114 protein-coding genes, 2 tRNA genes and 2 pseudogenes (2 of these 118 cut by a window edge) are annotated in these 110106 nt (G+C 67.6%); 45 read left to right on the top strand and 73 right to left on the bottom strand.

Going from position 1 to position 110106, the window contains the following annotated elements; translation table 11 throughout:
- The 3 genes from lexA to ftsH form a co-directional block, all read right to left on the bottom strand.
- Positions 1-286, bottom strand: the start of a protein-coding gene (lexA, locus tag H8F24_RS10640; protein WP_197153865.1) for a transcriptional repressor LexA. It extends 350 nt beyond the left edge of the window; the window shows 286 of its 636 coding nt (coding positions 1-286); the start codon lies at positions 284-286; its stop codon lies beyond the left edge, outside the window.
- An 86-nt stretch (positions 287-372) separates the two neighbouring features.
- Positions 373-1329: an ornithine carbamoyltransferase gene (gene argF / locus H8F24_RS10635; RefSeq protein WP_197153864.1), complete on the bottom strand. Its 957-nt coding sequence runs from the start codon at positions 1327-1329 to the stop codon at positions 373-375.
- A gap of 98 nt (positions 1330-1427) precedes the next feature.
- Complete coding sequence (gene ftsH, locus H8F24_RS10630) at positions 1428-3338, bottom strand: ATP-dependent zinc metalloprotease FtsH (protein ID WP_197153863.1); 1911 nt, start codon at positions 3336-3338, stop codon at positions 1428-1430.
- A gap of 113 nt (positions 3339-3451) precedes the next feature.
- Between ftsH and H8F24_RS10625 the strand changes: the two genes are divergently transcribed.
- Both H8F24_RS10625 and H8F24_RS10620 read left to right on the top strand, forming a co-directional pair.
- Complete coding sequence (locus H8F24_RS10625; protein WP_197153862.1) at positions 3452-4234, top strand: potassium channel family protein; 783 nt, start codon at positions 3452-3454, stop codon at positions 4232-4234.
- Positions 4235-4285: 51 nt separating this feature from the next.
- The gene (locus tag H8F24_RS10620) at positions 4286-4525 is read left to right on the top strand and encodes a Nif11-like leader peptide family RiPP precursor (protein ID WP_197169663.1); all 240 of its coding nucleotides are present in this window, start codon (positions 4286-4288) and stop codon (positions 4523-4525) included.
- A gap of 57 nt (positions 4526-4582) precedes the next feature.
- Here H8F24_RS10620 and H8F24_RS10615 read toward each other — a convergent pair whose 3' ends face one another.
- From H8F24_RS10615 to H8F24_RS10595, 5 genes are all read right to left on the bottom strand, one after another.
- Positions 4583-5647, bottom strand: coding sequence for a mechanosensitive ion channel family protein (locus H8F24_RS10615; RefSeq protein WP_231597747.1), 1065 nt, complete (start codon positions 5645-5647; stop codon positions 4583-4585).
- A complete protein-coding gene (gene ribD, locus H8F24_RS10610) occupies positions 5644-6708 on the bottom strand; it encodes a bifunctional diaminohydroxyphosphoribosylaminopyrimidine deaminase/5-amino-6-(5-phosphoribosylamino)uracil reductase RibD (RefSeq protein WP_197159123.1) in 1065 nt (354 codons plus the stop codon). Before ribD ends, H8F24_RS10615 begins: the two co-directional genes overlap by 4 nt.
- 77 nt (positions 6709-6785) lie before the next feature.
- Positions 6786-7313, bottom strand: coding sequence for a DUF3122 domain-containing protein (locus H8F24_RS10605; RefSeq protein ID WP_370594611.1), 528 nt, complete (start codon positions 7311-7313; stop codon positions 6786-6788).
- Positions 7310-9895, bottom strand: a complete 2586-nt coding sequence (locus H8F24_RS10600) for a GH116 family glycosyl hydrolase (protein ID WP_197169661.1) — start codon at positions 9893-9895, stop codon at positions 7310-7312. Before H8F24_RS10600 ends, H8F24_RS10605 begins: the two co-directional genes overlap by 4 nt.
- A gap of 51 nt (positions 9896-9946) precedes the next feature.
- Complete coding sequence (locus H8F24_RS10595) at positions 9947-10198, bottom strand: hypothetical protein (protein WP_197153858.1); 252 nt, start codon at positions 10196-10198, stop codon at positions 9947-9949.
- 118 nt (positions 10199-10316) lie between these two features.
- On the opposite strand from H8F24_RS10595, the gene cbiE reads away from it, so the two are divergent.
- Entirely contained in the window at positions 10317-11651 is a 1335-nt protein-coding gene (gene cbiE / locus H8F24_RS10590) for a precorrin-6y C5,15-methyltransferase (decarboxylating) subunit CbiE (protein WP_231598270.1), read from the top strand.
- Here cbiE and H8F24_RS10585 read toward each other — a convergent pair.
- The 11 genes from H8F24_RS10585 to pheS all read right to left on the bottom strand — a co-directional run bounded on the left by H8F24_RS10585 (position 11633) and on the right by pheS (position 19122).
- The gene (locus H8F24_RS10585) at positions 11633-12292 is read right to left on the bottom strand and encodes a Na(+)/H(+) antiporter subunit B (RefSeq protein ID WP_197169659.1); all 660 of its coding nucleotides are present in this window, start codon (positions 12290-12292) and stop codon (positions 11633-11635) included. The two genes, cbiE and H8F24_RS10585, sit on opposite strands and share 19 nt — an antisense overlap.
- Entirely contained in the window at positions 12289-12813 is a 525-nt protein-coding gene (locus H8F24_RS10580; protein ID WP_197169658.1) for a hydrogenase subunit MbhD domain-containing protein, read from the bottom strand. The genes H8F24_RS10585 and H8F24_RS10580 overlap by 4 nt, the downstream gene beginning before the upstream one ends.
- Positions 12810-13136, bottom strand: coding sequence for a monovalent cation/H(+) antiporter subunit G (locus H8F24_RS10575; protein ID WP_197153854.1), 327 nt, complete (start codon positions 13134-13136; stop codon positions 12810-12812). Before H8F24_RS10575 ends, H8F24_RS10580 begins: the two co-directional genes overlap by 4 nt.
- Entirely contained in the window at positions 13136-13381 is a 246-nt protein-coding gene (locus tag H8F24_RS10570; RefSeq protein WP_197153853.1) for a hypothetical protein, read from the bottom strand. The genes H8F24_RS10575 and H8F24_RS10570 overlap by 1 nt, the downstream gene beginning before the upstream one ends.
- Positions 13378-13785 carry a Na+/H+ antiporter subunit E gene (locus tag H8F24_RS10565; RefSeq protein WP_231597746.1) on the bottom strand — a complete coding sequence of 136 codons (408 nt, stop codon included), beginning with the start codon at positions 13783-13785 and terminating at the stop codon, positions 13378-13380. The genes H8F24_RS10570 and H8F24_RS10565 overlap by 4 nt, the downstream gene beginning before the upstream one ends.
- Positions 13786-13805: 20 nt before the next feature.
- On the bottom strand, positions 13806-15362 hold the full coding sequence (locus tag H8F24_RS10560) for a proton-conducting transporter membrane subunit (RefSeq protein WP_231597745.1): 1557 nt from the start codon (positions 15360-15362) through the stop codon (positions 13806-13808).
- Positions 15359-15733: a cation:proton antiporter subunit C gene (locus H8F24_RS10555; RefSeq protein ID WP_197169657.1), complete on the bottom strand. Its 375-nt coding sequence runs from the start codon at positions 15731-15733 to the stop codon at positions 15359-15361. The genes H8F24_RS10560 and H8F24_RS10555 overlap by 4 nt, the downstream gene beginning before the upstream one ends.
- Before the next feature lie 109 nt (positions 15734-15842).
- Entirely contained in the window at positions 15843-16349 is a 507-nt protein-coding gene (locus H8F24_RS10550) for a DUF192 domain-containing protein (protein ID WP_197169656.1), read from the bottom strand.
- 44 nt (positions 16350-16393) lie between these two features.
- Complete coding sequence (locus H8F24_RS10545) at positions 16394-17053, bottom strand: response regulator transcription factor (protein WP_197169655.1); 660 nt, start codon at positions 17051-17053, stop codon at positions 16394-16396.
- On the bottom strand, positions 17050-17973 hold the full coding sequence (locus H8F24_RS10540; RefSeq protein WP_197169654.1) for an NAD(+) kinase: 924 nt from the start codon (positions 17971-17973) through the stop codon (positions 17050-17052). The genes H8F24_RS10545 and H8F24_RS10540 overlap by 4 nt, the downstream gene beginning before the upstream one ends.
- A gap of 141 nt (positions 17974-18114) precedes the next feature.
- Positions 18115-19122 carry a phenylalanine--tRNA ligase subunit alpha gene (pheS, locus tag H8F24_RS10535; protein ID WP_197153848.1) on the bottom strand — a complete coding sequence of 336 codons (1008 nt, stop codon included), beginning with the start codon at positions 19120-19122 and terminating at the stop codon, positions 18115-18117.
- A gap of 89 nt (positions 19123-19211) precedes the next feature.
- On the opposite strand from pheS, the gene surE reads away from it, so the two are divergent.
- Positions 19212-20027 carry a 5'/3'-nucleotidase SurE gene (gene surE / locus H8F24_RS10530; RefSeq protein ID WP_197169653.1) on the top strand — a complete coding sequence of 272 codons (816 nt, stop codon included), beginning with the start codon at positions 19212-19214 and terminating at the stop codon, positions 20025-20027.
- A gap of 44 nt (positions 20028-20071) precedes the next feature.
- Here the strand turns inward: surE and H8F24_RS10525 are convergent, their stop codons facing one another.
- Complete coding sequence (locus H8F24_RS10525) at positions 20072-20644, bottom strand: DUF3611 family protein (protein ID WP_197153846.1); 573 nt, start codon at positions 20642-20644, stop codon at positions 20072-20074.
- Between the two features lie 100 nt (positions 20645-20744).
- Between H8F24_RS10525 and H8F24_RS10520 the strand changes: the two are divergent.
- From H8F24_RS10520 to H8F24_RS10505, 4 genes and pseudogenes are all read left to right on the top strand, one after another.
- Positions 20745-21665: pseudogene (locus H8F24_RS10520) on the top strand (bifunctional riboflavin kinase/FAD synthetase); the annotation flags it as partial.
- Positions 21666-21874: 209 nt separating this feature from the next.
- Positions 21875-23032, top strand: a complete 1158-nt coding sequence (locus H8F24_RS10515) for a thiamine phosphate synthase (RefSeq protein ID WP_197169651.1) — start codon at positions 21875-21877, stop codon at positions 23030-23032.
- The gene (thiS, locus tag H8F24_RS10510; protein WP_197153843.1) at positions 23029-23262 is read left to right on the top strand and encodes a sulfur carrier protein ThiS; all 234 of its coding nucleotides are present in this window, start codon (positions 23029-23031) and stop codon (positions 23260-23262) included. The genes H8F24_RS10515 and thiS overlap by 4 nt, the downstream gene beginning before the upstream one ends.
- A gap of 29 nt (positions 23263-23291) precedes the next feature.
- Entirely contained in the window at positions 23292-24284 is a 993-nt protein-coding gene (locus tag H8F24_RS10505) for a DUF1517 domain-containing protein (RefSeq protein WP_231597743.1), read from the top strand.
- On the opposite strand, the gene larB is transcribed toward H8F24_RS10505, so the two are convergent.
- From larB to era, 5 genes are read right to left on the bottom strand one after another with little or no spacing between them, the layout of a single operon-like run.
- On the bottom strand, positions 24253-24966 hold the full coding sequence (larB, locus tag H8F24_RS10500) for a nickel pincer cofactor biosynthesis protein LarB (RefSeq protein ID WP_197169650.1): 714 nt from the start codon (positions 24964-24966) through the stop codon (positions 24253-24255). The genes H8F24_RS10505 and larB overlap by 32 nt on opposite strands.
- Complete coding sequence (locus H8F24_RS10495; protein ID WP_197169649.1) at positions 24963-25415, bottom strand: TIGR03792 family protein; 453 nt, start codon at positions 25413-25415, stop codon at positions 24963-24965. Before H8F24_RS10495 ends, larB begins: the two co-directional genes overlap by 4 nt.
- A complete protein-coding gene (gene trmD, locus H8F24_RS10490) occupies positions 25415-26635 on the bottom strand; it encodes a tRNA (guanosine(37)-N1)-methyltransferase TrmD (protein ID WP_370594824.1) in 1221 nt (406 codons plus the stop codon). The genes H8F24_RS10495 and trmD overlap by 1 nt, the downstream gene beginning before the upstream one ends.
- Before the next feature lie 11 nt (positions 26636-26646).
- Entirely contained in the window at positions 26647-27216 is a 570-nt protein-coding gene (locus tag H8F24_RS10485) for a phycobiliprotein lyase (protein ID WP_231597741.1), read from the bottom strand.
- A 51-nt stretch (positions 27217-27267) separates the two neighbouring features.
- Positions 27268-28350, bottom strand: a complete 1083-nt coding sequence (gene era, locus H8F24_RS10480) for a GTPase Era (protein WP_197169647.1) — start codon at positions 28348-28350, stop codon at positions 27268-27270.
- A 34-nt stretch (positions 28351-28384) separates the two neighbouring features.
- Between era and H8F24_RS10475 the strand changes: the two genes are divergently transcribed.
- On the top strand, positions 28385-28918 hold the full coding sequence (locus H8F24_RS10475; protein WP_197169646.1) for a hypothetical protein: 534 nt from the start codon (positions 28385-28387) through the stop codon (positions 28916-28918).
- 223 nt (positions 28919-29141) lie between these two features.
- On the opposite strand, the gene H8F24_RS10470 is transcribed toward H8F24_RS10475, so the two are convergent.
- From H8F24_RS10470 to H8F24_RS10450, 5 genes are all read right to left on the bottom strand, one after another.
- Positions 29142-29873: a Bax inhibitor-1 family protein gene (locus H8F24_RS10470; protein WP_197153837.1), complete on the bottom strand. Its 732-nt coding sequence runs from the start codon at positions 29871-29873 to the stop codon at positions 29142-29144.
- A gap of 76 nt (positions 29874-29949) precedes the next feature.
- Positions 29950-30945: a PhoH family protein gene (locus H8F24_RS10465; RefSeq protein ID WP_197169645.1), complete on the bottom strand. Its 996-nt coding sequence runs from the start codon at positions 30943-30945 to the stop codon at positions 29950-29952.
- 11 nt (positions 30946-30956) lie between these two features.
- Positions 30957-31343 (bottom strand): 30S ribosomal protein S16, encoded by a 387-nt coding sequence (gene rpsP / locus H8F24_RS10460; protein ID WP_197153835.1) that lies wholly within the window; start codon positions 31341-31343, stop codon positions 30957-30959.
- A 69-nt stretch (positions 31344-31412) separates the two neighbouring features.
- A complete protein-coding gene (gene ffh / locus H8F24_RS10455) occupies positions 31413-32909 on the bottom strand; it encodes a signal recognition particle protein (protein ID WP_197169644.1) in 1497 nt (498 codons plus the stop codon).
- A 143-nt stretch (positions 32910-33052) separates the two neighbouring features.
- Entirely contained in the window at positions 33053-35272 is a 2220-nt protein-coding gene (locus H8F24_RS10450) for an IMS domain-containing protein (RefSeq protein WP_197169643.1), read from the bottom strand.
- Positions 35273-35381: 109 nt separating this feature from the next.
- Here H8F24_RS10450 and pdhA point away from each other — a divergent pair, with 109 nt between their 5' ends.
- Positions 35382-36476 carry a pyruvate dehydrogenase (acetyl-transferring) E1 component subunit alpha gene (pdhA, locus tag H8F24_RS10445; protein ID WP_197169642.1) on the top strand — a complete coding sequence of 365 codons (1095 nt, stop codon included), beginning with the start codon at positions 35382-35384 and terminating at the stop codon, positions 36474-36476.
- 48 nt (positions 36477-36524) lie between these two features.
- Here the strand turns inward: pdhA and H8F24_RS10440 are convergent, their stop codons facing one another.
- On the bottom strand, positions 36525-37457 hold the full coding sequence (locus H8F24_RS10440; protein ID WP_197169641.1) for an RNA polymerase sigma factor, RpoD/SigA family: 933 nt from the start codon (positions 37455-37457) through the stop codon (positions 36525-36527).
- A gap of 140 nt (positions 37458-37597) precedes the next feature.
- Positions 37598-39280, bottom strand: a complete 1683-nt coding sequence (locus tag H8F24_RS10435; RefSeq protein WP_370594742.1) for an NAD(P)H-hydrate dehydratase — start codon at positions 39278-39280, stop codon at positions 37598-37600.
- A 165-nt stretch (positions 39281-39445) separates the two neighbouring features.
- On the opposite strand from H8F24_RS10435, the gene mnmA reads away from it, so the two are divergent.
- Positions 39446-40648 (top strand): tRNA 2-thiouridine(34) synthase MnmA, encoded by a 1203-nt coding sequence (mnmA, locus tag H8F24_RS10430; RefSeq protein ID WP_197172228.1) that lies wholly within the window; start codon positions 39446-39448, stop codon positions 40646-40648.
- A 22-nt stretch (positions 40649-40670) separates the two neighbouring features.
- Here the strand turns inward: mnmA and H8F24_RS10425 are convergent, their stop codons facing one another.
- Together H8F24_RS10425 and H8F24_RS10420 are read right to left on the bottom strand one after the other, a co-directional pair.
- Positions 40671-40928: a 2Fe-2S iron-sulfur cluster-binding protein gene (locus H8F24_RS10425; protein ID WP_197169640.1), complete on the bottom strand. Its 258-nt coding sequence runs from the start codon at positions 40926-40928 to the stop codon at positions 40671-40673.
- An 8-nt stretch (positions 40929-40936) separates the two neighbouring features.
- Positions 40937-42589, bottom strand: a complete 1653-nt coding sequence (locus H8F24_RS10420; protein WP_197169639.1) for a Ppx/GppA phosphatase family protein — start codon at positions 42587-42589, stop codon at positions 40937-40939.
- Positions 42590-42669: 80 nt separating this feature from the next.
- Here H8F24_RS10420 and H8F24_RS10415 point away from each other — a divergent pair, with 80 nt between their 5' ends.
- Positions 42670-43581 (top strand): 4-hydroxybenzoate polyprenyltransferase, encoded by a 912-nt coding sequence (locus tag H8F24_RS10415; protein ID WP_197169638.1) that lies wholly within the window; start codon positions 42670-42672, stop codon positions 43579-43581.
- Positions 43578-44579, top strand: a complete 1002-nt coding sequence (locus tag H8F24_RS10410) for an LD-carboxypeptidase (RefSeq protein WP_197169637.1) — start codon at positions 43578-43580, stop codon at positions 44577-44579. The genes H8F24_RS10415 and H8F24_RS10410 overlap by 4 nt, the downstream gene beginning before the upstream one ends.
- Before the next feature lie 37 nt (positions 44580-44616).
- Here H8F24_RS10410 and ispD read toward each other — a convergent pair whose 3' ends face one another.
- Entirely contained in the window at positions 44617-45345 is a 729-nt protein-coding gene (gene ispD, locus H8F24_RS10405; RefSeq protein ID WP_197153826.1) for a 2-C-methyl-D-erythritol 4-phosphate cytidylyltransferase, read from the bottom strand.
- Between the two features lie 33 nt (positions 45346-45378).
- On the opposite strand from ispD, the gene H8F24_RS10400 reads away from it, so the two are divergent.
- Genes H8F24_RS10400 through fabG form a run of 3 tightly spaced genes read left to right on the top strand, consistent with a single transcriptional unit; the run spans position 45379 to position 48204 of the window.
- Positions 45379-46245 (top strand): glycosyltransferase family 9 protein, encoded by an 867-nt coding sequence (locus H8F24_RS10400; protein WP_197153825.1) that lies wholly within the window; start codon positions 45379-45381, stop codon positions 46243-46245.
- A gap of 25 nt (positions 46246-46270) precedes the next feature.
- Positions 46271-47392, top strand: a complete 1122-nt coding sequence (locus tag H8F24_RS10395) for a TrkA family potassium uptake protein (RefSeq protein ID WP_197153824.1) — start codon at positions 46271-46273, stop codon at positions 47390-47392.
- A 50-nt stretch (positions 47393-47442) separates the two neighbouring features.
- A complete protein-coding gene (fabG, locus tag H8F24_RS10390) occupies positions 47443-48204 on the top strand; it encodes a 3-oxoacyl-[acyl-carrier-protein] reductase (protein WP_197169636.1) in 762 nt (253 codons plus the stop codon).
- Positions 48205-48301: 97 nt separating this feature from the next.
- Here the strand turns inward: fabG and H8F24_RS10385 are convergent, their stop codons facing one another.
- Positions 48302-48592: a hypothetical protein gene (locus H8F24_RS10385; RefSeq protein ID WP_370594741.1), complete on the bottom strand. Its 291-nt coding sequence runs from the start codon at positions 48590-48592 to the stop codon at positions 48302-48304.
- 165 nt (positions 48593-48757) lie between these two features.
- Here H8F24_RS10385 and groL point away from each other — a divergent pair, with 165 nt between their 5' ends.
- Positions 48758-50452: a chaperonin GroEL gene (groL, locus tag H8F24_RS10380; protein ID WP_197169635.1), complete on the top strand. Its 1695-nt coding sequence runs from the start codon at positions 48758-48760 to the stop codon at positions 50450-50452.
- Positions 50453-50523: 71 nt separating this feature from the next.
- On the opposite strand, the gene H8F24_RS10375 is transcribed toward groL, so the two are convergent.
- From H8F24_RS10375 to H8F24_RS10355, 5 genes are all read right to left on the bottom strand, one after another.
- Positions 50524-51255: an N-acetylmannosamine-6-phosphate 2-epimerase gene (locus H8F24_RS10375; RefSeq protein WP_197169634.1), complete on the bottom strand. Its 732-nt coding sequence runs from the start codon at positions 51253-51255 to the stop codon at positions 50524-50526.
- Between the two features lie 3 nt (positions 51256-51258).
- A complete protein-coding gene (locus tag H8F24_RS10370; RefSeq protein ID WP_197169633.1) occupies positions 51259-52125 on the bottom strand; it encodes an ABC transporter permease in 867 nt (288 codons plus the stop codon).
- 101 nt (positions 52126-52226) lie between these two features.
- Positions 52227-53258 (bottom strand): ATP-binding cassette domain-containing protein, encoded by a 1032-nt coding sequence (locus H8F24_RS10365; protein WP_370594740.1) that lies wholly within the window; start codon positions 53256-53258, stop codon positions 52227-52229.
- A gap of 67 nt (positions 53259-53325) precedes the next feature.
- On the bottom strand, positions 53326-54303 hold the full coding sequence (locus H8F24_RS10360; protein ID WP_197153819.1) for a heme o synthase: 978 nt from the start codon (positions 54301-54303) through the stop codon (positions 53326-53328).
- The gene (locus tag H8F24_RS10355; RefSeq protein ID WP_231597740.1) at positions 54296-55210 is read right to left on the bottom strand and encodes a heme A synthase; all 915 of its coding nucleotides are present in this window, start codon (positions 55208-55210) and stop codon (positions 54296-54298) included. Before H8F24_RS10355 ends, H8F24_RS10360 begins: the two co-directional genes overlap by 8 nt.
- Positions 55211-55427: 217 nt before the next feature.
- Between H8F24_RS10355 and H8F24_RS10350 the strand changes: the two genes are divergently transcribed.
- The 4 genes from H8F24_RS10350 to H8F24_RS10335 all read left to right on the top strand — a co-directional run bounded on the left by H8F24_RS10350 (position 55428) and on the right by H8F24_RS10335 (position 59424).
- Positions 55428-56372: a cytochrome c oxidase subunit II gene (locus H8F24_RS10350; protein ID WP_197153817.1), complete on the top strand. Its 945-nt coding sequence runs from the start codon at positions 55428-55430 to the stop codon at positions 56370-56372.
- 77 nt (positions 56373-56449) lie between these two features.
- The gene (ctaD, locus tag H8F24_RS10345) at positions 56450-58114 is read left to right on the top strand and encodes a cytochrome c oxidase subunit I (protein ID WP_197153816.1); all 1665 of its coding nucleotides are present in this window, start codon (positions 56450-56452) and stop codon (positions 58112-58114) included.
- 105 nt (positions 58115-58219) lie between these two features.
- Positions 58220-58837 (top strand): cytochrome c oxidase subunit 3, encoded by a 618-nt coding sequence (locus H8F24_RS10340; RefSeq protein ID WP_197153815.1) that lies wholly within the window; start codon positions 58220-58222, stop codon positions 58835-58837.
- Between the two features lie 152 nt (positions 58838-58989).
- Positions 58990-59424 carry an AbrB family transcriptional regulator gene (locus H8F24_RS10335; protein ID WP_197159113.1) on the top strand — a complete coding sequence of 145 codons (435 nt, stop codon included), beginning with the start codon at positions 58990-58992 and terminating at the stop codon, positions 59422-59424.
- 8 nt (positions 59425-59432) lie between these two features.
- Here the strand turns inward: H8F24_RS10335 and H8F24_RS10330 are convergent, their stop codons facing one another.
- Both H8F24_RS10330 and H8F24_RS10325 read right to left on the bottom strand, forming a co-directional pair.
- Positions 59433-60032: an HdeD family acid-resistance protein gene (locus H8F24_RS10330; protein WP_197169631.1), complete on the bottom strand. Its 600-nt coding sequence runs from the start codon at positions 60030-60032 to the stop codon at positions 59433-59435.
- 56 nt (positions 60033-60088) lie between these two features.
- Positions 60089-60757 carry a riboflavin synthase gene (locus tag H8F24_RS10325; RefSeq protein WP_197172220.1) on the bottom strand — a complete coding sequence of 223 codons (669 nt, stop codon included), beginning with the start codon at positions 60755-60757 and terminating at the stop codon, positions 60089-60091.
- A gap of 64 nt (positions 60758-60821) precedes the next feature.
- Between H8F24_RS10325 and H8F24_RS10320 the strand changes: the two genes are divergently transcribed.
- Both H8F24_RS10320 and H8F24_RS10315 read left to right on the top strand, forming a co-directional pair.
- Positions 60822-61415, top strand: coding sequence for a bifunctional nuclease family protein (locus H8F24_RS10320; protein WP_197159112.1), 594 nt, complete (start codon positions 60822-60824; stop codon positions 61413-61415).
- Between the two features lie 88 nt (positions 61416-61503).
- A complete protein-coding gene (locus tag H8F24_RS10315) occupies positions 61504-62646 on the top strand; it encodes an aldo/keto reductase (RefSeq protein ID WP_197172217.1) in 1143 nt (380 codons plus the stop codon).
- A 103-nt stretch (positions 62647-62749) separates the two neighbouring features.
- On the opposite strand, the gene H8F24_RS10310 is transcribed toward H8F24_RS10315, so the two are convergent.
- The 6 genes from H8F24_RS10310 to topA all read right to left on the bottom strand — a co-directional run bounded on the left by H8F24_RS10310 (position 62750) and on the right by topA (position 70434).
- Positions 62750-63754, bottom strand: coding sequence for a twin-arginine translocation pathway signal (locus H8F24_RS10310; protein WP_197169630.1), 1005 nt, complete (start codon positions 63752-63754; stop codon positions 62750-62752).
- A 262-nt stretch (positions 63755-64016) separates the two neighbouring features.
- On the bottom strand, positions 64017-65153 hold the full coding sequence (locus H8F24_RS10305) for an IS5 family transposase (RefSeq protein ID WP_197169629.1): 1137 nt from the start codon (positions 65151-65153) through the stop codon (positions 64017-64019).
- 56 nt (positions 65154-65209) lie between these two features.
- Positions 65210-66385, bottom strand: a complete 1176-nt coding sequence (cobT, locus tag H8F24_RS10300; RefSeq protein WP_370594739.1) for a nicotinate mononucleotide-dependent phosphoribosyltransferase CobT — start codon at positions 66383-66385, stop codon at positions 65210-65212.
- Positions 66382-66987: a DUF2232 domain-containing protein gene (locus tag H8F24_RS10295; protein ID WP_197172212.1), complete on the bottom strand. Its 606-nt coding sequence runs from the start codon at positions 66985-66987 to the stop codon at positions 66382-66384. Before H8F24_RS10295 ends, cobT begins: the two co-directional genes overlap by 4 nt.
- An 82-nt stretch (positions 66988-67069) precedes the next feature.
- Positions 67070-67654: a hypothetical protein gene (locus tag H8F24_RS10290; RefSeq protein ID WP_197172564.1), complete on the bottom strand. Its 585-nt coding sequence runs from the start codon at positions 67652-67654 to the stop codon at positions 67070-67072.
- Complete coding sequence (topA, locus tag H8F24_RS10285; protein WP_197153811.1) at positions 67651-70434, bottom strand: type I DNA topoisomerase; 2784 nt, start codon at positions 70432-70434, stop codon at positions 67651-67653. Before topA ends, H8F24_RS10290 begins: the two co-directional genes overlap by 4 nt.
- A 162-nt stretch (positions 70435-70596) precedes the next feature.
- Between topA and H8F24_RS10280 the strand changes: the two genes are divergently transcribed.
- Positions 70597-72156, top strand: a complete 1560-nt coding sequence (locus H8F24_RS10280; protein WP_197169628.1) for an NAD(P)H-quinone oxidoreductase subunit N — start codon at positions 70597-70599, stop codon at positions 72154-72156.
- Between the two features lie 50 nt (positions 72157-72206).
- Positions 72207-72851, top strand: a complete 645-nt coding sequence (locus H8F24_RS10275; RefSeq protein WP_231597738.1) for an ABC transporter ATP-binding protein — start codon at positions 72207-72209, stop codon at positions 72849-72851.
- Between the two features lie 38 nt (positions 72852-72889).
- On the opposite strand, the gene H8F24_RS10270 is transcribed toward H8F24_RS10275, so the two are convergent.
- The 5 genes from H8F24_RS10270 to H8F24_RS10250 form a co-directional block, all read right to left on the bottom strand.
- Entirely contained in the window at positions 72890-74104 is a 1215-nt protein-coding gene (locus H8F24_RS10270; protein WP_231597737.1) for a M23 family metallopeptidase, read from the bottom strand.
- A gap of 65 nt (positions 74105-74169) precedes the next feature.
- Entirely contained in the window at positions 74170-75003 is an 834-nt protein-coding gene (locus H8F24_RS10265; RefSeq protein WP_231597730.1) for a biotin--[acetyl-CoA-carboxylase] ligase, read from the bottom strand.
- Complete coding sequence (locus H8F24_RS10260; protein ID WP_197153809.1) at positions 75000-76211, bottom strand: aminotransferase class I/II-fold pyridoxal phosphate-dependent enzyme; 1212 nt, start codon at positions 76209-76211, stop codon at positions 75000-75002. Before H8F24_RS10260 ends, H8F24_RS10265 begins: the two co-directional genes overlap by 4 nt.
- On the bottom strand, positions 76198-76518 hold the full coding sequence (locus H8F24_RS10255; protein ID WP_231597728.1) for a co-chaperone YbbN: 321 nt from the start codon (positions 76516-76518) through the stop codon (positions 76198-76200). The genes H8F24_RS10260 and H8F24_RS10255 overlap by 14 nt, the downstream gene beginning before the upstream one ends.
- Before the next feature lie 121 nt (positions 76519-76639).
- Positions 76640-77416, bottom strand: a complete 777-nt coding sequence (locus H8F24_RS10250; RefSeq protein ID WP_197153807.1) for a PspA/IM30 family protein — start codon at positions 77414-77416, stop codon at positions 76640-76642.
- 82 nt (positions 77417-77498) lie between these two features.
- On the opposite strand from H8F24_RS10250, the gene H8F24_RS10245 reads away from it, so the two are divergent.
- Complete coding sequence (locus tag H8F24_RS10245; RefSeq protein WP_197169627.1) at positions 77499-78245, top strand: DUF721 domain-containing protein; 747 nt, start codon at positions 77499-77501, stop codon at positions 78243-78245.
- Here H8F24_RS10245 and H8F24_RS10240 read toward each other — a convergent pair.
- The 3 genes from H8F24_RS10240 to H8F24_RS10230 all read right to left on the bottom strand — a co-directional run bounded on the left by H8F24_RS10240 (position 78239) and on the right by H8F24_RS10230 (position 82214).
- The gene (locus H8F24_RS10240; protein WP_197169626.1) at positions 78239-80086 is read right to left on the bottom strand and encodes a glycosyltransferase family 39 protein; all 1848 of its coding nucleotides are present in this window, start codon (positions 80084-80086) and stop codon (positions 78239-78241) included. The two genes, H8F24_RS10245 and H8F24_RS10240, sit on opposite strands and share 7 nt — an antisense overlap.
- A 110-nt stretch (positions 80087-80196) precedes the next feature.
- Positions 80197-81285 carry a glycosyltransferase gene (locus H8F24_RS10235; RefSeq protein WP_197169625.1) on the bottom strand — a complete coding sequence of 363 codons (1089 nt, stop codon included), beginning with the start codon at positions 81283-81285 and terminating at the stop codon, positions 80197-80199.
- A complete protein-coding gene (locus H8F24_RS10230) occupies positions 81285-82214 on the bottom strand; it encodes a DMT family transporter (protein WP_231597726.1) in 930 nt (309 codons plus the stop codon). The genes H8F24_RS10235 and H8F24_RS10230 overlap by 1 nt, the downstream gene beginning before the upstream one ends.
- 112 nt (positions 82215-82326) lie before the next feature.
- Between H8F24_RS10230 and sppA the strand changes: the two genes are divergently transcribed.
- From sppA to H8F24_RS10180, 10 genes are all read left to right on the top strand, one after another.
- Complete coding sequence (gene sppA / locus H8F24_RS10225) at positions 82327-83139, top strand: signal peptide peptidase SppA (RefSeq protein ID WP_197169623.1); 813 nt, start codon at positions 82327-82329, stop codon at positions 83137-83139.
- Positions 83136-83519 carry a chorismate mutase gene (gene aroH / locus H8F24_RS10220; protein WP_197153801.1) on the top strand — a complete coding sequence of 128 codons (384 nt, stop codon included), beginning with the start codon at positions 83136-83138 and terminating at the stop codon, positions 83517-83519. Before sppA ends, aroH begins: the two co-directional genes overlap by 4 nt.
- 266 nt (positions 83520-83785) lie before the next feature.
- Entirely contained in the window at positions 83786-84346 is a 561-nt protein-coding gene (locus H8F24_RS10215) for a DUF2808 domain-containing protein (RefSeq protein WP_370594738.1), read from the top strand.
- A 74-nt stretch (positions 84347-84420) separates the two neighbouring features.
- Entirely contained in the window at positions 84421-84558 is a 138-nt protein-coding gene (gene rpmH, locus H8F24_RS10210; RefSeq protein WP_197169622.1) for a 50S ribosomal protein L34, read from the top strand.
- Between the two features lie 34 nt (positions 84559-84592).
- Positions 84593-84976 carry a ribonuclease P protein component gene (gene rnpA, locus H8F24_RS10205; protein ID WP_197169621.1) on the top strand — a complete coding sequence of 128 codons (384 nt, stop codon included), beginning with the start codon at positions 84593-84595 and terminating at the stop codon, positions 84974-84976.
- Positions 84973-85491 (top strand): PH domain-containing protein, encoded by a 519-nt coding sequence (locus H8F24_RS10200; RefSeq protein ID WP_197153798.1) that lies wholly within the window; start codon positions 84973-84975, stop codon positions 85489-85491. The genes rnpA and H8F24_RS10200 overlap by 4 nt, the downstream gene beginning before the upstream one ends.
- An 80-nt stretch (positions 85492-85571) precedes the next feature.
- The gene (gene yidC, locus H8F24_RS10195) at positions 85572-86708 is read left to right on the top strand and encodes a membrane protein insertase YidC (RefSeq protein WP_197153797.1); all 1137 of its coding nucleotides are present in this window, start codon (positions 85572-85574) and stop codon (positions 86706-86708) included.
- A gap of 10 nt (positions 86709-86718) precedes the next feature.
- On the top strand, positions 86719-87237 hold the full coding sequence (locus H8F24_RS10190) for a DUF177 domain-containing protein (RefSeq protein WP_197153796.1): 519 nt from the start codon (positions 86719-86721) through the stop codon (positions 87235-87237).
- Positions 87238-87286: 49 nt separating this feature from the next.
- A complete protein-coding gene (locus H8F24_RS10185; protein WP_197169620.1) occupies positions 87287-88804 on the top strand; it encodes an AAA family ATPase in 1518 nt (505 codons plus the stop codon).
- Positions 88805-88905: 101 nt separating this feature from the next.
- The gene (locus tag H8F24_RS10180; RefSeq protein ID WP_197153794.1) at positions 88906-89085 is read left to right on the top strand and encodes a hypothetical protein; all 180 of its coding nucleotides are present in this window, start codon (positions 88906-88908) and stop codon (positions 89083-89085) included.
- On the opposite strand, the gene H8F24_RS10175 is transcribed toward H8F24_RS10180, so the two are convergent.
- Together H8F24_RS10175 and H8F24_RS10170 are read right to left on the bottom strand one after the other, a co-directional pair.
- The gene (locus H8F24_RS10175; protein ID WP_197169619.1) at positions 89073-90644 is read right to left on the bottom strand and encodes an inorganic phosphate transporter; all 1572 of its coding nucleotides are present in this window, start codon (positions 90642-90644) and stop codon (positions 89073-89075) included. The genes H8F24_RS10180 and H8F24_RS10175 overlap by 13 nt on opposite strands.
- Before the next feature lie 38 nt (positions 90645-90682).
- Positions 90683-91408: a DUF47 domain-containing protein gene (locus tag H8F24_RS10170; protein ID WP_231597724.1), complete on the bottom strand. Its 726-nt coding sequence runs from the start codon at positions 91406-91408 to the stop codon at positions 90683-90685.
- A gap of 28 nt (positions 91409-91436) precedes the next feature.
- Between H8F24_RS10170 and H8F24_RS10165 the strand changes: the two genes are divergently transcribed.
- On the top strand, positions 91437-92729 hold the full coding sequence (locus H8F24_RS10165; RefSeq protein ID WP_197169618.1) for an aminotransferase class V-fold PLP-dependent enzyme: 1293 nt from the start codon (positions 91437-91439) through the stop codon (positions 92727-92729).
- Positions 92730-92773: 44 nt separating this feature from the next.
- Here H8F24_RS10165 and H8F24_RS10160 read toward each other — a convergent pair.
- A pseudogene (locus H8F24_RS10160) lies at positions 92774-92959 on the bottom strand (aquaporin); the annotation flags it as partial.
- A 78-nt stretch (positions 92960-93037) separates the two neighbouring features.
- On the opposite strand from H8F24_RS10160, the gene H8F24_RS19460 reads away from it, so the two are divergent.
- Both H8F24_RS19460 and H8F24_RS10155 read left to right on the top strand, forming a co-directional pair.
- A complete protein-coding gene (locus H8F24_RS19460) occupies positions 93038-93325 on the top strand; it encodes a transposase (RefSeq protein ID WP_231597691.1) in 288 nt (95 codons plus the stop codon).
- Positions 93326-93335: 10 nt separating this feature from the next.
- A complete protein-coding gene (locus tag H8F24_RS10155) occupies positions 93336-94208 on the top strand; it encodes an IS3 family transposase (RefSeq protein WP_231598222.1) in 873 nt (290 codons plus the stop codon).
- Here H8F24_RS10155 and aqpZ read toward each other — a convergent pair.
- The 4 genes from aqpZ to yidD all read right to left on the bottom strand — a co-directional run bounded on the left by aqpZ (position 94139) and on the right by yidD (position 96990).
- Positions 94139-94813, bottom strand: a complete 675-nt coding sequence (gene aqpZ, locus H8F24_RS10150; protein WP_197169617.1) for an aquaporin Z — start codon at positions 94811-94813, stop codon at positions 94139-94141. The genes H8F24_RS10155 and aqpZ overlap by 70 nt on opposite strands.
- A 77-nt stretch (positions 94814-94890) precedes the next feature.
- Positions 94891-96405: a UDP-N-acetylmuramoyl-L-alanyl-D-glutamate--2,6-diaminopimelate ligase gene (locus H8F24_RS10145; protein WP_197169616.1), complete on the bottom strand. Its 1515-nt coding sequence runs from the start codon at positions 96403-96405 to the stop codon at positions 94891-94893.
- A 32-nt stretch (positions 96406-96437) separates the two neighbouring features.
- Positions 96438-96710, bottom strand: a complete 273-nt coding sequence (locus tag H8F24_RS10140) for a glutaredoxin family protein (protein ID WP_197153789.1) — start codon at positions 96708-96710, stop codon at positions 96438-96440.
- A gap of 28 nt (positions 96711-96738) precedes the next feature.
- Positions 96739-96990 carry a membrane protein insertion efficiency factor YidD gene (gene yidD / locus H8F24_RS10135; protein WP_197172206.1) on the bottom strand — a complete coding sequence of 84 codons (252 nt, stop codon included), beginning with the start codon at positions 96988-96990 and terminating at the stop codon, positions 96739-96741.
- A 189-nt stretch (positions 96991-97179) separates the two neighbouring features.
- On the opposite strand from yidD, the gene rpsD reads away from it, so the two are divergent.
- Positions 97180-97788, top strand: coding sequence for a 30S ribosomal protein S4 (rpsD, locus tag H8F24_RS10130; RefSeq protein WP_197153788.1), 609 nt, complete (start codon positions 97180-97182; stop codon positions 97786-97788).
- A 225-nt stretch (positions 97789-98013) separates the two neighbouring features.
- Here rpsD and trpC read toward each other — a convergent pair whose 3' ends face one another.
- The 5 genes from trpC to H8F24_RS10105 form a co-directional block, all read right to left on the bottom strand.
- The gene (trpC, locus tag H8F24_RS10125) at positions 98014-98901 is read right to left on the bottom strand and encodes an indole-3-glycerol phosphate synthase TrpC (RefSeq protein ID WP_197169615.1); all 888 of its coding nucleotides are present in this window, start codon (positions 98899-98901) and stop codon (positions 98014-98016) included.
- A 57-nt stretch (positions 98902-98958) separates the two neighbouring features.
- Positions 98959-100401, bottom strand: coding sequence for a dihydrolipoyl dehydrogenase (lpdA, locus tag H8F24_RS10120; protein ID WP_197169614.1), 1443 nt, complete (start codon positions 100399-100401; stop codon positions 98959-98961).
- Between the two features lie 13 nt (positions 100402-100414).
- Positions 100415-101251 (bottom strand): RNA methyltransferase, encoded by an 837-nt coding sequence (locus tag H8F24_RS10115; protein WP_231598267.1) that lies wholly within the window; start codon positions 101249-101251, stop codon positions 100415-100417.
- Between the two features lie 79 nt (positions 101252-101330).
- A complete protein-coding gene (locus H8F24_RS19455) occupies positions 101331-101579 on the bottom strand; it encodes a hypothetical protein (RefSeq protein ID WP_231597723.1) in 249 nt (82 codons plus the stop codon).
- Between the two features lie 8 nt (positions 101580-101587).
- Positions 101588-101671: transfer RNA gene (locus tag H8F24_RS10105), tRNA-Leu, on the bottom strand.
- A 226-nt stretch (positions 101672-101897) separates the two neighbouring features.
- On the opposite strand from H8F24_RS10105, the gene murA reads away from it, so the two are divergent.
- The 5 genes from murA (at position 101898) to H8F24_RS10080 (ending at position 106516) form a co-directional block, all read left to right on the top strand.
- On the top strand, positions 101898-103199 hold the full coding sequence (gene murA, locus H8F24_RS10100) for a UDP-N-acetylglucosamine 1-carboxyvinyltransferase (protein ID WP_197169612.1): 1302 nt from the start codon (positions 101898-101900) through the stop codon (positions 103197-103199).
- Between the two features lie 43 nt (positions 103200-103242).
- Positions 103243-103324: transfer RNA gene (locus tag H8F24_RS10095), tRNA-Leu, on the top strand.
- A 69-nt stretch (positions 103325-103393) separates the two neighbouring features.
- Positions 103394-104572: an aspartate aminotransferase family protein gene (locus tag H8F24_RS10090; protein WP_197172204.1), complete on the top strand. Its 1179-nt coding sequence runs from the start codon at positions 103394-103396 to the stop codon at positions 104570-104572.
- A gap of 4 nt (positions 104573-104576) precedes the next feature.
- Complete coding sequence (locus H8F24_RS10085) at positions 104577-105839, top strand: folylpolyglutamate synthase/dihydrofolate synthase family protein (RefSeq protein WP_197169611.1); 1263 nt, start codon at positions 104577-104579, stop codon at positions 105837-105839.
- A gap of 164 nt (positions 105840-106003) precedes the next feature.
- The gene (locus H8F24_RS10080) at positions 106004-106516 is read left to right on the top strand and encodes a pentapeptide repeat-containing protein (RefSeq protein WP_231597714.1); all 513 of its coding nucleotides are present in this window, start codon (positions 106004-106006) and stop codon (positions 106514-106516) included.
- 34 nt (positions 106517-106550) lie between these two features.
- Here H8F24_RS10080 and H8F24_RS10075 read toward each other — a convergent pair whose 3' ends face one another.
- The 4 genes in view from H8F24_RS10075 to H8F24_RS10060 are tightly spaced (at most 36 nt apart) and all read right to left on the bottom strand, a layout consistent with a single transcriptional unit that may run on beyond the window.
- Complete coding sequence (locus H8F24_RS10075) at positions 106551-108095, bottom strand: FAD-binding oxidoreductase (RefSeq protein ID WP_197169609.1); 1545 nt, start codon at positions 108093-108095, stop codon at positions 106551-106553.
- 17 nt (positions 108096-108112) lie between these two features.
- Positions 108113-109459 (bottom strand): amidohydrolase family protein, encoded by a 1347-nt coding sequence (locus H8F24_RS10070; RefSeq protein WP_231597712.1) that lies wholly within the window; start codon positions 109457-109459, stop codon positions 108113-108115.
- Positions 109456-109899, bottom strand: a complete 444-nt coding sequence (locus H8F24_RS10065; protein WP_231597710.1) for a DUF4359 domain-containing protein — start codon at positions 109897-109899, stop codon at positions 109456-109458. The genes H8F24_RS10070 and H8F24_RS10065 overlap by 4 nt, the downstream gene beginning before the upstream one ends.
- A gap of 36 nt (positions 109900-109935) precedes the next feature.
- On the bottom strand, positions 109936-110106 hold the final stretch of the coding sequence (locus H8F24_RS10060; RefSeq protein WP_197153779.1) for a hypothetical protein. The gene runs 594 nt beyond the window's last position; 171 of the gene's 765 nt are visible here — the last part of the coding sequence; its start codon lies off the right edge, out of view — the gene reads right to left on this strand; the stop codon is at positions 109936-109938.

The following is a 110106-nucleotide window of genomic DNA, read 5'->3' as shown; positions in this document are numbered from 1 at the left end:
CGGCCGCTACAGCACCAAGCACCGGAATTCCCTCGGAGCGCTCGCCCAGCAGCTGCAGAGTGCGGGCCTGGCCCTCCTGCCAGGTGATCCAGCCCTTCTGCTGCAGATGCCTCAGCCGGCTCTGGATCGGGGCCGGCGAACGCAGGCCCATCGCCTGCATCATCTGCCGGATCGAAGGACTGTGGCGATGGGCGGCGATATACCCCTCCAGCCAGTCGTACAACTCGCGCTGGGCCGATGTGAGCGTTTCCAGGGTGGAAGCGGCAGGAGGAGGGAGTACCGGCACAGATCATCGAGCACCTGATACATCTGTATCGCTCTGGGGCCACTTTTGTCCAGAGATCGGCCGGCCGGATTGGAACCCGGAGCCACTCAGAACGCCCCCAGCACCGCCGCCAGCAGGGCCTGCTGCACATGCAAGCGGTTCTCCGCCTGATCAAACACCCGGCTGGCGTCACCCTCAATCACGCCGGCACTGATCTCTTCGCCGCGGTGGGCCGGCAGGCAATGCAGCACGATCGCCCGACTGTCCGCTTCGGAAAGGAGCGCTTCATCCAGACACCAGCCCGCAAAGGCCCGCTCGCGTTCCGTCTGCTCCTGCTCCTGGCCCATTGAGGCCCACACATCGGTATAGAGCGCCTGGGCGCCGCGCACGGTTGCCACCGGATCGTGCAGCACCTCCAGGCGGCAGCGATCTCCGGCCAGGCTTCGGGCCTGCTCCACCACGGCCGGATCGGGCAGAAACCCCTCCGGACAGCCCACCCGCACGTTCACCCCCAGCAAGGCGCCGGCGATCAGGAGGGAATGGGCCACGTTGTTGCCGTCGCCGACGTAGGCCAGGGTCAGGCCCTCGATCTCCCCGAAGGAGTCCTGCAGGGTGAGGTAATCGGCCAGGGCCTGGCAGGGATGTTCCAGGTCGGTGAGGGCATTGATCACCGGGATGGAGGCCCAGTGCGCGTACTCGGCCAGCTCCTGCTGGGCGAAGGTGCGGATCGCCAGGGCATCCACGTAACGGCTCAGCACCCGGGCCGTATCCGCCACCGGCTCTCCGCGCCCCACCTGGGTGACCGAGGGGTGGAGATCGACCGTCTGCCCCCCAAGGCGCGCCATCGCCACCGTGAAGCTCACCCGGGTGCGGGTTGAGGCCTTGGTGAAGATCAGGCCCAGCGTCTTGCCGCCCAGGTCGATGCGGCGTTGTCCACTCTTGAGTTCGGCGGCCAGCTGCAGCAGGGCCAGGGTCTGATCGCCGCTCAGATCAGCGGAGGAGAGGAGATCCGATCCGCGCAGGCCGCTCAGCAGCGAGGCGAGGCTGGAGAGCTGGGAGGTCATCGCCCCATCTCAAAGAACCCTTATCCGGGATTGGGGGCCCCGCCGTCAAGGGCGGAGACCCGGAAGCATCCGGGGCGGGACGCTTCCCTGTCTGGGACTCAGGCTGGGCTGAGCTGATCTGCACAGCTGACAGCCTCTTCCCCCTGGGGCATGGTGCTGGAAGCGAGCAGATCCTTGAGATCGTCGCCTTCGATCACCTCCTTCTCGAGGATCTTCTCGGAGATCGAATCGAGCAACCCACGGTTGTGGTTCAGGATCGACAGGGCCCGTTCATGGGCCCGATCCACCAGGGTGCGCACCTCCTTATCGATCGCCTGGGCGGTGGCGTCACTGACGACACGGCGGGGGTTGCTGGGCCCACCGAGGAAGCGGCTGCCGCCCTGCTTGTCGTAGGCGAGGGGCCCGAGGGTCTCGCTCATACCGTAGGTGCCCACCATCTGCTCGGCGATGTCGGTGGCGCGCTGCAGATCATTGGCGGCGCCGGTGGTCACGGCACCGAAGACGATCTCTTCAGCGCTGCGGCCCCCGAGCAATGTGGCGATCTGCCCCTCGAGATCGCCCTTGGAGTTGAGAAAGCGTTCCTCCGTCGGCAGCTGCAACGTGTACCCCAGGGCTGCCATGCCGCGCGGCACGATCGAGATCTTCGCCACCTTGCTGCCGCCTGGCATCAGGTGACCCACGATGGCGTGGCCCACTTCGTGATAAGCCACCACTTTCTTCTCATCGGGCTGGAGCACTCGGCTCTTCTTCTCCAGGCCGGCCACCACCCGTTCGATCGCTTCGTTGAGGTCGCCCTGCTCCACACTGGTGCGGTAGGCGCGGGCCGCCAGCAGGGCGGCCTCGTTGACCAGATTGGCCAGATCGGCGCCGGCGAAGCCACTGGTGGCCTGGGCGATCTTGTCGAGATCAACGCTGCCCGACAACTTCACCTTCTTGGCATAGATGTCGAGAATCATCTTGCGGCCTGAGAGATCAGGCCGATCCACCAGGACCTGGCGATCGAATCGGCCGGGCCTCAGCAGGGCGGCATCGAGCGTTTCGGGCTGGTTGGTGGCCGCCAGCACGATCACCGGCTTGTCCTGAGCGGCGAAGCCGTCCATCTCGGTGAGCAGCTGGTTGAGGGTCTGCTCCCGTTCATCATTGCCGCCGACCACACCCATCGACCCGGAGCGGCTCTTGCCGATGGCATCGAGTTCGTCGATGAAGATGATGCAGGGCGCTTTCTTCTTGGCTTCCTCGAACAGGTCCCGCACCCTGGCGGCACCGGCACCGACGAACAGCTCGACGAACTCGGAGCCCGAGATGATGAAGAAGGGCACACCGGCCTCACCGGCCACTGCTTTGGACAACAGGGTCTTGCCGGTGCCGGGAGGACCCACCAGCAGCACGCCCTTGGGAATGCGGGCGCCGATGGCGGCGTAGCGCTCCGGGGTCTTGAGAAAATCGACGATCTCGGTGAGCTCCTGCTTGGCCTCATCGACGCCAGCCACATCGGCGAAGGTGACGCGCGATTCCTCATCGGGCACGTAGACCTTGGCCTTGCTCTTGGTGAAGCTGAGGGCTCCCTGGGCGCCGCCGCCCATGCCACTTCTCCTGGCGAAGAACTGAAGCACCAGAATGAAGATCAGCGGAGGCACCACCCAGCTCAGCAGCGTGGTGAAAAAGTTTGGTTTTTTAGGAGGAGCAGCGGCGAATTCAACCCCATGCTGCTCCAGGCGCTGGGGTAACTCCATGTCGAAGATCGGGGTCGTGGCCAGCACCGAGGGCGCGCCTTCTTCCTCAGGGCTCTTGAGTTCGTAGCGGATCTGGTCCTGGGTGATGTACGCACGTTTGACGTTGTCGTCGTTCACCTGATCGATGAACAGCGAATAGGGCACCCGCGGCACCTGCTGCATTCCCTGCGACGGCAGGAAGTTGCTGAACAGCAACAGCACACCGAAGCCGATCAACACCAGATTGATCACTCCGAAGCGCCGGTTCGGACCTTTGTCGTCCTGGCGGATGGCCATCGTCAGTCGTCCGTAGTCTGACCAAACTAAGGGTCCTTGCTGCAGGGGAGCCCCGAGGGCGGGGTGGGAGAACCGAACGGCGGCCCCACAATGCAGGCAACCGAGGCGGCTGCATGCATCTGCTGAGTCCAACTGATCTCAGTCCGGATCGACGGCGATCTCGCCGACATCGCTTTTACCGCAACCTGCTGCTGCTCGACCTGTTCATCCTGGGCTGCCTGAGCCTGCCGGCTCCGTTCAACCGGCTGGCCCATCTTGTTTACGGACTCCTGCTGCTGATTCTCAGCCTGCAGCTGCGCGAGACGCTGCGGCCCGGCGGCCGCCGCAGCAACGATCTGGCCTTCCGCCTGGTGGGGCTGGCCTGCTTGCTGTCGATGGTGTTCTGGTCGTTCACGCCGCTGGAGGTGCGCAACAGCGGCCTTCCCCTGCTGCTGCTGATCACCGGCTTCATCGCCTGGAGCCTGCAGCGGCTGATCCTGTTCCTGTCGGAGGAAAAGCTGATCAACCAGAAGGTGTTGATGGGGGCCGTGGCCGGCTACCTGCTGCTGGGCCTCACGGCCGGCATGGTGGTGACGGTGCTGGAGACCCTCCAGCCGGGCAGCTTCATCAGCGCCAGCGATCAAAAGCCACTCATCCTGCCAGGGCCGACCAGTTCATTGGAAGTGCCGTGGAACCTCGACTTTGTGCGTCTCACCTACTACGCCTTTGTCTGTATCAGCACCGTGGGTTTCGGCGACATCCTGCCCCAGACGCCAGCTGCGCAGATGTTCACGGTGCTGTTCACCGTGGTGGGGCCGCTGTACATCGCGGTTGTGATGGGGATCCTGATCAGCCGCCTCACGGTGCAGGAAAGCGAAGTCCAGAAGAGCCACCCGCCGCTGCGGGACGACCCCTGAGCACCTGGCACGCTGTGGGCTTAGGACTGAGACACCCATCGGACCTGATTCATGAGCCTTGATCAACTCGATGCCTTTCTCGCCCGCGCCGATGCCGACCTGCAGCAGCGGCTGAATCAGCCCCTGGAGTTGGCCGCTTTTCTGGCCCTGGCGGCGGAACAGGGCTACCAGCTCAGCGAGAGCGACGTGATCGCGGCCCAGCAGCGTCAGGAGAGTGAGCTCAGCGATGAGGAACTGCAGCACCGCACAGCCAGCGAGGCCTGCCGCCTGCGTCACTTCATTCCCAGCTGATCTGGTCCAGCACAGCCACTCCATCGACTGATCCGCCGCCGCGAGCCTGGTAGCCCCTTACCCTTCGGCCCCCGCTGAGCTCTCCTGCGGATCCTCGTTCTGAGGCTTGGTCTGGAGCACCAGCCTGGTCGGGAAGGGCATCGCGGCGCCCTGGCTGGCCACGACCCGGCCGATCCGCTGAAGGATCTCCTGCTGCAGCTCGTAATAGGCATCGGAGCTGCCGCCCCCGAAGCACTCCAGACGGAGATCGAGGCTGGATTCCCCGTATCCCACAAAATGCACCCGCCTGGGCAGGGATGGCTCCACCCCCGGGCATTGGGTCAGTTCCTCGCGCAAGGCGGAAAGGATCGGCTCCAGCAGGGGCTGATCGTCGTAGCGGATGCCGAACGTCACCAGCACCTGACGGTGATCGCGGCGCGCACCGTTGAGGATCGCCGAGCTGGCGAAGGTGGCATTGGGCAGATAGAGAGGCTGCTGATCCGGTGTGATCAATTGGGTGTAATACAGCCCGATCACCTTCACCGTCCCCTGCAGGGACTGGCTCGGCACCTGGATGAAGTCGCCGATCACAAAGGGGCGGTTCACATACAGCATCACCCCGCCCAGCAGGTTTTCCACCAGGGTGCGGGCGCCAAACCCGAGGGCGGCCGCACCGAAGCCACTGGCGGTGAGCAAGAGCGTGGGCGACACCCCCATCAGGCGCAGCACCTCGAGTGTCGCCAGCAGCAGCAACGTTCCCGTGATCAGCTTGTTGAGCAGGTCCTGAAGAAAGTTGCGGTCTGCCTGGCTGCGTTGCTGCAACCACTCCAGGTTTTCTCCGGCATGGGCCAGCAGGGCGCTTTTGCAGCGCAGCACTGTCCAGACCAGTCCGAGGATCAGCACCACCTGCCGCACCTCGCTGCCGTTGCGGCTCAGATCCCAGCCCAGGCGCTCGAACCCCCACCAGATCAGGGTGCCCAGCCCGATCGTGAGGCTGACACTGAGGCGCGCCCGCAGCAGCAGGCGCCGCGCCAGACCGCTCGGCCGTGCCAGCCGGGCCAGTTGGTCCATCCCGATCCAGACGACCACGGCCAGCAGCAGGCCGCTCAACAGAAGACCAAGGTCAAAGGGCAGGATGATCACGAGGCAGGGGCCTCCAGGCGCCAGAGCAGGTCGCCATCCAACACGGATGGCGGTCTTGCAGTCCATGCGGCCACCTGGTCCATGGCCGTGAAGCCGAGATCATCCAGGGGTGTGAAGGCGGCCAGACCACCCATTGGTTTTGGTGCGATCACGGCCACGATCTCCTGCACGGCCCCGACCCGCAGGGCCGCCGCCGCCAGAGCAGGGCCGCATTCCCACAGCACCTGGTTGCAGCCGCGCCGGGCCAGGGCCTCGAGCAGCTCCGTGGGTTCGCAACGGCTCAGCACCAGCCGTTCCACACCGCGTCGATCCAGCTGGAAGCGCCGCCGCGGCTGGGCTTCGTACCCGTGGGCCACCAGGGTTGCGGCGTCAGCCTGGTCCCAGAGACGGGCCTGCTCCGGCAGGGCCAGGCTGCGGCTCAGCACCACCCGCAGCGGCTCCGGCGAGCGTCGCCCCCGGCTGGTGAGCAGCGGGTCATCGGCTCGGACCGTGCCGCCGCCGACGATCACCGCATCGCAGCTGGCCCGTAAGTGGTGCACCCAGTCCCGTGACGCACTGCCGCTGATCCACTGGCTGGCGCCATTCGGGAGCGCCGTGCGGCCATCCACGCCCATGGCCCACTTGAGGATGGCCAGGGGGCGACCGGTCTGGACCCGATGCAGAAAGGCGCGGTTGAGGCGTAGGGCTGCAGCTTCCGCCACGCCCACGATCACCTCCAGGCCCGCCGAGCGCAGCTGGGCAATGCCACGGCCGGCCACCCGGGGATCGGGATCGGCCATGGCCACCACCACCCGCGCCAGGCCCGCGCGGATCACCGCCTGGCTGCAGGGGGGCGTGCGGCCCTGATGGCAGCACGGCTCCAGGGTCACGATCAGGGTGCCGCCGCGGGCCCGCTCACCGGCCTGCACCAGCGCGCCCACTTCGGCATGGGGTTCGCCGGCCGCGGCATGGAAGCCTTCGCCCACGAGCTGGCCGCTTCGATCCAGTACCAGGGCCCCCACCATCGGATTGGGACTGGTCCGGCCGGCTCCGAGGGCGGCGAGCTGCAGGGCCCGTTCCATCCAGCCGTGCCACTGGCTGGAGGACGAGCAGTAACCGATGCCCGCCCGTGGGCTCGGCAGAGGCGAGGTCGGCAGGCTCACACTGGCTCCGCGGCGTCGTTGAGGCTGCGCCACTCCGCCACCACGTAAGGGGGCACCGGCAGGTCGGTGAACACTCCCCTCAGCTGCAGCCGCAGCGGCCGGTTCTGCTGCAGATCGGCCAGCAAGGGCGCCAGATCAAACTCAGCGGCCGCGGCCCGACCATCGCCGGCCAGGGCGGTGCTGGCCAGGGTCACATCGGCCAGTTGCCAGCTGAGGCGGCCGCTGACCACCTGCAGGTTGGTGGGGTGGTCGAGCCTCACCTTGCCGGGGTAGCCCACCAGGCGCAGGATCAAGGGGCCGCCGACCGGACCCTGGCGGTAGGCCACCACCTGCCAGCTCTGACCGTCGAGGTCCCGCAGGCTCTCGAGGCTGCGGACTACCGGGATGCTGTTCTGATCCGGATGGGCATGCAGCTGGGCCATCGCCAGCGCTGGCCAGCCCAGCCAGCAGAGCAGACCCAGGATCAGGGCCAGGCCAGGCTGGAGTGGGTGGGCCCAGCGCCGCTTCAGGGGAGGCACGTTCAAGCTGGCTGCTCCCTGTGCAACGGCCAGGGGGCCGGCTGTTCCGCGCCGGGAATCGCCTGCCAGTCCGTATGGGTGGCCCACAGGGCCCAGATCGCCATGGCCCGCAGGTAGTGGCAGGCGCGGAAGGTGTTCACCGCCGTGATCGCCTCGGGGGTGCGGAACTGCAGGCCGCCCCCATAGACCTGCTGCACCACGGCGCCGGTGATCGCGAAGGCGGTGCTGCTGTCGCCCATCAGCCGGTAGTAGGCGGCCAGGCCGAAGTTGATGCCAGTCCACACCTCCAGCGGGTGGGTGCCGTTGGGATCGAGGGGCGTGCCGTCGCGACGCAGGCCATTGGCCACACCGAGGCTGCCACCCCTGAACCCCTCGAAACAGGCTTCCTTGACGGCGTTGAGGGCGGAATGGGCCCGATCGTCGGCCACCACGGCGGGCAGACCGAGCAGGCGGGCGTAGAAATCGCCGCAGAGCTGGTCGGCCATCACCACGGGGGTGCCGCTACAGGCATCTATGGCGTAGTACTCGCCGTTCCAGAGCAACCGGTCGAAATTGGCGCGTGACTGCTCCAGCCAGCCGCTGAACTGCCGTTGCTCCTCTGAGGTATCAAGGCCCAGCTCCAGCTGGAGGCGCTGGCCCATCGCCAGGGCCGCCTCCAGGGCCGCGATCCAGAGCGCACCGCAATAGGCGCTCACGCCCTGCAGCGGCCAGTCGTCGAAGGTCTGGTCCGGGGCGCCGCCGTTGTCGGGCAGGCCGTCGTCGTTGGCGTCAAAGGTCTTGAGGTAGCGCAGCGCGTCCACGGCGGCCGGCCAGCACTCCGCCAGGAAGCGCAGGTCTTCTCCGGTCGGTGCGAGCCGGAACGTGCGCCAGACCTGCAGCACGAAGTCGCTGGCCAGATCCTTCCAGAGATTGCAGTCTTGATAAGCGGTGTAGTTGGTGGCATCCCAGGGCCGCTCGTTGGGGGCCCCGAGGTCGTGGGGTGTGGCACCAGCCACCTTGCGGGCGGCCTCGACGCGGCCCCGCCCCTGGGTGAAATACCAGCCGATCGGCCGCGGTGTGGGGTCGGCGGCGGGGATGGCGCGGGCGAAGCTGCGCAGCACGCTCTTGTCCAGCTCCGGCCAGAGCTGCAGCAGAGCGAAGGAGCCGTAGAGCCGCACATCAAGGCTCTCGTACCAGGCGTAGTCGAGGCACTCCAGCACCCCGAAGCGGCCCACCGGATCGGCGGGACTGGCAGCGGTCCAGAGGCTGCCGCCGCTGGCCAGGTCATAGAGCTCGTTGAACAGGGCCATGCGCAGCGGCTCCGGCAGGTCGGTGCGCTCCAGCACGGGCTGCTGCCAGGCGTCGATCCGCTCCAGCCAGCCGCGCCAGTCCCGCAGGGCTTCGGCGGCGATGGCGGCGGCATTGTCTCCCACCGCACCGAAGACATCGGTGTAGCGACGCAGGGCGGTCGTGCCGCTGGCGAAGGCCGTGACCGGCAGGTCCCAGCTGATCACCACTGGGATCTCGACCGTGGCGCCGGGCTCCAGGCGCAGCTGCACCGCCAGGGCGGCACTGGCGGGATCGTTCTCCGCACTGCGGCGATCGTTGTCGCCATCGGGGATGGAGCCGTCGCGGGCGAAGGGTTCCCAGAGTTCGGCGCCACTGCCAGCCGGGTTCCAGCGGCTGCAGCGCTGAATGCGGGCCCCCGGCACGCCGGCTGCCTCCAGGGCTGCGGCATCGGGCACCGCCAGGCACCACTGCCCTTCCCCTTCGGCGATCGGCTCGCTGCGCTCGCCCTCCAGCAGGATCCCCTGCAGGCCCGGCTGATCGATCCAGCGGTTACGCTGGCCGCGGCTGTGGCCGATGGCGGGCACGTAGTTGTGCTCGGGGCTGCCGTCGTCGCGGAAGTGCACCGAGGCGGAGGGATCGGTATTGCGGAACCAGCCCACGGTGTTGCGCCAGCTCAGCAGCAACGACAGGTCCAGGGGGCGGTCGCTGGGGTTGTGCAGCGTCCACACGAACACCGCCACCGGATAGCTGCTGCGCTGGTAGTCGCCCGGCAGGATCGGACTGAAGGCCTCGCAGCTGAGCTCGGCGGCGAACACACCGCTGTAGTGGGTGGCGCTGAGGGGATAGCGGGCGGCGTAGGTGCCGGTGGTGGTCTCGGCGGTGCTGGCGGGGTACCAGCTCCAGCTGGTCAGGGGCTCGCCCGCCTCGGGCCGGGAGGCGTCCAGCGGCGGCTTCACGGCCAGGGCATGGGCGCGGCTGCTGCTGCCATCGCTCTCGAACAGGGCGAACTGGCAGTCCGGCAGGGTGCCGAACCAGTGCTCGCCGCCGTCCAGGTGCCAGAGGTTGACGCTGCCATCGGGGCCTCGGCCGATGCAGCCGGCGCCGAAGCCCCCCAGGGGCATGCCGTGGTTGGGGCCGTCGTCGAGGTTGCTGGCGTAGCGCACGGTGTAGGGCGCGTCCCAACCCAGACCAAAGGGTCGCGACCAGCTGGCCACCGGAGGCTTCCAGGCCGTGCCGGCGCTGCGGCGGGACCCTTCAACCGGACGGGATCCGGCGTCCCGCAGCAGCGATGTCAGGGCGGACAGGCCAAAACGCGCCATGCAGGTTCTATGGATGCCCCCAGCTTGTCAGAGCTGGGTTGTCCCGTTCGATCACGGCTGCCACTCCTGGGGCTTCGGCGCCGGGAAGCCCCCATTCACCTCCTGATCCACCAGGGCATCGAGGGTGACGGCGGAGCGCACCAGGGCCTGATAACGCAGCACCACCCGGCGGTTGCGCTCGATCCAGGTGCCGGCATCGCCATCGGGCAGGCCGGCACCGTCGCCGGAAAGCAGCTCCAGGTCGCCCTGCTGGGCCAGCAGGGCGAGCACCAGATCGTGGATGCGCTGGCGGCGGTCATGCATGGCGGAGTGGCCGACGGACTCCCGAGGGAACGGAGTTGAGCATCATGGCCAGCACTGGCCGTGGCAAGCCCTGAGCGAACAATCCTGGCTGGATGTGGTGGGCACCGGTGCCGGCGGCATGGCCAGCCTGCCGGCGGCGGCACAGCAGTTGGTGCGCAAGGCTGCGCTGGTGGCCGCCCCGGCTCGCCTGCTCGACGAGCTGGAGCTCTGGTCGAAGATCCAGGGCCCGCAGACCACTGAGACCCTGACGGAGGCTGCAGGACTGTTCTCCGCCAAGTCAGCCATCACGGGTTCAGGCGCTTCGGACGCATCCGGACCAGGTTCTGGGCCTCTCCTGATCGCCAGCGACAGACCCGCCGAACTGATCCCCCGGCTGCAAGAGGCCTTGGCCCAGAACTGCCGCGTGGTGCTCCTGGCCAGCGGCGATCCGCTCTGGTTCGGCATCGGCCGGATCCTGCTGCAGCACTTCAGCCCGGAGCAGTTGCGCTTCCATCCCGCCCCCAGCTCCCTGCAGCTGGCCTTCGCCCGCCTCGGCCGCCCCTGGCAGGACGCCAGCTGGATCAGCCTGCATGGCCGTGATCCGGCGCCGCTGGCGGCGGCGCTGCAGAAGCGTCCTGCCGCCCTGGCGGTGCTGACCGATCCGGGCCGCGGTGGAGCTGCTGAGGTGCGCAGCCTGCTGCGGGCCTCGGGCCTGGAGGCGGCCTACGGCCTGTGGGTCTGCGAGCGGCTCGGGCATCCAGCCGAGCGGGTGCAGCGGCTGGCGCCTGCCGCGGCCCTGCCGGAGGATCTCGATCCGCTGCACCTGGTGGTGCTGCTCGCGGAGGCGCCGCCGCCGCCGGATCCGCTGGCGTTGCCCCTGTTCGGGCTGGCCGATGGGCTCTGGCTGCAGCACGACGACCGGCCGGGTCTGATGACCAAACGGGAGGTGCGCATCCAGCTGCTGGCCGATCTGGAGTTGCCGACCAGCGGTGTGCTCTGGGACCTGGGGGCGGGGGTGGGCACGATCGGACTGGAGGCGCTGCGGCTGCGGCCGGCTCTGCAGCTCTGGGCCGTGGAGAGCCGCAGTGGATCCAGCGCCTTGATCGAAGCCAACGCGGCACGGCTGGGCGTCCGACCGGCCGCCATCCTCGAAGGCCGAGCGCCGGCGGTGCTGGAACAGCTGCCCGATCCCGATCGGGTGCTGATCGGCGGCGGCGGCCGAGATCGCGGTCCGATCCTCGAGGCTGTGATGGGGCGCCTGCGGCCCGGCGGCAGAGTGGTGCTTCCCCTGGCGACCCTGGAAGCCCTGGCGGACCTGCGGCCCCGGCTGGAGCAGGCCGGTTTCTGCCTCAGCGTCAGCCAGCATCAGGCCTGGCGCGGCGCTCCCCTGGCCGAGGGCACCCGCCTGGCGCCGCTCAATCCAGTGCTGGTGCTGACCGGAGTCAAGCCCGCCCTTCAGAGCAAACCGCGGTAACGAACGAAGAGCTGCACCATCGCCCAGGAGCCCAGCGTCACCTTGAGGGCGACCAGAATATTGAGCAGGGGAATCCAGCCACCGCTGGCGAGGCTGCCGAAAGCCCCCTGCGGCGGCGCCAGGCCATCCAGGGCGAGGAACGCCAACAGCACGAAGGCGATCACGGCGGCCTTTTCCCAGAGATCGGCCCGGTAGCGCTTGTAAAGACGGTCGAAGGCGGCGGCGGATCCACTGATCAGCAGCAATCCGATCGCGGTGCCACCGGCGACCCCGGCGGCGAAGCCTCCTCCTGGGGAAAGATGGCCCCGCAGGGCGAGTTCCACCCCGATCAGGGCTGAGATCGTCGCTCCCAGGCGGCAGAGCGTCACCGATGGGGGGTCGTCGAGGGAGCGGACCCGTGCTGCGGCGACTTCGCCGGCAAGAACAAAGCGAACGCCGAGCGAGGCCAGGGTGAACACCACCACTTCGGCGACCGTGTCGTAGAGCCGGGTGTGGAGAATCACGCCCGACACAAGGTTGGGAACGCCGGTCTGGGAGGTGATGCCAGCCAGCAGGGAAGTCAGCGGCTCGGCCACGGGCAGGGGCGAGCTCAGGGGCGCCAGGCAGAGCGCGATCGCCGCCAGCAGGTAGAGCCAGGTCATGGCCGCGGCTCCAGCACCAGCTCACCGCCGTCGTCCTGCCAGCGCTGGAAGCCCTCGAGAGCCCGCAACTTCGCCGCCAGCTGGGGGTTGCCGAGTACCAGCCGTTGCCCCTGCTCGATGCGGCCGTGGCAGGGCATGGGTCCGCTGGCGCTGGCCTCAGACCTGGAGAGCAGGCGAAGACGAAGGTGCAGAGGCTCCAGCCAGGTGCGCAACAGCTGGATCCGCTCCTCCTGCAGGGGCTCGCCCTCGGGCACGGACAGCAGCAGCGCCATCGAGGAACGCAGGGCCACGGCGTAGAGCGTTGTCGAGAGCAAGGTGCCCACCAGTGCCTCAGTCAGGGCGACATCGGGAGCGCCGAGCAAGGCATAGAGCAGGGTGGCCACCGATCCCAGGATTCCGCGCAACACGAGGGTCTGGTAGGGGTTGGACTGGCTCACCAGCAGGATGGCGGTGAGTGGCAGCAGGGCCGTGATCGGCAGCAACAGATCGAGATCGCTGGCCAGGGTGAAGACCTGGTTCATCGCGGCTCCCCCTGCGGGTTGCGGGAGAAGCCCGTGGGCCTTCTGCGCGATTGGGAACAGGTCGCCAGCACATAGCCGAAAATCGTGTTCCACAGCATCAGTGCCAGCAGCCCCAGGGTGAGCAGCGGCCACTGCCGCGGAATGCGCAGCAGCAGACCCAGAAGCATCAGGGCCGAGCCGAGGGTGTCGGCCACCGAAAGGGCATGCAGCTTACGGGCATAGCTGGAGGTCTCCAGCAGGGGCCAGGTTCCCCAGAACCAGAACACCAGGCCGGTGCCGAGCAGCAGCAGGCTGGCGGTTTCGCTGATGGCAGCCAGGCCCATCACCGCTCCTCCCGCAGCAGATTGGCGAGCAGCAGCATGCCCGCATTGCCGGCGCTCAGCACGATCACCCCCACCAGGCCGAGCATCCAGTCGCTCCTCACCACCGAGACAACGAGGATGATCAGGGCCACCTTCGAGGCGATGCTCGCGAAGGCGGCCAGCCGGTGCCAGACGTCCTGCTGGCGGCAGGCAACGGCAATCGGAATCAGCAGGGCCAGGACCATGCCCCAGAGCAGCACGGTCATGGCGTCTCCTCGGCTGATGGCCTGAGCGTCTGCCGCCGGGGAAGCAAGGCATGGACGCGGTAATGCTGGCCATCGGGCTCCAGCCCCAGGGCGATCGTGAACGGCGTGAGGGTGATGCGGAACACGTCCAGGAAAATCAGCAGCGGAATGCTTCGATTCGTCACCGGTTCCTGGATCAGACGCTCCTCCAGATCGACGGCCACCATCAGCCTCAGGGCCTCGCCGTAGGCCTGGGGGACGGCCGCCAGACTGAGCCAGAGGGCGCGCACCAGCTCTCGCAGGGGCAGCGGCCTCGATCGGGCTCTCGGCAGAGCCAGGGCCACGGCCACACCGATCAGCAGATTGAGACGACCGAGATCGGCCGTGAGCAGGCACCAGAGCAGCAGCCGGAAGCCGGTGCTCAAGAACAGAGGGAGGAGTCTTCTCATGGCTGCAGCGCCACCATCAGGGAGGCCCCGACAATCCCGACGCTGCCGACAAGATCCTGGAAACGTTCCAGGTCTGGCAGCCTCAGCTGGCCCAGTCGGCGCAGCGGCTCCAGGGTGCGGTGGACGATCAGGGCCGCCAGCAGAACCAGGGCGGTCTTGGCGGCACCCTTGAGGATCGAGCTGGACAGATCAGCCATCGAGGCTGTCGAACCAACCAAGGAGGCCGACCCACCCCACCCGGCGATGGGCAGAAGCACAGTCAACAGCAGCAAGGCCGCCAGCAACAGAACGACCCCGGCAGACCAGGAGGCCCCCGATCGGGCTTGCTCCAGCGCGGCGTCCGGTGCGGCTGGGTCATGGGGAAGAGCCGCTGACAAGGGGGTGCCCCAGAGGCGGACATAGACCGCTGCTGTGCCCACCATCAGCACCGTGGTGACCAGGGCCGTTGGCCCGGCAATCGCCTCGTCCAACTGTTGCTTGGCGAGGTATCCAAGCAAGGGCGGCGCCCCCACGATCGAGAGGGACGCGATCCACAGGGGCCAGGCGACTGCAGCCGGCAGGGGCCGACTGACCCAACCCAGCAGCTGGCGGCTGGGGAAACGCCGTGCCAACAGGAAGAGAGTGGCCTTGGCCAACCCATGGGCCAGGGCATACAGACCAGCTGCGGCCGGCACCAGAACCACAAAGCCCACCTGGGAGAGGGTGCTCCAGGCCAGCAGGCGCTTCGCATCGGTCTCCACCAGCGCGAACAGGATGCCGAGGGCCGCACTGGCGAGGCCGATCGGGACCATCACGGCCGAAAGCGATGGCACGACATCCATCAGACGCACCAGGGGGCAAAGTCCGCCGGCGACGACCACGCCGGAGAGCAGGGCAGACACCTCAGCCGGCGACTCGGCATGGGTGCGCGGTAGCCACAGGCCCGAGAGGAACAGACCGGATTTGGTGAACAGGCCCACCAGCAGCAGGGCCAGGGCACCACCACCGCTGGTGAGGGCCACCGCTTCGAAGCGGAAGCTGCCCTGCTGGAGATAGATCACCGCGGCACCGATCAGATACAGGGTCATCACCGTGTTGCCGATCAGCAGATAGCGAAGCCCCACCCAGAGGCAACGATCCGATCGGCTCGTGAGCACGAGCAGGAAGGCACTGACCCCCACCACCTCCAGGCAGACATACAGGCTGATCAGATCAACGCTGACGAACGCTGAATTGAGGCCGCCCTGCAGCACCATCATCAGCAGCAGAAACGGCCCTGTGCTCGGCCGTTGCCAGCCATCCAGCAGCACCGCGCCGCAGACCAGGGCATTGAGCAACAGGAAGGGAACAGCCAGGGCATCGGGCGCCAGCGCGACCCCTTCAGGGCCAAGAAGCAGGAGCGTGGCCGGCATGGCCTGAAGCCCAATCGCCGCGGCGATGGCAGCAGTGGCCAGCACACAGCCCAGGGCCAGCCAGCGAGCCAGTGCCGGCAGCAGGGCGGCCAGGAAAGCCGCCAGGAACGGCAGCAGCAGCCATGCGGTCAGGATCGTTTCAGGGGAGAGGGCAGCGATCACTGCGTCTCCTTGATGTCGAAGCTGGCCAGATCGAGGCAGGGATCGCGCAGGGAGAGACGCGAGATCACCACCAGCAGCAGGGCCTGGATCGACAGGCCGATCACGATGGCCGTGAGGATCACCGCCTGCGGGATCGGATCGGCCCAGGCCGACACCCCCAGCGCCTGGATGGCCCCATCCGGCGTTCGTCCGAGGATGGGGCTGCGCAGGCCCGAGCGGGCTGCCAACAGCACAAACAGCGCCACAACGGCACTGCCCATCACATCCATGGCGAGGACCTTGAGGAAGAGGTTGCGCCGCAGCAGCAAGCCAACCAGTCCGGCCAGCACGGCCAGGAGAATGAGCAGTTCCAGAAGCCGGAAGGCTTCCATGCGATCAGGTGGCCCGGGGGACAGCCGGGACGGAAGCGGAACAGTAGCGATCCCGGCTGAAAACGGACTGGGGCAGCCGGTGACACCTGATTGCTGCCACGGAGGGCGACTAGGGAGACAAGGAAGGTCCAGAGGGAAGGGGCTCCAGCTGGACGCGGGTCCCGATCACAATGGCCTGGGCTTCCGCCTGGCCCGCCGCCAGCTCGATCACCCCATCCACCGCCTGGTCGGGGCCGTAGCTCCGGCAGGGAAGATGGGGGCAGGGTTGCGTGTTGGTCTCGATCGCGATCACCTGGCCATCACGCACGAAGAGCATGTCCAGCGGTTCGGGCGTGCGGTGCATCCAGAAGCGGGCCAGGGCCGGGGGGTCGTAGGGGAACCACATGCCCCGCAGGGGCGGCAAGGGGGGACGCAGCTGCAGGCCGAGGGCCTGCTCGCGGGGAGCATCAGCCACCTCCAGGTCGATGCAGCGATCGGCCTCCAGGCACCAGCGAGCCTCGATCGGCAGAAACTGCGGCGCAGCCTTGGGGGCGGAATCCGTTGCAGGGGGGCGGGTGGTGGCTGGGGGATCAGTGCCAGCCCGGGCACACCCAGCGGCCAGCACCAACACCGTCATTCCGATCAGGCGAAGTCCACGCAGGGAGTGTTCTCGGTGGATGCTCATCCACGGCCCTCCAGCGTCGGCAGGCGCTCGGCGAGACAGTAGCCACGGCCCCGCACGGTGTGGATCAGGCGCCGCTCGCCACCCTCTTCCAGTTTCTGGCGCAGATAGCGCACGTATACCTCAATCACGTTGCTGGCCGTGGCCTGCTGGTCGTCCCAGACCTCCCGCAGGATCTGCTCGCGGCTCACCACCTCCCCGGCATGGCGCAGCAGCAGCAGCAGCAGCTGGTATTCCCGCGCCGTCAGAGCAACGGACCGGTTGCCGCGTTTCACCTGACGGCCGCTGGGGTTGACCCGCAGGTCGGCCACCTGCAGCACCGGCAAGGGCGTCGTGCTGCGGGTGGCCAGCTGCAGATGGAGCCGCAGGCGGGTGAGCAGATCACTGGGTGGACTGCTGGAGAGCCAGTAGTCGTCGGCGCCGGCGGTGAGGCAGCGGGAACGGCCTTCCACCGAATCCGTTGCGATATCCAGCAACACCGGGATCGGACCCCAGCGGCGCCGCAGCTCCTGGATCTGGGGGGCCTGATCGGATGAGAGCAGGGCCGCGTCCACGTTGGAATCGTGATCCAGGGCGGTGAGGGGCTGATAGCCCGAGGCCGCCAGCCGCTCCGCCAGGGCCACCGCTTCAGGACCCAGCAGCAGAACGGCGGAGCTCATCGTCCCTGCTCCGGTGCCGACCCCGGCTTGGCCACGTGGGGTAAACCCCAGCCCAGCTTGTTGCGCAACACCTGGAAGAACTCGTGGTCGGCCAACCGCACAAAGCGCACCGGATGGTCGCTGCGACGGATCAGCACGCGATCTTCCGGCCACACATAGCAGCCGGCGCTGCCGTCCACCACCATCATCAAGCGCTCTGGTGTGGCTGGAAACACGGTCACCGGCTCCCGATCGTTGAACACCAGGGCGCGGGAGGCCAGGGAATGGGGTGCGATCGGCGTCAGCTGCAGCACCGGGCAGTCCGGCGTGATCACGGGGCCACCGGCGCTGAGCGCATAGGCCGTGGAGCCGGTGGGTGAGGAGAGGATCACGCCATCGGCGGCGATGTCCACCGGCGCATGGCGGCCGATCGCGATCTCGAAGTGGCACATGCTGGTGAGCGGTTCGCGGTGCAGGGCCATCTCGTTGAGGCAGAGCACCTCCCAGCGCCGCTGCTCACCGCGCATCACACTCACCACCAGCAGAGTGCGCTCCTCCACCGTCCAGCGGCGTTCGATCACCTGCTCGATCACGGCATCGAGGTCCTTGAGGTAGGCCTCGGCCAGGAAGCCGAGGTGTCCCGTGTTGATCGTCAGGATCGGCACGCCGATCGGCGCGGTCTGGCGCGCCGCCGAGAGCACGGTGCCATCGCCCCCGAGCACCACGGCCAGCTCCATGTCCGCGTTGAAGAGGGGCGGAACGCAGGCCGCATAGCCGAGGCTGCGCAGGTGCTGGTCGGGGTTGGCGAAGCCCACCATGCCGCCGGAACTGCTCACCCGCACCACCTCGAAGCCACCGTTCTGGAGGCGCTCTTCGATGGCGTTGGCCGTGGTGATGGCCAGGTCCTTGCCGTCGTTGACGATCAGTCCGACCCGGGGCACCGATCGCAGGCAAGTGGCAAGCTGAGTTTATGGGCGCCGTCCGGCCGCTGACGGGCCCCGTTCACAAGGCGCAGCCGCCCCCTCAGCCGGCCGAGCCACTGTTGCCTCAGAAAGGGCAGAGCACCGGATCAAGGCAACGGCTCAGAACTGCTCAAGGAAGCGGAGGTCGCTGGTGAACAGTCGGCGGATGTCGTCGATGCCGTGGCGCACCATGCAGAAGCGCTCGACCCCCAGGCCGGCGGCGAAACCGCTCCAACGCTCCGGGTCGAGACCCAGACCCTGCAGCACCGCAGGGTCGACCATGCCACACCCCATCACTTCCAGCCAGCGGCCCCGCCATTGCACATCCACCTCGGCGGAGGGCTCGGTGAAGGGGAAGTAGCTGGCCCGGAAGCGCACCGGCAGATCGCCGAAGAACTGCTGCAGGAAGGTGGTCACGGTGCCGCGCAGGTGGCTGAAATCCAGCCCCTCGTCGATCGCCAGCACCTCCACCTGGTGGAACACCGGCGAGTGGGTGGCATCCACGGCATCGCGGCGATAGACGCGGCCGGGGGCCACGATCCGCACCGGCGGTGGGTTGTTCTCAAGGTGACGGATCTGCACCGGTGAGGTGTGGGTGCGCAGCAGACGGTCGCCGGGCAGATAGAAGGTGTCCTGCATGTCCCGGGCCGGGTGGTGCTCCGGAATGTTCAGGGCGGTGAAGTTGTAATAGTCGGTCTCGATTTCGGGGCCTTCCGACACCCGGTAGCCCAGCCCGGCGAACAGGTCGACGATCTCCTCCACGGTGGCGATCAGGGGATGGCGATGGCCCGGCGGCACAAAGCTGCACGGGGCGGTGACATCCAGCGTCTCCTGGGCGATCCGTTCGGCCAGGGCGGCCCCCTTCACCGCCTGCAGCCGCTCGGCCATCAGGCCCTGCACCTGCTCCTTGAGCCGGTTGGCGCGCTGACCCACCAGCGGACGCTCCGGAGCGGGCAGCTTGCCCATGGCCCCCAGCACCCCTGACAGGCGTCCTTTTTTCCCCAGCAGACCGACCCGCAGCTCCTCGAGAGCCTCGGCGCTGGCGGCCGAGGCAATGGCGTCGGCCGCCTCCGCCTCGAGCCGATCGAGCTGGCCTACGAGCTCCTGCAGGCTGACGGGGGCGCTCACGGCAGTCACGGCACGGGTGATGGGGATGGCCGACTGTAAGGAGGCGCCCTGTTTAGGTTGCCAGCAGCCACAGCAGCCAGAGCACACCGATGGCACCGCTCCGGATCCTGATCAGCAACGACGACGGGGTCTTCGCCGGCGGCATCCGTACCCTCGCCGCGGCAGCGGCGCAACGGGGGCACCAGGTCACGGTGGTGTGCCCGGACCAGGAGCGCTCCGCCACCGGCCATGGCCTCACCCTTCAGACCCCCATCCGGGCGGAACGGGCCGATGAACTCTTCGCCGAGGGGATCACCGCCTGGGCCTGCAGCGGCACCCCCAGCGACTGCGTCAAGCTCGCCCTGTTCAGCCTGCTGGATCAGTGGCCCGATCTGGTGCTGTCGGGCATCAACCACGGCCCCAACCTCGGCACCGATGTGCTGTATTCCGGCACCGTCAGTGCGGCCATGGAGGGCACGATCGAGGGCCTGCCCGCCCTGGCGGTGAGCAGCGCTGATTTCCAGTGGCGCCAGTTCGAACCCGCCGCCGAACTGGCCCTGGACGTGGCCGAGGCAATGCTGGCAGACGGCTGGCCCCAGGGATCCCTGCTCAACCTCAATGTGCCGGCGCTGCCGCCGGAGCGGATCGGAGCGCTGCGCTGGTGCCGCACCGCCGTGCGCCGCTACACCGATCAGTTCGACAAGCGCATCGATCCCCGCGGCCGCACCTATTACTGGCTGGCAGGTGAGGTGGCCAACGATCTGGAGGCCACGGCGGCGGGGCCGGGCGAGTGGCCGACGGACGTGGCCCATGTGGCCGAGGGGGGCGCGTCGCTGACGCCCCTGCAACCCGAGCTGTTCTGGCGTGGTGATGCCATAGCCCTGCCGCCCTGCGAGAGCCTGCGGCCCAGCCGCAAGCTCGACTGAACCCTCCTGGTGAGACCGTGCCGCCGTGCGGGGTCACCTGCCGTTCAGGCCGTGCGGGAGATGCGCTGCAGCATCCAGAGGGTGAAGATCAGGCCGATCAGATGGGCGAACAGCACCTGGGTGTTGCTCAGCACCGAGAGCATTTCCAGGGAGGTGATCGGATAGTTCGTGATCCGCCCATTCGGGGTGCTCATCACCCCGCCGAAGGCGAAACCCGCCTGCATCGAGGCCTGCACGAACAGACTGCCCGCCAGGGCCTGATAGCCCACCGCCGCCAGGGTGAGTCCGACCAGATCGGCCAGCAGCCCGCGTTTGATCAGACGGGCGGTTTCGCCGCGGCTGGGCCGCACCGGACTGGCCAGGGCGCGGCCGCAGCGCACGATCAACCAGCCTTGCCAGAGGCTGAACAGCAATGCAAAGAACGACAGCGTGGTCAGGGAGAGGCCGGGCCCCAGGCCCAGGGCCTTGTCGGCGCGGGCCGCGATCTGACCGCCGATGTTGTTGAACAGCAGCACCCCCACCACCACGACCCCCAGCACCAGCTGGGTCCAGAAGCGCACCCAGCCCACCCGCCGCAGGGCCGCGGAGATGCGCTGGAGATCAAGAGGGTCGGCCATGGAGCGGCACCGAAGCTCCCCAAACTTGCCATGGGAAGATCAGCCCCTGTCCTGGAATCGGCCCTGTCGCCCTGCCCCCACGTTCCGGACGCCTGACGCATTGATCCCTCTGCGATCCCCCCAGGACGCCTTTCGTCCTTCCAGCATCGCCCTGGGCAGCTTTGACGGCCTGCATCAGGGCCACCGACGGGTGATCGCGGCGATCACAGGCCAGAACTGCCCCAGTGGCTGCACCCCCACGGTGGTGAGCTTCTGGCCCCATCCTCGGGAGGTGCTCCATGGCGACACCCGCCTGAGGCTGGACCTGCCCGCCGAGAAGCTCGCCCTGCTCCAGCCCCTGGCGGTCAGGCAGCTGGTGTTGATTCCGTTTGATCGCGCTCTGGCCAGCCTCAGTCCTGAAGCTTTTGTCGAGCAGGTGCTGGTCGATCAGCTGCAGGCGCGCCGGATCGCGGTGGGGGACAACTTCCGCTTCGGGGCGGGCCGCCGCGGCGACGCCCAGGACCTGGCCCGGATCGCCGCCGGGCATGGTGTGGCGGTGGCGGTGCTGCCGATGCTCTGGGATGGCAGCGAGCGCGTGAGCAGCAGCCGCATCCGCCGGGCTCTGGCGGCCGGAGAGCTCGACGAAGCCCGACGTCTGCTGGATCGTCCCTACCGCTTCTGCGGCCAGGTGGGCAGCGGCCGCGGTCTGGGGCGGACCCTGGGCTGGCCCACGGCCAATCTGCAGGTGGACGGGCGCAAGTTCCTGCCCGCCGAAGGGGTCTATGCCGCCTGGGCCTGGGTGAATGAGGCCCCCAGGGAGGCGATGGCGGCGGTGATGAACCTGGGTCCCCAGCCCACGGTGGATCCCCAGGCCCCTTCCGCCGTGGAGGTGCACCTGCTGGATCGCCAGCTCAACCTCAACGGCCTCGCTCTGACGGTGGAGCCGTTGCGCCTGCTGCGCAGCCAATGCCGATTCAGTGGTCTGGATGAACTGGTGGCGCAGATCGGCAGGGACGCTGACCAGGCACGTCAGATCTGCGCGGCGATCGTGCCCGACCCAGACCCCTGGAATGCTGATGGCTGAAGCTCTCAGCCGGCCGGATAGGCGTGGGTGAGGCCCCAGCCGATGAAGGCGGCGATGCCCCCCAGGAGCAGCACTCCAGACACCAGCACCAGCATCGGGTTGTCGCTGCCGCCCTGCTCCATCTCGACTGGTTCCTAGGCTCTCCCCACCCTACCCAGGTCGCACCCATGGCGGGTTCTCCCGCGCCGGATCAGGTGGCAATTCATCGCCTGATCGACGCCAACCTCGACCGGGCGCGCGAAGGCCTGCGGGTGCTCGAGGACTGGTGCCGTTTTGCCCTGGAACGCGGGGATCTGGTGGTCCGCACCAAGGACCTGCGCCATCGGCTGGGCCAGCGCCATGCCGATCACTACAAGCTGGCCCGCCGCACCGCGACCGATCCGTCCACGGGGCTGGGCCATCCCGCCCAGGAGCAGCGCCGCACCCCGGATCAGGTGATCGGTGCCAATGCGGCACGGGTGCAGGAGGCCCTGCGGGTGATCGAGGAATTCGCTCGCGCCGGCGATCCTGAGCTGGCCCAGGACGCTGCGGCGATCCGCTATCTCCTCTACGACCTGGAAGTGGAACTGCTCCAGGCCTCAGAGCCCACAGCCGACCCAGCTTCAGCCACAGCCCCAACTCCAGACGCAGCCGCTTCGCGGCGCCAGCGCCTCGCCGCTTGCAACCTCTATCTGGTCACCGCACCGGTGCCCGATCTCGCCGGTGTGGTGGAGGCCGCCCTGCGGGGTGGTGTGCGCCTGGTGCAGTACCGCGCCAAGGAGGGCACCCCGGGGCTGGATGACCAGCGGCGCCTCCAGGAGGCCCAGGTTCTGTGTGACCTTTGCCGTCAGCACGGTGCCTTGTTCCTGGTGAATGACCGGATCGATCTGGCCCTTGCGGTGGAGGCCGATGGCGTCCATCTCGGCCAGGGCGATCTGCCGGTCCCCCTGGCTCGGCGGCTGCTGGGTCCGGAGCGGTTGATCGGGCGCAGCACCCATGCCCTTGAGCAGTTGGAGCAGGCCGTCGCTGACGGCTGCGACTACGTGGGGGTCGGTCCGGTGATGGCGACGCCCACCAAGCCCGGCCGCGAGCCCGTCGGGCTGGCCTACGTGCGTCAGGCGGCAGCCCAGAGTTCGATTCCCTTCTTCGCGATCGGAGGGCTCACGGCAGAGCATCTGCCCGCCGTCCTGGCCGCCGGTGCCCGTCGGGTGGCGGTGGTGCGGGCCGTGATCGAAGCGGAGGATCCGGCTGCCGCCGCCCGGCATCTGCTCGATCAGCTGGACGTGGGCGGGCCAGCCGACACCCATACTCATCGGGTCCTGAAGCACCAGGAGATCCCCGCGTGACCACGCCGCCGGAGCCCCAGGAGCTCATCCGGCTGCAGGTGAATGGCGAGGAGCGACGCTGCCCGGCCGGCCTCAATCTCGAGCAGGCCCTCGTCGCCCTCGGCTACCGGCCCCAGCTCGTGGTGGTGGAGCTCAATGGTGAGATCCTGCCGCGCCGGCAGTGGCCGGAGCACCGGGTCGTGGAAACCGATGGGCTGGAGGTCGTCACCATCGTGGGAGGCGGTTCCTAGATTCGTTTCACCCGCAAACGGCGTCCCTGGTGTTCTCCCCGCGACCCAACCAGCCCCTTCGGAGCAACAGACCCGGCCAACGCCCCCTGCGGCGACTGTTCAGCTGGCTGGCGATTCCCCTGCTCGTGGCGGGGCTGTTGCTGGCCCATCCGGATCCCAGCTGGGCCGCTAGAGGCGGCCGCATCGGCGGCGGCAGCTTCCGCTCTGCCCCCTCGGTGCCTCGCAGCTATGGCGGCGGCAATCTCGGCGGTGGCGGTTATCGCGGTGGGAGTTACGGCAGAGGTTTCGGCGGCGGCATCGGCTTTCCCTTCCTGATTCCGATCTTCGGCTTCGGCGGAGGGGGCCTGTTTGGTTTCCTGATCCTGATGGCGGTGGTCGGCGTTCTGCTCAACGCCGTTCGTGGCATGGGGAATGGCCCGAGCCTCGGCAGTGGCAACGGCGTTGCCTACCCGTCCCGCCCGGATGGTCCCGTCACGATCGCCCAGGTTCAGGTCGGTCTTCTGGCCACGGCTCGGCAACTGCAGCAGGATCTCCGCAGGCTGGCCGCCAGTGTGGATACGGGGACCAATGCTGGCTTGCAGCGGGCCCTGCAGGAGACCACCCTGGCCCTGCTGCGCCATCCGGATCTCTGGGTCTATGCCCACAGCGATGTGGGTCAGGTGCCCTTTGCCAGCGCCGAATCCACGTTCAACCGCCTTTCCATGGCCGAGCGCAGCAAGTTGTCACGCGAGGTGACCAGCAATGTCGGCGGTCAGCGCCTCAGCGACAGCAGCATGACAGCTGGCGACAGCGACGCCACCAGTGATTTCATCGCCATCACCCTGTTGGTGGCAACCCGCACCAAGCTGGCGCTGAAGGGTTCCGATACCGCCGAAGACCTGCGCCAGACCTTTCAGAAGCTGGGTGCCGTGGGCATTGAAGATCTTCTGGCCCTGGAAGTGATCTGGCAGCCTGATGGCGCTGGCGACGTGCTCAGCACCGAGGAGCTGCTCACCGCCTATCCAGATCTGCAGCACCTCTGATCCGCAGGATGCGCAGCGCCGCCATAGCGGCGCCGTAGCCGTTGTCGATGTTGACGACGCTCATTCCTGGGGCGCAGCTGGCCAGCATGCCGTGCAGGGCTGCCATCCCTCCGGCGCTGACGCCGTAGCCCACCGAGACCGGCACACCGATCACAGGCTGCGGCAGTAAACCCGCCAGCACCGTGGGCAGGGCTCCTTCCATGCCGGCACAGGCGATCAGCACGGTCGCCTGTTGGAGCCGTTCCAGCTGGCTCTGCAGACGGTGCAGCCCGGCTACCCCGACATCCAGCACCAGCTCCACGGGCACACCATGGCAGGCCAGGGCAAGGTGAGCCTCGGCCGCGACACCCAGGTCGCTGCTGCCACCGGTGAGAACGATCACGCGGCCGAGCTCCGGATCGGGCGGCGGCGGTGCCGGCAGGGTGAGGCAGCGGGCCTCTGGGTGGTGCAGCGGCCGGTCTGTCTCCTGGCCTTGGCCAACGAAGCTCTCCAGAATGGCCTCGGCTTTGTCGGGGACCACGCGTGTCACCAGGGCCAGCTCGCCCTGGTCGTGGAATCGGCGCAGCAGGGTCACAATCTGCTCGGCGCTTTTGTGTTCCCCCCAGATCGCCTCCACCATGCCGAGGCGTCCGCGCCGCTCGAAGTCGAGGCGGGCCCAGATCTCGCTGCTGAGCCCGCTCATGGGCGCAGGATCTGCAGTTCACCCTCCTGAACCAGTGGGAAGGGATTACCCGCGGCCTGTCCGGTGGCCGAGCGGGCCAGTTGCTCGAACTGCTCCTGTACCGCCTCCACCTCCTGGGGGGCGATCGCCTTCCACTGCTCGCGGCTGGCCCAGCGAATCAACAGCAGACCCTCCTCCCGCTCCTGATCCCAGAACAGATCACGGCCCAGGAAGCCATCCTGTTGACGCAACCAGGGCTCCCAGCTGCCGCGCTCTGCCTCCAGCCAGGCCTGCTGGCCATCAGCCGGAACCTTGACGCGCAGCTGCTCCACGATCGCCACGTCATAGCCACCCTCGGGATCGGCGAAGGCGGCAACGCTGACCTGCGGATGGGAGCCCAGCAGCACGATGAGGAGCCCAATGGTGCTGAGGACCCTAAGGAGCCAGACACGGGGTCGGCGAGAGCCCATCAGCCGGCGCTGGGGCGCTGCAGCAGAGCCACCGCATGGCAGGCGATGCCCTCTTCACGGCCGGTGGGGCCGAGCTGTTCGTTGGTGGTGGCCTTGATGCCCACCTGGTCGGGATCCAGGCCCATGCAGGTGGCGATCGCGGCACGCATCGCCGTGATGTGGGGTTTGAGCTTCGGGCGCTCAGCCACCACCACCGCATCGACGTTGCCCACACGCCAGCCCCGCTCCGCCACCAGAGCCACCACCTGCTGGAGCAGCTGCAGGCTGTCGGCGCCCTTCCACTGCGGGTCGTCCGGCGGGAAATAAAGACCGATGTCCCCCAGGGAAAGGGCACCGAGCAGGGCATCCATCAGGGCATGGACCAGCACGTCAGCGTCACTGTGGCCGTCGAGGCCCAGGCCGGCTGGATGCTCCAGGGTCTGCCCCCCCAGGATCAGGGGGCGTCCTGGCACGAGGCGATGAATGTCGTAGCCGTTGCCGATCCGGAGCTGCATGGAGCGCCCATGGTGGCCGCCAGTCTGTCCTGCCGGAGCCTCCTGCACGAGCCAGCGGGCATGCAGATCCGGCCGCCGCGCGGCGGTGCGCTGCAGCTGTTGCTCAGCCCGCCAGCGGGCGATGGCGCCATGGTCGCCGCTGCGCAGCACGGCCGGCACGGCCATGCCGCGGAAGTCGGCCGGCCTGGTGTAGTGCGGATGCTCCAGCAGGAGGGTGCTGTGGCTTTCGTCCTCCAGGCAGGCCTGGGTGCCCACGGTGCCGGGCCGCAACCGCACCACCCCGTTGATGATCGTGGCTGCCGGCAGTTCGCCGCCGGTGAGCACGAAGTCGCCGATCGACACCTCTTCATCGGCCAGGCTGCGAATGCGCTCGTCGAAGCCTTCGTAGTGGCCGCAGAGGAACAGGAGCTGCTCGTAGTCGCTGGCCCAGCGGCGCAGATCGGCCTGGGTCAGCGGCTTGCCCTGGGGGCTCATCAGCAGCACCCGACGCCGCGGCACAACCGGAATCGCCTCGACGGCCGCAAACACCGGCTCCGGCTTGAGCACCATGCCAGCCCCGCCTCCGTAGGGGATGTCATCGACCTTGCGGTAGCGGTCGGTGGCGAAATCCCTCGGGTTGTGAACGTGCAGCTCGGCGATGCCGGCTGCGAAGGCTCGCCCGATCACCCCCAGCCCCAGCAGCGGCGCAAAGGCCTCCGGGGCCAGGCTGACCACATCGAGGCGCATGGCCATCGGCTTCAGACCGCCGTGGCGCCAGGCGCGGCCGCACGGCTGACCCGCCGGATCTCGGAGCTGAAGCTGGCGCGGCCGGGGCTGCCATCGGAGCGGTGTTCCACGGTGCTGCGCAGCCGCAGGTTGGGCTTGGTGAACCAGATGCGCTCGCGCACCTCCGTGCCGCCGCTCTCCAGCCGCAGCTCCAGGCTCCCGTCCGGCCACAGCTGCCAATGTCCCGCTGGGCTGGTGCCGGAGGCTGCCGCTGAAGCCCGGAATCCACCCTGCCGATCGAAGACCAGGCTGCGTTCGGGGTGCCCCTTCGGGGCGATCAGCAGCCCACCGGGTTCCGCAGGGTGCTCGGCCCTGAGGTAGGTCACCACCAGCTCGCCGCGCTCGGAGCTGTGCCACTCATCACCATTGGCGCCCTCTTCCAGCTGCCCCAGGCCAAACAGACTGCGCAGGCTCATCCATTCGCCCGCACAGAGCTGCAGGAAAGCCGTCAGATCACTGGGCGGAAAGGGAGCATCCGTTGACGCCGCCGGGACAGGAGGCGTGGAGGCGGCAGCGCTGGCGCCGGGGCTGGCGTCGACCAAGGCGGATCGGTGCACGATCGTCCCATCCTCTCAGCCGCCCTCCCGATCGCCTCAGTCGCCGCGATAGCCCAGTTCCGCCAACCGTGCCGCGCTGCGCCGCCAGTTGGGCACCACCTTGACGAACAGCTCGAGATAGACCGGTCCGTCGAACACCTTCTGCATCTGCAGCCGAGCCCCCTGGCCGATCTGGCGCAGCATGCTGCCCCCCTTGCCGATCAGGATGCCCTTCTGGCTGGCCCGTTCCACCAGCACCGTGGCCAGCACGGCCGTGCGGGGGCCGTCATCGACGATGCGATCGATCTGCACCGCCACCGAATGCGGCACCTCCTCGCGGGTGTGGCAGAGCACCTGCTCGCGGATCAGCTCGGCCAGCAGCAGTTGCTCCGGTTGATCGCTAGTGGCATCGGGGGGATAGAGGTGGGGGCCGATCGGCAGATCGGCGGCCAGAGCCTCGACCAGCTCCGCCGTGCCGACTCCCGTGAGGGCACTGACCGGATGGAGGGGCCAGTCCAGCCGTGGCGCAGCGGTTGGCCCGACGTCGTCCCCAGGGCTGGCGCCAAGCGTGTTGTCGCCGGCCAGGAGCTGCCGGTAGGTCTCCGCCAGCTCCCGGGCCTGCTCGGGCGGCACCAGATCGCTCTTGTTGAGGGCCACGTGCACCGGCACCCGGGCGTGGCGCAGCAATTCGACGATGAAGCCGTCGCCTCGCCCCGCGGGCTGGCTGCCGTCCACCAGCAGCAGCACCAGGTCCACCTCCCCGATCGCGCCCCGGGCGCTCTGGACCAGCCGCTCGCCGAGCAGATGGTGGGGCTTGTGGATGCCGGGCGTGTCGAGCAACACCAGCTGAGCGCTGGGGGTGGTGAGGATGGCCCGCAGGCGGTTGCGGGTGGTCTGAGCCACCGGCGAGGTGATCGCCACCTTCTCCCCCACCAGCTGGTTGAGCAGGGTGGATTTGCCCACGTTGGGGCGACCGATCAGGGCCACAAAGCCGGAGCGGAAGCCCTCGGGGGCCAGGCCGAAGCTGCTTCCCCCGGCAGCCGGGGGCTCGGGAATCGGCAGCAGACGCCCACCTGCTGCTGCGGTGCCCTCGGGGCTGGGTTGGGGCGACGACGGATCGCCGGGGTGACTTGGCTCCATAACCTCAACACTGCCAGCAGACGGTGCCGACCCCATGGATACGTCCACCCCCCTTGCCCAGCCCACCTTCCCGCAGGCGATGGAGATCACGGCCCAATGGCTGGGGCTGTGGGAGAGCGGCGAGCTCAGCGACGAGGTGCTGGCCGATCGGGTGGGGGAGCTGGTGGCCAGCCGCGACGGAGCCCGTGGCTTCTTCGTGGTGGCGCTGGCGGGGGATTGCCCGTTGATGGACCGCCTGCCCGAGCCGCTGGTGCTGCAGCTGCGGGCCGCCGGCGATGGAGTGGTGGATCTCACCGCCCGCAACCTGGCCATGAGCACCGCCATGACCCTGCACCACGGGCGCGCCGGCGATGACCAGCAGCAGGCGGCCTCCGCCCGGGTGGCGGCCCGCTGCACCGAGCTCATCCGCCTGCTGGAACCCCTGGCGGTGAAGACCCGGTTGGAGATTCTGCTGGCGGCCGCTCGGAACGGCTCCGGCACCGATGTGGATTTTCTGGATCGCTGGGGCTACGACACCGAGCAGCGCGCGGCCATTGCCGAGGCGATCGAGGCGGTAGCCGAGGACTGATCGCGAGCCAGACAGACAGACAGAAAGACAGTTAATTGGCCAGCCAGCAGCCAGGCAAGCACGTTATTGCACAGAAAGGCACACAATTGACACTGCTGAATCAATCAGTGCCCCCAGTTCGGGCACGTCCCATGAAAAAGCGCCCCTTTAGGGGCGCAAAGGAGGTTCGAAGATAGATCAGCAATGGCTATTTTTCAGGCCTTGGGATCAATCGTGCTGGGATTCAGTCGCGACGGCCACCACCCTGCAGGGCGATGATCAGGCGCAGAATGAAGATGAAGAGGTTGATGTAGGTGAGGTACATCCCCAGAGCACCGGCTAGATACTGGTCGTCGGTGTAGGACCTGGGCATCGTATAGAAGTCCAGGAATGCGGCACCGACAAACAGCACGGTGCCGAAACCGGCGATCATCAGTTCAAAACCACCCGTGCTGAACATGCCTGGGGCAAAGATGCTGCCCACAACCTGAACCACCATGGCGATGATCAGGCCGAGCAGACCCAGACCCACCACGGCTCCAAGGGCCTGACCGATGCTGTCGCTCATGCGGCGTCCCAGCACCGACGCCACCACAAAGGTGATGCCAGTGGCCAGGGCGGCTGTGCCTACGGCACCGATACCTGCAGAGGCAACGGCGTAGCCGACGATGCCACTCAGAGTGAAGCCCGTGATCAGGCTGTAGGCGGCCAGCAGCGGCAGGGCAGTGCTGTTATTGCCCTTGGAGGCCACATTCTGGGCCACGAAGAACAGGATGAAGTTCCCGATCAGGGCCACCCAGAACAGGGGCATGTAGAGCGGGCTCGACATCATCGAAAGCCCACCCAGCACCCCGCCAGCGGTGAGCACCATGCCACCACCTACGTAGGGCAGCGCCTTGCTGACGACATTGGGCCCAACGAGGGCGCTGGAATTGGCCTCGCGGATCGCTTCCTGGAAATTGCTGCTGGCCGGCATGGCTCACCAGTTCTGCGTACTGACTCATCCTGCCAGCCAGTGACGGGGGCCGGTTGATGCGTTGGTGCGGATCTCCCTATCGTCGGCTGCTGGAGCCGGAGGGCGCTCCATCCCTGCGGGCATAGGCCTGCACCAACCGCTGCACCAGTGGATGCCGCACCACATCGGCAGCTGTGAGGGTGCAGATCGCCACCCCCTCGACCCCCTGCAGCACCTGGGCGGCTTCCGCCAGGCCACTGGTGACCCCAGGAGGCAGATCCACCTGGGTGGGGTCGCCGGTCACCACCATGCGCGAATTCTCACCGAGGCGGGTCAGCACCATCCGCATCTGACCCGCCGTGGTGTTCTGCGCCTCATCGAGGATCACAAAGGCATCGGCCAGGGTGCGGCCTCGCATGTAGGCCAGCGGTGCCACCTCGATCACACCCTTTTCGAGCAGCGTGGCGGTGCGCTCGCTGCCGAGCAGGGTATGGAGGGCGTCGTACAGCGGCCGCAGATAGGGATCCACTTTCTGCTGCAGATCACCGGGCAGGAAGCCGAGCCGTTCTCCGGCCTCCACAGCGGGCCGGGTCAGGATCAGCCGTTCCACCTTGCGCTCGTGCAGCATCCTCACCGCCAGAACCGTGGCGAGGAAGGTCTTGCCGGTGCCGGCAGGGCCGAGGGCCAGAGTGAGGTCGTGGCACTCCATGGCGTCCACGTAGGCCTTCTGCTTGAGGGTGCGGGGGCGCAGCAGTTTGCCGCTCTGGCTGCGGGCCAGCACCTGATCACTGAGGCGCGCATGTTCCTGCTCCCGGCCCGTATCCAGAGCCTTGAGCGCGGTCTGCACGTCCACCCGGGTGATCGCCTGTCCCTCCTGCCACAGCGGGCGAAGCAACTCAACCAGGGCAGAGGTGCGCTCCAGCTGGGAGGCCCGCCCCTGCAGCACGAGGTCGAGCCCGCGCAACACAAGAAGCGTCCCGGTGAGGGACTCAAGGTGCCGCAGGCTCGACTCGGCTTCCCCAGCCAAGGCAAGGGCTGCCTCGGGGGAGGGGAGCGGAATGGAGAAGGTCTGGAGCCCCGCCGCTTCGGCCATGGGGCTGCCGATCAGGCTTCTACGGCGGCGGGTTCGGGTTCAGCGGTCGCTGCTGCCGCCTCAGCGGCCTTGGCAGCGGCTTCAGCGGCGGCCTGCTTGGCAGCGGCCTCACGGGCGGTGGCCTGCTTGGCCTTGCCCACCACCTCGGCGGAGCGGATCGTCTTCTCGATCAGACCACCCTTCTCCAGCAGGTAGCGCACGGTGTCCGTGGGCTGGGCACCCTGGCTGAGGCGCTTGCGGATCGCCTCGGTGTCGAGGCGCGTCTCTTTGGTGCGGGGATTGTAAAAACCGAGTTCCTCGAGGGGATGGCCATCCCGGCGTGAGGTGCTGTTGGTGGCCACGAGGCGGAAGCTCGCTTCCCGCTTCTTACCGAACCGCTTCAGGCGGAGCTTGATCATCGAGGCTGTGCCGCTAGGTGTCCAAAGGTCGAATCTACCTCTCAGACCTTCACCCCCCGCAAGAGGCCCTCAGAGTTGCCCGAAGCCCTTGCGCTTCTTGGCCGGCCGGGCCGGTTTCGGCGCGCCGCCACGGCCAGCAGGCGCCCCCATCCCGGGCATTCCGCCCATGCCAGGCATCCCTCCCATCCCCGGCATGCCACCCATGCCGGGAAAGCCCCCCATGCCAGGGAATCCCCCAGGCATGCCTCCCATACCCGGCATGCCACCCCGGCTCATCTGTTGCATGAAGCCGCGCATCTTCTGGAAATCGGTCAGCACCTTGTCCACCTCGGCGGGGCTGTGACCGCTGCCGGAGGCGATGCGCCGCCTGCGTGAGGGTTGGGAGGCCAGCAGATCGGGTTGCTCCCGTTCCTGCTGGGTCATCGAGCCGATCATCGCCTCGATCTTCCTGAGCTGCTGCTCCCCCTGCTTGAGCATGCCGTCGTCGATCTTGTTCATGCCCGGGATCATTTTCATCAGGCCGCCCAGCGAGCCCATGCGCTTGATCAGGCGCATCTGCTGCACGAAATCGGAGAAGTCGAAGGTGGCCTCCTGCAGCTTCTGCTGCATCCGCGCCACGTCGGCCAGCTCGACCTCCTTGGTGGCCTTCTCCACCAGGGTGAGCACATCACCCATGCCGAGGATGCGGCTGGCCATCCGTTCCGGGTGGAAGGGCTGCAGCGCCTCCACCTTCTCGCCGGTACCGATGAACTTGATCGGGGCACCACTCACCTTGCGGATCGAAAGCGCTGCCCCGCCTCGGGAGTCGCCGTCGAGCTTGGTGAGCACGGCGCCGGTGATGCCCACCTGCTCGTGGAAGGCGCGGGTCAGTTCGGCCGCCTCCTGACCGATCATCGAATCCACCACCAGCAGCACCTCATCGGGCTGCACGGCTTCGCGGATCCGCACCATCTCCTCCATCATCGACGTGTCGATCTGAAGGCGGCCGGCCGTGTCGACCAGCACCGTGTCGAAGCCCTCCTGCCGCGCTTTGGCGATACCGGCTGCGGCGATGGCCTCAGGCCTGGCCTCGGTGCCCAGGCTGAACACCTCCACGCCGATCTGGCCGCCCAGGGTCCTGAGCTGTTCGATGGCAGCCGGGCGGTAGACGTCCGCTCCCACGAGCAGCGCCTTGCGGCCCTGGTCCTTGAGGTGCAGGCCGAGCTTGGCGGTGGCGGTGGTCTTGCCGGCGCCCTGAAGGCCGGCCATCAGGATCACCGTGGGAGCCCCCTCCGTGCCGCCTGCCGCCAGGGGAGCGTTCTCGCCCCCCATGGTCTCCACCAGCTGTTCATGCACCAGCTGGATGAACTTCTGATCGGGGCTGATGCCACGCACCACCTCCGACCCCACGGCCCGGCTGCGCACCTCGTCCACGAAGGAGCGCACCACCGGCAGGCTCACGTCGGCGTCGAGCAGGGCACGGCGCACCTGCTGGAGGGCCCCCTCGACGTTGGTTTCGGTGATTTTGTCCTGACCCCTCAGGCTCTTGACGGCGTCTTCAAAACGCTGGGAAAGCTCGTCGAACATGAAGGGCTGGCGGAAGGGGCTGACGGAAGCAGGCTGACGGAAGACGCGGCCGGAGTCGGGGCCTCCAGTGCCTGCGATCGTAAAAACTCAGCGTCGGTGGTGATCTCCCGGTGGAGCGTTCCCCTCTGCCGCGGAGGGGAAGATCAGCCCCCTCGGTGGAAGCTCACCAGCTGCCAGGGACCGTCTTCACGGCCAAACACGTAGGTGTTGGTCAGTGTGAAGGGAGGGGTGGTCTCGATCACGGCGCCATCGGCAGCCAGGGTCTGATCGGAGTAGCGCAGCTCAGCCACCAGCACGACCCGCCGGGGCGACTGCTCGGTAATCCGCAGATCCAGCACCTTGGTGTCGATCACCTGGCGCCGATCACGAGCCTGGTCCCGTCGCCTTTCGCCCTCAACGGCAGCGGCCTGGTTGGAGCGAGCCACCGCTTCGAGGGCAACTGCCGGCTTGTCACCGGCGAGTACCGCCGCTTTTGCAGCCAGCCACCCCTCGAGCAAGGCACGCATCTGAGCTTCGCTGGGCTCAGCCGCCTCCAAGGGAAGAGCCTGGGCTGGCGTCGGCATGGTTGCGGAGGGCTGTGCCTGGGGTTGTGTTGGCGCTGCAGTGGAGCTTGGGGACGGAGTCTTCTGAGGAGCTGCAACTTGAGAATCCTGTCGACCCTGATCAGCCACGTGGGGACTCCAGAGCCACCAGCCGGTCGCCAGCAGCCCCCCCCCCACCACCAAGGCCCCACCCCACAGCAGGGGCCGGGGGAAGGCGGCCAGCTCAGTCGAGATCCTGGAGACCACTGGCTCCCACAGGTTGGACCGCAGCTGGGCGGGATGGAGATCGGACCAGCGCAGGAGCGGCACTTCCTGCAGGTCTGGATCCTCCGCCTCCATGTTCTGTTCGAACTGGGGGGTCATTGATGCCCGGGACAGCTCTTCTGGAAAGGGGTGGTGAGGATCGCGGGTGAGGTCCCAGCCTGGCGCCATCGACTCAGCCAGTGGAGGAAGGGGTGCAGCACCGGTGAACAGGCTTCCGGCGGCGGACAAAGCAGCAGGAGTGGCTGGGGACATGGAGGAGCCAGGGGAATTCACAGGCGTCGAGGCCAGACTTCCGCCGGTCGCGGTGGCTGGCGGGGACAATGCCGCAGATGTCGTGGCCGTCACTGGCTCGGTCGCAGGCCTGGGATGCTCGGCTTCGGCCCGGCGACGTCGACGGTCCTGGCGTTCCACGAAGCTCTGCACGTCACGATCATTGAAATAGGCGTCCAGGTCAGGTTCGGAGTCCAGGTCGCGGTAGCCGGTGAGCACCTCCCGGGCCAGCCAGTCGCGGCACACGGCGCAGAGCCGAACCAGGAGTGGATCCTCCCCATCAATGGCGTGGTGTGGGTTCTGAGGCGCTGTGCTGGAGAACAGCGCCTCCGCCTGATCCACGTCTCCAAGCAAGAGCAGCAGACAGGCTTGATCGGTCTGCTGGGGTGGCGCACCTCGGATGGCCAGCCGCTCCAGGGCCGCGGCGATCCGTTCGGGTTTGCGCTGGGCGAAGCCGCTGGCAGTGAGAGCCTTGCAGGCCAGAAGTTCGGCGCGGGCCGACCCCGCCCGTGACCAGCGCTCGAACAGATCGAGTTGCTCCTGCAGGGTGAGGAAGGAACGGATCTGGGCCAGAAACGCCAGGAATTCCTGGGGGCTGAGCATCGTGCTGGCTTCACTGTCCATACCACCGCGCTGCTGCACCAACTGCTCCAGCAGAGCCATACCTTCATTCCGCTGAGCCACGGCGGCCAGGTCACGGCTGAGCAGGTCGAGGATCCGGTACGGCAGGAGCTGATCGCGCTCCGTGGCCATCTGGTCCCGAAGGGCTGCACACTGGCCCATGCGTTGCAGCAGTTGCAGGCCACGAGTCAAGGTCTGGGAAGCGGCTTCATAGCGGCGTTGACGGCGATATTCGGTTGCGGCTGCCTGGCTGCTCAGCCCAGCCAGCAGCGTGAGATCCGCCTCGCGGCCGCTGCCAAGAGAGGGTGCCCGAGGGGGCTGCAGGCACCGCTCAGCCTGCTCGAAAGTCTCCAGAGGTTGACCGGCTTCAAACAGCAGGAGAAGCCCGCCCACCTCGTGGGAACTGGACACCTCCAAGGCTGCCATGGCCTGGGCGTCGTCGCCCACAAGGGAGGTGAGATGGGATTCGTAAGTGCGCCGTCTGTCTTCATCGGTGAGCAGATCGGCACTGGCGCGCAGCAGCTCACCCCTTGCTTCCAGCGTCTCATGGGTGAAACCCTGGTCGGGAGCCCGATCGAGCCTCTGCTGCAGGGTACGGAGCACAGACTGGGCGTCTGTGGTGGGGGTGACACCGAGCAGACGGAAGTGATCGATCGGCAGTTCCAACCAGGCATCCGCTCCTGGGAGCCGACTGTAAGCAGGAGAAGCAATCTGGACAGCCGTTCGATGTCGGACCCCGTACAGTCAGCGACACGCTTCAGCATCCGGGCCCGTCATGACGCAGGAGATGGCCGCAGAGACCACCGCTATGGGCAGTGCCATCCCCTCCGGAGCCGGCAGCCATGCCGAGCGCCTGTCCTCCCTTTACCCCTCAGGCAATCTCAGCATCAGCCGCGAGGAGGGTCTGATGCTCTACCGCGACATGACCCTGGGGCGGCGCTTTGAAGACAAGTGCGCCGAGATGTATTACCGGGGCAAGATGTTTGGGTTCGTGCATCTCTACAACGGCCAGGAGGCTGTGAGCACGGGCGTGATCAAGGCGATGAAAGCCCAGCACGACTGGTTCTGCAGCACCTATCGCGACCACGTGCATGCCCTCAGCGCCGGTGTTCCTGCCCGTGAGGTGATGAGCGAGCTGTTCGGCAAGGCCACAGGCTGCAGCAAGGGCCGTGGCGGTTCGATGCACCTCTTCTCCAAGGAGCATCATCTGCTGGGGGGCTATGCCTTCATCGGCGAGGGCATTCCCGTCGCGCTCGGTGCCGCGTTCACCAGCCGCTACAAGCGTGATGCCCTCGGCGTTACCGACAGTGATTCGGTCACAGCAGCCTTTTTCGGCGACGGAACCTGCAACAACGGCCAGTTCTTCGAGTGCCTGAACATGGCGGCACTCTGGAAGTTGCCCATCCTGTTTGTGGTGGAGAACAACCGCTGGGCCATTGGCATGGACCATGACCGTGCCACCAGTGATCCTCAGATCTGGCGCAAAGCGGCCTCCTTCGGCATGGCCGGTGAGGAAGTTGATGGCATGGATGTGCTGGCCGTTCGGGCTGCCGCTCAACGCGCCGTGGAGCGTGCCCGGGCCGGCGAAGGCCCGACCCTGCTGGAGTGCCTCACCTATCGCTTCCGTGGCCACTCCCTCGCCGATCCAGACGAGCTGCGTGCCGAAGCTGAAAAGCAGTTCTGGGCTCAGCGCGATCCGATCAAGCAGCTGGCTGCTCACCTCACCAGCCAGGGATTAGCCAGCGGGGACGATCTCAAGGCGATTGAAAAAGAGATCGATGCCGAGGTGAGCGATTGCGTTTCCTTTGCTCTGGATGCGCCCGAGCCCGATCCAAGCGAACTGACCCGCTACATCTGGGCGGAAGACTGAAAAGAGGCACTGCCGACACTGAGTGCTCGCAGGTCAATAACCTGGGGGCTATCGGCGGGTGAGATTCCGCAGTTTGCGCAGCGCCTTGAGCTCCACCTGCCGTACCCGCTCGCGGGAGACATCGAGCCGGCGCCCGATCTCGGCCAGGGTGTGGCGCTCTTCGCCTTCAAGGCCGAAGCGCAGCTGCAACACCTCCTGCTCCTGCTCGGTGAGCTGACTGAGCCAACGCCCCAGCTGTTCCTGGTGCATCCCCCGTTCGACCCGATCCAGCGGTTCCTCACTGCTGATGTCGGCGATCAAGTCGCCGAGGAAACTGCGACCTTCGTCACCGCTGACAGGCGCATCCAGGCTTGAGGTAGTGAGCGCCTGACGCAGCAAGGAGTCGAGCTCCTCGAGTGGCATATTGATCGCCTCAGCGATTTCGCTGCGACTGGGCATGGCGCCTAACTTATGGGCCAGCTCCAGGCTCACACGGCGCACGGTGGTGAGCCTTTCGCTGAGATGAACCGGCAGACGGATGGTGCGCGACTGGCAGGCGATTGCCCGGGTCATGCTTTGACGGATCCACCAGAAGGCATAGGTGGAGAACTTGTACCCCCGAGTGGGATCGAACTTCTCCACAGCGCGCTCGAGCCCGAGGGAACCTTCCTGAATCAGATCGAGCAACTCCAGGCCCCTGCCTTGATATTTCTTGGCGACGCTCACCACGAGCCTCAGATTCGCTTTCATCATGCGCTGCTTGGAACGACGCCCCAGACGCAGAATCCGACGCTGCTTCTCCGTTTCCGCGTCGGGCTCTGGCTCACAGTCGCGTTCGCCCCGCTCCAGCAGATGCATCATCGCCTGCACCTGGTTGCCCAGTTCAATCTCCTCGGCTGCGGTGAGAAGAGGCTCGCGACCGATCGTGGCGAGATACCAGCTGATCGAATCACCGCCACGCCGGCGACTGGAGTCCCCCGTCTTCAGGGATGAGGTCGCCATTGGGGAAGGGTCGGAGGCTGGAATGTCGACTATCCACGAAAAGGATGAAAAGGGGCTGTACTTTCAACAACCCTTCAGGTTGTGACAGCAAAACCACACAGTCGAATCGTTAGTCCAGTCTCAAATCAATTTTGCCGTGGTTAATGCTGTTGTGCGGCTCGCAAGTGTGCGGATTTCTTGACTTTCCTCACTGTCGGTAACGCTGCCGCCACCGCTTCCGGTGTGGCGGCCCCCTCCCCCTGCTGACGCACCACCAGGCCACCGGCCTCGGCATGGGCCAGGGCCGCGCCGGCCAGCAGGACCGGCAGCGCTTCCAGGTCTGCTCCGGCCGCCAGCGCTCTGCCCCCCACCCCAGCGGCGAAGCCGGCCAGCACATCGCCCAGCCCAGCCCTGGCTGCGCCAGGCCAGGCTTTCAGCAGCTGCCAGCAGCGGCCATCAGCCGCAGCCACCACGCTGCGGGCACCCTTGAGCAGCACGGAACAGCACGCCAGAGCCGCCGCCTGCCGGGCGGCTTCCAGTGGCTGCAGGTCGCCCAGATCGGGAAACAGCCGGTTGAATTCACCGCGATGGGGCGTGATCCAGGTGGGTCCGCTGCGTCCTCGTAACCAGAGAATCCCAGGCGCCTCGCCCGGCTCACCGCTGGATGCGGCGAGCCGGTTGAGGCCGTCGGCATCAAGCACCAGCAGCCCGGGGAAGGCCTGCAGCTGATCCCAGAAACTCTGTTCCGCCTGCCACAGCCTGGCTTCTGCGGTTGCCGCGGCCGCTCCCAGCCCCGGTCCCAGCAGCACCGCATCGAGACGATCCAGCGCCCCGGCGCCCAGCCCCCCCAGCGCCAGTCCACCTTGGGCAGTGCTGCCCAGGCTGGCCTGCAACACGGTGTGGGGCTGCACCAGCCAGAGCCGCTCCGCCACCGCCTCGGGCAGCGCCGCCCGCAGGCTGCCGACACCGCTGGCACTGGCGCCACTCAAGGCCAGGATTGCAGCACCGCGGAAGGTCTGGCTTCCAGCCACCACCAGCAGGCGACCACGGCCGTACTTGGCGGCGGTGGGATCGATCTGGGGCCAGGGGAGGGCACCCAGATCGGAAGCAGCCATGGCGCCACCGATACCGAGGAGTTGGCTCGGCGGCAGGGAGCCAAGCAGAGTCGCAGCCAGACCCAGGTCGATCCGCCGCAACCGCCCCACATAGGGCAGGGCCGCATCCTGCACCAGGCCCTGCTTACGCAGGCCGATGCAAAAGGTGGTGTGGGCCACGGCAGCCCCGTCCCCCAGGCAGCGTCCGGAGTCGCTGCAGAGTCCGCTGGGCACATCGATCGCCAGCAACTGCGCCGGTTGTTGCTGCTGGCGATGCGCCAGCAGCTGCTCCAGGGCTGGATCCAGCCGGCGGGTCTGGCCCACCCCGAACAACGCATCGATCCAGAGGGCCCCATCGGCCGGGTCGGGCTCTCCTTCCAGGGCGGCTATGCCCAGCCAGGCGGCGTGGCGGCGATGGGCTTCGGTGAGCGGTTTGAGCCGCGGCCAGGGGCACCAGATCCGCACCGGCCAGCCGGCCAGATGCAGTTCCCTTGCCACCACCAGGCCATCGCCTCCGTTGTGGCCCGGCCCCACCAGCACCAGCACGCCGGCCCTGCGGGCCCGCCCGCGCCAGGCAGAACCGGTGCGCACTCGCTCAGCCACCGCCAGGGCAGCCTTCTCCATCAGGGCCTCGACCGGCAGGCCGGAGGCGAACAGTTGCTGCTCCAGCGCAGCCATCTGGGCACCGCTGACCAGCAGGTGATCCGCATCGCGCCGGGGCCAGCAGGGCGCAGGGGGGAGGGGCGACAAGGCGGTGATGGCGGCACGGTTTCATGATGGAAAGCCTGCGGCCCGCCGACAGCCGCGTACTGCCTCCAGGTCTTGACCGTCCATCCCGCTCCACTGTCTTCGCCGTTGCCTGCGCCGCTGTCTGCTGAAGGCGTGACTGCGTCAGCCGATACCGCCCTCCGCGCCGTGGCCGCCCCGGTCACCCCTGCCGGAGCTGAGGCGCTTGAGCGCCTGCGCCGCTGGCCGGGAGAGCATCGGGTGGCCGTGGGCCTCTCCGGTGGTGTCGACAGCTCCCTCACGGCGGCCCTGCTGGTCGAGGCCGGCTGGCAGGTGGAAGGGCTCACCCTCTGGTTGATGAGCGGCAAGGGGGCCTGCTGCGCCGAGGGCCTGGTCGATGCGGCCGGCATCTGCGAGCAGCTCGGCATTCCCCACCACGTGGTGGATGCCCGGGAGCGCTTCCGCGAACAGATCGTCGATGTGCTGGTGCAGGGCTATGCCTCCGGGATCACGCCGCTGCCCTGCTCGCGTTGCAACCGGGAGGTGAAATTCGGCCCGATGCTGGAGTGGGCGCAGCAGCACCGCCGCATCGAGCGCATCGCCACCGGTCATTACGCCCGGGTGCGCCATGCCGATGCCGGCGATCCACTGCCGGTTCCCACCAGCGCCGCTGCAGAGGGCGCGACCGTGGCCGGGCGCCATCAACTGCTGCGCGGCCTGGATCGCCACAAGGATCAGAGCTATTTCCTCTACGACTTGCCCCAGGAGGTGCTGGGGCGGCTGGTGTTCCCCCTGGGGGAGCTGACCAAGCCGGACACCCGGCTGGAAGCGGCGCGCTACGGCCTGCGCACCGCCAGCAAGCCCGAAAGTCAGGACCTCTGCCTCGCCGACCACCATGGCTCGATGCGGGCGTTTCTGGACGCCTACCTGCCGCCCCGCCCGGGCGAGATCGTGCTGGCCGACGGCACCGTGGTGGGCAGCCACGACGGCATCGAGCATTTCACCATCGGTCAGCGCAAGGGTCTGGGGGTGGCCTGGAGTGAGCCGCTGCATGTGGTGCGGCTCGATGGCGCCATGAACCGGGTGGTGGTGGCTCCGCGGCGGGAGGCGGCGCGGGACCGTTGCATCGTGGGGGCGATCAACTGGATCTCCATGGCTCCGCCGGCGGCGGCGCTGGAGGTGGACGTGCAACTGCGCTACCGCAGCGCCCCCGTGGCAGCCCGGCTCACCCCCCTGGCCGCCCAGCCAGACGACGGGGCCCATGGCCGGCCCCATCGCTGCCAGCTGGAGTTCGCCGAGGAGCAGTTCTCGATCACCCCCGGCCAGGCGGCCGTGTTCTACGCCGGGGAGGTGGTGCTGGGGGGAGGCCTGATCCAGGCTCACCAGGTTTGATCCAGGTGCTCCAACCGGGAGCTCACCAGTAGGGATCAGCGGCCAGCTCCACCTCCAGGCTGCCGCCGGCACTGGCCGGCACCGTGGCGATGCAGGCACGCACCACCTGGCCGTTCACCTCGATCTCGCAGGCGCCGCAACTGCCGCCGAGGCAGCCGGTGGGAATCGACTGGCCCGCCTCAGCAGCCGCCAGCAGCCAGTCGCAACCCACGGCCGCCTGACTGACGCGACCATCGGGCCAGCGGATCGTGATCGTTCGGCGTGTCGCGGGGTCCGCCATCGCTGCCCTCAGGGCACCATCTCGCCATCGGGCCCGGCCACCCGGAGCCGGAAGCCGCTGGCTTCCAGCACCACCTCGGCGCAGGAGCGCAGGCTCCAGCGCTCGAGACCAAGATCGATCGGTGGCTCACCGGGCGCTGGCGGCAAGGATCTGAGGCTGATCAGCAGCCCGTTCACCCCATCGTCATCCCGCAGGGGCACCACCTCGAGCCCGGCGATCACGGGAACGGGCCGCCGATCCAGGGCGGCCGCCAGCCGCAGCAACAGGGCCATCGACGCCACCGTGCGGCGCTGGTCGCGCCCCTCGATCAGCTGCCACGACTCATGCCGCTTCTTGGGCAGCCCGCGGCGGTGATACCGGGCGATCGCCGCCACCATCAGATGTTCGGCCTGGGAATACCCCAGCAGCTCGCCGTGGCGGATCAGATACCAGGTGTGTTTGTGGTACGCAGCGATGTTGATGTGTTTGCCGCAGGTGTGCAGCTGCGCCGCCGCCCAGAGCAGCTGGCGGCCATAGCCGCCGTATTCGTGGTCGTGGTGCAGCAGGCCACGGGTCTGGTCGTAGAGGCTCACGGCCAGTTCGGCCACCCGATCGGCCTGGGCCCGGTCGACGCCGTACGACTGGGCGAGATGACGGACCGTGCGCTGGCGGATCGAGCTCTGGAACGAGAACCGGTCGCCCAGCAGACCTTGGCGCAGCATCCAGTCCACGATCAGGCCCTCCCGCAGGGCGCGGTCGCACACCACCAGGGCGTCGGCCTGGAGCATGGTCATGGCGGTCTGCATGATCAGCACGCCGGGCACGATGATTTCGGCCCGCCGCTCGTTGATCACCGACAGCGCGCGCCGCTGATCCGGCGTCATGGCGAGCAGCTTGGCCACGATCTGATCGACCTTCTGGCGATCGAGCCGGTAGCCCTGGAACTTCAGCGGCGGCTTGGCCTCCTCGGCGGCCGCCAGGGCCGCCAGGGCCATGGCGGTGCCGCTGGTGCCCACCAGCACAGGCCTGCTGCCGGCCGGCAACGCCGCCTTCACCTGGGCCACGGCGGGTTCCAGGGACCCCTGGATATAGGCCTGCAGAAACTTCCGCCGCTCGTCCGGCAGCGGCTCCTCACGGATGAAGTCGCGCTGCAGCCGCACGGCGCCGATGCGGGTGCTGGTCAGGGCACGGGAATCACGGCTGTCAGCCAGGATCAACTCGGTGGAGCCGCCACCGATGTCGATGATCATGTGGGGCTGCTCGCCGAAGCTCATCCCCGAGAGCACGCCGAGGTAGATCAGCCGCGCTTCTTCGGGGCCGCTGACCAGATCCACCTCCAGCCCCAGCTGCTCCTGGACGGCCTGCAGGAAGTCCTTGCCGTTGGGGGCTTCGCGCACGGCACTGGTGGCTGCCGTGACGATCTGTTCGGCCCCATGGCTGGCGGCCAGATCGCGGCAGTGGCGGAGGGTTCGGAAGCCCCGCTCGATCGCCGCCGCACTGAGATCTCCGGTTTCGGGATCCCGTTCCCCCAGTCGCGTGGTCGATTTCTCAGCCAGCACCACGCTGAAGCTCTGCAGCTCCGGATCCACCTCGGCGATCAACAGGTGGATCGAGTTAGTGCCGATGTCGATCGCAGCCACCCGACGCAGGCCGGCCGAGGCGACAGGAGGGATCTTGGCCATCGGCAAGGCCGCCGGGACAGGGGCGGCGTCACTTTGCCACCCCGCACCAGACCTAGGGTGCTGGCGAGCACAACCGCTGCATGGCTCCCAGTCGCCTGGCTTTCCACGGCATCGCCGACCGACTGCGGGCCTGGATCGAGCTGCTGCGGTGGCACAAGCCGAGCGGTCGGCTGATCCTGCTGATCCCCGCCGGCTGGGCTCTCTGGCTCACCCCCCAGGCCCCCCCGGAGCCCGGGTTGGTTGGGTTGATCGTGTTGGGTGGTCTGGCGGTGAGTGGTGCCGGTTGCGTCGCCAACGATCTCTGGGACCGGCGCATCGATCCGCTGGTGGAACGCACCCGCCATCGCCCCCTGGCCGATGGCCGTGCCGGGGTGCCGGAGGCGGTGCTCCTGCTGCTGATCTGCCTGCTGCTGGCCTTGCTGGTGGTGCTGGCCCTGCCTTCAGATGGTCGCTCGCTCTGCCTGCTGCTGGCGGTGGCCACCCTGCCGCCGGTGCTGCTCTACCCCTCCGCCAAGCGCTGGTTCGCCTTTCCGCAGTTGGTGCTGGCCCTGTGCTGGGGCTTCGCCACCCTGATCCCCTGGGCGGCCGCTACGGGCAGCCTGGCCGGCGGAGCGCCACTGCTGCTGGTGTGGCTGGCGGCCGTGAGCTGGACCTTCGGCTTCGACACGGTTTATGCCATGGCCGATCGCGATGACGACGCTGTGCTGGGGGTCCGCAGCAGTGCCCTGAGCCTCGGGGCCCGGGCGCCTGCGGTGGTGGCCGGCTGCTATGGGGTCACCGCCCTGACCCTGGCGATCGCGGCGGTGTTGCAGTCGATCAGCCTGGCGTTCTGGCCGCTCTGGCTGGCGGCCGCTGCGGGGATGCAGCGTGAGGCCTGGGCCCTGCGCAGCCCCTCCCTGCCCCGCTCCCGCTATGGCCGCCATTTTCTGCGGCAGGTCCAGCTGGGCGGCCTGCTGCTGCTGGCCCTCGTGCTGAGCCGGGGACCGGCATGAGCCAGCTGCGCTGGCCGCAGGACTGGCCCCGTCCGCTGCGCCGGGGGGATCGGGTGCAGCTGGTGGCGGCCAGCTCCGCTCTGATCGGCCCTGATGCCCCAGACCGGCTCGCGGCAGGTGCAGCGTTGCTGCAGCGGTGGGGGCTGCAGCTGGAGCCCTCCCAGCCGGAGCGTCTGCTGGGGCGCCGCTGGGGCTACCTGGCCGGCCGCGATGCGGAGCGGGCCGCGGACCTGGACGCCGCCGCCGCCCTGTTGGCCTGCGTCAGGGGGGGCTGGGGCTCCGCCCGACTGCTGGAACGGCCGCTGTCACTTCCGGACGGCTGGCTGCTGGGCTTCTCCGATGTCACCTCCCTGCTGTGGGCCCAGCAGGCGCGGGGCCACCGTGGCGGCATCCATGGACCGCTGCTCACCACCCTGGCGACGGAACCCCGCTGGAGCCAGGAACGGTTGCGGGCCCTGCTGTTCGGCGAACCCCTGCCGGCGCTGTCTGGCGTGGGCTGGCAAGCCGGTGTGGCCGAGGGGCCGCTGTTGGTGGCCAATCTGACTGTTGCCACCCATCTGCTGGGCACAACCCACCTGCCGGAGCTGCGGGGGGCGATCCTGATTCTTGAGGATGTGGGCGAGGCGCCCTACCGGATCGAGCGGATGCTGACCCACTGGCGCCTCTGCGGTGCTCTGCAGGGCCTGGCCGGCATCGGCTTCGGCAGCTTCCTGGGCTGTGATGAGCCCATCGAAGAGCCACCACAAGACGACGAGGTCGAAGCCAACGGCTCATATCAACACGACGGCGCGTCCGAAGACAACAGCCTGATCGCGGCCCGCGGAGCCGCCGGGCGCTTCAGCCTGGAGCAGGTGCTGCGCGAACGCACCCAGGATCTGGAAATCCCCGTGGTGGCTGGCCTGCCGGTGGGCCATGCCCCCGGCAACGCCGCCCTGCCGATCGGGGCACCGGCCCGGCTGGATGGCCGGCTCGGCACCCTGGAGGTGGGTGGGATCTGAGCCGTGGTGCGGTGTTCAGCGGCGCAGTTGTCAGCACTCATCCGGCCGCCCGCTGGGCCAGCACCGCCTCGGCAATCGTGAGATCAAAGGGCGTGGTGAGCTTGATGTTGGACGGCGGCGCCTGCAGCACCTTGACGGGTTTTCCGAGCTTTTCGAACAGGGCCGCGTCGTCGGTGACGCTCCAGCCCTCGGTGGCGGCGATCGCATGGGCCTGGCGCAGATCGTCCACCGGGAAGCCCTGGGGCGTCTGGGCTGCCCAGAGGTCGCTGCGATCGGGGGTGGCTTGGATCGTGCCCGCATCGTCCACCTGCTTGATCGTGTCGGTCACGGGGGTGGCGGCGATCACGGCTGCGCCGGCGGCCACGGCCTCGGCGCAGCGGCTCAGCAGCTCCGGCTCCACCAGGCAGCGGGCTCCATCGTGGATCAGGACCCCCTCGGCCTCGGTGGGCAGGGCCGCCAGGCCGCGGCTCACCGATTCCTGCCGGGTGTCGCCGCCCACGATCCACTGCACCGGCAGCCTGGGCCCGGCTGCCGCCACAATCGCCGCCACGGCCTCCTCATCCACGGGCTGACCCACCACCCCGATCCAGCGGATCACCGGACAGGCCAGGGCCGCATCCAGAGTCCAGGCCAGCACGGGACGACCGGCCACCGCCAGCAGGAGCTTGTTGCCCTCGGCCCCCATACGGCGGCCGCTGCCGGCGGCGGCGATCAGCAGATGCACAAGCAGCTCCCGGAACGACGGGCAGATCAGGAACTGCTCCATACAATCAGGCCGCGATGCCCCGCCCAACGCCTGATGCGCGCCCTTTTTCTGATTCCAGGCGACAGCGTCAGCCAGTTGCAGGTTCTGCCGGCGGTGGCGGCAGCGGCGGATCAGCTCGGGTTCCAGGTGCAGGTGGCCTGCAGCCCTGAAGCCGGGACCGTCTGGAGTCTGTTGCCGGCCGTGGAGAAAATCCTGCCGATCGCCTATGGCAAGGCCACCCTGGCCGACTGGACCAACCTGCTGGGCCTGGTGAGGGATCCTGATTTTCAGCTCTGTATCAACCTCGTGGCCAGCGGACCCGGTGGCCGTGCCATTGATCTGCTGCTGTCGATGAGCCACATCCCCACCCGGGTGGCGGCGGCGGGGTTCTCGGCCACCGAACGGATTGTTCCCTCCAGCCAGGGCTGGATCGATCAGCGCCTGGAGGCCTACCTGCGCCCCGTTGGGGTGCGGTTGGATGCCGCGGCCTACCGCCTGCCGATCGCCAGGGCGGATCTGGACAAGGCCAGCGCTGCCCTGCCACAAGGCTCCGGGCCGATGCTCCTGCTGGCACCAACCGGCGGCGCCGGCGACTGGCCGGCTCCCCACTGGCAGGCCCTGCCGGAGCGCATCCAGACCCGCCTCAGCGATCTGCGCAGCCTCACCCTGGAGCCCACTGCGCCCAGCCCGAGTTCCGGCTCCCTGCGGCGGCGGGCTGCCCAGGTGGCCGCCGCCGACGTGGTGCTGGCCAGCGATCCCGTCACGATCGAGCTGGCCCTGCTGTGCGGTGTGCCGCTGGTGGCCCTGGGCCGCGATCCGGCCAGCCTGCCCCAGCGCCAGGGGGTGACGGGCCTGGGCGAGGCCGCTCAGCTGCAGGAGCTCTCCATCGACCCGGTGCTTCAGGCCCTGGGCCTCGGATGAGCCGAGACCGGATGGGGCTGGCGCCATGATCCCTGCTCTGCGGCGCCGGCGCCGTCCCCCATCCACCCGGTTGCGACGCCCCTGGCGCACCCCGATGGTCGCCCTGGCGATCGTGGTCAATCTGTCTGCCCTCGGCTATCGCCTGACCGAAGGATGGGACTGGGGCGATTGCTACTGGATGGTGGCGATCACGATCAGCACCATCGGCTATGGGGAGGTGGAGCCCCTCTCCCCGGGTGGTCGTCTGGTGACGGCCCTCTCGATCATCGGTGGCCTGATCGTGGTGCAGCTCACCATTCAGGGGGTGCTGGGTCTCACAGAATCGGGCTACTTCCGGCGCATGCGCCAGCGCCGCTTTCTCCGCTGGATCGAGACGATGCAGAACCACGTGATTCTCTGCGGCTACGGGCGGATCGGTCGGGAGATTGCCGAACAGATCAGCAGCGAAGGGGTGTCACTGCTGGTGGTCGAAATGGATGAGGAGCGCAAGCGGGAGGCGGAAGAGAGGGGTTTGCCGGTGCTCAGCGCCGATGCCACCCTCGACGAGACCCTGGTGGAGGCCGGCATCCACCGCTGCCGCAGCCTGGTGGCGGCCCTGCCGAGCAATGCCGCCAACCTCTACGTGGTGCTCAGTGCCCGTGGCCTGGCGCCCGGCTGCCGCCTGATCGCCCGCTCCGACAGCGAAGAAGCTGAGCGCAAGCTGCGCCTGGCTGGTGCCGATCAGGTGGTGAGTCCCTATGTGGCGGGTGGACGCACCATGGCGGCCACAGCCCTGCGCCCCCTGGCGGTGAGCTTCATGGACCTGCTGGCCGGCTCCAATTGCGAGGTGGAGGAGTTCCAGCTCAGCAGTGATCCCCGCCTGCTGGGCGATCTCAGTGGCCGCACCCTCGCCGAACTGACCCTGCGACGGCGCACCGGCGCCCTTGTGCTGGCGATCCGCAATCCGGAACCGCCCAGTCAGCCAATACCCACCTACCGCGGTGCCCCCGTCCTGCCCTCGCCGGTCACCCTGATCGCCAATCCCGATGGTGATGTGCGCCTGGGCCCGGGCCAGCTGCTGGTGGCCCTGGGCAGCAAGGAACAGCTGCGCGCCCTCGCCGACCTGCTCGGCCCGGCCCTGGAGGCTGTCGAGACCATGCAGGAGTGAGGGGGGCGTGGGCGGCACATACGATCGGGCCCACCTTGACCTGATTGGCGATGTCCGGCGGCTTCCCCACCACTTCCCTGGCTGGCCAGGTCGCCCTGGTCACCGGGGCCAGCCGCGGCATCGGACGGGCCATCGCCCTGGAGCTGGCGGCCAGCGGCGCCACCGTGGTGGTGAACTACGCCAGTTCACCGGAGGCTGCCGCCGCCGTGGTGGCGGAGATTGAGGGCCAGGGCGGCAAGGCCTGGAGCTATCAGGCCAACGTGGCCGAAGAAGCGGCGGTGGAGTCGATGGTGAAGGCGGTGCTGGAGCGGGAAGGGCGGCTTGACGTGCTGGTCAACAACGCCGGCATCACCCGCGATGGGCTGTTGATGCGCATGAAGACCAGCGACTGGCAGAGCGTGATCGACCTCAATCTCACCGGCGTGTTCCTCTGCACCCGCGCCGTGAGCCGCACGATGCTCAAGGCCCGTGCCGGACGGATCATCAACATCACCTCCGTGGTGGGCCTGATGGGCAACCCCGGCCAGGCGAACTACAGCGCCGCCAAGGCAGGCGTGATCGGTCTGACCCGCAGCAGCGCCGCCGAATTCGCCAGCCGTGGTGTGACCGTCAATGCAGTGGCTCCCGGTTTCATCGAGAGCGACATGACCAAGGACCTGGCCAAGGAACCGATCCTGGCCGCGATCCCCCTGGCGCGCATGGGCCAGCCGGCCGAGGTGGCCAGCGCCGTGCGATTCCTGGCGGCCGATCCGGCCGGTGCCTACATGACCGGCCAGGTGCTGCAGGTGGATGGCGGCATGGTGATGCGCTGAAGGGTGCCGGGCTGAATCCTGCTGCAAAGAAGGCCGCTGCGCTGAAGGCCGCTTCGCTGAACTGATCGACGCAGAACAGCGCCTTGACCTGGATCGATCAGTCGTTGGCGGTCGAGACCGTTGGGGGGTGGAGGTCAGAGGTGGTCGGGGTGTCTGCCTGGAGTGGCTGACCCAGGTCGTCCCGCAGCCGACGGATCCGCTGCAGCAGTTGAAGCCGGCGGCGGCGGGCGGTGATCGTGAGAAACAGCCGGATCGGCACGTAGACCAGGGCCATCAGCAGGCCCAGGGCTGCGATCAGCAGGAAGACCATGGCATCGGCCTTGGAGCTGGCGGCCAGGGCACTCTCGGCGGTGGCACTGTCCAGTGCGCTCTGCAGCAGATCCTCCATGGCTCGCGTAGGCTCCCGGCCCTCTGCCCTTGGTTGACGCTACTGGCCATGGGGCCGCTGGGACAGGGGCACGGGCAGGCTGATTCGGCATTCACCACCACCTAGGCACTGCGGCTGGACAGTGCGCTATGGGACGCTGAACCATCTGTTGTTCTGCTCTCCCCGATGGCCAAATTGATCCAGTTCGCCGATCAATCGCGCGAATCTCTGGAACGGGGGGTCAATGCCCTGGCCGACGCCGTGAGGGTCACGATCGGTCCGAAGGGCCGCAACGTCGTGCTGGAGAAGAAGTTCGGCGCTCCGGACATCGTCAATGACGGTGTCACCATCGCCCGGGACATCGAACTCGAGGATCCCTTCGAGAACATCGGCGCCAAGCTGATTCAGCAGGTGGCCGCCAAGACCAAGGACAAGGCCGGTGACGGCACCACCACGGCCACGGTGCTGGCCCAGTCGATGGTGCGGGAAGGCATGAAGAATGTGGCCGCTGGCGCCAGCCCGGTGCAGCTGCGCCGCGGCATGGAGCAGGCCGTTGCCCTGGTCGTGAGCGGCATCGCCGCCCGTGCCCAGTCGGTGGCGGGAGACGCCATCCGCCAGGTGGCCACCGTGAGCTCCGGCAACGACGACGAAGTGGGCGGCATGATCGCCAAAGCCATGGACACGGTGAGCGCCGACGGGGTGATCACCGTGGAGGAGTCGAAATCCCTGGCCACCGAACTGGAGATCACCGAAGGCATGGCCTTCGATCGGGGCTACAGCTCCCCCTACTTCGTGACCGACCAGGAGCGGCTGGAGTGCGTCTATGAGAATGCCCTCCTGCTGATCACCGACCGCAAGGTGAGCAGCGTCGCCGATCTGGTGCCGGTGCTGGAGGCCGTGGCCCGCAGTGGCCGGCCCCTGGTGATCCTGGCCGAGGAGGTGGACGGTGAGGCCCTGGCCACCCTGGTGGTGAACAAGAACCGCGGCGTGCTGCAGGTGGCGGCCGTGCGGGCTCCCGGCTTCGGCGATCGCCGCAAGGCCATGCTGGAAGACATCGCCATCCTCACCGGCGCCACCGTGGTGAGCGAGGACAGGGCCATGAGCCTCGAGGCGGTGACCCTCGCGGACCTGGGAACGGCCCGCCGGATCACGATCACCAAGGACAGCACCACTCTTGTGGCGACCGATGATCACCGCCAGGCGGTGGTCGACCGGGTGGCCGCGATCAAGCGCGAACTCGATGCCACCGACTCCGAGTACGACTGTGAAAAGCTCAACGAGCGGATCGCCAAACTCGCCGGCGGCGTGGCGGTGATCAAGGTGGGAGCCCCCACCGAAACCGAACTGCGCAACCGCAAGCTGCGCATCGAGGATGCCCTCAATGCCACCCGTGCGGCGATCGAGGAGGGCATCATTCCCGGGGGCGGCTTCACCCTTCTTCAGCTGGCCTCGGAGCTCGATGGCCTGCTGGCGAGCAGCAGCGGCGATGCTCGAACCGGTGTGGCGATCGTGCAGCACGCCCTGGGTGAGCCGGCGCGTCAGATTGCGGTCAACGCCGGTGCCGATGGTTCGGTGGTGACCTCCGAGTGCCTGAGCCGGGGTCAGGGCTACAACGCCGCCACGGGTAGTTACGAGGATCTTCTGGCCGCTGGCATCGTCGATGCCGCCAAGGTGGTTCGTCTCGCCCTGCAGGATGCGGTGTCGATCGCAGCGCTGCTGATCACCACTGAAGCGGTGATCGCCGACAAGCCCGAGCCCGCTGCTGCCTCCCCTGGTGGCGACATGGGTGGCATGGGCGGAATGGGCGGTATGGGCATGCCCGGCATGGGCGGCATGGGGATGCCCGGCATGGGCGGCATGGGGATGCCCGGCATGATGTGAGGCCCCGGTGGGTGTGGGTCAGTCGGCCCACGCCCCTCCTGAGGCCCAAGCGTCAGTGCACCAGCTCCCGCTCAGGCGCGCAAGCGCTTCACGTAGGCCGCCACCTGTAGATCCACTCCGGTGATGGCGGTGCCCACCACCACGGCATCGGCTCCTCGGCTGACAGCCTCAGCGGCCTGCTCGGCCGAGGCGATGCCGCCCTCGCAGACCAGGATCACCTCCGGAGAAAGCTGGCGGCGCAGGGGCTCCAGCAGATTCCAGGCTGGAGGTCTGAGTCCGGAGGTGTCTTCCGTGTAGCCGTACAGAGTGGTTCCCACCCAGTGGCAGCCCAGGGCGGCAGCCCTCAGCCCATTGGCGATGCCATCGACATCGGCCATCAGGGGAATGCCCATCGCCCTGGCCCGCGCAACGATCTCGACCAGGGTTTCGTGCTCCGGTCTGGGGCGATCGGTGGCATCGATGGCCACCACATCGGCTCCTGCCGCCCACACCTGCTGCAGGTCCTGCCAGCGTGGCGTGATGTACACGGCGCTGCCGGGAAGGGTGCGTTTCCACAGCCCCACGATCAGGGCCTGTGGGCAGCGACGACGCACGGCACCGATGTGTTCGGGGCTCTCCAGCCGCACCCCGATCGCGCCCTGGGCCAGGCTGGCTTCCGCCATGGCTGCGATCACGGACGGTTCACGCATCGGTGATCCTTCCGGCGCTTGGACGGACACGATCAGGCCGCCCGCCAGAGCGGATCGCCCGGGCACAGAGCGGACGGACAATGGATCGAAGGCCGCGGCGGAAGTGCTGGTCATCATTCAGGCGAGTTTGCGATCCAGAAGCGGGCGGATCAGCAGAAACAGGCCGGCCGCCAGGGCGGTGAGGATCAGCAGGCAGGTGGTGGTGGTGAGTGAACCGTAGGGAGCCTCCATCACCACCGCCGACAAACTGACCTGGCCGGCATAGGCGGCGCGGATCGGCTCGATCGCGAAGGTGAGCGGATTGATCGCGGCCAGCCAGCGCAGCCAGGCCGGCATGAAGGCCAGCGGCGCCAGGGCGGTGCTGGCAAACAGCAGCGGCAGGTTGGCCACGAAGATCACTGCGATCAGCTCGATGTGGCCGGGCAGGGCAAAGGCGAGACCGAGGCTGAGGGCCGTCACCGCGAACACCAGCAGCAGCAGGGTGACCAGCACCAGCAGCAACCCCGCACCCCCCGGCCAGCCGTAGCCCAGCAGGGCGGCGGTGCCCATGATCGCCAGGCTCTGCACCAGGCTGAGGCTGGTGATGTAGAGCACCGACGCCAGCACGATCGAGCTGCGTGAGCGCAGCGGCGCCACCAGCAGACGGTTAAGGAAGCCGAACTCCCGGTCGAACATCACCGGCAGCCCGGCGTTGAGGGCGGCGCTGAAGGCGGTGAACACGATCACCCCCGCCCCCAGGAAGCGGCCATAGCTCTCGCCCCCCGGCAGCAGCCCCGTTGGCGCATTGGCGAACAGGGCACCGAAGAGGATCAGCCAGATCAGCGGCTGCAGAACGCCGGCCACCAGGGTGGAGGGGCGACGCTGCAACTGCAGGAAGAGGCGGCGGGTGAGCGCCAGGGTTTCCTGACGGATTTCGACAAAGGCGGAGGGCTCTTGCTCCGCTGGGGTGCCGGCTGAGAGGTAGGAAGGCGTGGCGCTGGTCATCGGCGGATCGGCGGCGGATCGGAAAGCAGGGCAGCCGGACCAGAACGGAACCGGGTGCAGAACAGTGACGGAGGAAGGAGGAAACGCTTCGCGGCCAGGGGTCAGCGCATCGCCTGTTTGCGTTCGGCCTTGGGATCGCGGCTCCCGGCCACGGCCAGCTCGGCATCCATCAGGGTGCGGCCCGTGGCCTGCAGATAGACATCGTCAAGGCTGGGGCGGCTCTGGGCCAGGGCGAACACCGGCAGATCGGCCTGCATCAGCTGATGGCGCAGGGTTTCGAGCACGGCGGTGTCGTCCACCACCAGATTGAGCGAGTAGCCCTGGGCCCGGTTCACCACCACCTGCCGCACCCCGCCACAGGCCACCAGCAGCCCCCGCACCCGCTCGGCCTCTTCGGCTGTGCTGAACTCCCGCACCCGCAGGGTGACGCGGTCGCCACCGAGGGCGCCCTTGAGCTCGCTGGGGGTGCCTTCGGCGATCACCCGGCCAGCCTCCACGATGGCCAGGCGATCGGCCAGGGCATCGACCTCCTCGAGGTAATGGCTGCTGAGCAGCACCGTGGTTCCTTCATCCCGCAGCTGACGTAGCACCTGCCAGATGGCAGAGCGACTTTCGATATCCAACCCCACGGTGGGCTCATCCAACACCAGAACGCGGGGGCGATGCAGCAGCCCGGTGGCCAGGTCCAGGCGGCGACGCATGCCGCCGGAATAGGAGCCACAGCGACGATCGATCCACTCCTCCATGCCCAGCAGGTCGATCAGTTCGGCGATGCGGCGATCCCGCTCGCTGGTCGGCAAGTGGTAGAGGTCGCCCTGTAACCGCAACAGCTCGCGGCCGCTGAGGATCTTGTCGATCGCCACTTCCTGGGCGACGTAGCCGAGCAGCCGACGCACCTGGCGCGGCTGGGCCAGGGCATCGACTCCGGCCACCGAGACAGTGCCGCTATCCGGGGCCAGCAGGGTGCAGAGGATGCGCAGGCAGGTGGTCTTACCGGCTCCATTGGGCCCCAGAAGGCCGTAAAGGCAGCCCTGGGGCACATGCAGCGAGAGGCCGTCGAGGGCCTGCACGCTGCCGTAATGCTTGCTGAGGTGCTGGAGCTCGATCACCCGCTCACCACTCCTGGAAACCACGCATGGTTGGCCAATCTAAGGAGAACCGGACGGGCCATCCGACACAGCAGTGATCCAGGCCGGAGCATCAGGACAGCCCCAGGCCCAGCAGCGGGGTGAATGCCACCAGGCTGAAGGCCTCCGCCTGAGGGGATCGGGCCATCACCAGCAACAGGCAGATGCCGAACAGATAGAGGATCGACCAGCGAAACAGGTTGCGAGCACGCTGGGGATCGTTGGGGTCACGGCTGAGGGCACCGCTGAGTTGCAGCAGGCGTGCGTTGAAGGGCACCACCAGCAGGCCATAGAGCAGGCCGCCGCTGGGCAGGGCCAGCACGCCGATGCCACTCGCCAGCACGGTGGCCCAGGCATAGCGACCGATCGCCAGGGCGGTGACGGCTTCGCCCTTGACCACCGGCAGCATGGGAATGCCGACCGAGCGGTAGTCATCCTTGAGAAGCAGAGCGAGGGCCCAGAAATGGGCGGGGGTCCAGAGCATCACCAGGCTGAACAGCCACCAGCTCGACCAGGTGGGCAGGCCACCGGCGGCCGCAGCCCCCACCAGGGGGGGAATGGCTCCGGCAACGCCGCCGACCACGATATTGCGTGGTGTGCGGGGTTTGAGCAGGGCCGTGTAGAGCAGCACATAGCTGCATAACCCCAGCAGAGCCAGCGCGGCCGCCAGCGGGTTGACCCCCAGAACCAGCACCGCCACCGAGGCGGAGGTGAGCAGGATGGCCAGCAGGAAGGCCTGGCGCTGGGCGAGCCGACCGGAGGGCAGAGCCCGTCGGCTGGTGCGCTGCATGCGGCCGTCGAGTTCCTGCTCCCAGAGGCAATTGAGCACACCGGCGGCGGCAGAAGCGAGGGCACCGCCCACCAGGGTGCAGATGATCCGCAGCGGATCGAGTGGCCAGCCCACCGAGAGGGCCATGCCCGCCAGTGTGGTGGCCAGAAGCAGGGGAATCAGGCGGGGCTTGGCCACCTCCAGCCAGGCGGGCAGACGGACCGACCGCGGCACGGCGGGACGGGAAACGGCCGCCAGAGCCTCAGGGTTGACGCTAACCATGGGCCACCTTCGCGGACAGGGATGGATTGGGAATGCCGCAGGCCGCCGGAGCGTCTGCAACGGAGCTCGGTACCGCACTGCGACCGAGAATCGCGGCGAGGACGGCCACCAGCAAGGCAGCAACCAGCTGATGGGCCACGGTTAGGCCGGGGACCTGAAGCTGCTGGCTCAAGGTGAGGATTCCAAGAACAACCTGGGCGGCCACCAGGGCCGTCGCCCCCAGGGCCAGACCCTGGAGATGGCGGCAGCGTCGCGGCAGGGTGAGGCTGCCGATCGCCATGGCCAACACCGCAGCGGCGGCCGGGTAGGCGCCGATGCGGTGGGCCAGCAGCCAGCGGCAGGCATCGCCCGCTGAGAAACAGCGATCGGCGGCCCACTGGCTGGCCATGCTCCCGCCCAGAACGCACTGTGCGAAGACCAGAACCAGCGCCAGACTGGACAGAACCCGGAACCAGATCGGTGGGGACTCAGCTGGGGCTGCCAGCCGCTGATAGCCGGCGCTCATCAGAGCCACCAGGGCGAGGGCCGTGGCCAGATGGGCGGTGACGATGTCCGAGGCCAGCAAACGGGTCACGGTGAGGGCACCCAGTGCCCCCTGAACGGCCACCATCAGCAGGGCCGCTGCACTGAACCAGGGCAGCCAGGCGGGCAGCAGGCGTCTGCGCAGCAGGCTGATGGCGCAGAGCACCAGCAAGGCCACCCCGACCAGGAAGGCATCGAGGCGGTGAAACCACTCCAGAAACACCTGCATGTTCATCTGCTGACCAGGCAGAAGCACGCCATAACAAAGCGGCCAGTCCGGGCAGGCCAGACCAGCCTCCATCACCCGTGTTGCGCCGCCGATGGCGACCAGGGCCACCAATGCCACAACAAGGTGGGAGAGCAGCAGCGCCAGGGATGTGATCAAGGAATCCCTACGGGGAGCCATAAAGTAGCCAGTTCAAAAGCGTTGCGATTCCCTCACATCTCATCGCTTCGTTCCAGACGTCACCTGACCCCCGTTTCGCCGTTGCATCGGAATTCACTGCCGGATCCGGCGACTGGATCAACTGACTGCATTCAGTGACTGGATCCACTGCCGCAATCCAGGCCCCATAGGCTGGCTGCTGATCTGATCTGCCCCGGTGACCATTCCCACCTCCCTGATCACGCTGGTTCTGGGCATGGTGCTGGTGCTCGGTGGCCTCTGGGTGGGTCAGAACGTCAATCTGCTGCCCGTGGACGCCAGCAGCAATGCCCCGGTCTACGACGCGCTCTTTCAGGTTCTGTTCAGCATCGGCACGATCCTGTTCGTGGGGGTGACCGGCTTGCTGATTTTCAGCCTGGTGCGGTTTCGTCGTCTTCCCGGCGATCGGGGCGACGGCCTGGCGATCGAAGGCAATCTGCCCCTGGAGATCCTCTGGACCGCGATCCCCGCCGTGGTGGTGCTGTTCGTAGGCATCTACAGCTACGACATCTATGAGCGCATGGGCGGCATGACGCCCCTGAATGGACATGAAGCCATGCATGGCGATGTCTCGTCCGTGATGCTTGCTGAGCACCAGCACCAAGGCGGCGATGCCTTGGCCGCTCCAGCCCTGCTTCACGAGGGGGCAGACAACAGCGCAACCCTGCTGGCCGATGACCCGGGCGAGGCTCAAGCGGAACGCGTCTGGGGTGGCATCAGCACTGCCTCGGGCGATGCCTTGCCCGTGGAGCTCACCGCCATGCAGTTCGCTTTCATCTTCCATTACCCGGACAGCTCCATCACCAGCGGGGAGCTGCATGTGCCGGTGGGTCGTCCCGTGCAGCTGCGCATGGAAGCCCGTGATGTGATTCATGCCTTCTGGGTGCCCCAGTTCCGTCTGAAGCAGGACGTGATCCCCGGCCAGCCCACCGTGATGTCGTTCACCCCCACCCGCCCTGGCACCTACCCGATCGTCTGCGCCGAGCTCTGCGGCCCTTACCACGGCGGCATGCGCACCAACGTGGTGGTCCATGAACAGGAGGCCTTCGAGGCCTGGATTCACCAGAACGCCCCGGCGGCGCCCAGCACGGTGGCCCTGGCAGCGGCCCCGCCGACTGGCTGAGATCACGAAGTCTGATCAAGCTTTTTCAGACCCACCGGCCTCGGCTCCCGACTTTCGATTCCGCCACCCCTGTTTCCATGACCGTCGCCAGCCCCGAAAGCTTCCAGGGCAGCCTGCAACCCCAAGGGTGGCTGCGCTATTTCAGCTTCAGCCTGGATCACAAGGTGATCGGCCTTCAGTACCTCGTCACCGGTTTCATCTTCTATCTGATCGGGGGTGCTCTGGCTGGTGTGATCCGCACCGAGCTGGCCAGCCCCATCTCTGATTTCATCAGCCGGGATACCTACAACGAGGTGCTCACCCTGCATGGCACGGTGATGATCTTTCTCTGGATCGTGCCGGTAGTAAATGGCGGCTTCGGCAATTACCTGATTCCCTTCTATGTAGGTGCCAGGGATATGGCATTCCCCCGGCTCAATGCCGTGGCCTTCTGGATGATCCCTCCAGCTGGAATCCTTCTGATCAGCAGCTATTTCATCTCGGGTGCAGCTCAGTCCGGCTGGACCGCCTATCCGCCGCTGAGCATCACCACCCCTGCGGCGGGGCAGGTGGTCTGGATTCTGAGTGTGTTGCTCCTTGGGGGCAGTTCGATCTTCGGGGCGATCAACTTCATCGCCACTGTGCTGAAGCTGCGTCAGCCTGGCCTGAAATTGATGCAGCTACCGATGTATTGCTGGGCCATGCTGGGCACCAGCATTCTGGTGGTGCTTTCCACGCCAGTTCTCGCAGGCACTCTGATCCTGCTCAGCTTCGATATCGTCGCCCACACCGGCTTCTTCAATCCTGCCCTGGGCGGCAACGTAGTGGTGTATCAGCACCTGTTCTGGTTCTATTCCCACCCGGCTGTTTACATCATGGTGCTGCCGGCCTTCGGTCTGGTGAGTGAGATCCTGCCGATCCATGCGCGCAAGCCGCTGTTTGGTTACACCACGATGGTGTATTCGATCCTGGGGATTGTCTTTCTCGGGCTGATCGTCTGGGCCCACCACATGTTCACCAGCGGCACACCGCCCTGGATGCGCCTGTTCTTCACGATCGCCACCTCCTTCATCGCCGTGCCGACCGGCATCAAATTCTTCAACTGGCTGGCGACCCTGTGGGGCGGCAAGATTGCCCTGAACAGCGCCATGCTGTTCTCCTGCGCCTTCATTTTTCACTTCGTCTTTGGCGGCATCACTGGCGTTGCCCTGGCCCAGGTTCCGTTTGATATTCACGTTCATGACACGTATTTCGTGGTCGGACATTTTCATTACATTGTCTATGGCGGCACCGTTTTCGTGATCTTTGCGGCGATCTACCACTGGTACCCCAAGTTCACCGGCCGCATGCTCAACGAAGACCTGGGGCGGCTTCACTTCCTGCTCACGTTCGTTGGTTTCAATCTCTGCTTCCTTCCCCAGCACTGGCTTGGTCTCAATGGCATGCCCCGCCGTGTCGCCGAGTACGACCCCGCCTTCACCACGCTCAATCAGGCCAGCAGCGTTGGCGCCCTGCTGATGGCGGTCAGCACGTTGCCCCTGCTTTACAACGTGATCTGGAGTGCCTTCCGCGGCCCCGTGGCGGGAGACAACCCCTGGCGCGCCCTCACTCCCGAATGGCTCACCTCCTCGCCGCCTCCGGTTGAGAACTGGGTAGGAGCGGCTCCGCTGGTGCATGAGCCCTACGCCTATGGCATCCCTGCCGACCAGATCGATCTCGACGTCACCAGTGGCAAGGATCTCTGGAGCGGCGGGCGGGGCTGAGAGACCCACGGGTCAGCTTCTGCTGAACAGCACCTTCTTCTGAACTGGCCCATGATGCTGGTGATCTGATCCACCACCGTTCCCCATTCCGCAGCCCCTGCTCCAATGACCAGCCTCGCCTCCTCCTCCACCGTCGTCAGTGCCACGAGCCTGGCTCCTCCTGCTGATGCGGTGGAGCATGGTCATGGGGATTTCCGCATGTTCGGGCTGCTGCTGTTCCTGGTGGCGGACGGCATGACCTTTGCGGGATTTTTCGCTGCTTACCTCACCTTCCGTGCGGTGAATCCGCTCCCACCGGGATCGAACTACGAACTGGAACTGCTGCTGCCCAGTCTCAACACCGTTCTGCTGGTGGTGAGCAGTTTCACGTTCCATCGCGGTGGCAAGCAGCTGCTGGCCGGAAACCGCAGCGGCTGCCGCCCCTGGCTGCTGCTCACGGCAGCCCTCGGCAGTGCCTTCCTGGCCGGCCAGATGGTGGAGTACTTCTCCCTGCCCTTCGGGCTCACCGAGAACCTCTTCGCCAGCACCTTTTACGCGCTGACCGGTTTCCATGGCCTGCACGTGACCCTGGGAGTGATCTGCATTCTTGTGGTCTGGTTCCAGACCCGCGATCGGGGTCGGGTGAGCACCAGCGAACCCTTTGGGCTCGAAGCAGCAGAGCTCTACTGGCACTTCGTCGATGTGATCTGGCTGGTGCTCTTCGGTCTGCTCTACGTGCTCTGAGCCTCACCTGCGCTTGCTGGTAGGTCACCCGTCTAGGCACAATCGGCGCAGGCCGAAGCCCTCCAGTCCGTACCAAGCCCGCCCCGATGTCCTACAGGAACGGAACTACCTCGGCCCGCACAACGGACGCACGACCCGCCCAGAGCCAGGACATGCTCAAGGGAAAGGAACTGCTGGAGCGAGCTCGCTCGTTGAGCAACCGTCCGGAAGAGCAGATCGCCCGTGCCTGCGGCTACGTGGGGCCCAGTGGCCGGGTCCTGAAGAAAAGTTTTTATCGCGCCCTGGTGGAAGCCAAGGGTTATCGCCTGCCGGAAACGCCAGGTGGCGGCGGTGGTGCTGGCGGTGGCAGCAAGGGACGCCAGGCCGAATTCCGCACCCGGGTGCATGGCAACGGAAATCTTCTGATCGGCCAGGCTTACACCCGACGCCTCGGCCTGGTGCCCGGCCAGGAATTCCGCATCCAGCTCCATGCCGAAACCGGATCGATCTGGCTCGTCGCCCTTGATGGCAGTGAGGACCAGGCTGATCAGTCGCAGGAGAAATCCGATCAGACCCATGACCCTGATCAGGCCCAGGACGAGTCCTGATCCCGTCCTCAGCCGCCGACGTCAGAGCCTGCTTCGCCGTCGTGGAAGCTGGCGCTGAAGGTGATCAGATCGAGGCCGCTGAACAGGAAACTCACGCCCACGAGCACCCCAAGCACCCAGCTCAGGTTCCAGAACTTCATCGTGAGGATCAGCAACCCCAGCACCAGGGTCACCACGCCGTTCACCAGCCCCCAGCCCCAGCCCATCAGGCGCTGATGGGCCAGGGAGGCCACGATGCCCACGGCCCCCTCCACCAGGAACACCAGACCCACCGCCAGGGCCAGGGACGCCACAGGGGCAGCCGCACGCTCGGGGCCTGCTCCCATCTGATGGAGCATCCAGAAGCCCGTCACCACGAACAGGGTGGAGACCAGCAGGCGGGAGAAGGTGAGCCAGCGGCGCAGTTGGCGCGCCCGCAACAGGTTGGTGATCCAGCCGACCAGCCCGCCCACCAGAAAGGCCACCGCCACCATGGCGGTCACCCAGATCGAGGCCACAACCGGAAAGAACAGGGCCAGCAGCCCCAGCACCAGCATCAGGATGCCTTCGGCCAGCGCAAAGCTGCGCAGGCCGCGGTCGACGGAGAGCAGGGGGTCAACGACCGCCATCGGCGAAGAGTCAGAAGAGATTCCCGGACCTTAGACAGGGCCTCTGTCCCCGGCTCCTAGCCCCAGCCATGCTCCGCCAACCAGCTGGCGCTGAGATCCTGCGCCGGCGCTGCAGCGGCTGGTCTGCCCCCCTCCAGCAGGAGCCGCTCGGTGTACTTGGCCAGCAGATCCGCCTCCAGGTTGACCCGGTCGCCGAGCCGCCGCTCCGCCAGGGTGGTGGAGGCCCAGGTGTGAGGGATCACGGCGATCCAGAAGCGGTCACCGCCGGGATCGCAGCCCGCAACCGTGAGGCTGATGCCATCAACGGCCACGCTGGCCTTCTCACAGATATAGCGGCCGTAGGCCGGGTCGTCCCAGGCCAGTTCCAGGCGCCAGGAGGCGGGTTCGCGGCTGATGCCCCGCACCCGCCCACCGCCATCGACATGACCGCTGACCAGGTGGCCGCCGAGGCGATCGACCAGGCGCAGGGCCGGTTCGAGGTTGACGTGGGCCTGTTGGTCGGCCTTGGCGGCCAGGCCGGTTCGTGCCAGGGTCTCCGCACTGACATCGGCGCGGAATCCATCGGCGAACAGTTCGGCCGCGGTCAGGCACACCCCATCCACGGCGATGCTGTCGCCGAGGGCCACCGACCCCAGCGGCGCGCCGGCCTGCATCAGCCAGCTCACCCGCACTCCCTGGGGGCAGCGCTGCAGCCGACCCACGGCCTGGACCAGTCCGGTGAACATCGCCGCTCCGGTTCTGCTGGCCATAATCACCCAGGCAGAGGATCCTCCCAGGAGAAGCATCCGCATGGTGGAGATGCGCATCGCCGGGATCGCCCTGGATGCGGCCAGTCGGAGCCCGATCGTGCTGTTGCGCGATCCCTCCGGCCGCCGCCAGGTGCCGATCTGGATCGATCAGGCCCAGGCCCAGAACATCATGGCGGGCCTCAACCAGCAGCGTCCTCCCCGTCCGCTCAGCCACGACCTGATGGCCAACCTGATGGCGGTGGCTGGCCTCAGCCTGGAGCGGGTGATCATCCACACCATCGAAGACAACACCTTCCGGGCCGTGCTCAAGCTGCAGGACAGCGAGGGCGAGGCCAGCGAGCTCGATGCCCGTCCCAGCGACGCCATCGCCCTGGCCCTGCGCACCGGCAGCGGCATCTGGATGCTGGAGGAAGTGGTGGCCGACGCCTCGATTCCGGTCGATGCCGAAGCCGACGCCGAAGACCAGGAGGACTTCCGCCGCTTCCTGGAAACCACCAGCCCGGCCGAACTGGTGCGGCAGCGCCGCCGCGCCCAGCCCGACCTCCCCAATGGCCAACAGCTTGGGGAGGGTGGAGGGTCGAACGATGACGACACCACAGATCCCGGCGGATCCGGTGCCCCCTCTGCCGGCTGACACCGCTGACCGGTCCCTGGAGTCCGGTGGAAGCAGCCTGCGGCCCTTCGGGCGGGCGCGGCCGGTGTCGCCCTTCACCCTGGGCACGATGCGGGCCCTGGACAGCCCTACCCAGATGGAGACGGTGCTGCTGGCGGCCGTGGCGGCCGGCATCAATCACATCGAAACCGCCCCGGCCTACGGGCCGGCGGAAACCTTCCTGGGCCAGGCCCTGGCCGCCCTGGAACGACGTGATCGCCAGGCTCGCGCCCACCTGGTGCTCACCAGCAAGCTGCTGCCCGGCCCCGACCTGTCGACGGCCCAGGCCCAGCTGCGCGCCTGCCTGAAGCGGCTCGGGGTCGCCCGGCTCGACAACCTGGCCGTGCATGGCCTCAACACCGCCGACCATCTGGCCTGGGCCCTGAACGGGCCTGGGGCCGAGCTGCTCGCCTGGGCCGAGGGGGAAGGGCTGGCGGTCCAGGTGGGCTTCTCCAGCCACGGCAGCAACGATCTGATCGCCGCGGCCCTGGAGTCAGGCCGTTTCGGCTTCTGCTGCCTGCATCTGCACCTGTTCGATCCGCAGCGGTTGCCGCTGGCCCGCGCCGCCCTGGAGGCCGGGCTGGGTGTGCTGGCGATCTCCCCAGCCGACAAGGGCGGCCGACTCTACGACCCGCCGCCCGAACTGCTGGCCGATTGCGCGCCGTTCCAACCGCTCGAACTGGCCTATCGCGTCCTGCTTGAGCAGGGGATCTCCACCCTGAGCCTGGGGGCCTCCCAGCCCGGGGATCTGGTCTGGGCCCGCCGCCTGACGGCCGCCGCAGGCCCGCGAGGCCAGCTCAGCCCAGACGAGGCCGAGCCAGGGCCCGAACCAGCGCCAGATCCAGGTCCAGGTTCAGGGCCCACTGCGGTGGATCTGGCTGTGGAGCGGCTGCGGGCTTCAGCGGCCCAGCGGCTGGGCGAGGAGCGGTGCGGCCAGTGCCGGGCTTGTCTGCCCTGCCCCAGCGCCGTGCCGATCCCGGAACTGCTGCGGCTGCGCAACCTGGCGGTGGGGCACGGCATGGTCGCCCATGCCAGAGAGCGCTACAACCTGATCGGCCGGGCCGGCCACTGGTGGGAAACCCTCAACGCCGAGGCCTGCCGCCAGTGCGGCGCCTGCCTGCCGCGCTGCCCCCACGGCCTGCCGATTCCCGATCTGCTGGCGGATACCCATCGCCGCCTGGCAGCGGCACCGCGGCGACGCCTCTGGGGTTGAAGATCGCCTGAGTCCGGGTACAGCATCAGGCTGCTGCCTCGCAGGGTTGCGCAGGGTTGCTTTGAAGGGCTTCAGGGGCTTCCTCTGTCCGGGGCCGCCCGACTTAGGGGGCTGCCGCGTCCCAGAGGTTCTGCAGCATCAGCCTCTGGCGGACATCCAGGGGCGGCAAGGACCAGCAGCGGCGCAGCAGCTCCGGCGGTGGCAGCAGCAGCTCGGCCATCGGGCGCGGCAGCTTGGCCAGCAGGGGCTCCAGGGCCGCTCGGGGCAGCGGCGGCACCCAGCCGGCGGTGAGCAGACTCTGCAGCAGCGGCGGCTCGAGAATCGCCGCAAGCCATTCCAGTGGCGGCGCCACCGGATGGCCGGCGGGGCGCAGCAGCAGGTTCCAGGCCAGCGGCGCGCCGCTGGCCGGCAGCAGGATCCGCAGCCGTGGATCGCGGCGCAGCAGGGGAATCAGCCGCTGGGCGGGCAGCACCGCCGCCTCGGCATCCCCCGCCAGCAGCAGGTTGAGGCCGTCGCGGTCGTCGTGGGCGAGGGCCTGACGACGCAGCTCCCGCAGCCGATCCAGATCCACGGTGACGGCCTCCGGCCCGCCCGCCGCCAGCTGCATCACCAGCCGCGGGCTGGAGGGGAGCACCAGCTTGTCCCGCAGGCTGGGATCGAACAGAAGCGACCAGCCCTCGCGGCTGCGGGCCGCCAGATCGGGCCGGCTGCGCAGCACCAGCACCCAGGGGGTGAAGGCCCAGGGATAGGCCAGGGCCGGTGCCCCTTCCGCCTGGAACAGGCGACTCACGAGGGCCGCTTCCGGTGTGAGCCGGGCCAGCAGGGCTGGAGCCGCCAGGGGCTGCCAGCGGGAGGGGGGCAGGCTGGTGGCCCAGCCATCGGTCAGCTGCACCAGGGCCGCTTTGGAGAGGCCGTTGACCACGGCGGCGGGATCCTCCAGCAGCTGCGAGCGCCAGGGATCATGCAGCTGCTTCAACCAGGCGGCGGGCAGCTCGCCGCGGCCGGCGAGCAGGAGCGGTCTATCTCCCCGCTGGCAGGAGGCCAGCAGCGGTGCCAGAAGCGAGCTCGCCGCCAGGGTGCGGGCGCCCCTGCCTGCTTCCTGCAACACCTGGCGCCGGCTCCAGCCGCCCGACGGCCTGGAAGCCCGTGCAGATGGGATTGGTTCTGCTGCGTGTCCCATTCCGGCGACCCTAAGAGTTTGCGGAAAAACCGCCTGAGAAGCAGCGTTTTTCCCTCCTGAGAGCTGGTGCAGCTCATTTCGGTCTGGTTTTCAGAGTTTCAGCGGCTCAGAGCTCCCCTTTTGGTGTGTTTTGCCCCTTTGGGGCTCCCTGATCACTGCCGTCTGGGCACACTTCTGGGCAACCACCTGTTCACGCCGCCGCCATCGCCGGTTTGAGCAGGTTGCCCAGGCGGATCAGGTTGTAGGCGATCACATTCAGGCCGAACACCGCACTCACCTTCTCGGTGCCGCGCAGCTTGAACTGGCGCAGACCTCCCCACTGTTTGATCCAGCCAAACACCTTCTCGATGCCGCGGCGGGCATGGATCGACTTGGCGTAGCCCACGTGGCGGGTGGTGCGGCCATCGATGGCGGAACCACCAGATCGGGCGGTGTTCTGCACCACGTGCGGCGTCACGCCGATGCGGCGCATCTCGGCGACAAAGCCCCTGGTGTCGTAGTGCTTGTCGGCACCGATGGTTTTCTGGTGGGCACCGGGACGATCCGCGGCCATGGCTTTGGCGGCATCCCGCTCCCCGGTGCCCGTGGCTTGCGTGACCTTGCAATCGACGATCAGGGCATGGCGGTTGTCCATGAGCACATGACCCCGGTAGCTCGGTTGAGCCGGGTGGGCGTTGGATTTCCGGGCCAGCAAGGCGTCGGGATCACTGCCGGAGCGGTGGGTCTTGTTGCTGAGCTTGATGCCTCGGAAATCCCCTTTCGCTCGCTTCTTGCCGGGCTTTGGAGCGCCAAAACCCTCGCCAGGGCCTGACGGCGGTGGCGGCGGATCGTCCTGCCCATCGATCCGCTCCAGTGAGGCATGGGAGGCCCAGGCCTGCAGCAAGGTGCCATCGACGGAGAAGTGCTCGTCACTGAGCAGCGGCTTGACCTCCGGAGCACCCATCAGCTTCTCCAGGAACTTCCCCATCACCTGCTCGTTCAGCAGCCGCTCCCGGTTTTTTGTGAATGTGGTGGGATGCCAGATCGGATCATCTGGGCTCAGCCCCACAAACCAGCGGAACAGCAGGTTGTAGTGGAGCTGCTCGAGCAGCAACCGCTCCGAGCGGATGCCGTAGAACGCCTGCAGCAACGAGGCCAGCAGCAGTTGCTCCGGCGGCACTGATGGCCGGCCTTCTGCGGCGTACAGATCACAGAAGGTGGGATTGAGGCGATCGAGGGCCTGATCGGCCAGCTTGCGGATCCGCCGCAGCGGATGGCCGGCCGGGATCCGATCCTCAATCGACACGTAGGAGAACAGGGAGCCGCTGCGCTCCCGTTGACCTCGCATCTGGGCTGGACAGCTGGCCCATTCTCGCAGAGATGGCCGGGTTTTTCAGCAAACTCCTAAAGGCCCCCCTCCCCAAGCAGAAGGCCACAGGCCTGGTCGCAGGCGGCCGCCAGATCCTCCAGACGGCCGCCGCTCAGCGACCAAAGCATGGCCAGGCCGCCGGCCCCCACCCCTTCCTTGACGTAGCCGTGCTCGTAGTCCTGCAGGGCGCGCTGGCGGCAGTTGTGGAAGCGCAGATCTGTGGCGAAGGCCAGGGGTTGCACCTGCCATCGCGCCCCGATCCGGCTCAGAAGCTCCTGCAGATCGCTGTCGGCCTCTGCCGCCACCCAGGCGGTGGTGCCCAGGGCCACCCGGCCCACCAGGCGGCCGCGCTGATCGGCCGGTGTGAGCGCCAGGGCGATGGCCAGCACAGCCGCCATCTGGCTGCCTCCGGCCAGGAGCACCGGAGGATGGGCTGGATGGGATGGGGATGCCTCGCCCAGGCCCTGCCCCACCTGCCCCGCGTCCTCCAGCAGCCCCAGCAGCAGGCCCGCCGCCAGCGGCTGCATTGGATCTCCCACCGCAGCCAGAACGCTCACCGGATCGCTCGGCCCTTGCCCCAGTCCGGCACGGGCCAGTCCCTGGGCGACCAGATGTGTCTTGAGCGCATGGGCAGGCTGGTGCAGGCTGCCGCTCACCAGGCCTTCAGCGGCCACCCCCAGCCCCGTCAGCACCGCCTGGGCCGTGGTGGTGCCGCCAGGCACGCATTCGGCGATCACCAGTGGCCGGCTCCCCAGCCGTCGGCCCCAGCTCCGGCCCAGCTCCAGCAGCTGCTCCACGCGCCGCCGCTCCATGGCGCGGCCGCTGCTCAGACAGGCCGCCGGGCCGCAGGCCCCTGGCAGACGCACATGCGGAACCGCCGGCCTCACCGGACAGCCCAGGTCGACCACCAGCGGATCCATGCCCAGCGTCTGCAGCACCACATGGCCGATCAGGGCCGGACTGACGCCGGCCGGCAGCGGCGGCAGGGCATGGGGACGGTGTGCGGCGGGGCCGAGCCGCAGCAGCTCCGCATCCGCCGCGGCTGTGCTTCGCCGGGAGGCGGGAGTGGCACCGGCGGCGGAGATACCCGGCACTGCTGCCGTCTCGGTGGCGGCCAGCAGCAGCAGCACCTCGGTGGCCCGGCAGTTCACCGAGAACCGCTCCAGCCAGCCCTGGGCAACGCCGGGCTCGCCCGCCAGGCGACGGATCACAGCGGATCGAGGGCCACCAGGGCCCGCAGGGCCTCAGGGGGTTCGCCGATCGGCGACTGCAGCCGTGGAAAGATCCAGTAGGCCACCGCATGCAGGGCCAGAACCACGATCACGTTCTGGATCAGCACCAGCAGGAGGGCGGCCAGCTGGACCTGCAGCAGCTCGAAGCCCGCCCCCATGCCCAGGAGGCCGCCGATTCGCTCCAACAGGCCGGCGGCGGCGGTGGTGATCACGACCCAGAGGTTTTCCCCCACCAGCACCGAGAGCACCACCACGCGCACCAGGAAGCCGGCCGCGCCGATCAACGCACCCACCGACCAGGTGAGCCACCAGCTGGCCTGGCGCCGCCAGCCCCAGCCCAGCCAGAGGGCCAGCAGGCCATAGGGAAACAGCACCAGGGGGCCCCGGATCGGGCCCATCAGGGCCACCAGCAGCAACGCCGTGACCACCACGCCCTCGCTGGCGCAACGCCAACCATGGCGAAGCTGCAGCAGGGCCAGCGGCAGGGGCAGGGCGAGGCGGAAGAGGGGACTGCCTACCGGCAGGTAATACAGCGCCATCCACAGCAGCGCCGTGGCGGCGGCCAGGTAGGCGGTCTCCATCAGCTGGCGGGCCTGGCGCTGGCTGAGGGGCGGGTTGCTGCGCACGGGGAGACGGCTCAACGGGCTGCTGCGGACGAGGGGCTCATCGGGGGGCGGGCGCCGGGGTGCTGATCGGAGCGGCGGGGGCACTGGCTGGGGCGGCTGCCGGCACCCGCTCGATGCTCTCCACCTCAAACGAGAGACCGGCGGCGCGCAGGGCCTGCGTCAGGGCCTCGGCCGGCGCGGCGGGATCGGCCTGGGGCAGCTGGATCGTGACCCGGTAGGGAGCTGGGGTGGAAGGTCGCACTTCACTGGGTCCCTTGCCGGCTGGCTTGCTGCCGGCTCCGCCGGCAGCGGCGGTTCCAGCCGATGGATCGGCTGGGGCAGAGGTCGTCTTGGACGGGTCAGTCCTGGCTGGGCCTGGGGTCGGTGGTGCCGTTTTGCCCTGGCCTGCCTTTGTCTGGTCAGCCGGCACAGGAGTGGTCAGCACCGGTGTTTCCGGCGTGGTGCCGGCAGTGCTGGAGGCGGCGGCGGGAGTCCCTGTCCCGGCTGGATCGGTGTTGCCGACACCGGGGAAGCTGCCTGCCAGGCGAGCCCCGAGGGGGGAGCCGCTGCAGCCGCCGGCCAGCAACGCCAGCAGGCCTGCCGCCAGCAGAGGCCGGAGGGGGCCGTGAGCGGGAGTGCTCAACTGCCGGCCGCCTTGATCACTCGCACGGCACTGGCCCGCAGGCGACCGGTCTTGGTGGTGGCGGGGGGCTTTTTCGCCGCTGGTTTGGCTGCGGAGGTGCCGCTGGCTGCATTCTTGGGGGTTCCGGTTTTGGAAGCGGTGCCTGTCTTGCCGGCACCGGTCTTGGCCGCAGTTGCTTTCGAGGAAGCGGTCTTGCGGCCCTTGCCCTTGCCGCTGGCCGCCTTGGCCCCCAGCAGCTCCACGGCCTGCTCCAGGGTGATCGTCTCGGCGGTGATGCCTTCCGGCAGGGAGGCATTCACCTTGCCCTGCTTCACATAGAGGCCATAGGGCCCATCGAACACCTGGATGGCCTCCTCGGCGCCCTCGGGCGTGCCCAGATCCTTGAGCGCCGTGCGGCCACCGCGGCCGCGCTTGGGCATGGCCAGCAGCTCCAGGGCCCGCTCCAGACCCACGGTGAGCACATCGTCTTCGGCCTTGAGGGAGCGGTAGTCCTTTTCCCCCTTGCCCTTGTCGTGCACCACGTACGGACCGAAGCGTCCCAGACCCGCCTGCACCTTGCCGCCATCGGGATGCTCTCCCAGCAGCCGCGGTAACCGCAGCAGGCCCAGGGCATCGGCGAGGCTGAGCTCCTCAGGCTTGACACCCTTGGGCAGGGAGGCCCGTTTGGGCTTGGGGTTCTCGTCGCTGACCTGGCCCTTCTGCACATAGGGGCCGTACTGGCCGAACAGCAGATAGACCGCTTCTCCGGTTTCAGGATCCTCCCCGAGGGATTCGGGCCCCTCAGCCTTCTGCTTGAGGATCAGCTCGGCCTTTTCCGCATCGAGATCACCGGGGGTGATCTCCTGGGGCAGGGTTGCCTTGAGCAGCTCTTCGCTGCCGTCTTCGCTGACGCGCTTGGTTTCGAGGTAGGCGCCGAAGCGGCCGATCCTCACCACGCAGGGCAGGCCCTCCAGCTCCACCGTGCGCGAGACGCCGGGGTCGATGTCCCCCTCCCTCTGCTGCACCTGGGTTTCGAGGCCGGTTTCGCCCTTGTAGAAAGCCTCGAGATACGGCAGCCAGGACACCTTGCCGTGGGAGATCTCATCGAGGGTGTTCTCCATGCGGGCGGTGAAACTCGTGTCCACCAGATCCGGAAAGTGCTCCTCCAGGAGTCCGGTCACGGCGAAGGCGGTGAAACTGGGAATCAGGGCGTTGCCCTGCTGAGTGGCATAGCCCCGGTCCACGATCGTGCCGATGATCGAGGCGTAGGTGGAGGGTCGACCGATGCCCTCCTTCTCAAGCATCTTCACCAGGGCCGCTTCGCTGTAGCGGGCGGGGGGCTGGGTCTGGTGGCCGAGTGCCTCCACGGCCTTGCAGGACGGGCTGTCCCCCACCGCCAGGGCGGGTAGCAGCACTTCCTGGCCCTCCAGGGCGGCATCGGGATCGTCGGATCCCTCCACGTAGGCCCGGAAGAATCCGGCGAAGTCGATCCGCTTGCCACCGGCGCGGAAGTTGGCGGTGCCGAGGCTGCCGCCGGCAGCCACTTCCAGTTCCACGCTCAGCATCGTCAGGCGGGCATCGGCCATCTGGCTGGCCACCGTGCGTTTCCAGATCAGCTCGTAGAGAGCCAGATCGCGGCCGTCCAGGCCGGTGTCGCTGGGGGTGCGGAATCGTTCGCCGGCAGGCCGGATCGCCTCGTGGGCCTCCTGGGCGTTGCGGGCCTTGGTGCTGAACTGCCGCGGTGCCGGGCTGAGGTAGTCCTTGCCATATTTCTCGCTGACGCAGCTGCGGGCGGCGGTGATGGCCTGATCACTGAGGTGCACCGAGTCGGTGCGCATGTAGGTGATGAAGCCCCGTTCGTAGAGGCCCTGGGCGGCGCGCATGGTCTCGCGGGCCGACAACCGCAGCTTGCGGTTCGCTTCCTGCTGCAGGGTGCTGGTGGTGAAGGGGGGCACGGGTCTGCGCACCGTGGGTTTCTCCTCCACCGTCTTCACCTTCCAGGTGGCGGCCTGCACGGCGTCCTGGAGCTGGCGGGCTTCGTCCTCGGCCAGCAGCTTCACGGTGCTGCCAGCCTTGATCGCGCCGGTGGTTTCGTCGAAGTCACTGCCGCCGGCGATCCTTTCGCCGCGCAGATGGGTGAGTTTGGCCTCGAAGCCACTGCCGGCCTGTTCCAGAGCGGCCTTGAGGTCCCAGTAGCTGCCACTGCGGAAGGCCCGCCGCGCTCGCTCGCGTTGCACCAGGAGGCGCACCGCAACCGACTGAACGCGTCCGGCCGACAGGCCCCAGGCCACCTTCTTCCACAGGAGGGGGGAGAGGGTGTAACCGACCAGCCGATCCAGGATGCGCCGCGTTTCCTGGGCGTGCACCAGCTCCATGTCGAGCTCGCGGGTCTGGTCCAGGGCCCGGCCGATCGCCTCCTTGGTGATCTCGTGGAACACCATCCTCTTGACCGGCACCTTGGGGCCGAGCAGCTGCAGCAGATGCCAGCTGATGCTCTCGCCTTCCCGGTCTTCGTCGGTGGCCAGCAGCAACTGATCGGCGCCCTTGAGGGCCTCCTTGAGCTCCTTCACCACCTTTTTCTTGTCCTTCGGCACCACGTAGAGCGGTTCGAAGGCATTGGCCGTGTTGACCCCCAGATTGGCCCACTTCTCGCCCTTGTGGGCCGCCGGGATCTCGCTGGCGTTGTTGGGCAGGTCACGCACGTGACCCATCGAGGCCTCCACCCGGAAGTCCTTGGGCAGGAAGCCACGGATCGTGCGGGCCTTGGTGGGGCTCTCGACGATGACCAGGGTGTGGGCCACAGAGACGCGACGGACCGGTTCCCTCTTTATCGCATCGACCAGCCGGTTGCCGTGTGTCGCTTTCTCGCCCCCCTGTCAGGAAGCCTCGGACAGGGTGCCGTGGCTACCAGGCGGCGCGGCTACAGTCCGCAGCACCGGATCCCTCCCTCGTCAGCTGCCGCGATGTTTCTGCCCGGTGTTCTTCCTCCCGCCGTGGCGGACAGTGCCTCGACGGCTGCGTTCTCCCCTGGGCTGAGCCTGCAGCTCCATGCCGGGGCGATCGCGCCGGAAGCGGCTGTGTTGATTGCCCTGCTGGCCTGTCTTCTGGTGGACCTGGCAGGCGAAAAAGCTGCGAGCCGTTGGGTCCCCCCTCTCTGTTACGCAGGTCTCGGCACGTCGCTGGTGCTGCTGGCCCTGCAATGGAATGGTCCGCAGGAGCCTGCGTTCCTCGGATCTTTCCTTGCCGACAACCTAGCGATCGCGTTCCGCGCTGTGGTGGCAGCCTCCACCCTCTTGTCCCTGCTGCTGAGCTGGCGCTACGTGGAACAGAGCGGCACGCCGGTGGGCGAGTACGCCGCCATCCTGCTGGCCGCAACCCTCGGGGCGATGTTCCTGTGTGGCGCCACGGATCTGGTCAGCATCTTCATCTCGCTGGAAACCCTGTCGGTCTCCAGTTATCTGCTGTCGGGCTACATGAAGCGTGACGCCCGCAGTTCCGAAGCAGCGCTGAAATATCTCCTGGTCGGTTCAGCGGCGGCGGCCGTCTTTCTCTACGGCGCCTCGCTTCTTTACGGCCTGACCGGTGGTGGCACCAGCCTCACCGATGTGGCGGCCGCACTGCAGACGAGTGCCTCTCCGGTCACAGCCCTGGCCCTCGTGTTCGTTCTGGCCACGGTGGCCTTCAAGATCGCCGCCGTGCCGTTCCACCAGTGGACACCGGACGTGTACGAAGGATCCCCGACTCCGGTCGTGGCCTTTCTCTCGGTGGGCTCCAAGGCTGCGGGTTTTGCCCTGGCTCTGCGGTTGCTGGTGGGTTGTTTCGAGAGCTTCGATGCCCAGTGGAAGCTTCTCTTCACTGTGCTTGCCGTGCTGAGCATGGTGCTCGGCAATGTGGTAGCTCTGGCCCAGACCTCCATGAAGCGGATGCTGGCCTACAGCTCGATCGGACAGGCCGGTTTTGTGATGATCGGTCTGGTCTGCGGCACCGAAGACGGCTTCGCGGCGATGGTGCTCTATATGGCGGCCTATCTGTTCATGAACCTGGGCGCCTTCGCCTGCATCATCCTCTTCTCGTTGCGTACGGGCAGTGATCGAATTGCCGATTACGCGGGTCTGTATCAGAAGGATCCTCTGATCACTCTCGGCCTCAGCCTCTGTCTGCTGTCGCTGGGCGGCATCCCGCCGATGCTCGGCTTCTTCGGCAAGATCTACCTCTTCTTCGCCGGCTGGGCCGACCACCAGTACCTCCTGGTGGTGGCGGGTCTGGTCACCTCCGTGGTGTCGATTTACTACTACATCTCCGTGATCAAGATGATGGTGGTCAAGGAGCCCCAGGAAGCTTCCGATGTGGTGAAGGCTTATCCAGAGATCAGCTGGAATCTCGCCGGTCTCCAACCGCTCCGTGCCGCCCTGATCACCTGCCTTCTGGCTACCGCCGTGGGCGGTGTGCTCTCCAATCCGCTGTTCACCTGGGCCAACAGCACCGTGGCGGGCACCCCCATTCTCATGCGCGCGATCGGTTGACGGTGGCATCGGAATCTGGCGTCGGCGACCCCGTTGCCTGCCTCGATCATGTGAGCAAGATCTACGGGGTCGGTGACCAGGAGGTCCGTGCCCTCGACGACCTCAGCCTCACCGTCAACCGGGGCGATTACCTGGCGGTGATGGGAGCCTCCGGATCCGGGAAAAGCACGGCCATGAACATCATTGGCTGCCTCGACCGCCCCAGCGGCGGCAGTTACCGCCTCAATGGCATGCCGGTGGAGCGGCTCGACGACGACCAGCTGGCCGATCTACGCAACCGCGAGCTCGGCTTTGTGTTTCAGCAGTTCCACCTGCTGCCCAACCTCAGCGCCCTCGACAACGTCGTGCTGCCAATGGTGTACGCGGGAATTCCAACGGCGGAGCGGAGTGAGCGTGCCCGCCATGCCCTGGAGCAGGTGGGACTGGCCACACGGATGAACAACAGGCCCAACCAGCTCTCGGGTGGTCAGCAGCAGCGGGTCGCGATTGCGCGGGCGATCATCAACCAACCGGCCCTGCTCCTGGCCGATGAACCCACCGGGGCGCTCGATTCCCACACCACTGCTGAAGTGCTCGACATCTTCGATGACCTGCATCGCAACGGCATGACCGTCGTGATGGTGACCCACGAGGACGATGTGGCAGCCCGTGCTGAACGGGTGGTGCATTTTCGCGACGGGCATATCGCCGACTGACCATCCCTCAGCTGCTAATCCCACAGAGCCGGATTGGTTCAGCTCGCCTTGCTGGCGGAACTACCCGGTCCGGCTTGGGCCGACGGCCTCTCCAGGGTCTGCAGCAGCTGGCCCATCAGCAGGGCAATGGCATCGCTGCCCACGGCAGCTCCGCCTGGATCAAGGTCGCCAGGGTCGACGGCCACCCAGCCGCCATCCTGGGGAAGGCGCAGCTCGAAATGCAGATGAGGGCCTGTGCTCATGCCGGTACTGCCCACCCGGCCGATCACCTCACCCTGCCGTACCTGATCGCCAGCTTTGACGTAGAGCTCGGACAGATGCCCGTACAGCGAGCGGCGGCGGGGGCGGTCGTGCTCCACCTCGATCGCCAGGCCGTAGCCGCCGGCAGGACCACTGCTCACCACCCGGCCGGAAAGAGCCGCCACCACTGGTGTTCCCTCCGGTGCAGCAAGATCGCGCCCTGCATGCATCAGCCAGTTGCCCAGAAGCGGGTGCAGTCGCCAGCCGAAGCCACTGCTGGTCACCGCCGACCCGATCAGAGGGAACAGCAGACGGCGGTTGCCGTTTCCGGCGATCGGGGCTGGCCGGGGGGTGACACGGAAGACCTGGGCCAGACTGAAGCTGCCGTCAGGGCCCGCCAGCAGCGCCGATACCGGCACTGTGAGAGGCGGCAGCGGCTGGCCATCTCCGCCGATCCGCGCGAAGCCTCCCTGCTCCAGGCCGGCAACCTGCGTTTCGGGACCACGACCGCGCCACCGCACCACCAGGCCGGTGCGGCATTCCTGGGCGGAGAGAGCGCCGCTGCTGCAGGCCTGCCGATGGGCCGGCAGCCCCTGGGGATAGATCGAGCCCGCTGAACGGACCCTGTCCCGCTCGGCAGAGGTCACCACTCCCTGGCGCACCAAGGCGTCGAGGGAAGCATCGAAGCGGCTGGGTGCCCGGGCTGGGGTGGCCTGGGGATCGGGGCGCAGCGGCTGGGGATCGAGGGCCGTGATCGGCCTCGGATTCCGTATCTGGGGATTGGGCGATTGCGGGGTGATCGGCCGGGCCGGCAGGACACGGGCCGGAGGGGTGGCCGGCTCAGGAGCCGCGGCGGATGGCGGAGCGATCAACTGAGGTGGCGGAGCCACCGGTGCTGAGAGATCGGCTGCACTGCCGCCCTCAGCGGGGGAGATGGCTTCACCCCAGGCCAGGCCGGCCGCCGTCAGGGGCAGCAGCGCCACCATGGCGATGAGGGTCTTGGCGGAGAGCACCGTCAGAAGGAAGGCAAAGGAAAATCTGATCTTGAGTTTAGGCAGCTCGGTCAGTCACCCAGAACTCAGAACCGGCGTTGCAGGAGGATGCGCTCCGCGCCACGCTGCAGCACCAGGCTGCCATTCGTCGACAGATCCACCGCCTTCCAGGCCACACCACCGTGTAGCACCGGCGCCACTGGAAGCAGCAGTCGCTGGCGGGCTTCCCGCAGCACCCGTCCTGGCGCAAGGGCGTGGGTCGCCGCCCACTCAAGGCCCCGCAGCAGATGGGCCGCCAGGCCGGTAGGAGCGGTAGCCCGGGCGGCGGCGCTGCCGCGCCAGCTCGGCTGGGTCGCCGCCAGGGCCGTCGCCACAGAAATAGCCCCCGGCGGCACCGGGTTGATGCCATTCAGGCCCACCCCGACCTGGGCCCAGCGCACCTGCTCGCCCCGCAGCCGCAGGCGAGGCAGGAGGCCAGCGATCTTTTGCCCCTCCACCAGAAGATCGTTGGGCCATTTCAGCTGCACCGTCAGGCCCAGGGCCTCGAGTTCCAGGGCCAGACCCACCGCGACCGCCAGGCCAACCGCCGCGCCGCGGGGTGGCGGCAGTGCCCAGGGCAGGGCGGCACTGAGCCACACTCCCCCGGCTGGAGATTGCCATGGGCGTCCCCGTTGCCCCTGGCCGAACCGCTGACGGGAGGCCAGCACCGCCCGCGGCGCGAATGCCGCCGACCTGGCGCAATCGGGTGGCACCGCCGTCAGCCAGGCCTCCAGTTCCCGCTCGGTGCTGGCGCAGATCGTTCGATGGCGCAGCCACCAGTCGGGGAAGGCGGAGGGGTCAGGCTGGCTGCGCTGCAGCCGCCGGCGGGCCCGCAGCACGGCGGCGGCACTGAGGGGCGAGCGTCGGGCCCGAAGGCTCACAACTGCCGCAACCAGGCCCCGATGCGAGCAGCACCGGCCTCCAGTTCCTCGCTGGGATGCACCAGGGCCAGGCGCAGCCACCCCTCACCGGCCGCCCCGAAGCCGTTGCCGGGGGTGAGGGCCACGCCGGTGGCCTCCAGCAGGGCGGCGCCGAAGGTCTCGGAATCCCAACCACGGGGCCTTGCCGCCGGTGGCAGGGCCAGCCAGAGGTAAAGGGCCATCGAGGGGCGCCGCACCGGCCAGCCCGCTGCCTCCAGAGCTGTCGCCATGCGATCACGCCGCTCCCGGTACACGGTTCGCAGGCGCTCGGGCCAGTGGGGCTCCTGTTCCAGGGCGGCGATTGCCCCGGCCTGCAACGCCAGGGACTGGTTGAAGTCCACCACTCCCTTGAGCTGACGCAGGGCCGTGATCAGCCACTCGGCTCCGATCGCAAAGGCCAGGCGATATCCCCCCAGGCACCAGCTCTTGGAGAGGGAGAAGAACTCGATGCCGCAACGGCGCCAGCCGGGATGGCGGAGCAGGGCCGGCGCCTCCCCCTCAAGCGCCAGATCCACGTAGGGGTTGTCGTGGGCCAGCACGATGTCGTGGCGCAGGGCGCGGTCCACGAAGGGATCCAGCCAGTCCTGGGCGCCGGTGGTGGCGGTGGGGTTGTGGGGAAAGCCCAGCACCATCAACTTCAGGGCCTGCCACTGGCTGGAGGAGAGCTGCTCGGGATCCGGCCGCCAGTTCCGCGCCGGGTCGAGGGGCAGGAACACCGGTCTGGCCGAGGCCAGGTGCAGGCCGCCCCGGTGGGAGGGGTAATAGGGATCCAGCAGCAGGGCCTGGTCCCCTGGATTCAGCACCGCCAGAGGCAGGTGGGCGGTGCCTTCCTGGGAACCGACCAACAGGAGCACTTCACGCTCCGGATCCACGGCCACGCCGAAGCGGCGCTCCGCCCAGGCGGCGGCGGCCTCCCGGAACGGCAGGGTGGCGGCATGCAGGCAATAGGCGGCACTGTCGGACCGCTGCAGGGCTGCAGCGATCGCGCTGATCGCCGCCGGCGGGGGTGGCAGGTCAGTGGAGCCGAGCGAGAGGTCGAGCAGGGGAGGCAGCGATGCGCCTGCTGTGGAGGCCTCCCGATTCAGACGGGCGACATAGTCAGCCTTGCGGCTGTCGTTGCGGGCGAAGACACCGCTGCCCAGCTGCGACAGACGCTCAGAGATGGGCATCCAGGAAAGCCTTGAGCTGCGGCCTGGCCATGGCGCCTTCGTGGCGCGCCACTTCGACGCCGTCGCGGAACAGGATCAAGGTGGGCAGTCCCTGAATCTTCTGGGCATCGCGGGTGGCGGGATTGGGATCGGCCTCCAGCTTGCCCACCAGCAGACGGCCGTCGTATTCGGAGGCGGCCCAGTCCATCAGCGGCGCCATCAGGCGACAGGGCCCGCACCAGGGGGCCCATACATCGACCAGAACGGCCCCCTCAGCACCGAGTACCTCCGCTGCAAAAGTGGCATCGGTGACCTCGGCAACGGGCACGGCGGCAGAAGGAACGCTGGGTGAATTGTATGGACGGGGCCTGTGGATCCGGCGGATCAGAGCCCATGGATCCTGCGGATCAGGGCCCATGGATCCTGCCGAATCAGAGTCTGTGCCTGGATCAGAGCTTGTCGATCGAGCGCTTGAGTTCTTCCAGGTCGGCATCGACTTCCGCCACCTTGACCGGCTCAAGCTGCGGCATGGGGCCCTCGGCCGGCGGCAGGCCAGCCGCTGAGGCGCCGCCTTCGAGTCGGTTGCGCAGCGCCGCCAGCTCGTCGTCCACGTCATTGCCACCCTGCAGGGCCGCGAACTGGCTCTCGAGATCGGCACCGGCCAGCTCGGCCGCCGCCTGGCTGCGCGACTCCTGCTCCAGCACCTTCTCCTCCATCCGCTCGAAGGCGGCCATGGCGGAGTTGGTGCCGAGGTTGCCCACGGCGCTCTGCAGCTGCTCCTGGGCCTTGGCGGCCTGGGAGCGGGCCTTGAGCATGTCTTTCTTGGTCTTGGCTTCGGCGATCTTGCCCTCGAGCGCCACCAGGCTCTTCTTGAGGGTCTCCACCTGCCCCGCCTGCGACTGCAGCTGGGTGTTCAGTGCCGTGGCCGTGTCCTGGTAGGTCTTGCGACGGGACAGGGCCTCCCGGGCCAGATCCTCCTCCCCCTTCTTGAGGGCCAGCTCGGCGCGCTCGTACCAGATCTTGGACTGGGCTTCGGACTGCTCGGCCTGGTTCTGGATGCGCTTCTGAGAGGCGATGGCGGTGGCCACGGCCTGGCGCAGCTTCACCAGGTCGTCCTGCATGTCGGCGACCGACTGATCCAGGATCTTGGCGGGATCCTCCGCCTTGCTGACCAGGTCATTGAGGTTGGCCCGCAGCAGGCGGCTAATCCGATCAAAGAAGCCCATGGATCACGTACGGGGCAAGGCCCGAGGGTAGCGGGCATCGCCGGGGAACTCTGGATCGGTTGCCCACACCTAGGCTCGATCCATGGCCCCTCAGACCGGGAAGCCCGCCGCCGCAGGCGAGCCGCCAGAGCCCAACCAGCCCGACTCCCGGCCAAGCCCGGACGGCCCCACGATCGGCGAGAGTCTGTCCCACAAGCTCAGTGCGGCAGGGCGCCAACAGCGGCCGGCGAGCAGCCGTCGGCGTGCGCGCAACCCTGCCGCCGCCAGCCGCCGCATCGGCTCGGTTTCGGTGCTTCTGCCGCCGCCGCGCCCACCGGCAGAAGCCCTCGCCACCTGCCTGGAGGCTCTGCAGCAGCACTGGCGCCAGGAGGGCCAGCTCGCTGCCCTCTGGCAGGTGTGGCCGCGCCTGGCGGGTGCCCAGCTGGCCCCCCACTGCCAGCCGCTCAGCTTCCACGGGGGACTGCTCACGATCGGGGCGGCACCGGGGCCGTGGCTGCAGGCCCTGCAATACAACCGCCATCAACTGCTCGGTGCCCTGCGCGGCGCCGGCTTCACGGTGCGCGATCTGCGGGTGCAGCAACACCATGCCCAGCCGTTGCCACCGGCGGGCACCACGATCGAAGCCGAGACCTGGGCGCAGCACCCCAGCCGCGTCGATGTTCATGGCCTCGGCGTCTGTCCCCGTTGCAGCAGCCCAGCCCCCCTGGGGGAGATGGGGCGTTGGGGACACTGCAGCTTCTGCCGCCGTCAGGCCCTGGCAGAGGCCGCCGCCGCCGCTGATCTGGCGCGAACACGGGCTGCAGCTGCCGCGTCTGGACTCGGTCAGTAGCGTTCCGGCCGAGGATCCTGCCAGTTGGGGCGCTCTCCCGCGGCATACAGCTCAGCGGAGCGCCGCTGCAGCTGGCTCCGCTGCAGGCGCCAGAGTCGGTACAGCCCGTCACTGCCCAGCTCCTGCGGTTCCAGCCCCTGCCAGTGGGGCAAGCGAGCCGTGCCCTGATCGATCACGACCAGCACCGTGGGTGCCTGCCGCGGCCTGGAGGGCTCCTGGCCGGCGCGGTGCTCGAGGCGCAGCCGCTCGTTGAGGTTGAGCAGCGCCGCCTGGGATTGCCCCTCGTACAGCACCACCTGGCGGGCGTAGTAGTGCAGCGACGGTTTGAGAATCCCCACCATCGCCAGGGGTTCGGGCAGGCCCTGACCCGATGGCGGCGGCAGGGCGCGCACCAGCTCCGCCATGCGCCGTACCGGTTGCCCCCGCAGGCGGTCGCCCAGCTCCCAAAGCGGCGTGATCGCCAGAGGGACGAAGGGCAGGATCGCCAGTTGCAAGGCCAGCAGCGCCATGGGAGGCCGGCGGCGGCGCAGGAACCAGGCCAGGCCAGCGGCGAGGGCGAAGCAGGCGGCGGCGATCAACAGCCGGCGGCTGGCCAGGATCTCCGCAGGCAGGGTGGGCAGCTCCGGATCGTTGATCGCCGGTACCCAGAGGGGGCCGGCCAGGAACACGGCTGCCAGCAGCAGCGTCAGGGCCAGAGTGGCAGACCAGGCCAGGCGCTGGGCCCGCCCCCCCCAGCCCGCCTGGGCCGCCTGGGCTATCAGCAGGGCGGCGGCGGGGGTGGCCGGCAGCCAGTAACTCGGCAGCTTGGTGGCGGCCGCCGTGAAGAACACCAGCACCGCCAGCAGCCAGCAGGCGGCAAAGCGGGTCAGCGACTGCTCGGGCGGCAGGGGCTGGGCCCGGCGTCTCCAGGGCAGGGGGCCAACTCCCCGCACCAGACCGAGCAACAGCAGCGGGGTGACCGGCAGGCTGGCCACCACCAGCACCGGCAGAAAGAACCACCAGGGCTGCAGGTGATTGTTGACCACCACGCTGAAGCGCTGGAGGTTGTGGTAACCGAAAAAGCTGTTCCAGAACGCCTCGCCTTCCACCAGCAAGGCGGCTCCGTACCAGGGCAACGCCACCAGGGCCGTGAGGGTCAGACCCCGCAGGGGACGCAGCCGCCGCCAGAGCCCGGCCAGATCGCCTTGCAGCCAGCCGAAACCCAGCAGGGCCAGGCCCAGCAGCACCACCGCCACCGGGCCCTTGCTGAGGACCGCCAGGCCGAGCATCAGCCAGGTCAGCCACCAGGCCCCCCGCGGTGCCACGTAGGTGCGCCAACTCAGCAGCAGGGTGGCGCTCATCAGACCGCAGAGCAGGGCGTCGCTCACGGCGATGCGGCCCCAGAGCAGCACCAGTGGGGAGAGCGCGAAGGCCAGCGCCGCCGTGAACGCTGCGGTGAGGGCGGATGGCACAGGGGGCGCGGAGCTCGCGGGCTCCGGCTTGTCGACACTGGACGGCCAAGGGGCCTGAGGCCAGCGCCAGAGCGTGTCGGCCAGCAGCAGCATCACGGCGATGGAGCTGAGGGCCGAGGGCAGGCGCGCCGCCCAGGTGCCGAGTGGATTCCACAGCTCCTGCCCCGGCAGCAGGTAGCCCAGCCCCATCAGCCAGTACACCAGAGGAGGCTTGTCGTAGCGGGGTAGTCCGTTCACCCGCGGGATCAGCCAGTCGCCGGTTTCGGCCATGGCCCGTGCGGAGGCGGCGAACAGGGGCGGGGTTTCATCCACCAGTCCGCTGCTCCCCAGTCTCCAGAGGAACAGCACCAGGCCACAGGCCAGCAGCGGCAGCCAGAGCTGCAGGGGCATCCGCCGCGCTGCGCTGGTTCGCGCTGAGATGGGCCGCGCCGAAAGCAATTGCGCCGATGGGTCCTCGCCGAAGCTGTCTGCCAAACGGGCCAGGGGCGGATCGGCCGAACCTAGGTCCCTTCGCAGGGGGGCTTGGCCAGTACGGCGTCGAGCCAGGCCTCGATCCGGCCGGCGAACGCCGAGCGGGAGCAATGGCTCTCCGCCCAGGCCCGTGGCTGGTGCCGGGGGATCTGCCAGGCCCGTTCCACCGCCTTTGTCAGAGCCTCGCCATCATCTGGTCGAGCCAGGCAGCCATTCACCCCCTCCTGCACCAGTTCCCCCGGTCCGCCGCGGGCGTAGGTGGCCACCGGCACACCGCAGGCCATCGCCTCCACCACCACGTTGCCGTAGGCCTCGTTCCACTTGGGTGTGTTCAGGAGCACGGCGCAGCGCCCCATCTCCTCCTGCAGGCGCTCGGTGGGCAGGAATCCACGCCAGTGCAGGGTTCCGCCGGGTACGGAGGCCTCGACCCGGCGCGCATAGGCCTCGTCTTCGCGCACGCCCCAGATCCAGAGCGGCCGCTGCAGCGTGGCCGCGACGGCGGCCGCATCCTCCAGCCCCTTCTCCGGTGCAATCCGGCCGGCCCAGCCCAGCACCGCATCGGCGTTGGGCCGGAAGTGATAGCGGTCCAGATCGAAGCCGTTGCCCACCAGCCGCGGCGCTCCTGGAAGGTCAAAATCCGCCGCCTGGCTGGCGGTATGAAAGGCCAGATGCTGCGGATGACTGCGGGCGATCTCAGCGATCACGGCATCCATGGCCGTGCTCACGGACCCCATGCTCACCAGGTGGGCGAGGGGAGTGCTGGTGTGAGGGGTCAGCCAGAGAGGAAGCCAGTCGTAGGCGAGGTTGATCAGCACATCGAAGTCGCCCTGCTCGGTCAGGGCACGACGCCAGAGGTGGCCCAGCAGCGCCTGGGCCGGGATCTGCACGGCGGCCTCGCGGCGGCAGTGCTGCCAGCTCGGCTGGCTGACACCGCCCTCGCACCAGAGCTGAGCCGCCTCGCAGCCGGCGGGCAGCTCCGATTGGGCTCCCGCCAGCACGGTGACGGCATGGCCGCGCTGCAGTAACCCTGCCACCAGGGAGGCGGCCGTGAGCTCCACACCCCCGCCCAGGCCGCTCCCCAGCCAGCCCACCGGCGTGCTCACCACCAGGACCCGCATCAGCTCGCCTCCGAAGGAGCCGCGACGGCTGCCGGGAGCGCGTCGCCGTGCCAGAGGACCTGGCGCCGATGGATCAGAACCACAGAGATCAGGGCCAATGCTGTCCCGAGCCATTGCAGGGGCTGCAACGATTCCTGGAGGAAGAGCACGCCGCAGAGCAAGGCGAATACCGGGGTCAGAAAGGTGAGCGCCGTGAAGCCGGTCAGATCACCGCTGCTGGCGAACCAGAAAAACAATCCATAGGCCAGGGCACTGCCGAACAGGCTGGCGTACGCCATCAGTCCCCACTGCAGCGTGTCCCAGTCCGGGCCGCTGGCCGGATCGAGCAGCACGGCCACCAGCAGCGGCAGACCTCCCAGCAGCATGTGCCAGCCCGTCACCGCCACCGGATCACTGCGGCGGGTGGCATAGCGGCAGAGCACCGTGCCCACGGCCATCGCCGCTGCGGCCCCCAGCATCCAGAGCTCGCCGTGGCTCCAGGGCCTCACGCCGAGAGCGGCTGGGCCCTCCAGCCACCAGTGGCGCAGCACGGCCGCCGGCAGGCCGAGACAGAGGATGCCCACCAGCCCAAGCAACAACCCGAGCCACCCCACCGGATTGATCGCCTCGGCGAACAGCGTGCGGGCCAGCAATGCCACCAGCAAGGGCTGCGAATCGATCAGCACCGACCCCAGGCCAGCGCCCGTACCCCCCAATCCCTGGGCCAGCAGCCCCTGAAACAGGGCACCATCCACCAGGGCAAACAACAGCAGCCAGGGGCGATCGACCGGATCGACCCGCAGGGAGCGGCCCAGGAGCAGGGCGGCAAACAGCAGCACCAGCCCCGCCGGCAGCAGGCGCAGACAGGCAAGGGTGAGGGGGGAGGCGCCCACGAGCAGGGGCTTCATCGCCGCCATGGCCGTGCCCCACAGCGCGAAGGGCAGCACCATCAGCACTCCACGCCGTGGAGCCCAGCCGGGGCTGTCGAGCGCGGAACCTGGGTTGGGCATCGGGCACGCCAGAGGTCTCCTTTTTAAGATCCCCGCACTACACACCGCTCAGATGGTCTGGCCCTGGCGCCGCAAAGCACGTCGCACCATGGCACGCATCGCCATCGAGGGGCCGATCGCCGGACCCACCCGCCAGCGGGTGCTGAAGGCCCTGCGACAGGTGGAGGAGCGCGAATGCCCGGCCCTGCTGCTTCGCATCGACAGCCCCGGTGGCACCGTGGGCGACAGCCAGGAGATCCATGCCGCGATCCGGCGCCTGCGCGACAAGGGGTGTCGGGTGGTGGCCAGCTTCGGCAACATCTCCGCCTCCGGCGGGGTCTACGTGGGCGTCGCTGCCGAGGCGATCGTGGCCAACCCCGGCACGATCACCGGTTCGATCGGTGTGATCCTGCGAGGCAACAACCTCTCCCGCCTGCTGGAGCGGATCGGGATCCAGTTCGAGACCGTCAAAAGCGGCTTGTTCAAGGACATCCTGTCGCCGGATCGGGCCCTCACGGAGCCCGAACGCCAGCTGCTGCAGGAGTTGATCGACTCCAGCTACGGCCAGTTCGTGGCCGCCGTGGCCGAAGGGCGTGGCCTCAGCGAGGAGGCGGTGCGCAGCTTCGCCGACGGCCGGGTCTTCACCGGCGCCCAGGCCCTGGCCCTCGGCCTGGTGGATGCTCTGGGAGATGAAGAGGTGGCCCGGATCAAGGCCGCCGAGCTGGCGGATCTCGATCCGCAGAAGACCCGGCCGATCACCTTCGGCAAAGCGCCCAAGGGCCTGGCCAGCCTGATCCCGGGCCGTGCCCTGCTGCAGCGGCTCGGTGAGCTCGTGAGCCTCGAGTTGGCCTGGAGCGGCCAACCCCTGTGGCTGTATCGCCCATGACGGCAGCCGTGCAACTGCGGGCCCTGCGCGGCGCCACCACCGCCACAGCCAACACCGCCGAGGCCATTGGTGCGGCCGTGATCGAACTGATCGATGCCCTTGTGGAGCACAACCGCCTTGAGGGGCCAAGGGTGCTCTCGATCACCTTTTCGGTGACGGCGGACCTCGACGCCTGCTTCCCCGCCGCCTACGCACGCCGGCGTGAGGGCTGGGAGCATGTGGCCCTGCTGGATTGTCAGCAGATGGCCGTACGTGGCGATCTGCCGCGCTGCATCCGCCTGCTGGCCCACGCCTGGATGGACGGCACCCTGGCACCGGTTCATCCCTATCTGCGCGAGGCGGTCAGGTTGCGGCCCGACCGGGCGGTCGGGGCCATGTGAGTTGCATCTGGTCACACCTTCCACCTCCATCGCCGACCACCACAGGCGCCGCGTGCCGATCGGCTCTGCCGAGAATCAGGCGACTCCCCCACACCCCAATCTCTGTCATGTCACGTCCTCGGAGCCTCCTGGCCCTGGCGGCTTCCGCCGGCCGCGCCCTCAACCCCCTTTCGTTGCGTCGTTCACACCGCAGCTCCCTACCCCTACCCCTGTCAACTTCACAGACAGCCTCCGCCATTGGCCGACCCCTCAGGGATCGACCTGCCTTGGCCCACCTGGCACTGGGAGGCCTGGCCCTGGGTGGACTTCTGACCACCGTTCTCACCCCGCAGCCTCCTGCCCTGGCCCAGGGAACCCCAAGCCTGATGGAGTTCCGCTGGGAGAACAACCGCGATTATCGCAAGCTCTATTACTTCATCACCGAAACAAGCCGTCTCAAACGCTCGGAGTATTACCTGCTGTTGCGGCCCAAAGACCGCAAAACAGCAATCCTGAAGCTGAGCATCTCAGTTCCCGATCACTTTGACGTCAAGATCGATCCCAAGCGCGTCAAACTCTGCGAGATGAAAGAGGGTGGCATGCTGTCGCGAACCCGCTGCGAGAAGGAGATTCCTGCCACGATTGAAATCTCTGAGAACGGCAAGGCGATTGAGATCTTCCCGGATACCCCAGTCTCTGATCAGGGCACGATCGGGGTGTACATGAACATCTTCAATCCCTACAACATCGGCATGTACCAGTTCAACGCTCTCGCCCAGGCGCCTGGGGACGTGCCGATCTCTGGCTACCTCGGCAGCTGGCTGATCCAGATCGACCCCACCAACTGAGGCTGGAGTCGGAGCCTTGGGGCCGTTTGATAAGTTGGCGGATCGACGTGATCCAGAGGAGCTGATCGGCTGCCATGACCAAGCGCACTCTCGAAGGCACCAGCCGTAAGCGCAAGCGGGTCTCAGGCTTCCGGGCACGGATGCGCAGCCACACCGGCCGCCGCGTGATCCGCACCCGCCGCCGCCGCGGCCGCGCCCGCCTGGCGGTCTGAACCCCGGCCTTCGCCGGCTGGATCAACCGCTCTGATGGCCCTGCCCTACCAGCATCGTCTCAAAGGGCACCGCGCCTTCGATCTCCTGTACCAGAAGGGCCGAAAATTTCATGGCCCTTTTTTGCTGCTCCGCCTGATCGAAGCCAGGCCGGAACTGCTGCCTCCTCCCCAGCGCCTGGCACCTCCATCTGCCTGGCGCTGTGGTGTTGTCGTGAGCAGCAAGGTGAGCAAACGGGCCGTGCGGCGCAATCGGATCCGGCGTCTGCTGCATCGCCAACTGCTGGATGCTCTCGCCCCAGCGTCGCAGCGCAGCCTCTGGTTACTGCTCAGCGTCAAGCCGGGCAGTGCTGAGCGGCCGGGGGAGCTCCTGCTGGGAGAATGCCGTGAGCTGTTGCTGAAGGCAGGCCTCACCGCATGACGGCAGACGACAAGACTTCCGCCTCCCCGGCCTCCGCTCAGGTGGCCTCTGCACCAGCCGCTGCAGCGGCCAAGCCCGCCACGCCTGGCACCACGATCGAGGAATCCGTTTTTTATGAAGGCGGGCCCGCCCGGGGCGACCTGGTCGTGAACCTCCTGTTCGGCCTCACCCTGATCGGCCTGCCGTTCGCCGTTGGAGCCGTTGTGCGCGCCCTCTGGCTGCGTTACCGCATCACCAGCCGCAGGATCTCCGTGAGCGGAGGCTGGCTGGGGCGCGATCGCACCCAGGTGGTCTACAGCCAGATCCGTGAGGTTCGCTGCGTTGCCCGTGGCCTCGGCTTCTGGGGCGACATGGTGCTGGTGCTCACCGATGGCTCCAAGCTGGAAATGCGCTCGGTGCCGCGCTACCGCGAGGTGGAGGCCTACATCGAGGAGCGGCGCCAGGCCAAGGGAGGCGGCAGCAGGAAACCGGCCACCAGCCAGGGCTTCGGCGGCGGTGATGCCCTGAGCGCCTAGTCACGTCCCACCCCGGCCATCCGGTCCAGCTTTCGGGCACACTGAGCCCTCTGTCCCGTCACCCCCCAGCCACCCCCGCCGTGATCGGCTACATCTCCGACAACCTGCTCCTCCCGATCCTCGATTTCTTCTACGGATTGGTGCCGAGCTATGGCCTGGCCATCATTGCCCTCACGGTGGTCATCCGCCTGGCCCTCTTCCCCCTCAGTGCAGGCTCGATCCGCAATGCCCGGCGCATGCGCATCGCCCAGCCGGTGATGCAGAAGCGGCAGGCCGAGATCAAGAGCCGCCACGCCAGCAACCCCCAGAAGCAGCAGGAGGAGCTGGGCAAGCTGATGAAGGAGTTCGGCAGCCCCCTGGCGGGTTGTCTGCCCCTGCTGGTGCAGATGCCGATCCTGTTCGCTCTGTTCGCCACCCTGCGGGGCTCACCGTTTGCAGACGTTCCCTACACGATCAACCTCAAAGTTCTTCCGGCCGACCAGATCGCGGCGGTGGAACCCAAGCCGTTCAACAGCGCCAGCCATTCGATCTTCGTCACCTCCACCAGCCATGTGCCGGTGATCGCCAGCCTCGAGGGTGGCAATCGCCTCGGGGTGGGCGACACCGCAATGGTGCAGCTCCATACCAAGACCGGTGAGAGCTTCGCCTCGGTGCTTTCAGGCGTGGAGAACGGTGAGGCCTTCTCCCCCAGCTGGAGCGTGACCAAAGGTGAGGGGGTGGTGCAGGTGGGTCCGGACGGCACCATCAAGGCCCTCAGCGAAGGCGATGCGGTGGTCGAGGCCAAGATCCCTGGCCTGGCGGCCCGCAGCGGCTTCCTGTTCATCAAGGCGCTTGGCCAGGTGGGCTTCTACACCGATGGCAGCGTCAACTGGGATATCGCCATTCTGGTGGGGGCCTTCGGCGCTTCCCTGTTCATCTCCCAGATCCTCTCGGGCATGGGGATGCCCCCCAACCCACAGCAGGCCACGGCCAACAAGATCACTCCGGTGATGATCACGGCGATGTTCCTGTTCTTCCCGCTGCCGGCTGGGGTGCTGCTCTACATGGTGGTGGCGAACGTGTTCCAGGCCCTGCAGACCTACCTGCTCACCCGTGAGGCCCTTCCTGACAACCTGCAGGCGATCCTTGATCAGCAGCTCAGCCAGCAGACCGTGACTGCCACGGCCACGGCCGGAGGTGCTGGCCGGCTTCCCTTCGAGCCCAAGGGCAAGAAGTGAGGCCAGGCTGATGCGAGCCGCTGCCCAGATCAGTTCTGGTGACCCGCTGCAGCCCGTAGCAGTTGCCGACCTGAAGTTGCTCGAGTCCGGCCGCAGCTGGCGGGTTGATCAACACATCGCCGATCTGGACAGCCTCACCCCCGTTCGCGGCGTCGTCTCGGCTGTCCATCGCGGCAACGTGCTGCAGGTCGAGGGGGAGGTGGAGACGATCGTGACCCTCTGCTGCGACCGCTGCCTGCAGCACTTCAACCATCCGCTGCAGGCATCCACCCAGGAATTGCTCTGGCTGGGCGAGACATCTCCCGAGGACAGCGAGGTTCTGGAACTCGATCCCGACGATCTGGGTGAACAGCTCGATCCTCGCGGCAGCTTTGATCCGGAGCGATGGGTCTTCGAGCAGTTGCACCTGCGCCTGCCCTTGGTCAATCACTGCGGCACCGCCTGTCCGGGTCCCCCGCATTTGGGAGATGGTGATCGCACCGTCGATCCCCGCTGGGCAGCCCTGCAGGGGATTCAGCCTCCTGAATGAGGACCCGCCTCGCACCCTTCTGCCTGGATTCGACACCATCTCCGGCCCCATGCCCCCCACCCTGGTCGACCAGCTGGATCTACTGATCCGGGCCCGCACTCCCATCCTCTGGATCCGCAGCCTTGAGGAGGAGCGGGTCGTGGCCTTGCTGGGGCAGGTGGCCGATCTCCTGGGCGGGCGCACCCTGCTGGAGTGGGATTTCATCGGCGGCCTCAGCGGGGCTCCCAACCGCCTCGGTGAAGCAGCTCGCAATCCGATGGCGGCGCTCGATGCCCTCTCCGGCCTTGCACCGGAACAGGGGGCCATCCTGTTGCTCAAGGACTTTCACCGCTACGCCGAGGACGCGGGCATCTGCCGGCGGCTACGCAACCTGGCCAGCCAGCTGCGCCAGGTTCCCCAGACCCTGGTGATCAGCGCCCCGGACTGGACCTTGCCTCGGGAGCTGGAGGACAGCATCACGGTGCTGGATCTGCCCCTGCCCGATGCCGCCGAGATTTCGCGATTGCTCGGCTCGATCGCCCGAGCCAGCGGCGCGCCCCTGGCATCTGAGGTGCTCGAGCAACTCACCGCCGCCTGCCATGGCCTCAGTGAACAGCGGGTGCGGCAGCTGGCCGCCCGTGCCCTGGCCCGCCGCGGCCAGCTCGGCCTGGACGACCTGAACGAGGTGCTGGAGGAGAAGCGGCAGGCGATCGCCCGCAGCGCCCTGCTGGAGTACTGCCCCACCGAGGCCACCCCGGCCGATATCGGCGGACTGGATGCCCTCAAACGCTGGCTGGAGCAACGCCGCAGCGCCTTCGGCGAGCAGGCGCAGCGCTATGGGCTGCCCCTGCCGCGTGGGGTGTTGCTGGTGGGTCCGCAGGGCACGGGCAAATCCCTCACCGCCAAGGCGATCGCCCACGGCTGGAGCATGCCGCTGCTGCGCCTCGATGTGGGACGGCTGTTCGCCGGACTGGTGGGTGCCAGCGAGGCACGCACCCGCGAGATGATTCAGCGGGCCGAGGCGATGGCTCCCTGCGTGCTCTGGATCGATGAGATCGACAAGGGCTTCGGCGGCGACGGCCGCAGCGACGGCGGTACCAGCCAGAGGGTTCTGGCCAGCCTGCTGACCTGGATGGCCGAAAAGACCAGTGCGGTGTTCGTCGTGGCCACCGCCAACGCGGTGGAACGGTTGCCGGGCGAACTGCTGCGCAAGGGCCGCTTCGATGAGATCTTCCTGCTGGATCTGCCCAGCCGCAGTGAACGACGGGCGATCCTCGATCTGCAGCTGCGCCGCCGTCGGCCGGATCACGCCATTGCCATGGAGGTGGTGGTGGATCGCACGGCTGGCTTTTCCGGTGCCGAGCTCGAGCAGACGGTGATCGAGGCGATGCATCTGGCCTTCGGTGAACAGCGGGATTTCGGTGAATCCGACCTGATCGCCGCCGCCTCCCAGGTGGTGCCGCTGTCACGAACCGCCCGGGAGCAACTGGAGCAGCTGAAGCAGTGGGCCAGCGCTGGGCGGGCCAGGCCTGCCTCGCTGGGGGCAGAGGCTGGCAGCCCCTTCGCAACAAAACCGCAACAGGAATGATTGCGGGGGGTAACGAACCCCGACACCCGGTAACAAGCGCAGCCTGGAGCCCGGGTTGCCCTGGTTGGGGCCCCTACGGTCTGCCCAACCACAGGTTCGCCGTGATTCCCAGCCCCACCCCCCGCCCCCGCAGCGAAGTCGTCACTCAGCTGGCCGTGGCCTGCCTCGGCGCCGGTGTGGTGACCAGTGTGGCGGTGGCCCAGGGCCAGAATCCGCTCACGGCGCTGGGGATCACCCTGTTCTCGGCCGTGGCCGCCGTGATGCTGGGTCAGGTGCTCTGACCAGTCCCGCCGGTCGGACCGGTGTCGTTGGTTTGGACCCCAGGGCTGTTACGGGTCGTTGACGCACGCTGCAGAAAGGCACGTTCCACGTAGCCCAGCTGCCTCTCCAGCGTCACGGTCTGAGCCTGAGGGGTCCCATGCGCATCACCGATGGCAGGCTTCCAGGCCGAGCTTTCGTTGGCCAAAGCAGCCCGAAGTTGCCAACGGTGGCGGAAGCTGCGGCCTGCCAGCCGCCGCACAGCCTTGATCTGCTCGTCACTGAGCCGCTGGTGATCCAGGTGTCGAATCGCGGCACTGTCGATGTGGATGGGCGTGAGTTCGGCGCTGGCCAGAACGGCTGCCTCATCAGTAGGCGGCAAGACGGTTTGCTGCCGCAGAGCACGGCGGAAGGTCACGGCTCCGACGACAGGCTTGCTCTGAAGCCGCAAATTCGCGGTGGGAACCCCACGGGCCGCCAGATGCTCGATCACGGGGGCGCTCAACTGATAGCGAACCTCCTGGTAGACCTGCTGGCTGAAGACGTTCTGCACCACAAACAGCAGGATGAAGCCAACCAGGGCAGCGATCAGGGGCGTGGTGATCCAACCCGAGGCGATGCGCAGCAACACCATCCATCGAATCTGACGCACGCCCCTCAACCCCTGCAGCAGACCGATGCCGATCACGGCCCCCACCACCGCCTGGGAGCTGGACACCGGGATCAGAGGGATTGGAGGCAGGCCGAGGCTCACCACGAAGTGCGACAGCGGGGCTGACGAGAACACGAACAGAACCAGGGAGTTAGCGACCACCACCACCAGGGCCCCCAGCGGTGACAGGGTCATGAGGCTGCCGCCAACGGTGGTCATCACCCGGCGGGAATAGGTATAAACCCCAACAGCAATGGCGATCGCACCCAGGAAAAACAATTGCTGCGTTCCTGAGACCTGGTAGCCCCCAGCCAGGCTGAGACTGCTGAAGGGAGAGGCATCGAGAAAGACCCCCATCACATTGCCGATGTTGTTGGCCCCGAGGCTGTAGGAGCCAAACATTCCGGCCAGAATCAATCCGGTGCGCACATCCGCATCCAGCCGCAGCAGGTGTGGCCGCCGAAACCGGATGAATCGCACCGTGAAGGAATAGAGGGCGGCAGAGAAGATGCCGGCAAGAACTGGGCAGAACACCCAGGTTCCAAAGATTCGGGCCAGTTGATCAGTGTCGGTGATCGATCCGCTGAAGACGTTCCAACCGATGATCGCCCCCACCACCGCCTGGGTCGTGGAGACCGGCAGCCCCAGTTGCGTCATCCAGAAAACCGTGATCGCTGCCGCCAGAGCCGTGGTGAAGGAGCCCGGCAGAGCATTCACCGCTCCCAGCTCGCCAAGTCCCTGACTGGCGGCAGCGCCGGCGGTGACGGCGCCAATGATCACGAAGACGCTGCAGAGAAAAGCGGCCGTGGAAAAACGCACCATGCGACTGCCCACCGCCGAACCGAAGACATTGGAGGCATCGTTGGCACCCAGGGACCAGCCGAGAAACAGGCCGCTGGAGAGAAAAACCAGGCTGGAAATCAGATCCATGACGCACCGATGATGAGACTCTGCCAGCAAGACATTCCTTAGAGGGCCCGCTTGATCGCATAAATCGATAGTTCATCACTGACATCCTCTGCCAGGTCGGCAATGCCATCAATGGCATCGACCGCATCGCGTACATGCAGCTTCTGGACCAGGGAAAGGCTAGAGGAGAAAATCATTCGCTTCAGCCTGATTGCCGACCGGTCGGCTTCAGATTCGTAAACACGAATCTCGTAGATGTGGTCGCGAACTGCCGATGGATTTCGGAAGAATGCGCGTGCCGCCATGATGGCGGCCTGAACACTCTTGGTGACTACAGCCAGAAGATTCTTGAGCTCTTGAAGGAATTCCACTGCCCCCTTGTCGACCGTTGGATACTCAATCATGAACTCCTGGTAGCAATCCACGATCACGTCCAGCAGGCCGTAGAGATCGCTCAACAGGCTCAAGACATCCCCTCTGAAATCGGGGATCAACATTTCGCTGTAGAGCGTGCCCACAACGGATCGGCGGATCTCGTTGCAGCGGGCCTTCAGGTCATTCATCTGCTGAAGCTTTTCATCGCAGGCGTCGTTGACGCCCCGCTCCACCAGCAATAGCAAACCCGACTCGAAGTAAATCACACCTTCGGATAATTTATCGAGAAATTCATCAATCTTTCCCTCGAGGAATCTGGTCTTGCCGAACAGCTGCGGTGTTTCCTTCGACATGACGGCCCGAGGGTCTGGCGTACTGAAACAAGCGAGAGGTCTGGCCAGCAGCCCCATCTGCCACCAAGTTAGGCAGAGGCCTCTCATGGCCAAGCAGGCTCCACATACCGACACCCCCGTTGCCGTGATCGATCCCATGCCGTTGCGAGCGCAGATGCCTGCCCTCGCCAACAAGACCTACTTCAATTACGGCGGCCAGGGCCCCCTGCCCTCCGCTTCCCTGGAGGCGATCACGGCCGCATGGACCACCATTCAGGAGCTGGGGCCGTTCAGCGGGGCTGTGTGGCCCTACCTGGAGCAGGTCACGACCTCACTCCGGCAGCGGCTGGCCTCCTGGTTCGGGGTGTCGTCCCAGCGGGTGGCCCTCACCGAAAACGTGACCAGCGGCTGCGTGCTGCCGTTGTGGGGGTTGCCCTGGGAGCCGGGTGATGAGCTGCTGATCGGCGATTGTGAACATCCCGGTGTGGTGGCCGCCTGCCGGGAGCTGGCCCGGCGCCAGGGGTTGAGCCTGGCCACCCTGCCTGTGCAATGGGTGCGCAGAACCGCCTGTTCCGGTGATGCCGCCGCTCTGGAGCAGGCGGTGCTGGAGCAGCTGCAGCGCTGCCTGCGACCCCGGACCCGCCTGGTGGTGCTCTCGCACCTGCTCTGGAATACGGGCCAGGTGATGCCGATCGCGGCAGTGGCGGAGCGCCTCGCCGCGCACCCCCGCCGGCCCTGGCTGCTGGTGGATGGGGCCCAGTCGCTGGGAAGTCTGCCCCTGGCGGATGCTGGTGCCGCCAATGGGGCCGCCGCCGCCGATATCTACGGCTGTACCGGCCATAAGTGGTGCTGCGGCCCGGAAGGCCTGGGAGCGGTGGTGCTCTCGGAACGACTGCTGGCAGAGGCTCGCCCCACCTTGATCGGCTGGCGCAGCCTCCGCAACGAAGGCCAGGCCGGCAGCGACTTTCACCGCGACGGCCGCCGCTTCGAAGTGGCAACCTCCTGTACACCACTCATGGCCGGGCTGACGTGCTCCCTGCGGCTGCTGGAGGCCCAGGGCAGTGCGGAGCAGCGACTGGCCCGAATCCAGCACCTGAGCCGGCAGCTCTGGCATGGGTTGGGAACGTTGCCAGGAATTCAGCCCCTGCTCACGGCTCCGCCGCCGGCCGGGCTGGTGAGCTTTCAGCTGGATGCGGCCCAGGCCGGGGCCAGCGGCGGTGATGCCGCCCGTGCCACTGCGTTGGTCAAGGCCCTTGGCCAGAGGGGCGTGTGGATCCGCAGCCTTGATGATCCGATCTGCCTGCGGGCCTGCACCCACATCACCACCACCGAGGCGGAGGTGGAGCTGTTGCTCCATTGCCTCGCGGAGATTTTGGCCGGGGAGGCCAGCGTGAGCTGACCTCCAAACCCTGAAGGTGAGGTCGCGATGGCGCGGCGCGACCCTCAGATGGGCTCCGACGGAATCGTTCCGTCGACGGCGGTCTCGTGGGTGAGCAGGTTGCTGTAGACCCAGCCGGCCAGCAGGGCACCGGCGATCGGGGCCACCCAGAACAGCCACAGCTGACCCAGGGCCTCGCCGCCCACCCAGAGAGCCACACCGGTGCTGCGCGCCGGATTGACCGAGGTGTGAGGTGGTCTGGCTTTTCTGGACAGGCCCCATCGTTAACCTCTGAGGCGGGGTACCGCCCCTGAAAGGGGCTCCCACCGATGAGCAAGCGCCGCACCCACAGCCCCGAGTTCAAGGCCAGGGTCGCCATGGAGGCGATCAGTGGCCGCAAGACGATCCAGGAGATCGCCGCCGACCACGCCATCCACCCGATCCAGGTGAGCCAGTGGAAGCGGCAGCTCCTGGACGGTGCCAGCGAGCTCTTCACCCGAGGCAAGAAGACCAAGGACAAGGAGGAGGGGCAGGCCAAGGAGGCGGAGCTGTTCCAGCAGATCGGACGGCTGCAGATGGAGCTGGAGTGGCTCAAAAAAAAGTCTCAACTGCTCTGATGCCCGTGAACTGCGCAAGCTGGTCGATCACGACCACCCCGAGCTCAGCATCAGCAGGCAGTGTGCGCTGCTGGGGCTGCCTCGATCCACGCTGTACTACCGGCCGACACCGGTCCGTGTATCGACGCTGCGGATCATGGCCAGGATCGATGCTCTCTACCTGGAGGATCCCTGCAGCGGCAGCCGCCGGATGGTGGACTATCTGGCCCAAGATGGTATCCCGATCAGCCGAGATCGAGTGCGAAACCTCATGCGGCGCATGGGATTACGGGCGATCTACCAGAAGCCCCGGACGACGGTTCCAGGTGATCCGTCCGTGCGGTTCCCCTGCCTGGTGGACCTCACGCAGGTCACGTCGGTGGATCAGGTCTGGGCGACCGACATCACCTACATCCCTCTGCAGAAAGGGTTCCTCTATCTGGTGGCGATCATGGATCTCCATTCCAGGCATGTGCTCAGCTGGAGGCTCTCCAACAGCCTTGACACGAAGTTCTGTCTGGAGGCCCTGGAGATGGCCTTGGGAGGCGGCCGTAGGCCAGAGATCTTCCACTCCGATCAAGGCTGTCAGTTCACGTCCGCTGACTTTGTGGCCAGACTCAAAGGGGAGCGGATCCAGATCAGCTGGTCCGGCAGAAAGCGGTGCTACGACAACATCCTTGTTGAACGGCTGTGGAGGACTGTCAAGTACGAGGAGGTCTACCTACGGGCATACAGCGATGGCTGGGACGCTGAAATCAGCCTGGCCCGCTTCCTGTGGCGGTATTGCCATGTAAGACCTCACAGTTCCCTTGGAGGCAAAACTCCCCACGCGGTCTACACTGAGGCCGAACCATGTTCCACCCGTCCTGGGTTAACGATGTCAGGGGCCGGAACTGTCCAATAAAAGGCACCCACCTCAGTGTTGGTGACGGGGATGCTGATCAGGTGGATCAGGGTGAGCGACAGACCGATCGGCAGACCCGCGAAGCCCACGGGGGCGAGCTTGTCGGTGGTGCCGAGGATCACCAGCAGGAAGATGAAGGTGAGCACCACCTCGATCACCAGGGCGGCAACAAAGCCATAGCCACCAGGAGAGTGCGCCCCGAAGCCATTGGTAGCGAGGGGATTGCTGCCGGCCAGCTCAAAGCCGGCACGGCCCGAAGCCACCAGCAGAATCAGGCCGCCGGCGATCACCGCACCGATCACCTGGGCGGCGATGTAGGGCAGCAGCAGAGAGCCGCGGAAGCGACCGCCGGCCCAGAGGCCGAAGCTCACGGCTGGGTTGATGTGGCAGCCGGAGATGTGTCCGATGGCATAGGCCATCGTCAGCAGCGTCAGTCCGAAGGCCAGGGAAACGCCGAGGAATCCCAGCCCCAGGGGATTGGCGGCAGCGTTGTCGTAGGGGAAATTGGCCGCGAGCACCGCACTGCCACAACCGCCGAGCACGAGCCAGAAGGTGCCGATCAGTTCCGCCAGAAACTTCTTCGACACGGGAATGTCTTGGGCCATCAGTGAAGGTATCGCGTTCGCAAGATAGGGAGCGACAGCAGCATTGACCTGCGGACTGTCACAAAGATCAGGTGATCTCAGGACGCCATGGCCCGCAGCGCCTTCTCGGCTTCTTCACGGTCATCGAAGTGGATCTTGGTGGTGCCGAGAATCTGGTAATCCTCGTGGCCCTTGCCCGCGATCAGCACCAGGTCCTGCGGGCCGGCCAGGGCAATGGCGCCAGCGATGGCCCGGGCCCGATCCACCTCCACGTCCATGGACGTGCTGACCGGGATGCCGGCCAGCACGTCCTCAAGGATCGCCTGGGGATTCTCGGTGCGGGGGTTGTCGGAGGTCACCACCACCTGATCGGCCAGGCGAGCCGCGATCGCGCCCATCAGGGGCCGCTTGGTGCGGTCGCGGTCGCCGCCGCAGCCGAACACGCAGATCAGACGGCCGCGACAGAAGGGCCGGCAGGCCAGCAGGGCGCTCTCCAGACCATCGGGGGTGTGGGCGTAGTCCACCAGCACCGCCGGAGCCGGTGGCCCACCGGCCAGGCTCACCCGCTCCATCCGGCCGGGCACTCCGCGGAAGCTTGCCAGCCCCTCCAGCAGCTGCGGCACTGGAATGTTCTGCTGCACCAACACCCCGACCGCCTGCAGCAGATTCATCAGATTGAAGCGGCCCACCAATGGCGAGCGGAAGGCTCCTGATCCCCTGGGCGTCACCAGGGTGCCGCGCACACCGGTGGCGTCCATCACCAGATCGGTGATCGTGAGTTCCATGGTGGGATCCTCGAGGGAGCTGCGCCAGCAGAGATCCCCCCGCTGCTGACGCAGGTGCTGGGCGAGGCGGTGTCCCCAGGGATCATCCACGTTCACCACGGCGCCGCCGGCCAGCAGCGGCTCTTCGAACAGCCGACACTTGGCCGCGAAGTAGGCCTCCATCGAGGCGTGGTAGTCGAGGTGGTCCTGGGTGAGGTTGGTGAACACCGCCCCGGCGAAGCGGCAGCCGCTGACCCGCTCCTGGTCGAGGGCATGGGAACTCACTTCCATGGCGCCGATCCGGGCACCGGCCTCCACGGCCTGGGCCAGCTGGGCCTGGAGCACATCGGCGAACGCCGTGGTGTGCTGCGCCGTCACGCTGTGACCGGGCCAGCGGTTCGCGAGGGTGCCGAACAGGGCCGCCGGCTGACCGGCCTCGCTGGCCAGATGCTCGATCAGATGGGTGGTGGTGGTTTTGCCATTGGTGCCGGTGACCCCGATCAGGGCCAGGCGCTGGCTGGGTTGCTGCCAGAAATCGGCAGCCAGCCGACCGGCCCAGTGGGCGACGGGATCACTCACCACCACCACCGGGTCGTCTTCGCCTGGTGGCCTGGCGACTGCGGCTTCCGGGCCGATCACGGCGGCCACTGCACCGGCGGCCAGGGCCTCGGGCCAGAAGGTTCCGCCATCCACCTGGGCACCGGGCAGTCCCACGAAAAGAGTGCCCGGCTCGACCCGGCGGGAATCGCAATGGATGCCCAGCACCTCGGCGTTGGCACAGGCCGGCGGCACCGCCAGGCCGGCACGAAGCAGCAGCGGGTGGAGCAGCGGATCAGGCAGCGGATGCATCGGCAGCGCCGGAGCTGGAGACGGAAGCCTTTCTAGACGCCTGGACCGGGAAATCCGTTCTCCTGCAACCAAGTCCGGAGACGGGGGCCGGCCAGGCGCGGCGAGACCCGCGGCAACTCGCGCCGCGTGCCGTCCTGCTCGATCGCCAGCACCGGCACCGTCAGGTCGTAGCGGGCCTTGAGGGCGGGATCGCCATCCACATCCAGGCACTGCAGTGGCAGGGCTGGCTGCAGGGCCCGCAACCGCTCTTCCAGGCCTTGGCACAGGCAGCAGTCCTGGCGGGTGTAGAGGATCAGCTCAGCCATGGCTTATGCGGGGGCAGTCGGGAGCGCTTCAGTCGGGAACGGGATCGCAGCCGCAGGGGGTGAAGGGATGGCAACGCAGCAGCCGTCCCGCGGTGAGCCAGCTGCCACGCCAGGGTCCATGACGGCGGATCGCCTCAAGGCCATAGGCGCTGCAGCTGGGGATGAAGCGGCAACGGGGTCCGAGCAGCGGCGAGATCCAACGGCGGTAGAGGCTGATCAGTCCGAGCAGCAGCAGGGTCAGCCAGCGCGTTGCCCAACCACCCTGGCGGGGGGCAGCCAGCGGATCACCGGTTGGGAGCAGGGTCTCCAGCCCCGGGCTCGGGGCCAGACCAAGGGCTTCAGGGCCAACCGATAGGATCGATCGTTGGCGCTCCAAGACAAGGGCCTGCAGGACAGCGTCCAGCTTGCTCCATGACGCGGTCGCCGCTCCCCCTGTCCTGGGGGATTTCCGTCCCACGATCCAACCTTCATGTCTCGCTACCGCGGCCCTCGTCTGAGGATCACGCGGCGCTTGGGAGACCTCCCCGGTCTCACCCGTAAGGCCGCCAAGCGGTCTTATCCCCCCGGTCAGCACGGCCAAGCCCGTCGCAAGCGCTCCGAATACGCCATCCGCCTGGAAGAGAAGCAGAAGCTTCGCTTCAACTACGGCATCTCCGAGCGCCAGCTCGTGCGCTACGTCAAGAAGGCGCGCGCCCAGGAGGGTTCCACAGGAACCAACCTGCTGAAGCTGCTCGAGAACCGCCTTGACAATCTTTGTTTCCGCGTGGGCTTTGGTCCCACGGTGCCTGGTGCCCGCCAGCTGGTGAACCATGGCCACGTGACCGTGAACGGCCGCGTCGTGGATATCCCCAGCTACCAGTGCCGGGCCGGTGATGTGATCGCCATCCGTGAACGCAAGCAGAGCAAGCTCCTGGCTGAAGCCAACCTTGCCTTCCCGGGTCTGTCCAACATTCCCCCCCATCTTGAGTTCGACAAGGCCAAGCTCACCGTCAAGGTGGGTGGCAAGATCGAGCGCGAATGGGTGGCTCTGGAGATCAACGAACTCCTGGTGGTTGAGTTCTACTCCCGCAAAGTCTGAGGTCGCCATCCGGCTGCCTTCAGCAGCTCGATATGGCGTCAGGCCCTCGCCTTACGGCGAGGGCTTTTCTGTGGGGGGCTTTGTTGAGGTCAGTCTTTTTGAGAAGTTTTTTCGTGGCAGCTCTTCGCCCGTACCTCCCCTATTCGACCCGTCACCCCTTGTTCGAGCAGGGTGCTCACTGCTGAGCCGTGCCCCGCCTCAGGCTTTCGTCCAGTTAGCGGTCGTCTACGCACCTTCGATCAGCGTCTCCAGAGCAGCGGTCACATCGGGCTGCCGCATCAGCGCTTCGCCCACCAGCACCGCATCGGCGCCGGCGCTCTGCACCCGGTCGAGGTCGTCGCGGTTGAACAGGCCCGATTCGCTCACCAGCAGGGCCCCCTTGGCGCGCACCTGGGCTCCGTGGCGCTGCATCAGCTGCTCGGTGGTGGCCAGATCGGTGTGGAAGGTGCTCAGATCACGGTTGTTGATGCCGATCAGCGTCACCCCGTCGAGGGCCAGCACCCGCTCCATCTCGGCGGCATCGTGCACTTCCACCAGCACCGCCAACCCCAGACTGCGGGCCACCTTGAGCAGGTAGCCCAGGTCTTGATCGGTGAGGATGGCGGCGATCAGCAGGGCCGCGTCGGCGCCGGCCGCACGGGCCTGGTACAGCTGATAGGGGCTGAGGATGAAGTCTTTGCAGAGCAGCGGCAGGGCCACCACCTGGCGCACCTGCACCAGCACCTCGAAGCCGCCCTGGAAAAAGGTCTTGTCGGTGAGCACCGACAGGCAGCTGGCGCCACCGGCCGCGTAGCCGGCGGCAATGGCTTCGGGGTCGAAGTCTTCGCGGATCACACCCTTGCTGGGGCTGGCCTTCTTCACCTCGGCGATCACGGCGGGCTTACGGCAACTGGCCCGCAGGGCCGCCACGAAGTCCCGCGGGGCCGGCAGGTCGACCACCTGAGCCTTGAGCTGCTCCAGGCTCACCCGCTCACGCGCGACCGCCACCTCCCGGTCTTTTTCCCAGACGATCTTCTCGAGGATGTGGCGGGGTTCAGCCTCCGGATGGGGAATGCCGTAGGTGAGGTGGGCCACCTTCACGGGGGGATTGGGCGGGCGGCGGCGGATCTCCATGCGGGTTCAGAACGGGGAAAGGAAAAGGAGACGGGGGTGGTCCAGTGGGGTGACCCCTCAGCCCACGGCCATGGCGGCCTGCTTGTAGGCCACCTCGACCACCTCGCTGAGGGTGGGATGGGTGTGCACTTCGCTGGCCAGCTGCTGGACGTTCTGGCGGCGGGCCACGGCGTTGGCGATCTCCTGGATCAGATCAGCGGCGTGCAGGCCGTAGATGTGGGCGCCGAGCACTTCGCCACTGCTCTTGTTGAACAGCAGCTTCATCAGACCATCGCTCTCCAGCTCAGCCAGGGCCTTGGAGTTGGCCTTGAAATAGCTGCGCACCATGCCCAGCTCGAAGCCGTCACGGGCCGCCAGCGCCCTGGCGTCGGCTTCGCTCAGACCCACCGAACTGATCTCGGGGTGGGTGAAGGTGGCCGCCGGAATGGAGCGGTAATCAATCTCCCGGCCATGGCCCAGGATGTTGTCGATGGCCACGGTGCCCTGGGCGGCGGCGGTGTGGGCGAGCATCATCTTGCCGGTCACATCGCCCACGGCCCAGAGGTGGGGAACCGGTTCTCCATGCACGAGCACGCGCATCCGGTCATCCACCGGGATGAAGCCGCGGTTGGTCTCCACTCCCACGGAGGCCAGGTTGAGGTCCTTGCTGCTGGGAACCCGGCCGGTGGCCACCAGGACCGCATCGACCTCCAGGGTTTCGACCAACTCGCGGCTCTTCATGTCGGCCAGTTCAATCATGACCGGGCAGCCCGTTGTCACCTTGCGCGCCAGCAGGCCCGATCGAGCATCGATGTCGCGGCCGTCGATCAGCTTGCGGGCCGCGATCTTGGCGATGTCGGGATCGAAGGTGGGCATCACCCGATCCAGGGCTTCAATCATCGTGACTTCACAGCCCAGGGCTGTGTAGACATCGGCAAACTCCAGTCCGATGTAGCCACTGCCGATGATCGCCAGCCAGCGGGGCAGCCACTCCAGGCTCACCGCTTCGTCGCTGGTGAACACGGTGCGGCCGTCGGTCTCGATGCCAGGTGGCACGAAGGGTTCCGAACCGGTGGCGAGGATCACCTCGCGGGCGGTATAGGGGCGCTCAAGGCCACTGCCGCTCTCGCGAACCACCACGCGCTGCACCCCATCGAGGCGGCCCTTGCCCCGCAGGATGGTGGCGCCGGCCCGCTCCAGGGTCTTGGTGAGATTGCCGCGGATCGTGGCCACCAGCTGGTTGGCGTGGTCGGCGATTTTCTGGCGCTCGAAGCGCACCGGCGCCGCATGGATGCCGAAGCCGGCCAGATGCTCGGCATCGGCCAGCTCGCGCACCCTGCCGCTGGCGGCCAGCAGGGCTTTGGAGGGCACACAGCCGCGATTCACGCAGGTGCCGCCCATGTCGCGGGATTCGACGATGGCGACGCTGAGCCCATGGTCTGCAGCATGTTTGGCCGCATCGAAACCGCCGTAGCCGGCGCCGATCACGATCACGTCGTAGTCGAAGGTCGCGTCGCTCACCGGGGCCGCTGCATCACTGATGCGGCATTCTCTCCTGTGGCTGGCTCCCGCGTTGCAGGATCCCCTGCCGGCAGCGTTCGAGCAGCAGCGGCGCCGCCGCCACCGCCACGTTCAGGGATTCCACCGCTGGGCTGTGGGGAATCGTGACCCGATGGCTGGCGAGAGTCAGGAGGTCGCTGCTGAGGCCTCCGCCTTCGTTGCCCAGCAGCAGGATCGTGGGCCGGCGCCAGTCGAGCTGCCAGTAAGCGATCGGGGCCTCCTCCGCCTCCAGCGCCGATGGCGCCATGGAGGCCACCACCTGATAACCAGCCTCCCGGGCCTGGCGCAACCGCAGCCGCAGCTCATCCTCCTCGAGGCGCTCCAGCGGCAGCTCCAGGGCGGATCCGGCGGAGGCTCGCAGCACCTTGGGCTGGAATGGATCGGCACCGCCGGCAAGCCAGAGCCGCTCCACCCCCGCCGCCAGAGCCGTGCGCATCAGGGTTCCCAGATTGCCGGGGTCCTGCAGCCGGTCAAGGACCAGCAGGAATGCGGGCAGCGTGCCATTGACGCAGAGGGGCAGCGGCAGGGTGAGCACCACCCCATCGGGGTGCTCGGTGGTGGCGGCAGCGGCCAGCACTTCGTCGCTCACCCGGTGCAGGCGCGTGCTGGCAGGCAGGGCCGCAACCAGCTCGGGGTGGCTCCCTTCCCAACGGGTCGTGAGCAGCAGATCACAGGGCTGCAGCCTCAGCCGCAGGACTTCCTGCAGCAGGTGCGTGCCCTCAAGCAGCATCAGGCCTGCATCACGGCGGCCTCGAGAATGGTGCAACTGGCGCAGGTTCCGCACCAAGGGGTTGCGGCGGCTGCGGATCAGACCCTCGTCGCTGCTCAGGCTTTCCTCGCTGCTCAGCCCTTCCTCGTCGGGCTGCTGTCCAGGGCGATCCACGCCCGAATCAGAAGCTCTGGTGGCGCCGGACATGCATGTGATCGCGAACGAGGACGGACCCATCACCGATGTCAAGACCATTGACCACAGCGACTTCACCTTGGAGGCCTTCGGCCTCGAGGTTCTCGATCAACTTCTTGATGACGATGTCTTCAACCGTGGACTGATCAAAGGAATCAGGTGTAAGTCTCTCAAGAAACTTACCGACTTTGGAAGCAACGACCTCGGAGGCGTTGGTGATCTTGAGGACGATCATGAGAAAAGTGCGGATGGGGAGACTTGAACTCCCACGACATTGCTGCCACTAGTACCTGAAACTAGCGCGTCTACCAATTCCGCCACATCCGCTGGCGCGCCGCTCGTTGCGACTGGAAGACCATACGGCATGGTCCGCCCTCCCTCCAATACCGCCTCCGGGAATGCTCGCCATCGGCGTGGGCTGACTGGGCTGACGCCGGCACCGGATCGTGGCTAGGCAGGGCAATCGGGACGAGACAGTTCAAGGGGCGGCCGTCTAGACGGTCACACCGATCATTGTCAAGATGCCGCAACCGAAGACGGGACAGCCGCAGCCATGACCTACACCATTGTCCCGCCCCAGAAAATCCTCAATCCCCAGCTGGAAATTGCCGGCGGTCATGCCCTTTCCGGCGAAATCCGCGTCAGCGGTGCCAAGAATTCCGCCCTCGTGCTGATGGCGGCCTGCCTGCTGACCCGTGATCCGATCAGGCTGCGCAATATCCCTCCCCTCACCGACATCACGGCCATGGGAGAGATCCTGGCGGCTCTCGGAGTGCAGGTGATCCGTCAGGGAGAGGCGATTGAGCTGAACGGCGACCACATCAACCAGTCCACCGCTCCCTACGAGCTGGTCAACAGCCTGCGGGCCAGCTTCTTCTGCATTGGCCCCCTGCTGGCCCGCACCGGCATGGCGAAGATGCCCCTGCCCGGTGGCTGCCAGATCGGATCGCGGCCGGTGGTGGAGCACGTCAAGGGGCTCAAGGCCCTGGGTGCCCAGATCACGATTGATCATGGCGTCGTCACGGCGGTCGTGCCCGGTCAGGGACACCGTCTGCGGGGCGGTCGCATCCATCTCGATTGCCCGAGCGTCGGGGCCACCGAGACCCTGATGATGGCGGCCGCCCTGGCCGAGGGCGAGACCACGATCTACAACGCCGCCCAGGAACCCGAAGTGGTGGATCTGGCGGGCCTGCTGATCGCCATGGGAGCCCGGGTGCGTGGCGCCGGCACCCAGACAATCACGATCGTGGGGGTCGACCGCCTGCACGGCACCGACTACGCCGTGATCCCCGATCGGATCGAAGCCGGCACCTATCTGCTGGCGGCGGCGATCACCCGCTCCCATCTGCGGGTCGCCCCCGTGATCCCCGAGCACCTCGGCGCCGTGATCACCAAGCTCGAGGAAGCCGGCTGTCACATTGAGAACGACGGCATCGGCCTCACCCTGCGGGCGGACAACGTTCGGGCGGTTGATCTGCGCACCCAGCCTTTCCCCGGCTTCCCCACCGACCTGCAGGCTCCGTTCATGAGCCTGCTCGCCACGGCGGAGGGCACCAGCGTGATCACCGAAAACATCTTCGAGAATCGGCTGCAGCACGTGGCTGAGCTGCAGCGCATGGGTGCGTCGATCCGCATGAAGGGCAATACCGCCTTCGTGGAGGGCGTCTCCCGGCTGAGCGGTGCACCGGTGCAGGGCACGGATCTGCGGGCCTCGGCGGCGATGGTGCTGGCCGGTCTGGCCGCCGAGGGCATCACCACCGTGCAGGGCCTCGAGTACCTCGATCGCGGCTACGCCGACCTTGAGGGCAAGCTCAATGGTGCCGGCGCGGCGATTCGGCGCACCAGCGCCGGCTGATGACGCCAGCCCAGGAAGGGGCCCCACGTAGGATCTGAGGCATGGGAGCGTGCCGGAATTGGTAGACGGACTCGACTCAAAATCGAGCGCCTTCGGGCATGTGGGTTCAAGTCCCACCGCTCCCATCTCCCCCCAGAGTTCATCCAGCCACTTCAGCCATCGTGTCCATCCCTCCGGCGCCCCTTTCCCCGGTGATGGACACCTATGCCCGCTTCCCCCTGGAGCTGGTCAAGGGCAAGGGGGTGCATGTCTGGGACAGCCAGGGCGACCGCTATCTCGACTGTGTCGCCGGCATCGCCGTCTGCACCCTTGGCCATAGCGACCGGGTGTTGAAGCGGGCCCTCTGCCGCCAGCTGGGCAAGCTGCAGCATGTCTCAAACCTCTACCGGATCCCGGAGCAGGAACAGCTGGCGGCCGCCATCACCGCCCGCAGCTGCACCGATCGGGTCTTCTTCTGCAATTCCGGCGCCGAGGCCAACGAGGCCGCCATCAAGCTGGCCCGCAAGCATGGTCATGGGACGCGGGGCATCACCCAGCCCCTGATCCTCACGGCCCAGGCCAGCTTTCACGGCCGCACCCTGGCAGCCGTCACCGCCACCGGTCAGCCCAAGTATCACCAGGGGTTCGAGCCCATGGTGCAGGGCTTCCGCTACTTCCCCTACAACGACATCGCCGCGTTCGAGGCCCTGCTTTCCGACTGCGAGGCCCAGGGGCCGACGGTGGCGGCCGTGCTGATTGAGCCGATCCAGGGTGAGGGCGGTGTCATCCCCGGTGATCCAGTTTTTTTTGCTCGGTTGCGCCAGCTCTGCGACGAGAAGCAGATCCTGCTGATCTTCGACGAAGTGCAGATCGGCGTGGGCCGCAGCGGTCGGATGTGGGGCTATGAAATCCTCGGTGTCGAACCCGACGCCATCACCCTGGCCAAGGGGCTGGGCGGCGGCGTGCCGATCGGCGCCCTGGCGGTGAAGGCGGCCGTTGACCACTTCCGTCCCGGCGAGCACGCCAGCACTTTTGGCGGCAACCCACTGGCCTGCCGGGCCGGCCTCACGGTGCTGCGCGAGATCGATCGGCGTTCGCTCCTGCCCCATGTGGAGCAGATGGGGCAGGTGCTGCGGCAGCTGCTCGAGGAGCTGGTTCGCCGCCATCCCCACCTGCTGGAGGGATGCCGAGGCTGGGGCCTGCTCCAGGGACTGGTGCTGCGTCCGGAGGCCCCCACCGCTCCCGAGATCGTCAAGGCGGCCATGGCCCAGGGGCTGCTGCTGGTGCCCGCCGGCCCCCAGGTGGTGCGCTTCGTGCCGCCGCTGGTGATCCAGGCGCGTCACCTGCACAAGGCGGTGAAGCGCCTGGAGAAGGCCCTGCTCAGCCTGGCCTGACGGGGTGGCCCTCGATGCCTTCGCCGACCTGATCGAGCCCTTCCAGCGGCGCGGTGTCGACCTCGGTCTGGAGCGATTGACGTGCGCCCTGGCGGACCTCGGCCATCCGGAACGCCGCTTCCGCACCGTGCAGGTGGCTGGAACCAACGGCAAGGGATCGATCGCCACCCTGGTCCACGCGGCCCTGTTGCAGGCCGGGATTCGCTGCGGGCTCTACACCTCTCCCCACCTGGTGAGCTGGTGCGAGCGGATCCGGCTCGGCGCAGCGCCGATTCCCGCCCCGGAGCTGCGCCGCCAGCTTGAGGCGCTGCAGAGGGTGGGGCAGCGGCACCGGCTCACCCCGTTCGAACTGGTCACCGCCGCCGCCTTCTGTGCCTTTGCCGAGGCAGACCTGGAGCTGGTGGTGCTGGAAGTGGGGCTGGGGGGGCGACTTGATGCCACCACGGTGCATCCCCGGCGCGAGGTGATCGGCTTTGCCGCGATCGGCATGGATCACGCCGAATTTCTCGGATCGGATCCCGGCCAGATTGCCGCGGAGAAGGCCGGCGTGTTGCGGCCGGGTTCTGTGGCGATCAGCGGCCCCCAGAGCCCAGCCGTGGCGGCGGTGTTGCAGGAGCGGGCCGAGACGGTCGGGGCGGAGTTGCGCTGGATCGAGCCAGCCGTGGCGGCAGATCGGGGTGACGATTGGCTCCACAGCGATGGACTCACCTACCGCTGCGGCCTGAGTGGAGCGGTGCAGCGGCACAACAGCGCCGTGGCCCTGGGGATGCTGCGGGCGCTGATCGAAGGCGGCTGGCCGATCAGCGAGGAGGCGATCGCGGCGGGATTCGCGGCGGCCCGATGGCCCGGCCGGCTGCAACCCGTGCACTGGCAGGGCCGCACCCTGCTGCTGGATGGGGCCCACAATCTGCCGGCCGCCGAAGCCCTGCGCGCTGAGCTCGACCAGCGGGCTGCCCAGGGAACGATCGCGGCGGCAGGGGAACGGATCTGGTTGCTCGGCATCCTGGCCAACAAGCAGGGGCCGGCGATGCTGCGGGCTCTGCTGGCCCCGGGCGATCGGGCCTGGATCGTGCCGGTCAGCGGCCATTCCTGCTGGAGCCAGGACCAGCTGGCAGAGGCCTGCCCGGAGCTGGCCAGCCAGCTGCAGACGGCGGCGGATTTGGCCTCGGCCCTGAACACCCTGCCGCCTGCTGGAACGACCCCGCTGATCGTGGCGGGTTCCCTGTATCTGATCGGCAGCCTTCTCGCCGTCGCTGCGACAGAGTGAAGCCAGACGCCGCCAGCACCGTGATGCCTGTCGTTCAGCTTCCGGTGCTCCGCCAGCCCGCGGCCACGACGCCCCGGAGGTCGCGGGGGGCATCAACGGGCTGTCGCAGCGGGCTGAAGCGACTGGATCTCGTCAGCGGACTCAGGGGACTGTTGGGTGGGCTGTTGGCCTGCACCCTGCTGCTCCTGCTGCTGCCGGCCGGTTTGCCGCCAGCTGCCGCCCTCGACACCGCCGCGGGGGTTGGATTGCAGGAGCGGGCCCTGTTCCAGGAGAGGGTCGACTACACCCTGACCAACCAGAGCGGCCAGGACTTCAGCGGCCAGGACCTGGCCAGCTCCTCCTTTGCTGGAGTGGTGGGGCGTCAGGCCAATTTCCACGGCGCTGACCTGCATGGGTCCATTCTCACCCAGGGCGCCTTTGCCGACGCTGATTTCAGCGGCGCCGACCTCAGTGATTCCCTGATGGACCGGGGCGATTTCAGCGGTGTCGATTTCCGGGGCGCGGTGCTGCGCGGCGCGATCGCCTCCGGGAGCAGTTTCGCTGGTGCCAATGTGACCGATGCCGACTTCAGCGACGCCCTGCTGGACCGCTCTGATCAGAAACAGCTCTGCCGCAGCGCCGAGGGCACCAACCCGATCACTGGGGTCGACACCCGCCTCAGCCTGGACTGCGGCTGAACCCCTAACGACTGACCGGTCAGCGCTTTCATGATCAGGCGGCGTTGGAGGCGCCCGTTGATCGGGCCGCATCCAGATACCAGCCGCGCAGCTTGCCGGGATTGAGCAGGCCGGCAGGGTCGTAGAGGGCCTTGGCCGCCACCTGATCGGTATCGACCACGCCAAGGCCGCCATCCTCGACGCTGATCACGTGCGGATTGAAGATCAGCGCTCCAAGGCTGCGGCAATGGTCCATCAGGGCTTGCAGGCGTTCGTTGTCGTGCCAGCGCAGCAGCGGCAGCCCTGCCAGCCGCGCCGCGCCGGACTGCCGCACGGCCTCCAGGTGCCAGAGCACATCGCCGCCCCAGCTGTCTCGCAAGGCCTCCAGCGCTGGCCCCTCCGGCTGGGGCAGGAGCATCTGCAGGTAGGTCCAGCCAGGGGTATGGGCCCGCCAGTGCAGGGTGGTGTGGTTCCAGGTGAGCTCCCGCAGGGGCAGTCCACGGCTCTGACCCTGGGGCGCCTGCCAGCAGACACTGCCACCTCGCTGGGCCAGCCAGTGCGGCAGCAGATCAAGGCTGTCGGGGGCGGCCAGCAGCAGCAGCCGATGCTCTCCCGCCTGCGGCGACGGACACCCCTGCGGCCAGGGGGAGCGTTCGGCGATCGGTGCCTCCAGCAGGCAGAGGGCATTGAGCAGCAGCGCCGTGGTTGGCAACTCCTGGGCCACGGCCAGGGCGTCCTGCCAGTGGGAGAACCCCACCACCAGCTCCTGCCACGCCACCGCTTCGGTGGTCGCCAGGGTCAGGGCGGTGAGGATGCCATTGGTGCCGTACGCGTGGTTGAGCGGGCGGCTGGACTCCGCATCCAGCTGCAGCAGCCGCGGTTCCTGCTCCAGGGTCACGATCTCGAGCCCGAGCAGATGGCCTGGATCCCGCAGAAAGCCCCAGCGCAGCGATCCGATACCACCGGAGCCACCGGCGATGAAACCACCCAGGCTGGAGGTGCGGTAGGTACTGGGCGCCAGGCGCAGCGCCCGCCCATGGCCGGCCAGCTGCTGATCCAGGGGGGCCAGCAGGCAACCGGCCTCCGCCGTGATCACCCCGCTGTGGGGATCGACCCGTCGCAAGCGGTTCAGGCCGGAGAGATCGAGCACCACCCCACCAGCCAGGGGGACGCACTGGCCGTAATTCCCGGTGCCGGCACCCCGCAGCGTCAGTGGCACGGCATGGCGGGCACAGGCTGCCGCCACCACCATCACCTGATCGGTGGAGTTAGCGCTGACCGCCAGCTGGGCGCTGTGGTTCTGGAGCAGCGGAACCAGCACCGGCGAGTAGTCGTGATAGTCGCTGGAGCGCCGCCGGAGCTCACGGGCCATGGCAGCCGTCTGGTCCGCCTGCTGCGGCCCCTGATCACCGCTGGCCGATGGCAGGGGGCCCACCAGCGGCAGATCGGGGTGATGCCGCGCCAGGTCTTCGGCGAGGGCACGCACTGTGTCGACGGAACAGTGTCCCGCTGCCGCCAGCAGGGCCGCGGCGTCGTAGATGCTGTGGGCGGCTGGGCTGGGAGCCTGGGCGCTGGGTTGCGGCGAGTCTGTCGAGGGCATGAAGGGAGGTGATCAGCTCAGGGGCTGAGATGGGCGGTCATGCCCCCCACACTGGCCAGAACGGCCGCCGGCTGCTGCGACAGCGGTGGTGGCAACCAGTGACCGCCTCGCAGCACCCGTCGCTGCGGTGAGCGTGCCAGCACCTCGCTCCAGGAGCAGGCCGCCAGCACGACCAGGTCCGCCGGCCCCCCCTGGCGCAGCACCCCGTCCCAGGGGAGGCGCAGCAGCCGCGCCGCTTCGGTGCTGAAAGGAGCCAGCCCCTGGCGCAGCCAGGGGGCCTGATGGCTGGCGGCCACGCTGAAGCGCAGCACCTCGATCGGATCGAAATCGCCGCCGGGGAACCAGGGATCCTGCACGTTGTCGCCGCCGATGGCCACCAGCACCCCGGCGGCCTGCAGTTGGCGCACCGGCGCCTGGGGCCGCAGCCGCGGTGTGCAGCCCGGCCTGCGATCCAGCAACCAGTGGTTGGTGCCCGGCAAGGCCACCACGGCCACACCAGCGGCGGCGAGCTGATCGAGCAGGGGCCTCAGTTGCCGTTCCGGCAGCAGCGCCAGGCTGCTGGCGTGGCTGCAGGTGATCGGCACGGAACAGGGCTGGTGGCGCAGTACCTGGAGCAGCATCCGCACGCCGCGGGCCTGACCCTGGTCGCTTTCGTCGATGTGCAGATCGATGCCGCAGCCGTGGCGCTCCGCCAGCCTCAGCAAAGCCTCCAGGGCCCGCTGGTCGTCGCGGCTGGGGCGATAGGGCGGGCCGAGCACACCACCGAGCAGTCCACCCGTCGCTGCGACCCTTGCCGCCAGGGCCTCGCCAGCCGGAGTGCCCCAGTGAGCCAGGGGCACCAGGGCCACCAGCTCCAGCTCCAGCCGATCGGCCCAGCGGAGGCGAAGCGCCTCCAGGGCCTGCCAGCTGGGCTCCCACCAGGCACCGAGGCTGTCGATGTGGCTGCGCATCGCCCGCAGGCCCTGCCGCCAGCCCCGCTCCAGGGCCCGTTCGCCCCGCCCGTGAATCTGCTCCTGGGTGCGTTCGTTGGCCTCGTTGCGATTGGCTGCCATGGCACCGGCGATCGTCCCGGACCGGTTGGCATGGGGCGCCCAACTGAAGGCTTTATCGAGGTGGGCGTGGGGTTCCACCAGGGGTGTGAGGGCCAGGGGCAGGGCGGCGGGATCGAGCCCGTGGTGGGGGCAGCCTGGCCAGGCCTCGATGGCCGCGATACGCCCATCGACACAACGCAGACGGACGGCCACCAGTCCATCGGCATCCGCTGCGGGCAGGCCCGTCAGGCCCGGATCGAGAAGCTGGCGCGGCAGCTGCAGGTCCAGGGCGCTAGGTGGGGCTGTCTGGTCAGGGCCGGCTTCGGGATTCAACGCCTGGCCTCCTTCTCCTGACCCTTCGGGTCTGGGCGGCGTTCTTCACCGGCCTCAAGCACCCAGAAGTGTCCAGCCATGGCCAGGGTCGAGACGGTGTAGTGGGGCAGCCGCCAGTTGGGCAGGAGCTGCTGGCCACCGATCTCGGTGCTGTAGAGACTGCCCACTCCGAAATCGATGCGGCGACTCTGGCTGCGGGCCAGCTGGCCGAGCACTCCGTGCTGGGCCCTGACCAGGCCATGGCAATCACTGATCACGAGTCGGATCATGAGCGGCAATCCCTTCTCGCTGCAGAGCTCTTCGGAAGCCATCGCCGCCAGCCGATCGCCGGCAAACCGTTCGAACTCGTCGGGGCCGGGGTTGGTGGCCGCCAGGCCAGCGACCCCCAGGAGCACCACGGGCAGGCCCACGAGCCAGGGTGTCAGCGATCGGGAGGGCAAGCGAGGTGATGACGCGGGTGCACAGGTTCGCAAAGTTCAGCTCTGGGGAGGGACCGGCGCTGCGGCTCCGGCTGGAACCGGTGGTGCATCGGCCTTGAGAAAGTCCTGAGCTCGGCACTGGCTGTAGCGGGAAACGGCCTGCTCCTGGAGCGCATCGCCTTTCAGGAGAGCGGGATTGCGGCGGCGCAGCTCGGCCAGCTGTTGCTG

The sequence above is a fragment of the Synechococcus sp. CBW1002 genome (assembly GCF_015840915.1).
In the GTDB taxonomy this organism is placed as follows: Bacteria; Cyanobacteriota; Cyanobacteriia; order PCC-6307; family Cyanobiaceae; genus CBW1002.
Note: the sequence above shows the minus strand (reverse complement) of the source record. Positions and strands in the feature narration are given on the sequence as shown.

Coding starts and splice junctions, on each gene's coding strand:
- H8F24_RS10320 (WP_197159112.1), top strand. CDS start 60,822: ATGGTGGAGATGCGCATCGCCGGGATCGCCCTGGATGCGGCCAGTCGG.
- H8F24_RS10375 (WP_197169634.1), bottom strand. CDS start 51,255: ATGACCAGCACTTCCGCCGCGGCCTTCGATCCATTGTCCGTCCGCTCT.
- H8F24_RS10410 (WP_197169637.1), top strand. CDS start 43,578: ATGAGCCAGCTGCGCTGGCCGCAGGACTGGCCCCGTCCGCTGCGCCGG.
- H8F24_RS10330 (WP_197169631.1), bottom strand. CDS start 60,032: ATGGCGGTCGTTGACCCCCTGCTCTCCGTCGACCGCGGCCTGCGCAGC.
- H8F24_RS10335 (WP_197159113.1), top strand. CDS start 58,990: ATGCTCAAGGGAAAGGAACTGCTGGAGCGAGCTCGCTCGTTGAGCAAC.
- fabG (WP_197169636.1), top strand. CDS start 47,443: ATGTCCGGCGGCTTCCCCACCACTTCCCTGGCTGGCCAGGTCGCCCTG.
- H8F24_RS10250 (WP_197153807.1), bottom strand. CDS start 77,416: ATGGGCTTCTTTGATCGGATTAGCCGCCTGCTGCGGGCCAACCTCAAT.
- H8F24_RS10525 (WP_197153846.1), bottom strand. CDS start 20,644: ATGGCCGACCCTCTTGATCTCCAGCGCATCTCCGCGGCCCTGCGGCGG.
- ribD (WP_197159123.1), bottom strand. CDS start 6,708: ATGGAACGGGCCCTGCAGCTCGCCGCCCTCGGAGCCGGCCGGACCAGT.
- H8F24_RS10470 (WP_197153837.1), bottom strand. CDS start 29,873: ATGCCGGCCAGCAGCAATTTCCAGGAAGCGATCCGCGAGGCCAATTCC.
- H8F24_RS10175 (WP_197169619.1), bottom strand. CDS start 90,644: ATGGATCTGATTTCCAGCCTGGTTTTTCTCTCCAGCGGCCTGTTTCTC.
- ispD (WP_197153826.1), bottom strand. CDS start 45,345: ATGGAGCAGTTCCTGATCTGCCCGTCGTTCCGGGAGCTGCTTGTGCAT.
- H8F24_RS19460 (WP_231597691.1), top strand. CDS start 93,038: ATGAGCAAGCGCCGCACCCACAGCCCCGAGTTCAAGGCCAGGGTCGCC.
- trpC (WP_197169615.1), bottom strand. CDS start 98,901: ATGGAGATCCGCCGCCGCCCGCCCAATCCCCCCGTGAAGGTGGCCCAC.
- rnpA (WP_197169621.1), top strand. CDS start 84,593: ATGGCCCTGCCCTACCAGCATCGTCTCAAAGGGCACCGCGCCTTCGAT.
- H8F24_RS10240 (WP_197169626.1), bottom strand. CDS start 80,086: ATGCCCCTGCAGCTCTGGCTGCCGCTGCTGGCCTGTGGCCTGGTGCTG.
- groL (WP_197169635.1), top strand. CDS start 48,758: ATGGCCAAATTGATCCAGTTCGCCGATCAATCGCGCGAATCTCTGGAA.
- rpmH (WP_197169622.1), top strand. CDS start 84,421: ATGACCAAGCGCACTCTCGAAGGCACCAGCCGTAAGCGCAAGCGGGTC.
- H8F24_RS10585 (WP_197169659.1), bottom strand. CDS start 12,292: ATGACCTGGCTCTACCTGCTGGCGGCGATCGCGCTCTGCCTGGCGCCC.
- H8F24_RS10385 (WP_370594741.1), bottom strand. CDS start 48,592: ATGGAGGATCTGCTGCAGAGCGCACTGGACAGTGCCACCGCCGAGAGT.
- H8F24_RS10140 (WP_197153789.1), bottom strand. CDS start 96,710: ATGGCTGAGCTGATCCTCTACACCCGCCAGGACTGCTGCCTGTGCCAA.
- surE (WP_197169653.1), top strand. CDS start 19,212: ATGGCACCGCTCCGGATCCTGATCAGCAACGACGACGGGGTCTTCGCC.
- H8F24_RS10465 (WP_197169645.1), bottom strand. CDS start 30,945: ATGGCCGAAGCGGCGGGGCTCCAGACCTTCTCCATTCCGCTCCCCTCC.
- H8F24_RS10580 (WP_197169658.1), bottom strand. CDS start 12,813: ATGAACCAGGTCTTCACCCTGGCCAGCGATCTCGATCTGTTGCTGCCG.
- ctaD (WP_197153816.1), top strand. CDS start 56,450: ATGACCGTCGCCAGCCCCGAAAGCTTCCAGGGCAGCCTGCAACCCCAA.
- argF (WP_197153864.1), bottom strand. CDS start 1,329: ATGACCTCCCAGCTCTCCAGCCTCGCCTCGCTGCTGAGCGGCCTGCGC.
- H8F24_RS10545 (WP_197169655.1), bottom strand. CDS start 17,053: ATGAGCTCCGCCGTTCTGCTGCTGGGTCCTGAAGCGGTGGCCCTGGCG.
- cbiE (WP_231598270.1), top strand. CDS start 10,317: ATGGCCAGCCTGCCGGCGGCGGCACAGCAGTTGGTGCGCAAGGCTGCG.
- H8F24_RS10170 (WP_231597724.1), bottom strand. CDS start 91,408: ATGGGGCTGCTGGCCAGACCTCTCGCTTGTTTCAGTACGCCAGACCCT.
- H8F24_RS10295 (WP_197172212.1), bottom strand. CDS start 66,987: ATGGAGACCGCCTACCTGGCCGCCGCCACGGCGCTGCTGTGGATGGCG.
- H8F24_RS10395 (WP_197153824.1), top strand. CDS start 46,271: ATGATCCCTGCTCTGCGGCGCCGGCGCCGTCCCCCATCCACCCGGTTG.
- aqpZ (WP_197169617.1), bottom strand. CDS start 94,813: ATGGCCCAAGACATTCCCGTGTCGAAGAAGTTTCTGGCGGAACTGATC.
- H8F24_RS10370 (WP_197169633.1), bottom strand. CDS start 52,125: ATGACCAGCGCCACGCCTTCCTACCTCTCAGCCGGCACCCCAGCGGAG.
- H8F24_RS10620 (WP_197169663.1), top strand. CDS start 4,286: ATGAGCCTTGATCAACTCGATGCCTTTCTCGCCCGCGCCGATGCCGAC.
- H8F24_RS10190 (WP_197153796.1), top strand. CDS start 86,719: ATGCGAGCCGCTGCCCAGATCAGTTCTGGTGACCCGCTGCAGCCCGTA.
- H8F24_RS10595 (WP_197153858.1), bottom strand. CDS start 10,198: ATGCATGACCGCCGCCAGCGCATCCACGATCTGGTGCTCGCCCTGCTG.
- H8F24_RS10230 (WP_231597726.1), bottom strand. CDS start 82,214: ATGGTGCTGCCCTTCGCGCTGTGGGGCACGGCCATGGCGGCGATGAAG.
- H8F24_RS10555 (WP_197169657.1), bottom strand. CDS start 15,733: ATGGAAGCCTTCCGGCTTCTGGAACTGCTCATTCTCCTGGCCGTGCTG.
- H8F24_RS10260 (WP_197153809.1), bottom strand. CDS start 76,211: ATGCCCATCTCTGAGCGTCTGTCGCAGCTGGGCAGCGGTGTCTTCGCC.
- H8F24_RS10315 (WP_197172217.1), top strand. CDS start 61,504: ATGCGGGCCCTGGACAGCCCTACCCAGATGGAGACGGTGCTGCTGGCG.
- era (WP_197169647.1), bottom strand. CDS start 28,350: ATGGAGCCAAGTCACCCCGGCGATCCGTCGTCGCCCCAACCCAGCCCC.
- H8F24_RS10280 (WP_197169628.1), top strand. CDS start 70,597: ATGTTTCTGCCCGGTGTTCTTCCTCCCGCCGTGGCGGACAGTGCCTCG.
- murA (WP_197169612.1), top strand. CDS start 101,898: ATGACCTACACCATTGTCCCGCCCCAGAAAATCCTCAATCCCCAGCTG.
- H8F24_RS10340 (WP_197153815.1), top strand. CDS start 58,220: ATGACCAGCCTCGCCTCCTCCTCCACCGTCGTCAGTGCCACGAGCCTG.
- aroH (WP_197153801.1), top strand. CDS start 83,136: ATGACGGCAGCCGTGCAACTGCGGGCCCTGCGCGGCGCCACCACCGCC.
- rpsD (WP_197153788.1), top strand. CDS start 97,180: ATGTCTCGCTACCGCGGCCCTCGTCTGAGGATCACGCGGCGCTTGGGA.
- H8F24_RS10075 (WP_197169609.1), bottom strand. CDS start 108,095: ATGCCCTCGACAGACTCGCCGCAACCCAGCGCCCAGGCTCCCAGCCCA.
- H8F24_RS10570 (WP_197153853.1), bottom strand. CDS start 13,381: ATGACCGTGCTGCTCTGGGGCATGGTCCTGGCCCTGCTGATTCCGATT.
- H8F24_RS10305 (WP_197169629.1), bottom strand. CDS start 65,153: ATGCGAGGTCAACGGGAGCGCAGCGGCTCCCTGTTCTCCTACGTGTCG.
- H8F24_RS10245 (WP_197169627.1), top strand. CDS start 77,499: ATGGCCCCTCAGACCGGGAAGCCCGCCGCCGCAGGCGAGCCGCCAGAG.
- trmD (WP_370594824.1), bottom strand. CDS start 26,635: ATGCGCCTCGATGTGGTCAGCCTGGCCCCGGAGGCCTTTGCGCCGCTG.
- H8F24_RS10420 (WP_197169639.1), bottom strand. CDS start 42,589: ATGGCCAAGATCCCTCCTGTCGCCTCGGCCGGCCTGCGTCGGGTGGCT.
- H8F24_RS10425 (WP_197169640.1), bottom strand. CDS start 40,928: ATGGCGGACCCCGCGACACGCCGAACGATCACGATCCGCTGGCCCGAT.
- H8F24_RS10235 (WP_197169625.1), bottom strand. CDS start 81,285: ATGCGGGTCCTGGTGGTGAGCACGCCGGTGGGCTGGCTGGGGAGCGGC.
- H8F24_RS10625 (WP_197153862.1), top strand. CDS start 3,452: ATGCATCTGCTGAGTCCAACTGATCTCAGTCCGGATCGACGGCGATCT.
- H8F24_RS10090 (WP_197172204.1), top strand. CDS start 103,394: ATGGACACCTATGCCCGCTTCCCCCTGGAGCTGGTCAAGGGCAAGGGG.
- H8F24_RS10600 (WP_197169661.1), bottom strand. CDS start 9,895: ATGGCGCGTTTTGGCCTGTCCGCCCTGACATCGCTGCTGCGGGACGCC.
- larB (WP_197169650.1), bottom strand. CDS start 24,966: ATGAGCGGGCTCAGCAGCGAGATCTGGGCCCGCCTCGACTTCGAGCGG.
- H8F24_RS10415 (WP_197169638.1), top strand. CDS start 42,670: ATGGCTCCCAGTCGCCTGGCTTTCCACGGCATCGCCGACCGACTGCGG.
- ffh (WP_197169644.1), bottom strand. CDS start 32,909: ATGTTCGACGAGCTTTCCCAGCGTTTTGAAGACGCCGTCAAGAGCCTG.
- pdhA (WP_197169642.1), top strand. CDS start 35,382: ATGACGCAGGAGATGGCCGCAGAGACCACCGCTATGGGCAGTGCCATC.
- sppA (WP_197169623.1), top strand. CDS start 82,327: ATGGTCTGGCCCTGGCGCCGCAAAGCACGTCGCACCATGGCACGCATC.
- H8F24_RS10325 (WP_197172220.1), bottom strand. CDS start 60,757: ATGTTCACCGGACTGGTCCAGGCCGTGGGTCGGCTGCAGCGCTGCCCC.
- H8F24_RS10185 (WP_197169620.1), top strand. CDS start 87,287: ATGCCCCCCACCCTGGTCGACCAGCTGGATCTACTGATCCGGGCCCGC.
- H8F24_RS10360 (WP_197153819.1), bottom strand. CDS start 54,303: ATGGTTAGCGTCAACCCTGAGGCTCTGGCGGCCGTTTCCCGTCCCGCC.
- rpsP (WP_197153835.1), bottom strand. CDS start 31,343: ATGATCAAGCTCCGCCTGAAGCGGTTCGGTAAGAAGCGGGAAGCGAGC.
- H8F24_RS19455 (WP_231597723.1), bottom strand. CDS start 101,579: ATGATCGTCCTCAAGATCACCAACGCCTCCGAGGTCGTTGCTTCCAAA.
- H8F24_RS10165 (WP_197169618.1), top strand. CDS start 91,437: ATGGCCAAGCAGGCTCCACATACCGACACCCCCGTTGCCGTGATCGAT.
- H8F24_RS10145 (WP_197169616.1), bottom strand. CDS start 96,405: ATGCATCCGCTGCCTGATCCGCTGCTCCACCCGCTGCTGCTTCGTGCC.
- H8F24_RS10495 (WP_197169649.1), bottom strand. CDS start 25,415: ATGGGCTCTCGCCGACCCCGTGTCTGGCTCCTTAGGGTCCTCAGCACC.
- H8F24_RS10440 (WP_197169641.1), bottom strand. CDS start 37,457: ATGGCGACCTCATCCCTGAAGACGGGGGACTCCAGTCGCCGGCGTGGC.
- H8F24_RS10550 (WP_197169656.1), bottom strand. CDS start 16,349: ATGACGGTGTTGGTGCTGGCCGCTGGGTGTGCCCGGGCTGGCACTGAT.
- H8F24_RS10575 (WP_197153854.1), bottom strand. CDS start 13,136: ATGGGCCTGGCTGCCATCAGCGAAACCGCCAGCCTGCTGCTGCTCGGC.
- ftsH (WP_197153863.1), bottom strand. CDS start 3,338: ATGGCCATCCGCCAGGACGACAAAGGTCCGAACCGGCGCTTCGGAGTG.
- H8F24_RS10515 (WP_197169651.1), top strand. CDS start 21,875: ATGGCGGGTTCTCCCGCGCCGGATCAGGTGGCAATTCATCGCCTGATC.
- H8F24_RS10400 (WP_197153825.1), top strand. CDS start 45,379: ATGCGCGCCCTTTTTCTGATTCCAGGCGACAGCGTCAGCCAGTTGCAG.
- H8F24_RS10475 (WP_197169646.1), top strand. CDS start 28,385: ATGGATACGTCCACCCCCCTTGCCCAGCCCACCTTCCCGCAGGCGATG.
- H8F24_RS10200 (WP_197153798.1), top strand. CDS start 84,973: ATGACGGCAGACGACAAGACTTCCGCCTCCCCGGCCTCCGCTCAGGTG.